The following is a 112,360-nucleotide window of genomic DNA, read 5'->3' on the forward strand; positions in this document are numbered from 1 at the left end:
CCAGCGCGAGGCGCTGCGCGAAGTGATGCGCCAGCAAAAATCCAGGGTGATGCCGTGAGCTCGCCCCTCTACATGAAGGTGTCCCGATGAGTGCGACCGAATGGTTCCAGGCGCGTCTGCGTTCCGGTGAAAAGTCGAAGGTGCCCGTGGCACCTGAAGGGGCGGCCAAGAGCGCTCCGAAGAATGCCCCCAAGCCCAGCGCGCGCTCGACCGCCGAGCGCCTGCTGGTCACCCTGCGCAAGGCCGACGAAGCGCTGTCGCCGCGCGCCCTGCGCCGCGTGCTGGCCGACCTGCAGGCCGTGATCGATCCGCGCGTGAGCGAGGTCGAGGGCGGCCGCCGGGCCCACGCCATCGCCGAGGCCTACCGCGCCGCCACCACCGAGGAGCGGCGCGACTACTGGGCGCTGATGAGCGAGCACTTTGCCGCCGACGCGCAAAAGCTCAAGACCGCGCGCGACCAGCACCAGTCGGCCGTCGGCACGCCCGACGAAGGCCAGGCCGAGCTGCGCCTGCGCCGCGCGCTGGTGTCGCCGCGCATGCGACTGCTGCAGCGCTTCGCGGTCGAACCCGAGGGCATGCGCTTTCTGGTCGACCTGCGCGCCGACCTGCTGCCGCACCTGAAGGCCGACAAGCGCCTGCTCTCGCTCGACGCCGAGCTGGAGCAGCTCTTTTCCACCTGGTTCGACGTGGCGTTCCTCGAGCTGCGCCGCATCGACTGGGACTCGCCCGCGTCGCTCATCGAGAAGCTCATTCGCTACGAGGCGGTGCACGACATCAAGAGCTGGTCCGACGTGAAGAACCGGCTCGACGACAGCGACCGCCGCTGCTACGGCTTCTTCCACCCGCGCCTGCCCAACGAGCCGCTCATCTTCGTGGAGGTGGCGCTGGTCGACCGCATCAGCGACGGCATCACGCCGCTGCTCGACGAGGCGGCCGTGCCGGTGCTGCCGGCCAAGGCCACCACCGCCATCTTCTATTCGATCAGCAACACGCAGAACGGCCTGCGCGGCGTGAGCTTCGGCGACTCGCTCATCAAGCGCGTGGTCGAGACCCTGCAAGATGAACTGCCGCGGCTGAAGACCTTTGCCACGCTGTCGCCGATTCCGGGCTTTCGCACCTGGCTCGCCAAGAACGCCGCCGAGCTGCTGCCGCGCCTGGACGAGAAGCGCGAGGCCGAAATCGGCCGCCTCGTCGGCTCGCTGCCGCCGACCGCCGAGCGCCTGCTCGCGGCGGTGGACGCAGCCACCAGCCTCGACGCCAGGTCGCCGCTGCGGCAATGGCTGCTGCAGGCCGCGGCCGAGTACCTGGGTCGCGCGCTGGTCGACGGCACGCCGGCCGACCCGGTCGCGCGCTTCCACCTGGGCAACGGCGCCCGCGTCGAGCGGCTGAACTGGGCCGGCGACCCGTCGCCCAAGGGGCACAAGCAGTCGTACGGGCTCATGGTCAATTACCTGTACGACCTCAAGCGCCTGGACAAACACCGCACCTGGCTGGCCGACGGCAAGGTCGCTGTATCGGGGGACATCGAAAGCCTGTACTTCAAGAAAGGCTGAGGGCGTTCGCCAGGCCGGCAGCCGTGCACTACAACAACCAGCACGCTGGCGGCCGCGTCAGAGAGAGCCGCACGGGGCGGCAAAATCCACAACGACAGGAGATGAGACAAATGAACCCAGGTTTTCAACGCCGCGACGTCCTGCGCGTGGCCGCCGCCGGTGCCGCTGTTCTGAGCGGCGCCGCGCGCGCCCAGCAAAGCTGGCCGACCAAGCCCGTGACCATGGTCGTGCCGTTCCCGGCCGGCGGCGGCACCGACGCGTTCGCGCGGCCGCTGTCGGGGCAGTTCTCGCGGCTGACCAACCAGTCGCTCATCATCGACAACCGAGGCGGCGCCGGCGGCACGCTGGGGGCCAGCGTGGCGGCCAAGGCGCCGGCCGACGGCTACTCGCTGTTCATGGGCGCGGTGCACCACGCCATCGCGCCGTCGGTGTACCCGCGGCTGGACTACGACATCGAGAAGGATTTCGTCCCGCTCATGCTGCTGGCGAACGTGCCGCAGGTGGTGGTGGTCAACCCGCGGCGCGTGCAGGCCACGAGCATCAAGGAGCTCATCGCACTAGCCAAGTCCAACCCCGGCAAGCTGAACTACGGCTCGGCCGGCGCGGGCACCTCGCACCACCTGGCGGGCGAACTCTTCAAGCTGCAGACCGGCACCTTCATCACCCACATTCCGTACCGCGGCGCGGGCCCGGCGCTGGCCGACCTGATTGCCGGCAACGTCGACCTGATGTTCGACGGCCTGGGCTCGTCGGCCCAGTACATCAAGAGCGGCCGCATCAAGGCGCTGATGGTCGCCGGCGCCAAGCGCAACCCCGCGTTCCCCGACGTGCCCTGCGCCGCCGAGGTCGGGCTGCCCGACTACACCGTGACCACCTGGTACGGCCTGTGGGCGCCCCGGCGCACGCCGGCCGAGGTGCAGCCGCAGATCATCGACGAGATGAAGAAGATCCTGGCCGCCGACGACATCAAGAACATCTGGGCGCAGAACGGCTCCGAGATCCCGACCCTGACCGGCCCCGCCTACGGCAGCTTCGTCAGCGCCGAGATCAAGCGCTGGGCCACGGTGGTGAAGGCCTCGGGCGCCAAGATCGAATGACGCTCGCGAGCCGCATCGACCTGCACCGCGAAGGCGCCATCGCGTTCGTCACGCTGGCCAACGCGGGGCGGCTGAACGCCATGACGCGTGCCATGTGGCGCGAGCTGCGCGCGGTGTTCGACGGTTTTCGCACCGACGACGCGGGCCTGCGTTGCGTTGTCGTGCGCGGGGAGGGCGGTGCCTTCTGCGCGGGCGGCGACATTTCCGAGTACCCGTCGTTCCGTTTCGAAGAGCCCAGCCTGCGCGAGTTCCACGAGAACGAGGTGTGGGCCGCGCTGCAGGCCATGCTCGACTGCCCGCTGCCGCTGGTCGCGCAGATCGAAGGCGCGTGCATGGGCGCGGGCGTCGAGATGGCGAGCTGCTGCGACATTCGCCTGGCCGGTGCCTCCGCCAGGTTCGGCGCGCCCATTGCCAGGCTGGGCTTTCCGATGGCACCGCGCGAGGCGGCGCTGGTGCATGGCGCCATCGGCGACGTGCTCGCGCGCGACATGCTGCTGGCCGCGGGCGTGCACGGCGCGCAGCGGCTTTACGACGCGGGCTTTCTGCTGAAGGTGCTGCCCGACGACGAGGTGCCCGCCGCCGCGCAGGCCCATGCCGAGCGCGTCGCGGTGCTGGCGCCGCAGACCGCGCGCCTGCACAAGAAGACCTTTGCCGCCCTTGCCGCTCTTTCTCCCCTTGCCGCGTTGAATGCCGGCAGCCCCGCGTCCCACGGCCTGCTGGCCACGGCCTACGACTACGCCGACTCCGCGGAGCACCGCGAGGGCATCGCCGCCTTCCTTGCCAAGCGCACCCCGAATTTCTGAAGTACCCGCTCAAAGAAGTGATGAAGAAGACCGCCAACGCCAACCTGTTCGCCGCCCTGCGCGCGGCTTTCCCCGCCGAGCTCGACAGCATTGCCGTCGAGACCGAGAGCGGCCTGTTCTATTCGTGGCGCGACATCGAGCGCGCCAGCGCCATGATCGCCAACCTGCTCGACGCGCTGAAGCTGGAGCCCGGCGCCCGCATCGCGGTGCAGGTCGAGAAATCGGTCGAGGCCATGCTGCTGTACCTGGCCACGCTGCGCGCGGGCTATGTGTTCCTGCCGCTGAACACGGCCTACCAGAGCGCCGAGATCGAGTACTTCATCGGCAACGCCGAGCCGGCCGTGGTCGTGTGCACCAGCCGCAATGCGTCGTGGGTCGCGCCGATTGCCACCGCGGCGGGCACGAAGCATGTCTTCACGCTGGACGACGACCGCACCGGCACGCTGCTCGAAGTGGCCGCGCTGTGCAGCGACCAGCACGTGCCCGCGCGGCGCAAGGCCAACGACATGGCCGCCATCCTGTACACCAGCGGCACCACCGGCCGCAGCAAGGGCGCGATGCTGTCGCACGGCAACCTGCTGTCGAACGCCGAGGTGCTGAAGGACTACTGGGGCTGGACCGAAGGCGACGTGCTGATCCACGCGCTGCCCATCTTCCATGTGCACGGCCTGTTCGTGGCGCTGCACGGCGCGCTGCTCAACGGCAGCAAGATGCTGTGGTTTTCCAAGTTCGACCCGAAGCGCATCGTGCAGAAGCTGCCCGAGGCCACCGTGTTCATGGGCGTGCCCACGCTGTACGTGCGGCTGCTGGCGGAACCCGGCCTCACGCGCAAGGCGGTGGCGAACATGCGCCTGTTCATCGCGGGCTCGGCGCCGCTGCTCATCGAGACCTTCGACGAGTGGCGCGAGCGCACGGGCCACACCATCCTGGAGCGCTACGGCATGAGCGAGACCGCCATGCTCACCTCCAACCCGTACAAGCCCGAGCAGGGAGAGCGTCGCGGCGGCACCGTCGGTTTCGCGCTGCCGGGCGTGCAACTGCGCGTGCGCGACGACAGCGGGCGCGACTGCACCACCGACGAGATCGGCAACATCGAGGTCAGCGGGCCCAACGTGTTCGCGGGCTACTGGCGCATGCCCGATAAGACGAAGGAGGAGTTCACCGCCGACGGCTTCTTCAAGACCGGCGACGTCGGCAAGATCGACGGCCTGGGCTACATCACCATCGTCGGGCGCAGCAAGGACCTGATCATCAGCGGCGGCTACAACGTGTACCCGGCCGAGATCGAGGGCTACATCAACGAGATGGCCGGCGTGGCCGAAAGCGCCGTGGTCGGCGTGCCGCACCCCGACTTCGGCGAGGTGGGCGTTGCCATCGTCATCGCGAAGGCGGGCGCGTCGCTGGACGCCGAGGCCATCGTGGCCGACCTGAAGTCGAAGCTCGCGAACTTCAAGATTCCCAAGCGCTGCTTCGTGGTGCCCGAGCTGCCGCGCAACACCATGGGCAAGGTGCAGAAGGCGCTGCTGCGGGCGGAGCACAAGGGGTTGTTCGGGGGCTGACGCCTGACGCCTGACGCCTGACGCTGCTGCGCTAGGCGGCGGGCGCCAGCCCGTTCATCAACCCGCTGCGCGCGTGGCAGTTGATGTACTCGTAGCTCTGCTCGTCCGCCTTCAGCACCGACACCTCGTGGTACACGCGCAGCTGCAGCTGGAAGTTCAGCGCCTGCACGTAGCGCATGAAGCTGCCGAAGATGGCGACGTGCGTGGGGTGCGACTCGGCCCAGCGCTCCATGTCGGCCAGCGAGCGCCAGTAGCTCAGGCCGAACGACTTCTGCAGCGGTGCGCCCTGCGCGTCCAGGTGGTGCATGTAGCGGTTGCTGTAGCAGCCGATGCCCAGCCCCTGGTCGCGCAGGAAGTCCATGCCCTCGCGCAGCACCGGCTCCATGTCGTCGAGGTACAGGGTGCGCTCCTGGCCGGTGGTTTCGGTCCATTCCTGGCCCGAGCGGATCATCGCGATGTTCTCGTGGCCGGCCACGCGCACGCGCTGGCCCGGTGCCGGCGTGCCCGCGATGACGGCGCGCGTGCCCGAGGGCGCCATCGCATCCGTCTGAGACAGCGCGATGCGGTCGCGCATCGACCCCCAGTAGCCGTGCTCCTGCAGCTCGCCGCTGAGCTCGCCCATCACAACGCCGACGCCCTCGAAGCGGTCGGGTGTGTTGAACATGGTCTCGAAGTGCTCGACGCGCGGCGACGCGATTTCGCGGAAGTAGCCGAGGCCCTCCGACAGCCGTTCTTCCGAGCGCCACCACGCGTCGACCTCGGGCGTGGCGCACCAGCGTGCGTACGCCGCGGCGTCGTGCCAGTAGGCGATGGCGACCATGTTGTCGAAGCCGTCGGCGTCGACGTAGTGCGCCAGGTCGTGGTGGCCCGGCCCGTCGGGCAGCGTGAAGTCGCGCGCGATCTTCATGAGCGCGGCGCAGGCGCGGCCCTGCAGCGCGGCGCCGCGCGACTGCACGCCGAAGTAGCCCATCACCACCTGCTTGACGGCGACGGGCGCGCGGGCCGACCACACGGGGTAGGGCGGGGTGTAGTCGTCTTCCACGCGGCGGTGGCGCGTGCGCGGGCACTTCAGGTGGTCGGCAATGGCGGATTCCATGGCGTGGCTCCTGGGGTCGGGCGTCAAGCCGCGACGGACGCTAACTCGGCCTCGGCCTGCGGCACGCTGGCCTTGGGCTCTGGCTGCGGCACGCTGGCCTCGGGCTCCGGCGTGAGCTGCACCACCACGGGCTCGCGGCGGGTCTTGTTGAGCAGCAGCTGCGTGACGTCGGGCCGCGCGTAGTGGCCGCTCGGGTCGGCGGCGGCCTTGGCGAGAGAGATCATGCCGAGGTCGATGTCGGCAACGACCAGGCCTTCGGCGTCGTCGGCCAGCGGCGTGCCCAGCGGCGAACCGTCGGGCGCGTAGATGCGCGCGTAGCCGCCGCCCGTGCCCAGCATCTGCTGCTTGCCCGCATCGGTGCACATCAGCTCGCTCATGGCCTTGGACACCGTGGCGCAGGGCGCGATCACGAAGCAACCGCCTTCCACGGCGTACACCTGGCTCGCCGCGTTGTTCACCTCGTGCCCCAGCGCGTAGGCCGCGCCGCGGTACAGCGAAAAGCTGGGCCACGCGCCGCAGTGGATCTGCTCATTCTGCGCGTACATGGCGTACTTGCTCAGCGGCTGCAGGTGCTCCCAGCAGCACAGCGAACCGATGTTGCCGATGGGCGTGGGCACCACGTGCAGGTCGGCGCCGTCGCCTTCGCCGAACACGGTGCGCTCCACGTGCGTGGGCTTGAGCTTGCGGCGCGTCTGCACGGTGTTGCCCTGGTCGTCGATGAGCGCCTGCGCGATGTAGAGGCTGCCCGCGGCCTTCTCGCTGTAGCCGAACGACAGCCAGATGCGGTGCTTGCGCGCCGCGGCCTTCAGCCGGTCGAACTCCGGCGAGCCGATGACCAGCGAGTTGTCGTGGTAGCGCTGCACGAACTGCATGCCCCAGGCCGGCGAGTCGAGCCAGATCCACCAGGGGTAGCCCGGCACCCACGTCTCGGGAAAGGCGATGAGCTGCACGCCTTGCGCGGCGGCCTGCGCCATCAGGTCGATGGTCTTGTCGATGGTGCCATCGAGGTCGAGGAACACGGGCGCGGCCTGCACGGCAGCGACGCGCAGCTTGGGGTGGACGGTGGTCGGCATGGTGGTTTCTCCAAACGCAAAAAGGGGCGATGAAAGTGCAATGAAAGCGAAAGCGACGTAACGGGTCACCCGCCGCACGCACCGGGTTTGCGCTGTGGCATGCGGGTTGCTTGAAGCGTAGATTCGCGCCGCCGGAACGCCTTGACCCGGCTTCGCGGCGTTCTTGCTCCAGCGTTGCATGCCTTGCTTCCGGGCTCTCACGGCCCGTCTCAGCCTTTCGAGGAATTCCGATGACCCAGTTGCTCAGCACCGACGCCGTCTCGCGCGACCAGCGGCTCGCCTACTGGACCGACATGATCTGCAACGTCTACGTGCAGCTCGAATGCGACGCGGTGCAGCAGGACGACACCGGCAACTTCGAGGGCAGCATCCGCCAGCACACGCTGCCCAGCCTCGACATGTCGGTGGTCACCTCAGGGCCGCAGCGGGTGATGCGCACGCCGGGGCACATCGCGCATTCGAGCGACGACTACTTCCTGGTCAGCATCCAGGCGCGCGGCCACGGCGTGGTGCGCCAGGACGGCCGCGACGCGGTGCTGTCGGCGGGCGACTTCGCGCTGTACGACAGCACGCGGCCGTACGAGCTGCTGTTCGAGGAGTCGTTCGAGCAGATCGTGCTCAAGCTGCCCGGCGAGCGCCTGCGCAGCGAGCTGCGCGACACCGAGGCGCTGACGGCCACCACCGTGTCGGGCCGCGAAGGCGCGGGGCACCTGCTGCTGGGCATGATCCGCACGCTGCGCGAGGACATCGACACGCTGCAGCCCGCCTCGGCGCTGGCCGTGGCGCACGGGGTGCAGAACATTTTGGTGGCGGGGCTGCAGACGCTGCCGGCGGCGCGCGCGCCGGCGCTGAGCAACCTCACGGCGTACCACCTGGCGCGCGTGAAGCGGCGCATCGACGAGCAGCTGGCCGACCCGATGCTGTCGGTGGGCACGCTGGCGGCGGAGCTGGGGGTGTCGGTGAGCCACATCCACCGTGTATTCAAGAGCGAGCCGCTCACGCCTTCGCAGTACATCTGGGAGCGCAGGCTCGAGGCATGCAGCCGCGACCTGCTGGAGCCGCGCCTCGCGGGGAGGCCGGTGGCCGAGATTGCCTATGGCCGCGGCTTCAACGACGCGGCGCATTTCAGCCGCGCGTTTCGCGAGCGCTTCGGCTGCTCGCCGCGCGATTGGCGGCAGCAGCGGGTGCAGTAGCTGATGCCGTGATTGGTGCCGAGACTGATGCAGCGCCCGGCGCGGCCTCAGCCGTGCAGCCCCTTCCAGAGCATGTAGGCCGCCAGCAGGTAAAGAATGCTGGCGAACACCCGCTTGAGCTTCTTCACCGGCAGGCTGTGCGCCGCCTTGGCGCCCAGCGGCGCGGTGAACACGCTGCACGCGGCAATCACCGCCAGCGCGGGCAGCCAGATGTAGCCGAACGAACCGGCCGGCAGCCCTTCGACCGAATGCCCCGCGATGACGTAGCCCAGCACGTTGGCCACCGCGATCGGAAAGCCCAGCGCCGCGCTGGTCGCGACCGCGTTGTGGATGGCCACGTTGCACCACGTCATGAACGGCACGCTGATGAAGCCGCCGCCCGCGCCCACCAGGCCCGAGATGAAGCCGATGGCGCCGCCCGCGCCCAGTTGGCCGGGCGTGCCCGGCATCTGCCGCGTAGGCTTGGGCTTCTTGTCGAGGAACATCTGCGTGGCCGAGAAGCCCACGAACAGCGCGAAGAAGATGGCCAGCGCCGTGCCCTTGAGCAGCGCGAACACGCCCAGGCTGCCCGCGAGGCTGCCGATGACGATGCCCGGCGCCAGCCGCTGCACGATGTCCCAGCGCACCGCGCCGCGCTTGTGGTGGGCGCGCACGCTGGACACCGAGGTGAAGATGATGGTGGCCATCGAGGTCGCGATGGCCATCTTCACCGCGAGGTCGGCCGGCACGCCGCGCTGGCCCATGATGATCGTGATGAACGGCACCATCAGCATGCCGCCGCCGATGCCCAGCAGGCCCGCGAGAAAACCGGTGCCCAGGCCGAGGGCGGCGAGTTCGGCGATGAGCAGGGGGTCGAGCAGGGCGGAGAGGTTCACGTCGGCGTCGCAAAAAACGGATGCTTGAAAAAGCAACGGCCCCGAGCAACTGGTGCTGGGGGCCGTGGCCGGAAAAGGTGTCTGCAGATGGTGTGCCGGACCCGCATCCTGAACCAGGGTTCAGGTGGGCGAGGGCAGCAAGACTTCGGGTTCATCTGACGCGAGATGATCACGCCCGTCTAGCGATGTACCAAGCCCGGCTCCGGAGAGCATTGGAACAAGGAAATATTAAGCCCGACACGTCTGCAGACAAGGCGGATTTTACGCCCCGTATGTGTCCGCCGCGCTCATTCAGAGCAAATGTCCATCGCCGGCCAGGGCCTGATCGAGTCTTTGAATGAGCTGGGCCGCCCTGGGGTCGGCTTCGGCGTTGGCTTGCGGGTCGGCGGCGGCCGTCACCGCGGGGGCCGGCGCTGCCGCGGCGGCCTGTGGGGAGGCCTGTTGCGTGGCCTGTTGCGCGGCCAGGTCGAAGGCCAGGTTCAACGAGGCCAGCACCGCGATGCGGTCGCGGGCCTTGACTTTTCCGGCGTCGCGGATCTTGCACATGGCCGCGTCCACGCGGTCGACGGCTTCGCGCAGCTGCGCCTCGCCGCCATCGGGACAGCCGAGCAAATAGCTCTGGCCCATGATCTGTACTTCAATCTGCTTCATGCGGGGGAATCTTCGGAAGGTGGTTCAGCCGGCAACCGTTCGAGCAGCGCATCGAGGCGCGTGCGGGCCGCGGCGAGCCGCGACTTCAGGGCGTCGCGTTCGCGTGTGAGCGCATCGACCTGTTCCTGCAACAGCGCATTGGTGCGCTGCACCTCTTCGTGACGCACAAGCAGGCGTTCGACGCGCTCGGCGATCTGGTCGATGGGGCTGGAGGCGGGCATGGTTGGCGATTGTAGTTTCCTGGGAAAGCGGTCCTGCCGAGGCTGGGCGCGGTGCCCGGCGTGCTCCGGATTCTGCGGCTTTGCGGCCCGCCGATCAAACCTTGCGCGGTGCTTTCGTGGTGTCTTCAGGCTTCGCTCAGCCGCACGTAGGTGGCCAGCAACGCGCTCTTGGCGACCACGCCCAGCAGCACCGGGTTGCCGGCGCTCTCGATGAGCGGCAGCCGCTCGCCCAGGTGGTCGAGAAAGCGCTGCAGCGCCTCGCCGAGCCCGGTGTCCGCGGTGATAGGCAGGATGGCTTGCGACAGCAGGGCGCCCGCGCTGGTCTCGGCGGGCGCGCTGCCCAGCGCCGCGAGCGGCACCACGCCGAGGTAGCGGTTGCCGGCATCGACCACGTACAGGTACTTCACCGGGTGCTGCAGGAAGAGCTTGCTCATCGCCTCGCGGTCGGCCTCGGGCCCGACCACCGTTTCGGCCGGTTGCGCCAGGTCGCGCATGTGCAGGCCGCGCAGGCGCAGTTGCGTGTCGCGCTGCTCGTTGCGCCGCAGCGTGATCTCGTACATCGACCCCGCGTCGGCCGAGCGCGCCACGAAGTACGCGATGACGCTGGCCGCCATCAGCGGCAGCATGACCTGGTAGCTCAGCGTCATCTCGAAGATCATCAATATCGCCATCAGAGGTGCCTGCGTGGCGCCCGCCAGGAACGCGCCCATGCCGACGATGGCGTAGGCGAACGGTGCCGACGTGGCGGCCGGCCACAGCGCCTGCACCCCCTGGCCGAAAAGCGCGCCCACCATGCAGCCGAAGAACAGCGCCGGCGTGAACACGCCGCCCACCGCGCCCGAACCGGCCGTGGCCAGCGTGGCGGCGAGCTTCGCGACCAGCACCAGCGCAATGAGCGTCCACGGCCACGGCGTGTGCAGCACGCCGTTGACGATGCTGTAGCCGTTGCCCCACACCTCGGGCATGGGCACGGAGATGGCGCCCATCAGCAGCCCGCCCAGCGCCAGCCGCCACGGCAGCGCCAGCGGCAGCCGCGAGAACAGCGCGCGGCTGCCCTGCAGCGCGCGCAGGAAGCCGATGGCCGCGAACCCGAGCAGCACCCCGAGCACGCAGAACAGCACGACCTCGGTGCCGTGCGTTTCAGGAAAGGCCGGCATTGCATACGGCGGCTGGTAGCCGGGCAGCGCGCGCATCGCGACGTTGGCGACCACCGAGGCGATGATGATCGGCCCCACGCTTTCCATCGCGATGGAGCCCAGCACGATTTCCGCGACGAAGAAGGCACCCGCGATGGGCGCGTTGTAGGCGGCGGTGAGCCCCGCCGCCGCGCCGCAGGCCACCAGCAGCCGCAGCCGCTCGGCAGGAAAGCGGAACACCCGCCCCAGCAGCGACGCGGCCAGCGCGGCGAGCTGCACCATCGAGCCTTCGCGCCCGATGGAGCCGCCCGTGCCGATGCTCACCAGCGACGAGGCGCTGCGCACCAGCGTCTGCGCCACCGGAATGCGCCCGTCGCCGAGCACGATGGCTTCCATGTAGTCGGAGGTGGCGCTGCGCACCGCCACGCGCCGTGCCGCCACCAGCAGCAGGCCCGCCACCAGCCCGCCGAGCGTGGGGCAGGCCACGCGCGCCCACCACGGCAGGTGCCTGGCCATGGCCACCAGCCCTTCGCCGGGGCCGAGCAGCAAGTGCTCGAAGTGGTAGAGCGCCGCGCGAAAGAGCTCGGTGGCCAGCGTGCCGAGCAGCCCCGCCACGATCGACCACAGCAGCATCGATTGCCAGCCGGAAACACCAAAGAGGCGCTGCAACGCCGAACGAAGATTCAGGAACACCGAGGCAGGCCGCATCATGGCGGCCGATGTTAGCGGCGGGGCGCAACTTTCGACTTAAAGACGAGTCCGCAGGGCCTAAAATGCCGCCCGTTGGTGCTCGCGGCGTGGTTCGCACGGCGCAGTTCAACGGGAAGCAGGAGTCAAAGCCCGCCCGACCTTCGCGTTCACGCAGGTCGGAACATGGCCGAAGCCACCTGCGCTGCCCCCGCAACGGTCAAGCAGACGGCGCCGCAAGGCGCCACCCCCTTCCATCCAAGCCACTGGGCGCCCTGAAACAGGTGCCTGGGAAGGCGGCGAGGGGTGCTCTGCCAGCCCGGATACCGGCCAACAAGGCGGCCGCCGCATGCGCAACACGCATGAGGCGACCATGGTGCCCATGGCGCTGGCGGGAGGCCGGCGAGGGGTATAGACGTTCGTTCGGTCCATTCAATGATTTCCCACGCTTGCTTTTCCAGCGGCCGCGCACCCGCGCGCCGTGTTCGCTTCGCCTGCCTGCCTTTGCCGATGGTGGTGGCGCTGGCTTCCGCCTTCGGCGGCCCGGCCCATGCCCAGGAGGCCGCGGCCCTGAGCGAAACGGTGGTCACGGCCAACCGCACGCCGCAGGCGCTGTCCGAACTGGTGGGCGACGTGTCGGTCATCGACCGCCAGACCATCGAGCGCAGCGGCGCCACCGGCGTTGCCGACGTGCTCGCGCGCGTGCCCGGCATCGAGATCACGCGCAACGGCGGCGTGGGCAACACCACCAGCCTGTTCATCCGTGGTGCGGAAACGCGCTTCACCGCCGTGTACCTCGACGGCGTGCGCATCGACTCGCAATCCACCGGCGGCGCCGGCTGGGAAGGCATTCCGCTGTCGCAGATCGACCGCATCGAAGTGCTGCGCGGCCCGGCCGCCGCCGTGTACGGCTCGGACGCCATCGGCGGCGTGATCCAGCTGTTCACCAAGCGCGGCGAAGAGGGCGTGCGCCCCTACGCGGGCATCGGCTTCGGCAGCAAGGGGCTGCGCAAGATCGAAGGCGGCGTGAGCGGCAAGTCGGGCCTGCTCGACTACTCGTTCGGCGTCGAGCACGAAGAGAGCAAGGGCTTCAACGTGCAGCCCGTGGACAAGCGCACCGTCAGCAAGGACGGCTTCACCAGCCCCGACCGCGACGGCTACCACAGCACCTCGGGCAACCTGAAGCTGGGCTTCCAGCTCACGCCCGACCAGCGCCTGGACGCCACGCTGCTCGCAAGCGACATCAGCGCGGGCTACGACGCCAGCGTGTCGTACCGGACCAGGCTCCCCATCCTGTTCGCCAACGACATCTCCAACAACACGCTGCGCACCGCCGGGCTGACCTGGTCGTCGAAGTGGAACGAGATCTACAGCACCCGCGTGCAGGTGACCGACTCGCAGTCGGTCTACAAGACGCAGCCGTCGTTCTACCGCACGCAGACCAACCTGCGCGGCTACCTGTTCCAGAACGAGTTCCGCTTCGGCCCGCACCTGGTGACGGCCACCTTCGAGCGCCGCGAAGACGCGCTCGAAAACGCGCCCACCACCTCGTCGAAGCTGCTCTCGCGCGACCGCGCGCAGGACGCTTTGTCGCTGGGCTACGGCTTCGTGCAGGGCCCGCATTCGCTGCAGCTGCATGCGCGCCACGACAAGGACAGCGAGTTCGGCGGCAAGACCACCGGCAGCGCCGCGTACGGCTACGCCATCACCCCGGCGCTGCGCTTCAGCGCCTCGGCCGGCACGGCGTTTCGCGTACCGACGCTGTACCAGCGCTTCAGCGAATACGGCGTGGGCACGCTGCGCCCCGAACGCAGCCAGAACGTGGAGCTGGGCCTGAACTACGCCCAGGCCGACACCACCGCCGGCATCGTGGTGTACCGCAACCGCGTGCGCGACCTGATCAACTTCGTGGGCACCGCCAAGGGCTGCGCCTCGGCGTTCGGCTGCTACACCAACGTGAGCCGCGCCACGCTGCAGGGCGCCACGCTGTCGGCCAGCCAGCGCCTGGGCGACGTCACGCTGCGCGCTTCGTTCGACATCCAGGACCCGAAGGACGTGTCCACCGGCAACCTGCTCGCGCGCCGCGCCAAGCGCCACGGCACCGTGGGCGCCGACTGGCGCGTGGCGGGCTGGACGCTGGGCGCCGAGGTGCAGGCGTCGAGCCAGCGCTACGACGACACGGCCAACACCGTGAAGCTGGGCGGCTACACGCTGCTGAACCTGTCGGCCAGCACCAAGATCACCCGCGACCTGAACCTGGTGGCGCGCGTCGACAATGTGGGCAACAAGGACTACCAGTACGCGCGGCTGTACGCCAATGCAGGCCGCACCGCGTACGTCGGCCTCAAGTGGACGCCTCAGTAAACCAAGCTTCGCAAACCCACGGCATCTCCGGTGCCGCGGCGCTCACCTGCGCCGCGGTGCTGGTGGCCGCCCCTGCCTCGGGGCAGGGCAAGACCACCGTTGCCGCCGCGCTCGCGCGGCTGCACGCCCGCCAGGGCCGCCGCGTGCGGGCCTTCAAGTGCGGGCCCGATTTCCTGGACCCGCACTGGCTGGCGCTGGCCACCGGCGCGCCGGTGCATTCGCTGGACCTCTGGATGACCGGCGAGGCCGACTGCCGCGCGCGCCTGCGCGCCGCCGCGGCCGAGTGCGACCTGCTGATCGTCGAGGGCGTGATGGGCCTGTTCGACGGCACGCCCAGCGCGGCCGACCTGGCCGAGCGCTTCGGCCTGCCGGTGCTGGCCGTGATCGACGCGCACGCCATGGCCGGCACCTTCGGCGCGCTGGCCTACGGCCTGCAGAACTTTCGCCCCGGCCTGCCGTGGGCCGGCGTGCTGGCCAACCGTGTCGCCAGCGAGCGGCATGCGGGCATGCTGAAAGACGCGCTGCGCGAGCCCGCGCAATGGATGGGTGCGTTGCCGCGCGACGCGGGCTTCACGCTGCCAGAGCGCCACCTGGGGCTGGTGCTGGCGACCGAGCTCGGCGATGCGATGGCGCGGCTCGATGCCGTGGCCGACGTGCTGGCCGACACGCCGCTCGGCCGGCTGCAGACATCGCAGCTTCCGCAGGCGAGCTTCGGGGCGCCCGAGCCCGAAACTGCGCACGAGACTGAAGAGGCGCACGCCGTGCCGCCCTTGCTCGCCGGCCGCACCATCGCCATTGCGCGCGATGCGGCCTTCTCCTTCATCTACCCCGCCAACCTCGACGTGCTGGCGTCGCTGGGGGCGCGGCTGTCGTTTTTTTCTCCGCTCGCGGGCGACGGCTTGCCCGCCTGCGATGCCGTGTGGCTGCCCGGCGGCTATCCCGAGCTGCACGCCGAGGCGCTGTCGGCCTGCGCACCGCTGCGCGAGGCGCTCGCCGCGCATGCCGCGGCTGGCAAGCCGGTGTGGGCCGAGTGCGGCGGCATGATGGCGCTGTTCGACGAGCTTGCCACGCAAGATGGCACCCCGAATGGCACCCCTGATGGCACCCCGAATGGCGCGCGTGCGCACCGCATGTGGGGCCTGCTGCCCGGCAAGGTCACCATGCAGAAGCGGCTCGCCGGCCTCGGCCCGCAGCAGCTCACGCTGGGCGCGCACACATTGCGCGGCCACACCTTCCACTATTCGCTGTGCGACACGCCGCTGGCGCCCGTCGCCCACACCGCGCGGCCCGGCCTGACCCAGGCCGTGGGCGCACGCGGCGGCGAGGCGCTGTACGTGCACGGGCCCGTGCGCGCCAGCTACTTTCATGCGTGGTTCGCGTCCAGCCCGGAAGCGACTGCGCGCCTGTTCAGCGCCATGCCCATCGAGTTGGAGCGCCATGCCTCTGTCGAATAAGCCGAAGACCGCCACGCACGAGTTCATCCTGGGCGGCCAGAAGAGCGGCAAGTCGCGCCGCGGTGAGCAGCGCGCGCTCGACTGGCTCGCCGCCGCGCCGCGCCACCGCGCCGTGATGATCGCCACAGCCCAGGCCTACGACGACGAGATGCTCGAGCGCATCGTGCGCCACCAGGCCGACCGCGCCGAGCGCCTGCCGGGCATGCGCACCATCGAGGAGCCCATCGAGCTTGCGCGCGCCATCATCACCCAGAGCACGGCCGAGACGCTGGTGGTGGTCGACTGCCTCACGCTGTGGCTCACCAACCTGATGATGCCCATGCCCAGCCAGGCTGCGCGGCCCGCCACGCGCACGCCCGCGGCGCACATCGCGATGCTGCTGGTGGCGTTGCGCGAGGCGCGCGGCCCGGTGGTGCTGGTGGGCAACGAAATCGGGCTGGGCGTGATCCCGCTGGGCCGCGAAACGCGCGCCTTCGTCGACGCGCTCGGCCGCCTCAACCAGGAAGTGGCCGCCGTGTGCGACCGCGTGACGCTGATGGCCGCAGGCCTGCCCCTGACCTTGAAAGCGCCCGCCGCACCGACATGAGCATGAAGAAGACACGCACGACGCTGGCCGCCCTGGGCCTGGCACTGTTCGCCCTGGCCGCGCATGCGCTCGACGTGGTCGACGAGCGCGGCGTGACCGTCAGCCTGCCGCAGCCGCCGCAACGCATCGTCACGCTGCTGCCGTCGCTCACCGAATCGGTGTGCGCGCTGGGCGCCTGCAACCGGCTGGTGGGCATCGACCGCTATTCGAATTCTCCCGAGCAGGTGAAGGCGCTGCCGCAGGTCGGCGGCGGGCTCGACCCCAACGTGGAGGCCATCGTCGCGCTGAAGCCCGACGCGGTGCTGCTGGCCAAGTCGTCGCGCGTCACGCAGCGGCTGGAGGCGCTGGGCGTGAAGGTGCTGGTGCTCGAGCCGAAGAACCATGCCGACGTGCGGCGCGTGCTCGACAAGCTCGACCAGGTGCTGGGCACGCACGACGCGCCCCGGGTGTGGCGCGTGATCGACGCCAGCGTGTCGGCGGCCGCGCAGTCGCTGCCCGCGAGCGCCAGGGGCCTGCGCGTGTATTTCGAGGTGAACAACGCACCTTACGCGGCGGGCGAGTCGTCGTTCATCGGCGAGACGCTGGCGCGCCTGGGCGTGAAGAACATCGTGCCGGCCGCGCTCGGCCCGTTCCCCAAGCTCAACCCCGAGTACGTGGTGCGCGCCAACCCCGACCTCATCATGGTCAGCGTGCGCAGCGCGCAGGGGCTGGAGCAGCGCCCCGGCTGGGCCGGCATTCGCGCGGTGCGCGAAGGGCGCATCTGCCGCTTCAGCGCCGAGCAGTCCGACGTGCTCGTGCGCCCCGGCCCGCGCATGGACGAGGCCGCGCGGCTGATGGCGCAGTGCATCGCCGAGCAGGGCGCGAAGGGCCCGCGGTGAACGCGGCCGCCAGGCACACGGCCCACCTGCAACGCGTGCTGCTGCTGGGCGCCGGCCTGCTGGTGCTGGGCGCCGCGCTGGTGCTGCTGGGCCTGGGCATCGGCAGCACGGGTTTCGAAAGCCTGCTGTCGGCGCGGCACGACCCGGTGGCGCTGCAGATCGTGTGGGACATCCGCCTGCCGCGCACGCTGGGCGCGTGGCTCGCCGGCGCGCTGCTGGGCCTGGCGGGCGCGGTGGCGCAGGGCCTGTTCCGCAACCCGCTGGCCGACCCGTACCTGCTGGGCAGCGCGTCGGGCGCGTCGCTGGGCGTGGCGGTGGCGCTGCTGATGTTCGGCGGCTCGGCCGCCAGTGCGCAGTGGGTGATGCGGCTCGGGCTCACGGGCGCGGCCTTTGTGGGCGCGGTGCTGGCGGTGATGCTCACGCTGATGCTCGCGCGCGGCGTGCAGCAGACGCTGCGCCTGCTGCTGGCCGGCGTGATCGTCGGCGTGGTGCTGGGCGCCGCCAAGGACCTGATCACCATCGCCTCGGCGGACATCCTGCAGGCGCTGCAGGGCTTCGTGCTCGGCAGCACCGGCCTGGTCGGCTGGAGCGCCTGCGCGGTGATGGCCATGGTCGGCGCCGTGTGCCTGCTGCTGGCCTGGGCGCTGGCGCCGGTGCTCGACGGCCTGGCGCTGGGCGAGGCCACCGCGCGCAGCCTGGGCCTGCCGCTGGGCGCGATGCGCGCGGCGCTGGTGGTGGTGCTGGCGCTGGCCACGGGCGCCGCGGTGGCGCAGACCGGCCTGATCGCCTTCGTCGGCCTGGCCGCGCCGCACCTGATGCGCTCGGTCGTGAAAACCACGCATGCGCGGCTGATTCTTTTGTCGGCGTTGATGGGCGGGCTGCTGCTGATGGCCGCCGACCTGCTGGCGCGCTGGCTCATCGCGCCGCAGGAGCTGCCGGTGGGCGTGCTCACCGCGGTGCTCGGCGGGAGCTACCTGCTGTGGCTGATGCACCGGCGCGGCGCGCGGAGCGGCGTGGCATGAACCCGAACAGCCTGAACGGCACAAGCACCACCCCCGCGCTCGAAGCCCGCGGCGTGAGCGCCACGCTGGGCGCGACCGAGGTGCTGCATCACATCGACCTGCGGCTGTCCGCAGGTCGATGGACCAGCATCGTCGGGCCCAACGGCGCGGGCAAGTCGACCTTGCTGAAAGCGATGGCGGGCCTGCTGGCGCACCGTGGCGAGGTGCTGCTCTTCGGCGAGGTGCAGGGCAAGGTGCCGGCGCGCGTGCGTGCCCGGCGCCTGTCCTGGCTGGGCCAGAGCGGCACGGGCGAGGGCAGCGCGGACGACCTGATGGTCTACGACGTCGCCATGCTCGGCCGGCTGCCGCACCAGCGCTGGCTGGCCGCCCCCAGCGTGGCCGACCGCGAGGCGGTGGAACGCGCCCTGCGCAGCACCCAGGCCTGGGACTGGCGCGACCGCCCGCTGGGCCAGCTGTCGGGTGGCGAGCGTCAACGCGTGTTGCTGGCGCGCGCCCTCGCGGTCGAGGCCGAGCTGCTGCTGATGGACGAGCCGCTCGCCAACCTCGACCCGCCGCACCAGGCCGACTGGATGCAGACCGCCCGCGCGCTCGTCGCCCAGGGCAAGACGGTGGTCAGCGTGCTGCACGAGTTGCCGATGGCGCTGGCCGCCGACGAACTGGTCGTGATGAACCATGGCCGTGTCGTGCACCACGGCGGTTGCAGCGACCCGACGACCCACACGGCGCTGGAGCAGGTGTTCGACCACCGCATCCGGGTGCATCGGGTGGCGGACCAGTGGATTGCGTTGCCGCGATGACTGTCTTTGCGTTTGACGTTGGCTGTTCAGGGCGCGATCGTTGTGCGCAGCGGTGGTTGATCGCGGTTCACCAAGAGTGCACCCGTCCCGAACAGCAGCAGCGTCCCCAACAAACCGCCGAACACAGAACACTGAAATTGGAAGCAGCATGCAAATAGAAACTCCTCCCAGCGAAAAGCCGTACGAAAAGCCCGAAGGCGAACGCCGGGGCATCGTCATCGTCAACACCGGCGACGGCAAGGGCAAGAGCACCGCCGCCTTCGGCCTCGCGCTGCGGGCCCACGGGCGCGGCAAGGCCGTGAAGATCTATCAGTTCATGAAAGTGCCGAGCGCGCGGTTTGGCGAACATCGCATGTTCGAGCAGATCGGCATTCCGATCGAAGGGCTGGGCGACGGCTTCAGCTGGAAGAGCCAGGACCTCGAACGCTCCGGGCAACTGGCGCGCGACGGCTGGGAAAAGGCCAAGGCCACGATCATGTCCGGCGACTTTTTCCTGGTGGTGCTCGACGAGATCACCTACCCGCTCATCTACGGCTGGCTGCCGCTCGATGGCGTGCTCGAGACATTGCGCGCCCGCCCCAAGCACGTGCACGTGGTGCTCACCGGGCGCCGCTGCCCGCCCGAGCTCATCGAGCTGGCCGACACCGTCACCGAAATGACGCTGGTCAAGCACGCGTTCAAGGCCGGCATTCCCGCGCAGCGCGGCATCGAAGACTGAACGGCATGGCGCACGCGTTCGAGGCGAGCGACGCCAGCGCGGTCTACCGCGCCATCCACGAGCGGCGCGACATGCGCCACTTCGCGGGCGGGCAGGTCGCGCCCGAGGTGCTGCGCCGGCTGCTCGGTGCGGCGCACCATGCGCCCAGCGTCGGCTTCATGCAGCCCTGGCGCTTCATTCGCATTCGCGGCCAGGCGCTGCGCGAGCAACTGCACCGCGTGGTCGAGCACGAGCGCGTGCTCACGGCCCGCGCCCTGGGTGAGCGCGAAGACGAGTTCATGCGCCTGAAGGTGCAGGGCCTGCTCGACGCGGCCGAGCTGCTGGCGGTGTCGCTGGCCGACGGACGCGAAAAACACGTGTTCGGCCGCCGCACGCTGCCGCAGATGGACCTGGCCTCCGCCTCCTGCGCCATCCAGAACCTGTGGCTCGCGGCGCGCGCCGAGGGGCTGGGCATGGGGTGGGTGTCGCTGTTCGACCCGGCCGAGGTGTCGGTGCTGCTCGGCCTGCCCGAAGGCGCCGAGCCCATCGCCTTGCTGTGCCTGGGGCCGGTGGACGCGTTCTACGAAGAGCCCATGCTGCAGCGCGAACGCTGGGCGCGGCGCGCGCCGCTGTCGTCGCTGGTGTTCGACGAAGGCTGGGGCCGGCCTTCGGACCTGTTCGACGCTTGCGAAGCTGCGCCTTCTTCTTTGTCCTCTTTCCCTTCTTACCCTCCCGTGGAGCCGACCTGATGCTCGCCTTCGACACCGTTCTCTTCGAGCTCGCGCGGCTGTTCCTCTGGCCCGTGACGCTGGGCGTGCTGCTGTCCTTCGTGTACGCCGTGTACTGCCTGGGCGCCTTCGGCATCGAGTACCTGCAGCGCCGCCGCGACCCGCTGCGCGCGCTGGTGCTGCAGCGCCACGCGGGCGCCAGCCAGGAGCAGATGGAGCTGGTGGTGCTCAAGCAGCTCGAAGGCGTGCGCCTGTGCAGTCGCGTGGCGCCGATGCTGGGGCTGATCGCCACCATGATCCCGATGGGCCCCGCGCTGGTGGCCGTGGCCTCGGGCGAATCGCAAGGCGTGGCGCAGAGCCTGGCACCGGCGTTCGCCAGCGTGATCGTGGCGCTGGCGTCGGCCTCGATCACCTTCGTGGTCTACACCGTGCGGCGCCGCTGGCTCATGCGTGAACTGGTGACGGTGCTGGACGCGCGGGATCGCCTCTCATGAGCGCTGCGCCGGGCCGCCCCAAGCAAGCTCGCTCCCGCTTGGCGGGAAGGCGCGCAGCGCCAAGGGTGCACCAATGAGCCGCAGGCAGTTCTCGATATTGAGCAGCCTGGACAGCGACGACGACGACCCGGTGCTCTCCACCATCAACCTGATCGACGTGTTCATGGTCGTCATCGGCATGCTGATGATCGCGGTCATCAACAACCCGATGAACCCGTTCGCGCAGGACAAGGTGACGGTCATCCGCAACGAGGGCCAGCCGAACATGGAGATCATCACGCGCGAGGGCCGGAAGATCACGCGCTTCAAGGCCAGCGGCGCGACAGGGCAGGGCGACGGCGAGAAGGCCGGCACCGCGTGGCGGCTGAAGGACGGCACGATGGTGTATGTGCCGGCGGATGCCGTGCCTGCGGGTGCGGCGCCTGCGGGTGCGGCGCCTGCGGGAACCCCGCCCGCGCAGGGCGGAAAGTGACGCGGCCTTTCTTCCGGCTGTTCTGGCTGCTGTGGGCGTCGTGCGCGGCGCTGGGGTTGCTCGCACCGGCGCACGCGCAGCAGGCGCCGTCTCGCGTCGTGGTGCTGAGCACCTCGCTGGTGTCGCCGGCACGCGTGGTGCGGCTGCAGGCTGCTGCGCGAGAAGCTGGCGTGCCGCTCCAGGTGGTGTCGGCCGCCACGGATTCGACGGATGCGCTGGCCGCCGCGCTCGACGGCGCGCGGCTGCTGGTCATCGACGCGCCGCACATCAGCGTGGCGCAGGCCGCCGCGGCGCGCTTTGGCGACACGGTGTCGCGCAGCGCCACGCCGTATGTGCTGGTCGGCGAATTCGCGCTGGTGGCGAAGGGCCAGGCGTCTGCCGCGCCACCGCTGGCGGCGGAGCGCGGCGTCGATGCCGCGTGGGCGCAACGGCTGCGCGAGTACTGGCGCTTTTCCGGCGCGGCCAACCTGGGTGCGGCCATGAAGGCGCTGTCGCAACCCGGCCAGCTCGCAGGCTTGCCGGCGGCGGTTCCGCTGCCCCTGGCGGGCCTGTATCACCCGGGCTGGCCGCGCATAGAGACCGACATCGGCGCCATCGACAGGCCGGGGGATGCAAATGGCAAAGGCACGGTCGCCATCGCCATCAACATCGCCACCGTCACCGGCGACGACACCGGCTGGCTCGACACGCTCATCGCCTCGCTCGAGCAGCGCGGCCTGCGCGCCTACGCTTTCTACGGCCCGCGCCAGCAGAAGGACCTGTTCTTTCGCATGACGCATGCCGGCGAGCGGCGCGTGGCCGATGCCATCGTCAATGCCGCGCTGGTCTTCAGCCCGAACGAACGCAAGGCCGAGCTGGAACGCATCGGCGTGCCCGTGCTGCAGACGCTGCCTTCGCTGGCCATGGACGCCACGCAGTGGGCACAGAGCAAGGACGGCCTCTCTCAGACCGACATCGCCGCGTACTACAGCCCGAGCGAGCTGGCCGGCATGACCGACCCGATGCTGGTCAGCGCGCGCGACGCCGCCGCCGGCACGCTGGCGCCGCTGCCCGCGCAGATCGACGCCGTGGCCGACAAGGCCGCCGCCTTGCTGCGCCTGCAGCGCACGCCGCCGGCCGAGCGTCGCGTGGCGATGCTGGTCTACAACTACCCGCCGGGAGAGGCGAACTTCGGCGCGTCTTTTCTGAACGTGCCGCGCAGCGTGAACAACATGCTGGCGGCGATGCAGTCGGCCGGCTACCGCACCGAGTTGCCGGGCACCGACGCGCTCATCGCGCAGGTGCAGGCGACGATGAAGGCCTACTACCCGACCGGGAAGGGCGATGCCTTGCAGCCCTTGCTCGACGGCAACCTGGCCGACGCGCTGCCGCTCGCGCGCTACCTCGCGTGGTTCCGCGCGCTGCCGGCTGAAACGCAACGCCGCATCGAAAGCTACTGGGGCCCGCCCGAGCAATCGACGCTGCTGCGCGACGTCGCGGGGCAGCGGGCCTTCGTGATTCCGCGGGTGCAATACGGCAACGTGGTGGTGCTGCGCCAGCCGCCGCGCTTCGAGCCCGGCACGCAGGTGGCCGACAAGGCCGCGCAGGTGTACCACCGCTCGGCCGTTCCGCTGAGCCACAGCTACCTGGCGACCTACCTGTGGCTGCACACGCAGTTCGGCGCTGGCGCGGTGGTGCACGTGGGCACGCACGGCACCGTGGAGTGGTCCGCCGGCAAGGAGCGCGGGTTGTCGGTGCAGGACGACCCCTTGCTCGCGCTGGGCGACCTGCCCAACGTGTACCCGTACATCATGGACAACCTGGGCGAGGCCACCACCGCCAAGCGACGCGGCCGCGCGACCATGGTGAGCCACTCGACACCGATGTTCGCGCCCGCCGGCTTTCGCCCCGGCGTGCAGCAGATGCACGAGCGCATGCACGACTGGGAAACGCTGTCGCCCGGGCCGGTGAAGGCCGCGATGGAGCGGCAGCTGGCGGCCGACTTTGCCGCGCAGCATTTCGACCGCGACCTGAAGTGGACGCCCGCGCGCATCCGCGCCGACTTCGCGGGCTTCATCGCCGTGCTGCATCCGTACCTGGACGAACTCGCGCAGACCGCGCAACCGCTGGGCCTGGCGACCTTCGGGCAGGCGCCGAGCGCCGAGCGCAGGCGCATGACGGTCCTGCAGATCCTGGGCAAGCCGCTGGCCGAAGCGCTGGGCGAAGACATCGACGAAGTTTTTTTGGTCGATGCGAACAACGTAGCCCGCTCGCGGCCCGCGCGCTGGATCGAACTGGCGCTCACCGATGCGCAGGCCGCCAGCGACATGGGCAAGACCGCTGACGACAGGCAGAGCCTGAAGGCGCTGGCCGAGCGCGCCCGCAAGCTGGACGAGGTGCTCGCGCACAACGAGGAAATCGAGGGCCTGCTGACCGCGCTCGACGGGCGCTACCTGAAGTCCAGCTACGGCGGCGACCCGGTGCGCAACCCCGACAGCCTGCCGACCGGGCGCAACCTCTATGGCTTCGACCCCAGCCGCGTGCCGACGCGCGCGGCATGGGGCACCGGCGTGGCCGCGATGGACGCCTGGCTCGCCGACCACGCCAGAAGCCATGCCGGCAAGGCGCCCGAGAAGATCGCCTTCACGCTCTGGGCCGGCGAGGCCTCGCGCCACCAGGGCGTGCTCGAGAGCCAGGCCTTCTACGCGCTGGGCGTGAAGCCGCGCTGGGACGAAGGCGGGCGCATGGCGGGCATCGAGGTGATTCCGGCGGCGGTGTTGAAGCGGCCGCGCATCGACGTGCTGGTCAGCGTCACCGGCTCGTACCGCGACCAGTTCCCGAACGTGATGCGCTGGCTCGACGAGGCGGTGCAGCAGGTGGCAGCACTTCACGAATCCACTGGATCCGGTGATCCGGTCAATGCGGTCAATGCGGTCAATGCGGTCGCGCAGCACAGCGAGGCCCTGGCCGCCAGGCTGCGCGCGCAAGGCGCCTCCGCGCAGGAGGCGCAGCGCTGGTCGACGGCGCGCGTGTTCTCCAACGAGCAGGGCAGCTACGGCGCCGGGCTCGAAGAGGCCGCGCTGGCCACCGACGTGTGGAAGGGCCAGCAGCGCGGCGGCGGCGACGCGCAGATGGCGCAGCTCTACATGGACCGCATGGGCCACGCCTACGGCAAGGGCCTCGACGGCGCGGCGCGGCCCGGCGCCTATGCGGGCAACCTGGCGCAGGTCGATGCGGCGCTGATGGCGCGCAGCTCCAACCTGTACGGCGTGCTGACCAACGACGACCCGTTCCAGTACCTGGGCGGCATCGCGCAGGCGGTGCGCCAGCTCACCGGCAAGGACCCGGCGCTGTACGTGCAGAACCTGCGCGACGGCGGCGCCGTGCGCACCGACACCGCCGCCGGCGCCATCGCGCGCGAGATGCAGACGCGCTACCTGCACCCGCAATGGATCGCCGCGCAGAAGGCCGAGGGCTACAGCGGCACGCTGCAGGTGCTGAAGACCGCGCAGTTCCTCTGGGGCTGGCAGGTGACGGCGCCGGCCGCGGTGCGGCAAGACCAGTGGCAGTCGCTGCACGACGTGTACGTGCGAGATCGCTACAAGCTGGGCACGCGCGAATGGCTCGAAGGCGACAACCGCGCCGCCTTCGCGCAGACGCTGGAGCGCATGCTCGACGCGGTGCGGCTGAACTACTGGAAGCCCGATGCCGCCACGCGGCGCGAGCTGGCGCAGGCTTATGCACAGGCCGCGGGTGCGAGCGGGCTGCGTGAGCGCAACGCGGGTGTGCAGCGGTTTGTGCAGGCTGAACTGGCACCGGCTACAGCGACAGCGCCTGTGCAGGCGCAGCCGCGTCGCGCGGTCGAGCCGGTGGTTGCCGCGGCGCCTTCGGTCGTACCTGCTCCTGAATCTTCTGCCGCACCCGCACCGGCTGAAACGCCCGCGCCTGAGCCCGCGCCGGCAAACACCCAGCCGGTCCGCGGCCTCAAGCTCGAACCCACGCCCGCCGCCGCACCGGCCCCGCAGGCCGAGACCGTCGTGCTGCGGCTGTGGGTCGCATTCGGTGCCGCATTGCTCGTCGCGTTCGGCGCATTGATGCAGTGGCGCCGGGGCAGGGCGGCCGCCTGATTCGCGAGAATGGCGGCTCCCATGCTCCACCCGAATCTCGAATACGCCCTTGCCGTGGCCGCCGCGCTGTGGATCGCGCTGGCCGTCGACCGCTGGCTGGGCGAGCCGCCCGCGGCGCTGCACCCGGTCGTGTGGATGGGCAACTACCTCGGCGCGATCGGTTCGCGCGTGGCGCCGCGCATGCACGCGGCACGGCCCGTCGACCTGCCGATGTTCTTCATCGGCGCGCTGACCTGGTGCGTGGGCGCGGCCTGCGCCTGGGGCGTGGCGATGGCCTTGCAGACGCTGGTCGTGCAATGGCTCGCGCCGTGGGCCGCTGCGCTGTTGCTGGGCCTGCTGCTCAAGCCGCTGTTCGCCTGGCGCATGCTGCGCGACGAGGTGCTGGCGGTCGAGGCCGCGCTGGCCGTGTCGCTCGATGCCGGGCGCAAGCAGCTCGCGCGGCTGGTGAGCCGCGACGTGTCATCGCTCAGCGAGCGCGAGGTGCGCGAAAGCGCCATCGAATCGCTCGCGGAAAACCTCAACGACTCGCTGGTGGCGCCGGTGTTCTGGTTCGTGCTGTTCGGGCTGCCGGGCGCGGCGCTCTATCGCTTCGCCAACACCGCCGACGCCATGTGGGGCTACCGCGGCGAGCGCAACGGCCGCGACTGGACCTGGCTCGGCAAATGGGCCGCGCGCGCGGACGACGTGCTCTCGTGGGCGCCGGCGCGCATCACCGTCGTGCTGCTGGCGCTGGCGGCATGGCGCTGGCCCACCGGGGCGGCGGGGCTGTCTGGCGAGGCGCGCCGCACGCCGTCGCCCAACAGCGGCTGGCCGATGGCGGCGATGGCGCTGCTGCTCGGCGTGCGGCTGGCCAAGCCGGGCGTGTACGCGCTGAACGCCGAGGGGCGCGCGCCTTCCGCCGCCGACATGCAGCGCACCGCGCAGCTGGGCGAGCGGGCAGCGTTGGCGCTGGGCGTGGGCGCGTCGCTGCTCATCGTGGCGACCACGGGATGGCGCTGGGCATGAGCACGGCGATGCACGGCGGGCCCGACGCATCTGGCGCCGCACCACACGATTTCTCGACCAACGGCAACGCGGTCGGGCCTTGTCCGGTCGCGGTGGCGGCGCTGCGGCAGGCCGACGCCGCGCATTACCCCGACCCGCACTACACGGCCTTGCGCGCAAGGCTCGCGGACTTCCATGGCGTGGCCGTCGAGCGCATCGTCATCGCGGCGAGCGCCAGCGAGTTCATCCACCGCATCAGCGCCGCCGTGATGCAGCAGGGCGGCCGCACCGCCTGGCTGCCGGCGCACAGCTACGGCGACTACGAACGCGCGGCGCGGGCCTGGGGCCTGCAGGTGCTGCGCGCGCCGCAGGCACCGGAGGGAGCCGCGCTGCGCTGGTGCTGCGAGCCGTCGAGCCCGCTGGGCCAGCCGCAGGCCGACCTGCCGCAACAGGCCGCGAGCGAGAGCGGGGTCTGCGTGCTCGATCTCGCTTACGAGCCGCTGCGCCTGGAAGGAAGCCCGTCGCTCGACGCCGCCCAACGCGACCGCGTCTGGCAGATGTGGACCCCCAACAAGGCCATGGGCCTGACCGGCATCCGCGCCGCCTACGCCATCGCACCCGTGCAGGCGCAGGCGGAGGGCGACCTGCTGCAGCGCATCGAACGCCTCGCGCCTTCATGGCCGCTGGGCACGCACGGCGTGGCCTTGCTCCACACGTGGGCCAGCGACGAAGCCCGCCGCTGGCTCGCGCGGAGCCTGCAGACCTTGGGCGAATGGAAGTCGCAGCAACGCGCCCTCTGCGAATCGCTCGGCTGGCACTGCCTGCCCAGTGACGCCAACTTTTTCTGCGCGCGCACCGAGCGCCCGTACCCCGAACTGGCCGCCGCCTTGCGCGCCGACGGCATCAAGCTGCGCGACTGCGCCTCCTTCGGCCTGCCGGGCCATGTGCGCCTGGGCGTGCTGCCGCCCGCGAGCCAGCGCGGCTTGAAAGAGGGATGGACACGCGCGGCCGCTCGCGCCGACCATTGACCGCACACCGTTCCGTACATCATTCCGCACACGGAGACAGACCATGCTCTATGCCATCACCGCGCTCTTTCTCTGCCAGCTTGCCGGCGAACTGCTGGTGCAGTGGCTGGGGCTGCCCATTCCCGGGCCGCTGATCGGCATGGTGCTGCTGTTCGCCGGGCTGCTGGTGCGCCGCAGCGTGCCGCAGGCGCTCGCCGACACTTCGGGTCACCTGCTGCGCAACCTGATGCTGCTGTTCATCCCGGCGGTGGCCGGCGTCATGCTGCATTTCGAGCGGGTGGGGCGCGAGTGGCTGCCGTTCCTGGCGGCGGGCATCGTCGGCGCGGCCTTCACCATGACCGTGACCGCGCTCACCTTCCGCTGGATGATCCGCGTCACCGGAACGAACGCCGAATGACCGCGCCCGCCAGGCTTGCCGACATCTGGGTGTTTCTTGCGCAGTCGCCGCTGCTGTGGCTGTCGCTCACGCTGCTGGCCTACCTGGGCGCGCTGTGGCTGCACACGCGCAGCGGGCGCAACCCGGTGGTCAACCCGGTGCTGATCTCGGTGGTGGTCATCGTGGGCGTGCTGCTGCTCACGCGCACGCCGTACGACACCTACTTCGAGGGCGCGAAGTTCGTGCACTTCCTCATCGGGCCGGCCACGGTGGCGCTGGCGGTGCCGCTGTACGGGCAGGTCGGGCGCCTGCGGCGGCTGTGGCTGCCCATTGGCGTGGCGCTGCTGGTGGGCTCGGTGGCGGCCATCGTGTCGGCCATCGGCATCGCGTGGGTGCTGGGCGGTTCGCACGAGCTGATGATGTCGCTCGCGCCCAAGTCGGCCACCATGCCCATCGCCATGGGCGTGGCCGAGAAGATCGGCGGGCTGCCTTCTCTCGCGGCCGTGGCGGCGGCGGTGGCCGGTATTTCGGGCGCGATCATGGCCACCGGGCTGCTGAACCTGCTGCGTATCAGGGAGCCCGCGGTGCGCGGCTTCGCGGTCGGCATGGCGGCGCACGGCATCGGCACGGCGCGCGCCATCCAGGTGAACGAGACGGCGGGCGCGTTCTCGGCGCTGGCCATGGGGCTGAACGGCATCGCGACCGCGCTGCTGGTGCCGCTCGTCGTGAAGCTCATGGGCGCCTGAAGGAGCGACACCGCATGCCGCTGTACCGTTCCCGCCCCATCACCGACCCGCGACCGATGGAGCTCGTGTGGCCGGCCAGGCCTTATCTGCCCAGCTACGTGTCGGCATTGAACCGGGGCTGGGCGCGCGACGAATCGCGGCCCGAATCGGGCCCCGAGGATCGCGCCGCCATCGAGGCCGATGCCGCGCTGTTCCTGGCGAGCCTGGTCGACCGCGAGGCCCGGGGCGCGCCCGTCACCATGCCCGACGGCACCCAGGTGCCGCGGCTGCCGGGCTACAGGTGCTGGATGTGGGACGGCGAGTTCTGCGGCAGCATCGACCTGCGCTGGCAGCCCGGCACGATCGCGCTGCCGGCGTACTGCCTGGGCCACATCGGCTACAGCGTCGTGCCCTGGAAGCAGCGCAAGGGCTACGCCACGCGCGCGCTCAATGCCATGCTGACGCTGGCGGCCGGCGAAGGCCTGAGCCGCGTCGAGGTCACGACCAGCCCCGGCAACATCGCCTCGCGCAAGGTGATCGAGGCCAACGGCGGCGTGCTGGCGGAAAGCTTTCTCACGCTGCCCAGCCAGGGCAGCCTGACCAAGTACCGCTACTTCATCTACCTTTGACACCCTTTTGACCTTCTGGCGAGGCACGCACATGGCTCACTACACCGCGGAAATCCTCTGGGAACGGGGCGACCAGGACTTTCTGGCCAACACCTACAGCCGCCGGCATTCGCTGCGCTTCGACGGCGGCGCCGAGGTGCCGGGCTCGTCGTCGCCGCACGTGGTGCCGCTGCCCATGTCCGACGCCTCGGCCGTCGACCCGGAAGAGATGTTCGTCGCCTCGCTGTCGAACTGCCACATGCTGTGGTTCCTCACGATGGCGGTGAAGCGCAAGTTCGTGGTCGACCGCTATTTCGACGCGGCCAGCGGCGTGATGGAAAAGAACGCCGAGGGAAAGATGGCGATGACGGTGGTCACGCTGCGGCCCGAGGTGAGGTTTTCGGGCGAGAACCTGCCGACGCGCGAGCAGGTAGCGCACATGCACCACCGGGCGCATGAAGAATGCTTCATCGCGAATTCGGTGAAGACCGAGGTGCGTTGCGAGCCGGTGTTCTGACCGGGCGCCGCGAGCAGCTTTCGCGGCGCGGCAGCGTGTCAATGCACGAGCGCGTCAGCGCTTCAACGCACCAGCGCGTTGCGCTTCATTTCAAGCTGCGTGATCAGCTTCTGCAGCCGACCTTCCACGCTGCCCGGCAGCGCCATGAAGCGAAAGCCGAGCTGGTAGCGCAGCTTGCCGTTCGGCAGCGTGGTGTGGCGCCGCGACACCAGTTCCAGGTCGATCGAGAGCTTGCCCATCGTGCCCAGCGACAGCTCGCAGTTGCGCAGGAAGGTGCCGATCGACAGGTGTAGCACGCGCTCGTCCATGGTGCGCATGCCGACGCCGCCCAGCGACAGGTCGTTCACTTCGAAGCGAAAGGCGTCGCCCTTGGGCCAGCGGCCGGTGCAGGTGAAGGAGTCGAGCGGCGTGTCGACGCGGAAATACTCCCGGCGCTGCAGGTAGAACAGCACCTCGGGAAAGTCGACCTCGAAGGCGGGCAGCCCTTCGAAGCGGGTCTCGCGCGGGGTGGCGGTGGCGAACTCGACGCGCACGCCCTCGGGCTGGGCGCTGAACTGGCAGCGCGTGGCCGCCAGCAGCCCCTGGTTCTGCTCGGGCGACGAACCCCAGTCGAAGGTGAAGGTGCGCGCGCGCACGTCCACGTCGAGCAGCTGCGTGACGAGCTGGCCGCCGGCGTATTGCACGGTGAGGAAGTCGCTGCCGTTGACCAGGCCGCGCAGCCGCGCGCCGATTTCCAGCGGGTTGCGGCGGCCGAATTCGTGGGCGCCTTCGTCGATGCGCTCCTTGGCGCCTTCGTTGGCGCTCTCATTGGCACTTTCGTTGGCGCTCTCTGTGACGGTCTCGTCCGGCGGGGTGTGCGTCTGGGCGGGCGCTTCGGCCTGGCCGTTCGACTGGTTTTCCATGGGTTTGCGGGAAGGTAGTTTCTTGCGTGCGCGGTCTTCAGCGAAGCCGCGGCACGCGCGTTCGTGCCGGAGATTGCGGGGCGGTGCGCTCTCGGGTCTGGCTCTCTATCAATAGCGGCACCGGCGGGCGAAAGTTTAGGGGGCGGCGATGAAATATTTGCTTCATCGCCCGCTTTCGACACCCCGGACGTCCTGAGCGCCCCGGGATACCGTGGCGCCCCGTGTTCAGCGCCGCTGCAGCCGCGGGTTCTTGGCGAACAGCTCGGCCGCCCAGTCCACGAAGGCCCGCACCTTGGCGCTCAGGTGGCGGTTGGGCGGGTACACCACGTGGATGGGCAGCGGGTCGCGCTCCCAGTCGGGCAGCACCTCGACCAGCTCGCCGCTTTCCAGCAGCGGCTCGGCCATGAAGGTGATGCACTGCGAAATGCCGAAGCCGCCCAGCACCGCCGTGATGTGCGCGTTGCTCTCGTTGACCGACACGCGGTAGTGCCCGTTCAGCTCGATGTGCTCGTCGCCCTTCTTGAACTCGTGCGGGTACACGCGCCGCGTGGTGCCCGAGAAGTAGCTCACCACCACGTGGCGCTTCTCGATGTCGTTCGGGTGCTGCGGCATGCCGTAGCGCTTGATGTACGCGGGCGAGGCCACGGTCACGAAGTGCAGGGTGCCGATGCGCCGCGCCACCAGCGACTGGTCGTTGAGCTCGCCGGCGCGGATCACGCAGTCGACGTTGTCGCTGATGAGGTCGACCGTGCGGTCGCTCACGCCCAGGTCGACCTGGATGTCGGGGTAGCGGTCGCAGAAGCTGGCCAGGTGGGGCAGGATGATGAGCCTGGCCACCGAGGTGCCGATGTCGATGCGCAGCCGCCCCGTGGGGTTGGCCTGCGCATTGGTCATGCTGGCTTCCATGTCGTCGAAGTCGTTCAGCAGGCGCGCCGCGCGCTCGTAGTAGGCCGCGCCGTCGGGCGTGACCGTGACGCGCCGCGTGGTGCGGTTGAGCAGCTTCACGCGCAGGCGCGACTCCAGCGCCTGGATCTGCTTGGTGACCGTGCCCTTCGGCAGGGCGAGAGAGTCTGCCGCCCGGGTGAAAGTGCCGGCCTCCACGACGCGGACAAAGATCCGCATGGCCTGGATTTGATCCATCGAATGCCTGTTCTGGGGTACCCGGCCCACACCGGGGGAGGCGGATTCTTACACAGCAAGGGCATTTCCCTAGTGACCATCCGATTGTTAGCGGATTGGAAACAGAGTAGGGGCATGAACCCTGTTTAACGTCACAGCCCGCGCCTTATATTTCATCCATCGCGCAATAGTCCGATCACCCTATTCCCCAGAGGTCGCCCATGTCACCCGCTCCATCGTCCCTTTCTGCCGAAGCTGCCGTCCGCGCCGCCACGCAAGGCGTGGAAGCCGATCTTTCGATCGAGCTGCCCGGCCGCGAGCCGGTCGCCGCCCGTGTGTACGGGCAGCGGGCCAAGGGCGAAGTGGTGCCGCTGGTGCTGCACTTCCACGGCGGCACCTTCACGTGCGGCGGCCTGGACAACGGGCGCAACGTGGCGCGGCTGCTCTCAGGCGCGGGCGCGGTGGTGGTTTCGCTGGCGTATCCGCTGGTGCCGTTCCCCGAACCCATCGAGGTGGGCTACGCCGCCCTCGAATGGCTCTACAAGCAACGCACCAAGCTCGGCGGCAAGGGCACCCAGGTGTACCTGGCCGGCGAGGAAGCCGGCGGCAACCTGGCCGCGGCGGTGGCGCTGATTGCGCGCGACCGGGCCCATCCGCCCATCGCCGGGCAGATCCTGCTGTCGCCCATGCTCGACCCGTGCGCCGGCACCGCCTCGCTGCGCAAGGCCACCAACGACGCGCCCGAGTGCCGCTGGGCCAGCGGCTGGGAAAAGTACCTGAGCTGCCCCTCGAACGCCACGCACCCCTACGCGGTGCCCAGCGGTTCGCTGCGGCTGGCGGCGCTGGCACCGGCCCTGGTGCTGGTGGGCGCGGACGACGCCATGCACGACGAGGCCATGGCCTTCGCCAACCGCCTGCGCGGCGCCGGCATCGACGTGACGAGCAGCGTGCTGCCCAGCGCCTCGAACTGGCCCAAGGCGCTGTACGACACCGAGAACACGGCTTGCGTGGCCTGTGAGGCCACGGTGCAGCGGCACTTCCGTGAGTTCTTCAGCGCCACCTCGCCACAGGCGGCGTCGACCACCACGGCATCGGCCGCTGCCAAGCCATCGGCCGCTGCTTCGCGCACGGCCCCCAACCACCCCAGTTAACACCCGGCCCGCCCCGGCTGCCTGATCGACACGCTGCCAGCGCGGCAGCGTGCGAGGGCCCTTTTTTTCCTGAATTTCGCCTCCTGGTGCCGAAAAGCGCCGGGCTGGCCTGTTGCATCCCAAAAGTCATCGAGAAGGACGAAACATCATGTCGAACAACGAAAAAAAGCTGTCTTCCACCGCCCCCAAGGCGCTGTGGCCCGCCGTGACCGGCCTGACCGCGGTGCTGGCCGTGGCCGCCGCCGTGCTGGGCATGCACAGTTTCAAGGCCGAAGCCACCGGCGCACCGGCGGCGCCGCAGGCCACGCCCGTGTCGGTGGCCACCGTGGCCTCGAGCGAAATCAACGCCTGGGACGAGTTCTCGGGCCGGCTCGAAGCCGTGGAGCGCGTCGATGTGCGCTCCCGCGTGGCGGGCGCCGTGCAGTCGGTGCACTTCCGTGAAGGCGCGCTGGTGAAGCAGGGCGACCTGCTGGTCACCATCGACCCCGCGCCCTACGCGGCCGAGGTCGAGCGCGCCGAAGCCCAGGTGGCCTCCGCCCAGGCCCGCCAGTCGTTCAGCCGCAGCGAGCAGGAGCGCGCCAAGCGCCTGTGGGACGACAAGGCCATTGCCCAGCGCGAGTACGACGAGCGCGTGAACGCCGGCAGCGAGGCCAACGCCAACCTGCGCGCGGCGCAGGCCCAGCTGCAAACGGCGCGCCTGAGCCTGGGCTACACCCAGGTTCGCGCCCCGGTGTCGGGCCGCATCGGCAAGATCGAGGTCACGGTGGGCAACCTGGTGGCGGCCGGTCCGGGCGCCCCGGTGCTGACCACGCTGGTGTCGGTGAGCCCGATCTACGCGAGCTTCGACGCCGACGAGCAGGTCATCACCCGTGCCCTGAAAGACCTGCCGAGCGGCTCCAGCGCCCGCGGCCTGATCGACACCATTCCCGTGCAGATGGGCACCGCCGGCCTCGAGGGCACGCCCTTCACCGGCAAGCTGCAGCTCATCGACAACCAGGTCGACGCCCGCAGCGGCACGGTGCGCGTGCGTGCCTCGTTCGACAACAAGGACGGCGCGCTCATTCCGGGCCAGTTCGCCCGCATCCGCATGGGCCAGGCGCGCAACGACACGGCGCTGCTCGTGAGCGAACGCGCCATCGGCACCGACCAGAACAAGAAATTCGTGATGGTCGTGGGTGAAGACAACAAGGCCGTCTACCGCGAAGTGGCGCTGGGCGCCTCCATCAACGGCCTGCGTGTCGTGAGCAAGGGCCTGAAGGCGGGCGACCGCGTGGTGGTCAACGGCCTGCAGCACATCCGCCCGGGTGCGCTGGTGGCGCCGCAGCAAGTGACCATGGACGCCAAGGCCGACCCCAAGCAACAACAACCGGAACGCGTGGCCGAGGCCGCGAAGTCCTGATTTCGGAGGAGGGCGCTTGCGCGCCCGCCGGAGAACCAACATGAATCTCTCAAAATTCTTCATCGACCGGCCGATCTTTGCCGGCGTGCTGTCGCTATTGATGCTGATAGCCGGCCTGATCGCGCTGCGCGGGCTGCCGATCTCGGAGTACCCCGAAGTCGCGCCGCCCTCGGTGGTGGTTCGCGCCACGTACCCCGGGGCCAACCCCAAGGTGATCGCCGAGACCGTTGCCACGCCCATCGAGGAGCAGATCAACGGCGTCGAGGGCATGCTCTACATGGGCAGCCAGGCCACCACCGACGGCGTGCTCACGCTGACCGTCACCTTCCGCCTGGGCACCGACCCCGACAAGGCGCAGCAGCTGGTGCAGAACCGCGTCTCGCAAGCCGAGCCGCGCCTGCCCGAGGAAGTGCGCCGGCTCGGCATCACGACCGTGAAGAGCGCGCCCGACCTGACGATGGTGGTCCACCTCGTCTCGCCGAACAACCGCTACGACATCAACTACCTGCGCAACTACGCGGTGCTGAACGTGAAGGACCCGCTCGCGCGCATCGAAGGCGTGGGCCAGGTGCAGATCTTCGGCGGCGGCGACTACTCGATGCGCGTGTGGCTCGACCCGCAGAAGGTCGCGCAGCGCGGCCTCTCGGCCAGCGACGTGGTGGCCGCCATCCGTGGCCAGAACGTGCAGGCCGCGGCCGGCGTGGTGGGCGCTTCTCCGGGCCTGTCGGGCGTGGACATGCAGCTCTCCATCAATGCGCAAGGGCGCCTGCAGAGCGAAGAAGAATTCGGCGACATCATCGTCAAGAGCGGCACCGACGGCGCCGTGACCCGGCTGCGCGACATCGGCCGCCTCGAAATGGGCGCCGCCGACTACTCGCTGCGTTCGCTGCTGAACAACGACCCGGCCGTGGGCATGGGCGTGTTCCAGGCACCGGGCTCGAACGCACTCGACATCTCGTCGAACGTGCGCAAGACGATGGAAGAGCTCAACAAGAACATGCCCGAGGGCCTGGAATACCGCATCGCCTACGACCCCACGCAGTTCGTGCGGGCGTCGATCGAGTCGGTGATCCACACCCTGCTCGAAGCCATCATGCTGGTGGTGCTGGTGGTGATCCTGTTCCTGCAGACGTGGCGCGCTTCCATCATTCCGCTGCTGGCCGTGCCGGTGTCGGTGATCGGTACCTTCGCGGTGCTGCATGTGCTGGGCTTCTCGATCAACGCGCTGAGCCTGTTCGGGCTGGTGCTGGCCATCGGCATCGTGGTGGACGACGCCATCGTGGTGGTGGAGAACGTGGAGCGCAACATCGAGGCGGGGCTTTCGCCGCGTGAGGCAACCTACCGCGCCATGCGCGAGGTGTCGGGCCCCATCATCGCCATTGCGCTGGTGCTGGTGGCCGTGTTCGTGCCGCTGGCCTTCATCAGCGGCCTCACGGGCCAGTTCTACCGCCAGTTCGCGGTGACCATCGCGATCTCGACGGTGATCTCCGCCATCAACTCGCTCACGCTGTCGCCCGCGCTCGCCGCCTTGCTGCTGCGCGGCCACGACCAGCCCAAGGACGCGCTGACGCGCGGCATGGACAAGGCCTTCGGCTGGCTGTTCCGCGGCTTCAACCGCATGTTCCATCGCGGTTCGGAGGCCTACAGCGGCGGCGTGAAGAGCGTCATCTCGCGCAAGTCGCTGATGCTGGTGATCTACGTGGCGCTCATCGCCGTGACCTTCGGTCTGTTCAAGGCGGTGCCCGGCGGCTTCGTGCCGGCGCAGGACAAGCAATACCTCATCGGCTTTGCGCAACTGCCCGACGGTGCCACGCTGGACCGCACCGAAGACGTGATCACCCGCATGGGCGACATCATGAAGAAGAACCCGAACATCCAGGACGCCATCGCGTTCCCGGGCCTGTCGATCAACGGCTTCACCAACAGCTCCAACTCGGGGATCGTGTTCGCCACGCTCAAGCCCTTCGACGAGCGCAAGCGCCCCGACCAGAGCGGCGGCGCGGTGGCCGGCCAGCTGAACGGTGCCTTCGCCGGCATCCAGGACGCGTTCATCGTCATGTTCCCGCCGCCGCCGGTGGCGGGCCTGGGCACCACGGGCGGCTTCAAGCTGCAACTGGAAGACCGCGCCTCGGTCGGCTACGACCAGATGGACCAGGCGGTGAAGGCCTTCATGGCCAAGGCGCAGGCCGCGCCCGAGCTGGCCGGCATGTTCACGAGCTGGCAGGTCAACGTGCCGCAGCTGTACGCAGACATCGACCGCACCAAGGCGCGACAGCTCGGAGTGCCGGTGACGGACATCTTCGACACCATGCAGATCTACCTGGGCAGCCTGTACGCGAACGACTTCAACAAGTTCGGCCGCACGTACAGCGTGCGGGTGCAGGCCGACGCGCCTTACCGCGCCCGTGCCGAAGACGTGGGCCTGCTGAAGGTGCGCTCGACCTCGGGCGAGATGGTGCCGCTGGCCGCGCTGATGAAGGTCAACTCGACCTTCGGGCCGGAACGCGCCATGCGCTACAACGGCTACCTGGCCGCCGACATCAACGGTGGCCCGGCACCGGGCTATTCGTCGGGCCAGGCGCAGGACGCGATCACCAAGATTGCCGCCGAAACGCTGCCCAAGGGTGTGAGCTTCGAGTGGACCGAGCTGACGTACCAGGAAATCCTGGCCGGCAACTCCGCCTTCCTGGTGTTCCCGCTGGCCATCCTGCTGGTGTTCCTGGTGCTGGCCGCGCAGTACGAGAGCCTGACGCTGCCGATCGCCATCATCCTGATCGTGCCGATGGGCATCATGGCCGCGATGGCGGGCGTATGGATATCGGGGGGTGACAACAACGTCTTCACGCAGATCGGGCTGATCGTGCTGGTGGGGCTGAGTGCGAAGAACGCGATTCTGATCGTGGAGTTCGCACGGGAGCTGGAGTTTGCCGGGCGAACGCCGGTGCAAGCCGCCATCGAGGCCAGCCGCCTGCGCCTGCGCCCGATCCTGATGACCTCGCTGGCCTTCGTGATGGGTGTGCTGCCCCTGGTGCTGTCGACCGGCGCCGGCTCTGAAATGCGCAAGGCCATGGGCGTGGCGGTGTTCGCCGGAATGATCGGCGTGACGGCCTTCGGCCTGTTCCTGACGCCGGTGTTCTATGTGCTGCTGCGCCGCCTGGCGGGCAACAAGCCGCTGAAGCTGCATGGCGAAGTGCCGCATGGCGACGAGTTCGTGTCGGCGGAGCATCCGGCGGCGCCTGCATCGCAAGGCCCGCAAGGACCACAGGGCCCGCATGGTGGTTCGGGTGGTGGCGGGCTGCACCCGGTGCCCGCGTCGCCGCGCCCCTCGCATGACGCCTGATCGACAAGAAAGAGAAAGCTGATCATGAAATTCTCAGTACAACCTCTGGTAAGACCGCTCCGCACGGCCTTGCTGCCGCTGATGGCCGCCCTGGTGCTGGCCGGCTGTGCCACCGTGCCTTCGGGCGTGCCCGAAATCACGACCACGGCGCAGTTCAAGGAGCAGGGCGCCACGCCGCCGGCCGGCTTCACGCGGGCCCTGCCCGCCGAGGCCAAGGCCCGCGGCGCCTGGTGGCTGGCCTTCAACGACCCGGCGCTGAATGCGCTGGTCGAGAAGGCCGACGTGAACAACAACAACATCCAGGCCGCGGCCGCGCGGCTGGCCGAGGCCCGCGCGCTGGCGCGCAGCGCCAACGCCGACCGCCTGCCGCAGATCGGCCTGGGGGCCGGCGCCAACCGCGGCGCGGGCCTGGACAAGGCCACGGCCAGCACCCGGCCGGCGACGATCACCAACATCGGCGCCACCTTCTCGTACGAGGTCGACCTGTTCGGCCGGCTGTCGGGCGCCAGCAACGCGGCCCAGCTCGACGCGGCCGGCCGCGAGGCGCTGCTGCAGAGCACGCGCCTGGCGGTGCAGGCCGAGGTGGCGCAAACCTACCTGCAGCTGCGCGCGCTGGACGCCGAGCGCGCCCTGGTGCGCGAGCAGGTCGAGGCCTACCGCGACACCCTGCGCCTGTCGCAGCGCCGCGAGCAGGCCGGCGACATCGCCGAGCTCGACGTGGCGCGCGTGCAGACCGAGGTGTCGTCGACCGAGTCGGACGCGCTGGCGCTCGATCGCCAGCGCGCCCAGGTCGAACATGCGCTCGCCGTGCTGGTGGGCGATTCGGCCTCCAGCTTCGCGCTGCGCAGCGACGAATGGTCGACGGCCCTGCCGTCGATTCCGCCCGGCGTGCCCGGCACCGTGCTCACGCGCCGGCCCGACGTGTCGGCCGCGCAGAGCGCGGTGATGGCCGCGCAGGCCCGCGTGGGCGTGGCGCAGACCGCGTGGTTTCCGGACATTTCGCTGACCGGCGCGGCCGGCTACGCCTCGCCCGAAATCGGCGACCTCTTCAAGTGGTCGGCCCGCTCGTGGGGCGTGGGCGCGCTGCTGTCGCTGCCGATCTTCGACGGCGGGCGCCGCGAGGCCGGCGTGCAGGGCGCCAATGCGCAGCTCGACGGCGCGCTGGCCAGCTACCGCACGCAGGTGCTCACCGCGTTCCAGGAGGTGGAAGACCAGCTGTCGTCCATCCGCATCCTGCAGGAGCAGTCGGTGGTGCAGGCGCAGGCGGTCACCTCGGCGCAGCGCGCCACCAGCCTGTCGGACACGCGCTACCGCAACGGCTACATCAGCCAGCTCGACCTGCTGGACGCGCGCCGCAGCGAGCTGCGCAACCGCCGCCAGGCGCTGCAGGTGAAGTCGGCGCAGTACCAGGCGGCGGTGGGGCTGATCCGCGCCATCGGCGGGGGCTGGGACGCGCCCGCGCAGACCGTGGCCGCGCGTTGAGCGGTCCGTGGTCCGTGGCCGGCTAGGGAAGAAGCGAAGGAATCAAGGAAAAGTTTGAAAGCCTGAACGCCAGAGAAGGCGGTCTTTGCGCCGCCGTGGGTTCAGCCGTGAGAGGCTGGGCCTGCGGCGGCGCTTATTTTTTGCAGTTCCGACACGCCCATGGCCAGCGCGTTCGAGTAGCTGGCCTGGGGCTTGGTGGCGGTGCGGTACACGCGGTAGTCGAGCGTTTCCGACGAGTCGCCGCCGTGGTGGGCTTCGAGCAGCGTCCAGAAAAACTGGCCGGGTTCACGTTCTTCGACGGCAAGAGCCAAATCGTTCAAAGCTGGCATGGGTCCCTGGGTGCAATGCGTTGTGTGTGATGCCCTGTCTACGCAACAACAGGTACTTTTGGATTCATCGACTGCATTTGCAATGCGTCAGGTGTGAAAAATGTCGCATTTCGTCGGTATCCATCGTCAGGAATCGGCCTCAACGACAATCCGCCGATGAGTTCAAAGGCGAAAAACGGGCCGGCGCTGTGCGTCATGGTGCTGGGCACCACCAGCGGGGCCGGCAAGAGCTGGCTGGCCACCGCGCTGTGCCGCTGGTATGCGCGGCGCGGCCTGAAAGTGGCGCCTTTCAAGGCGCAGAACATGAGCAACAACGCCCGCGTGGTGGGCGGCGGCGAAATCGGCAGCGCCCAGTACTTCCAGGCCCTGGCCGCCCACGCCGTGCCCGACGTGCGCATGAACCCGCTGCTGCTCAAGCCCGAGCGCGACACCCACAGCCAGGTGGTGCTGATGGGGCAGGTCAGCGAAGAACTCTCGGCCTTGCCCTGGCGCGGGCGCAGCGAGCGCGTGTGGCCGCAGATTGCGCAGGCGCTGGACGAGCTGCGCGCCGAGAACGACGTGGTCGTCATCGAAGGGGCCGGTTCGCCGGCCGAAATCAACCTGATGGCCAGCGACATCGTCAACATGCGCATCGCCCGGCACGCGCAGGCACGCTGCCTGCTGGCGACCGACATCGACCGCGGCGGCGCCTTCGCCCACCTGTACGGCACCTGGGCGCTGCTGCCGGAGGCCGACCGCGCGCTGCTGCGCGGCTTCGTGCTCAACAAGTTCCGCGGCGACGCCTCGCTGCTGGCCCCGGCGCCGCAGCAACTGCAGGCGCTGACCGGCGTGCCCACCGTGGCCACGCTGCCCATGTGGTGGCAGCACGGCCTGCCCGAAGAAGACGGCGTGTTCGACGACCGCAGCCGCAGCAGCGGTGCCGTGTCTTGCACCGTTGCCGTGGTGGCGTACCCGCGCATCAGCAACCTCGACGAGTTCCAGGCGCTGAAGAACGTGCCGGGCGTGCGCCTGGTCTGGGCGCGCACGCCGGCCGACGTGGCCGCGGCCGACTGGATCGTGCTGCCCGGCTCCAAGCACACCAGCGGCGACCTGGCCTGGCTGCGCGCGCAGGGGCTGGACCGCGCCGTGGCCGCGCACGCCGAACGCGGCGGCGCGGTGCTGGGCATCTGCGGCGGGCTGCAGATGCTGGGCGAGGCGCTGGTCGACCCGCACGGCATCGACGGCAACGCGCCGGGGCTCGGCCTGCTGCCGCTGGTGACGGTGTTCGCGCGCGAGAAAACGGTGCGGCACCGCACGGCGCGCTTCGACAAACTGCGCGGGGAGCTGAACGGCGAACAGAGCGGCGCCTGGGGCGCGCTCTCCGGCGTCACCGTCGCCGGCTACGAGATCCATCACGGCCAGACCGCCGAGCACCCGCAGATGGCGCGAGACGGCCAGGCCGTGATGCCCGACGGGCTGGCCTGGCAGAACGCGCGCGGCAACGTGCTGGGCATCTACCTGCACGGCCTGTTCGAAGACCCGGGCGCGCTGCACGCGCTCTTCGGCGCCGCCACGCCCACGCTGGACGCCACCTTCGACGGCCTGGCCGACTTCATCGACACCCACTTCGACGCCGGCGTGCTCGCCGGACTGATTGCATGACCGATTCCTCCTTTTCCACTCCTGCCATTCCCGCCATTCCCGCCATTCCAACTGTTTCCGACCTGTACGACGCGCCGCTCGTCGCCCGGCTCCAGCACGTGCTCGACAACAAGACCAAGCCGCTGGGCGCGCTCGGCCGGCTCGAGGCGCTGGCGCTGCGCATCGGCGCCATCCTGGGCAGCGAGCAACCGGTGCTCGAGGCGCCGCAGATGCTGGTGTGCGCGGGCGACCACGGTCTGGCGGCGCGCGGCGTGTCGGCGTATCCGAGCGACGTGACCTGGCAGATGGTGGAGAACTTCCTGGCCGGCGGTGCCGCCGTGAGCGTGCTCGCGCGCCAGCATGGCCTGGCGCTCACGGTGGTCGACTGCGGCGTGCGGCGCGACTTTCAGCCGCGCCCCGGGCTGGTGTCGCGCCGCATCGCCGCGGGCACGGCCGACGCGTCCGCCGGCCCGGCCATGACGGCGGCGCAATGCGCCCAGGCCATTGCCAACGGCCGCGAGGTGGTGCGCGCGCTGCCGGGCAACGCGCTGCTGCTGGGCGAGATGGGCATCGGCAACAGCTCGTCGGCGGCGCTGCTGCTGGCGCGTCTGGGCGCGCTGCATCTGGACGACTGCATCGGCATCGGCACCGGGCTGGACGCCGCGGGCCTGGCGCGCAAGCGCGAGGTGCTCGGCGAGGTGCTGGCGCTGCACGCGGCGGCCGCGGCGCCGCTGGAAGCGCTGGCCGCCTTCGGCGGGTTCGAGATCGCCACGCTGGTGGGCGCCGTGCTGCAGGCGGCCGAGGAGCGCCGCGTGATCGTGGTCGACGGCTTCATCGCCAGCTCGGCCGTGCTGGTGGCGCAGGCGCTGCAGCCGATGGTGGTGCAGCGCTGCGTGGCCGCGCACTGCTCGGCCGAGCCGGGGCATGTGCTGCTGCTGGCGCGCCTGGGGCTGGACCCGCTGCTGAACCTGGAGCTGCGCCTGGGCGAGGGCTCGGGCGGCGCGCTGGCGTGGCCGCTGCTGGAGTCGGCCTGCCGCATCCTGCGCGAGATGGCGAGCTTCGAGGCGGCCGGCGTGTCGCGCAAGGATGCCTGAGGCCAGGTCCCCGGAAATCCAGGGGCGCCACGAATGAACGGCGTTCGACACTTTCTCCTGGCGCTGCAGTTCTTCACGCGCGTGCCCGTCACCGGGCCGCTCGCGGCGTGGGTCGGCTTCAGCCCGCAGATGCTGCGCGCCAGCGCGGCGCACCTGCCGGGCATCGGCTGGCTGGTGGGGGCGGTGGCGGCGCTGGTGTTCACCGGCGTCGGCATGGGCCTGCCGGGCGTGGCGGGCGCGCTGGTTGCCGCGGTGCTGAGCACCATCGCCACGGTGATGCTGACCGGCGCCTTCCATGAAGACGGGCTGGCCGACGTGGCCGACGGGCTGGGCGGCTCGGCACAGCGCGAGCGGGCGCTGGAGATCATGAAGGACTCGCGCATCGGCGCCTTCGGCGCGGTGGCGCTGGTGCTGGCGCTGGGCCTGAAGTTTGCGCTGCTCGCCGCGCTGGCCGCGCGCGGGCTGCAGGCGGCGGCGCTGGCCATCGTCGGCGCGCATGTGCTGTCGCGGCTGATGCCGCTGTTCCTGATTCGCTGGCTGCCGTATGTGGGCGACAGCGGCGCCAGCAAGGCGAAGCCGCTGGCCGACGCCATCAGCCGCGGCGCCCTGGCCATCGCCTTCGTGTGGGCGGTGCCGGCCGTGGTGCTGCTGCTGCAGGCGCACGACGCGGCGCACGTGCTCGCGGCGCTGGCGGCGGCGGCGCTCGCGGCGCTGTGGATGGCGCGGCTCTTCCTGCGGCGCCTGCAGGGCTTTACCGGCGACGGGCTGGGCGCGACCCAGCAGGTGTGCGAGCTGGCGATCTACCTCGCGCTGGCCTGGCAGGCCCACGCATGACCGCGCCTGGTATGAACACCGCCCGCAGGACGCTCTGGCTCCAGCGCCACGCACCGGTGGTCGCCGAACCCGGCCTGTGCTACGGCGCCACCAACCTGCAGGCGCACGCGCAGGGCACGCGCGACGCGGCGCAGCGCATCGCGCCGCTGCTGCCGGCCGGTCTTGTCCTGCTCAGCTCGCCGCTGCGGCGGTGCGCGGAACTGGCAGACGCGATCGTCGCGCTGCGGCCCGATCTGCAGCTGCGGCACGACGCCCGCCTGGCCGAGATGGATTTCGGCGCCTGGGAAGGCCGGCCCTGGGCCGACATTCCGCGCGAGGACTTCGAGGCGTGGACGGCCGATTTCGCCGATGCGCCCGCCGGCGCGCACGGCGAGAGCGTGCGCGACTTCATGGGGCGCGTGGCCGCGGTGCACGACGAATGGCAAGCCGGCGAGGGCGATGCGCTGTGGGTCACGCATGCCGGGGTGCTGCGCGCGGTCACGCTCCTGCAGCGCGGCATGCGCTGCGTGCAGACCGCGGCCGACTGGCCCGTGGGCGAGCTGGCCTTCGGGGGCTGGCTGACTTTCGAGCGTTCGCCCGGCTGAACAAGCCTAAGCAGGGCGGGCCGCGGCGCACGGGTCGCCGGCCACCGCTCGCTACTTGCCTTCGCGCTCCATCCGCAGGCGCTTGGCCACGGCGTCGCGGCCGTGCGCGTCCAGCTTCAGGTAGATGTTCTTCAGGTGCCACTTGACCGTGTCCAGCGACAGGCCGAGCGTGAGCGCGATCTTCTTGTTGGGCATGGCCTGCACCAGCAGCTCGACCACCTCGGCCTCGCGCAGCGTGAGCAGGCGCACCAGGCCGCGGTCGTCGCGCGAAATCGTCGAGGCGCCTTGGCCGGCGTGCTCGTCGCGCGGCTGCGGTGGCTTGGCCAGCGCCTCGATGCGCTCGGCGAAGAACACCAGCACCGGGTCGAGGTTGGGCACCGCGCGCGCGGCCCGGATCAATGCCAGGGCGTTGTCGTGCGCGCCCAGCAGCGTCTGCATCAGCCCCAGCCGGTGGCCCAGGCGAAGCGCGGCGCGCACCCGCGCGCCCGAGGCCTCGGTGCGCCCGAGCCGGCGCTCGATTTCGGCCGCCTGCAACTGCAGCGCGACACCCAGCCCGACCTGCCCGCGCTGCCGGTAGCGCAGCGCCAGGGCCTCGATGTGCGACAGCAGCAGCGGTAACTGGGCGGGCTGGTTGTCGTGCATGGCCAGGCGGATGCGCGCCTGCGCCACCGAATCGGCCACCTGCCGCAGCGCGCCCGATTCCACGTCGGGGTGCAGCGCATGCAGCGCCTCCAGGTCCTGCAGGGTGGCGCGTGCGGCGTCGGAGTCGTTGCGTGTCAGCTGCACCTGCAACTGCTCCAGCAGCACGCAGGCCAGCCCCCGGTCGATGCCCTGGCGCTGCAGGAAGGCGGCCGCCTGCGCCAGGTGCTCCAGCGCCTCGCGCCACCGGCCGGCGGCCTGCAGGGCGCGGTTCGCGACCAGGATCATGCGCAGCGTGGTGTCGGGAATCAGGCCGCTCTGCGTGCCCGGCTGCTCCTCAATGGAGCGCGCGGCCACCAGCGGGCCGTGCCGTTCGTACAGCACCTCGGCCAGCAGCTGCGCCGTGAGCCGGCGCACCTCGGTGCAGCGGGTGCCGCGCTCGTGCATCTCGCGCAGCACGTTGCGGTAGATGCGCTCCGCGCCGTGCACCTGGCCCTCGGCCGCGTACGACAGCCCGACCAGGCACTGGCCCACCAGCGAGCCGAACAGGGTCTCGACCACGGGTTCGGCGCCGATCATGGCCAGCGGCTCGTCGCGCTGGATCTGGCGGGCGCGCTCGAACTCGCCGTTGCGCAGGTGCAGCCAGGTGAGCACGTTGCGCCGGCCGGCGCGCGCGAAATCGTCCGCCGCCGCCGGTGGCGCCAGAAGCTGCGATAGCAGTTGCTGCAGCGCGTCGCTGTCGTCGCGCCGAATGGCGAGCAGGCATTCCAGCAGGGTCAGCCGGTAGCGCATGGCGGGCTCGATGCCGCCCGGCTCGGCGCGCAGGGCGGCAATGCTGCGGGCGCAGTCGTCGAGCCGGTAGTCGGCCAGCTCGACCCAGGCGGCCCACAGACGCAGGTTGGGGTTGTCGCCCAGCGTGGCCGGGTCGAGCTGGCGCACCAGGGCGATGGCCTCGATGAGCTTGCCCTGCACGAACAGAGCCACCGCGCCGCGCTCGGCCAGCCGGGCGGCGGCCGCGTGGTCGTGGGCGGCGAGCGCATGGCGCACGGCCTGGTGGTGCATGCCGCGCAATGCCAGCGACGGCCAGGCCTTGGCGTGCAGCTTCTGCCGCTCGGCCTCGGGCCACGACGCCAGGCGCGCCAGCAGCACGCGGCGCAGCAGCGGGTGCAGCTGCCACCAGCGTTCGTCGGCCGGGGCCTGCGGTGCACTGACGAGGCTACCCGGTTCGGCTGGGTCGCCCGTTGCGCCCATAGCACCTGGGGCGCCCGTGGCACCTGGGGTCACACCACGCAGCAGGCCCTCGCGCGCCGCGGGCACGAGCAGCTCCGCGCACTGGGCCGCGCTGTAGCCCGTGCCGGCCAGCTCGGCGCACAGCGCGGCGCTGAAGCGGGTGGGCGCCGCGCACAGGGTGAGCAAACGCAATTGCGTGACGGAGAGCCGCGGGAACACGTGGGCGCCGAAGTACGCGGCGAAGGGCGCCAGGTCGGGCACGCCTTCGGGCGGCAACGGCCGTGCGCTGCGCCGCCGGCGCAGGTCGGCGCTGGCCAGCCGCAGCAGCGCCGGCCACCCGTCGGCCAGACGGTGCAGGGCGGCGGCGCTGCGCTCGTCCAGGTCGGGCAGGCGCATGCGCAGGTAGTCGACCGACTCCTGCAGGCTGAAGCGCAGGTCGTCGCTTTCCAGCGTCAGCACGGTGTCCGCGCCCGGGGCGGGCGCCAGCGTCATGGGCAGGCTGTTGCGGCTGGCGAACACGCACAGCAGGTTGGGCGGCGCGTACGCGACCAGCAGCTGCAGGGCGATGTGCACGTTTTCGCTTTGCGCGCTGTGCACGTCGTCCACCACCAGCACGATCTGCCGGCCATGGGCGGCAATGCCGCGCACCAGCGCGATGACCAGCCGCTCGATGGCGTCGGCGTCGGGCTGGGCGTGCGCCACGGCGTGGCGCGCGATGGCGGCGTCCACGGCGGCCAGCGCGCCCATCAGCGCGGTCATGAAGTGCAGGTCGCCTTCGCCGTTGACCGTCAGCTCGGCAAGCTCGGCCAGCCGCACCCAGGCGATGTCGATGCCCTCGGCCACCAGCTCGCGCTGCCAGGTGAGCAGCAGCGAGCTCTTGCCGAACCCGGCCGGCGCGCGCAGCACGATGCAGCGGCGCCCGGGCACCGGAGAAAGCCGCTGGAGCAGCGCCTGGCGAACCAGCAGCCGGCGGCTCCGGGTGCGCAGCGCGGGCGTGCCGGCCGAAACGGCCGGTGAGCCAGGGAGCGAGCCGGCGTGCGCACCTGTGTGTGAACTTGCGGCTGAACCTGCAAATGGGGCTGGTTGCATTTGCCGGGCATTCTCAGTCATCCAGCCGGCAAGATGTATCCCATATTTGAGGGTTTGCCCACCCCACCCTTCAAGGGCGGGGTGGTGCGCACAAAGGGCGCCGATGAGGTGATGAACCACCATGGAGCCCTGCATATGTTCGATCTCTCGAATCTCAAAATCGGTGCCCGCCTCGGACTGGGTTTTGCGCTGTTGCTGTTGTTGCAACTGGTCATCGCGGGCATCGGCCTGCACGAGATGGCCAACCTGTCGGACCGCATCGCGTTCGCGACCGAGGTCGGGGCGCGCAAGCTCGACCAGCTGAACAACGTGCAGTCCGCCATCGGCAAGCGGGCCATCGCGGCGCGCAACCTGGCGCTGGTGACGGACGCCGCGGCGCAGAAGGGCGACGTCGAGCTGGTGTCGCGCTCGCAGCGCGAGATCGACGCCGGCCTGCAGGCGCTGGGCACCGTCATGGCCGACCCGGCCTCGGCCAGCGCCGAGGAGCGCCAGATGCTGGAGAAGCTGCGCGCGCTGGAGGCGCTGTACCTGCCCATTGCCACCAAGGTGCTGACGCTGGCCACCTCCAACCAGACCGAGGCGGCGGTGAAGGTGCTCACGCAGGAATGCATGCCGCTGCTCAATCAGGTGCTGGCGCATGTGTCGGCGTTTCAGCAGGTGCTGAAGAAAAGCGCCGACGAGAGCGCGGCCTCGGCCCAGGCGGCCTACCAGCGGGCCAAGTGGATCATCCTGTCGATCAGCGGCGCGTCGCTGGTGGGCGGGCTGCTGCTGGCGTTTCGCATGACGCGCTCGATCACCCTGCCGCTGGGGCAGGCGGTGACGGTGGCGCAGCAGGTGGCCTCGGGCGACCTCACGGCGCGCATCGAGGTGGCCGACCGCTCGGAGTCGGGCATGCTGATGAACGCGCTGCGCTCCATGAACGACGAGCTGGCCAAGGTGGTGGGGCAGGTGCGCGCGGGCACCGACTCGATCGCCACCGCCTCCGGCCAGATCGCCACGGGCAACCGCGACCTGTCTTCGCGCACCGAGGAGCAGGCCAGCTCGCTGGAGCAGACGGCGGCCTCCATGCAGGAGCTGACCTCCACCGTGAAGCAGAACGCCGACAACGCCCGCCTGGCCAACCAGCTGGCCGACTCGGCCTCGCAGGTGGCCTCGCGCGGCGGCGCGGTGGTGGAGCAGGTGGTGGAGAAGATGGCGTCGATCAACGCGTCGTCGCGCAAGGTGGTGGAAATCATCGGCGTGATCGACGGCATTTCCTTCCAGACCAACATCCTCGCGCTGAATGCGGCGGTGGAAGCGGCCCGCGCCGGCGAGCAGGGGCGCGGCTTTGCCGTGGTGGCTTCGGAAGTGCGCAACCTGGCGCAGCGCTCGGCGGCGGCGGCCAAGGAAATCAAGACGCTCATCGGCGACTCGGTGAGCGAGGTGCACGCGGGCAGCGCGCTGGTCAACGAGGCCGGCAAGACCATGGAGGAAATCATGGGCAGCGTGCGGCGGGTGACGGACATCATGGCGGAGATCACCTCCGCCAGCCAGGAGCAGTCCACCGGCATCGAGCAGGTGAACGACGCCATCAAGCAGATGGACCGCACCACGCAGCAGAACGCGGCGCTGGTGGAGCAGGCCTCGGCCGCGGCGCAGTCGATGAACGATCAGGCGGCGGGGCTGGTGGATGCGGTGAGCATGTTCAAGCTGCGCTGAGCGCGCGGCCGGTCTCGCGCACGGCGGCGCTCGGCCTTTCTTTTGAGCTCTGCCTTCAGCTCTTCTTGCGCCACTGCTCGCGCCAGAGCTTGTCGAGCTGGGGCGCCAGCGCGGCCGGCGGCGCGCCGACCAGTCGGTTGCGCCCGTCGCGCTGCACCAGCCCGTAGATGCGGCCCGAGCCCTGGTCGTACAGGGCGATGGCGTTGTTGTCGTAGCAGTCGTGCGGCTTGCAGAAGGCGTGCAGCAGGTAGCGCGTGCCATCGACCGTCACCCACTGCGGCTCGGGCGCGGGACCTTCGCGGCGCACCAGCCAGCGGTCGTTCTCGCGCGGGCCCAGCGCGGTGCGCCAGGCTTTCTGCATGGCGGGGCCCTGGGCCAGCGCGGCGGGGCTGCCGGTGGGCGGTGGCGGCACCTTGGCGGCCGGTGCCTCGGCAGGTGGTGGCGCGGCGCGGGCGGCGCCGTCGCAGCGCCAGTAGCGCAGCTTCATCATCTCGGGGCCGAGCTGGCCGGCGATGGGCTTGTCGGCGTCCAGCGTGATCGACTGGCCGCGCGCGTCGCGGTAGACCAGGAAGGTCATCGCACCGGCCTTGCCGGCATCGCCTATCAGTGCCACGTCGAAGCCCGCGGGCGGCGGGCTGTTGCCGAAGAAGCTGTAGGCCGTTTGCGGCGCGCGGCCGACCACGCGGCGCTTGCCGCTTTCGGCGATCAGCATGTCCTGGCGCACCTGCAGGGTGGGCGCGCCGGCGTCCGCGCAGGCGGTGGACCAGCGCCCGCCGTAGAGGTTCATGGCGTCGGGCTTGAGGCCGTCGGGGCCGGCCGCTTGCTGCGACCAGGCCGCGGCGGGGCAGAGCAGGGCGGCGAGCAAGGGGCCGAGCACGGCGCCGGCGAGCGGGGTGGCGGTGGGCTTTGTCTGTGTCTTCATTCTGGGTTCGATGTCGTGCCGGTCAGGCTGTCTTGGGCGCCGGCGTCTTGGGCTTGTAGGCGCAGAAGGTGTGCACCGCGCATTCCCAGCAGCGCGGCTTGCGCGCCACGCACACATAGCGCCCGTGCAGGATGAGCCAGTGGTGCGCGTGCAGGCGGTACTCCAGTGGAACGCGCTTCTCCAGCTTGAGTTCCACGTCCAGCGGCGTCTTGCCCGGCGCCAGGCCGGTGCGGTTGCCCATGCGGAAGATGTGCGTGTCCACCGCGATGGTCGCCTCGCCGAAGGCCACGTTCAGCACCACGTTGGCGGTCTTGCGCCCGACGCCGGGCAGGGCTTCCAGCTCGGCGCGGGTGCGCGGCACCTCGCCGCCGTGCAGCTCCACCAGCATGCGGCAGGTCTCTATCAGGTGCTTGGCCTTGCTGCGGTACAGGCCGATGGTCTTGATGTACTCCTCCAGCCCTTCCACGCCCAGGTCGTGGATGGCCTGCGGCGTGTTCGCCACCGGAAACAGCTTGCGCGTGGCCTTGTTCACGCCCACGTCGGTGGCCTGCGCGGACAGCAGCACGGCGGCCAGCAGCTCGAAGGGGGTGGTGTATTCGAGCTCGGTGCGGGGCTCGGGGTTGGCCGCCTGCAGGGTGGCGAAGAAGAGGGGAATGTTGTCTTTTTTCATGGGGCGGGGGTCGGCTGTAGCGCAATATATCGTTGAAATCCGATAGCCCTACGCAGCTTTATTGCCAGCCGCTTTCGCGACAATGGCGCCCAGAAAGTGAGACTGACCATGCAATTCGCCTCCCGCCTCGACAACGTCGAAACCTCCGCCATCCGCGAACTCTTCAAGCTGCTGGGCACGCCCGGCATCATCAGTTTCGCGGGCGGTTTCCCGGACAGCGCCATGTTCGACGTCGAGGGCCTGAAGGAGGCGAGCCAGAAGGCACTTTCCGAGGAGCCCGGCGGCGCGCTGCAATACGGCGCCACCGAAGGCTACGAGCCGCTGCGCACGCAGCTCAGCGCCTTCATGAAGACCAAGGGCGTCGAGGTCGACCCGAGCGGCCTCATCGTCACCACCGGCAGCCAGCAGGCGCTCGACCTGCTGGGCAAGACCATGATTTCGCCCGGCGACAAGGTCATCGTCGAAGGCCCGACCTTCCTGGCCACCATCCAGTGCTTTCGCCTGTACGGCGCGCAGCTCATCAGCGCGCCCATCGACGAGAACGGCGTGAAGACCGACGAGCTCGAGAAGCTCATCGCCGAGCACAAGCCCAAGTTCGTCTACCTGATTCCCACCTTCGGCAACCCCAGCGGCGCCATGCTGAGCCTGGAGCGCCGCAAGAAGGTGCTGGAGCTGGCCGTGAAGTACCAGACGCTGGTGGTCGAGGACGACCCCTACGGCGACCTGTACTTCGGCGAGGCACCGCCGCCGTCGATCATGGCGCTCAGCAAGGACGTGCCCGGCAGCCGCGAGCTCATCGCCCATTGCGGCAGCCTGAGCAAGGTACTGAGCCCCGGCCTGCGCATCGGCTGGATGATCGCCCCGGCCGAGTTGCTGGCCAAGGCCACCATGTGCAAGCAGTTCAGCGACGCGCACACCAGCACCTTCTCGCAGGCCACGGCCGCGCAGTACCTGAAGAGCGGCCGCATGCCGGGCACGCTGGCGCATGTGCGCGAGGTGTACGGCCAGCGCGCACAGGCCATGGGCAGTGCGCTGAAGCGCGAACTGGGCGACGCGGTGAGCTTCGTGCAGCCCAACGGCGGGCTGTTCTTCTGGGCGCGCCTCACGGGCGCCAACGGCAAGCTGGCCGATGCCAACGTGCTGGCCAAGCGCGCCATCGAGAAGCTGGTGGCCTTTGTGCCCGGCGCGCCGTTCTTCGCCGAGAACCCCGATGTGGCCACCCTGCGCCTGAGCTTTGCCACGGCCGACGTGGCCAAGATCGAGGAAGGCGTGAAGCGCCTCGGCCAGGCGCTCTGAGCGCTGAAACCCCGGAGACGGGGTTTCAGCTATCAGGCATCAGATATCAAGGGGACCGGTGCAGCCTGGGCGCTGCGAGCAGGTCCAGGTTGTCCGCAATGGCCGCATCCACGTTCGGATAGCGGCCTTTCATCTTGGACAGCGTCATGATGGTCTGCAGCGCCTTCAGGTCCTTGACCGTGGGCGCCACCTTGATCTGCGCGATGGCCGCCGTGGGGTTGCCACCGTTGATCAATGCCATCACCTTGCTTGCCCAGTCGTTTGCGCGCGCCATGTCTTTCACCTGCTTTCCATAGAGCCGCCGACTGTACACAGGACGGCGGGGCGAGCTACAGAGTTACGATCACCCATGAGAAAAACCTTTCAGCTTCAAGTCGAGGGCAAGCACCCCGACCGTCACCTCGAAGCCATCAAGCACGAGATCCGCAAGTACATCAAGCGCGAACGCCGTCGCGTTCTGCCCGAAGGCTCCGACTTCTGGGACTTCGATTGCAAGTTCGGCGCGGCCGAGGAATCGGCCGAAGTCGTCCACCTGTCGGCCATCACCGGGCTGATCGACGGCGTGGTCAAGGAAGCCGGCAAGCAGTTCTACATCGAGGTGGTCGCCAGGCCGGCCAAGCGCGCGCCGCGCCCGGCAGGCGAAAAAACCGAAGCCCCGTCCGAAGAGGACTGAGCCTCCGGACCGAGCCTCCCGACTGAGCCTTCAGCTCAAGAGCGCACGGGCCAGCGCCAGCCCGTGCCGCTGCTCCGCATCCTGCAGCGAGCGCGCGATCGACGGGTGCAGCCGCACCCCGTTCGCAGATTGCGCATCCCGACGTTTCAACCCGCCTTCACCCGGCAGCCGCACCGGCCTTGCCGGGTCGATGGGCGCATTGCCGCGGCATTGCGCGGCCACGTGGTCCATCTGGCGCAGGAAGGCGGCCTTGCCGCCGAAGGCGTTCAGGTCGTGCAGCGTGATGTGCACCGTCGCGCCCCAGCCCTCGGGCGGGTCCGCGCGGCCATGGCCCGCGAGGCCGGCCGTGAGCGTTTCCACGAGCAGCGCCATGCCGTAGCCCTTGTGGCCGTGGCTCAGGCCGCCCACGGGCAGCAGCGTGCCGGGCGGCTGGTCGAACAGCACCTGCGGGTTGTTGCTGGGCTTGCCGGTGGCGTCGATAAGCCATTCTTCGGCGAAGGTTTCGCCGGCCGCGCGCTTGCGGTTGCTCATGCCGTTGGTGGTGATGGAGGCCGAGATGTCGACCATCACGCCGCCCTGCGACAGCGGGAAACCCATGGCCAGCGGGTTGGGCGTGAACACCGCCTGCGTGCCGCCGAAGGGCGCGACGCTGGCCGCGTTGGGGTCGGAGCAGGCCAGCAGCATCAGCATGTCTTCCTGCAGCGCGCGCAGCATGTAGACCGCGAGGCAGGCGATGTGGTGGCTGCGCCGGATGACCAGCGACGCCGTGCCCAGTTCGCGGGCGCGCGGCACCAGCAGGTCCATGCCCTGGTCCATGAGCCACGGGCCGGGCAGGCGCTTGCCGTCCCACAGCACGGCGGCGGGGCGGTCCGACAGCACCTCGGGCGCGCCGTCGCGCGCCATGCCGCCCGACTCGATTTCCTTCACGTAGCCCGCCAGCAGCGCGAGGCCGTGCGTGTCGTGGCCCAGCAGGTCGCCCTCGACCAGGGTGCGCGCGACGCTGTCGGCCATCGACGCGGCGAGGCCGGCCTTTTGCAGCAGGGCGCTGGCGTAGTCGCGCAGCGCGTCGGCGCGGTAGAGGGGCGTGTCTGCCGGGGTATCGGTCATTTCAAAATCTCCAGCACGCGGTCGAGCCCGCCTTCGTTGATGGCCACCATGGCCTGCTCGCGCACCTTCGGCTTGGCGTGGTACGCCACCGACAGGCCGGCCTCGCCCATCATCGGCAGGTCGTTCGCGCCGTCGCCCACGGCGATGGTTTCCTGCGCGGAGATGCCCATGAGCGAGGCCACTTCGAGCAGCGTGCGGCGCTTTTCGGCGCCGTCGCAGATGTCGCCCCAGCTCTGCGTGACGACCTGGCCGGTGAGCTTGCCGTCGGCTTCGTCCAGCAGGTTGGAGCGCGCGAAGTCGATGCCCAGGCGGTCCTTCACGCGATTCGCGAAGAAGGTGAAGCCGCCCGAGACCAGCAGCACTTTCAGCCCGGCCTTCTTGCAGGCCGCGACCAGTTCGGCCGCGCCGGGGTTGAGCTTCAGGCGCTCGTCATACACCTGCTGCAGCGCGGCCACGGGCACGCCCTGCAGCAGCGCCACGCGGCGGCGCAGGCTTTCCTTGAAGTCCTTGATCTCGCCGCGCATCGTGGCCTCGGTGATGGCGGCCACCTCGGCCTTCTTGCCGACGGCGTCGGCGATTTCGTCGATGCACTCGATGTTGATGAGCGTCGAGTCCATGTCGAACGCGATCAGCTTGAAGTCGGCGAGCTTCAGCGGCGGGGTGACGCGCTGGAGGACGAGGCCGGAGCCGAGCTCCGCGGAGGGTGAAAGAGTGGTCATCAGTCGTACCAGTTTTCGACACGCAGGCCGGGCACTCGTGTGAATTCCCGGGTGTTGCGAGTAACGACGATCAGGTTGAGGGCCAGCGCCGTGCCGGCGATCAGCAGATCGTAGGGGCCTATGGGCGTCCCGGTTTCAGAAAGTGCCTGGCCCAGTTGCCCGGCGCGAATGGCGCTCGTGGGGTCCAGCGGCAGCCAGACATGGCGCCGGCGCGCATCATCGATGAAGAGGCGCATCGGCGCAGGATTGCTGGAGCGCGCCAGGCCGAACTCGATTTCGAACAGGCTGATGTTGCTGACGTGCAGCCGTGCCGGATCGGTGGCATCGATGCGCTCCCGATAGCGTCCTTGACCCTTGAACGCGTAGATCAACGCATTGGTGTCAAGCAAGAACATCAGAGCGTTTCGCGCGGCGCGTCGACGCCCAGGTCGCTGTGGCGGTCGGGACCCAGCAAGAAGTCCAGCCCATCGTCGCCGCCCTCGGCCCGCAGCCGGTCGATTTCGGCCCAGAACGCGGAACGATCGCTGCCAAGCTGCCGTTTTTCAGCCTCGGCGAACTGCGCGAACCAGCGGCTCAGCGACAGCCCGGCGCGGGCGGCGGCGCCCTTGGCCGCGTCCAGCGTGTCGTCCTCGAGATAGATGGTGACTTGCGACATTGGGGTTCTCCTTGGCGAAAATTACACCCGAAATTATATAAGTGCCGCGCACTTATATGGCGGCGGCAGTGCTTTCCTTGACCAGCGGCTGCCCCAGGCTGCGCAGCACATCGCGCACCATCTGCGCGCGCTCCTTCGGCTCCTTCAGCTCGCGCTCGATGCGCAGCTTCTCGTTGCCGGCGAGCTTGATGTGCTTGTTCTTCTGGATCAGCTGGATGATGGCCATCGAGTCGACCGGCGGGTCCTTCTTGAAGGTGATGTTGATGATGCCGGGCGCGGCATCGACCTTCACCACGCCGTACGGCCGTGCGAGCACGCGCAGGCGGTGCGTGTCGATGAGCGTCTGCGCCTGCGGCGGCAGCTTGCCGAAGCGGTCGACGATTTCCTCGAGCAGCGTGTCGATCTGGTCGGGCGTCTTCGCGGTGGCCAGCTTCTTGTAGAACGACAGGCGCAGGTGCACGTCGCCGCAGTAGTCGTCGGGCAGCAAGGCGGGGGCGTGCAGGTTGATTTCGGTGGTGACCGACAGCGGCGACAGCAGGTCGGGCTCCTGCCCGGCCTTGAGCGCGCGCACGGCCTCGCTGAGCATCTCGTTGTAGAGCTGGAAGCCGATTTCCATCATGTTGCCGCTCTGGTTCTCGCCCAGCACCTCGCCGGTGCCGCGGATCTCCAGGTCGTGCATGGCCAGGTAGAAGCCGGAGCCCAGTTCTTCCATCTGCTGGATGGCGTCCAGCCGTTGCGCCGCGTGCTTGGTCAGGCCCTCGGTGTCCGGCACCATCAGGTACGCATACGCCTGGTGGTGCGAGCGCCCGACGCGCCCGCGCAGCTGGTGCAGCTGCGCCAGGCCGAACTTGTCGGCGCGGCTCATGACGATGGTGTTGGCCGTGGGCACGTCGATGCCGGTCTCGATGATGGTCGAACACAGCAGCAGGTTGTAGCGCTGCGCCACGAAGTCGCGCATCACGCGCTCCAGCTCGCGCTCGGGCATCTGGCCGTGGGCCACGGCGATGCGGGCCTCGGGCAGGATCTCTTCGAGCTTCTGGCGGCGGTTCTCGATGGTCTCGACCTCGTTGTGCAGGAAGTACACCTGCCCGCCGCGCTTCAGTTCGCGCAGCACGGCCTCGCGGATCACGCCGGTGCCCTCGTTGCGCACGAAGGTCTTGATGGCCAGGCGCCGCTGCGGCGCGGTGGCGATCACGCTCAGGTCGCGCAGGCCTTCGAGCGCCATGCCCAGCGTGCGCGGAATGGGCGTGGCGGTGAGCGTGAGCACGTCGACCTCGGCCCGCATGGCCTTCATCGCCTCCTTGTGGCGCACGCCGAAGCGGTGCTCCTCGTCGATGATGAGCAGGCCCAGGTTCTTGAACTTGACCGACTGCGACAGCAGCTTGTGCGTGCCCACCACGATGTCGACCTGGCCCTCGGCCAGGCCCTTGGCGGCGGCGGTGATTTCCTTGGCCGAGCGAAAGCGGCTCATCTCGGCCACCTTCACCGGCCACTTGGCGAAGCGGTCGACCAGGGTCTGGTAGTGCTGTTCGGCCAGCAGCGTGGTCGGCGCGAGGAACGCGACCTGCTTGCCGCCGGTGACGGCGATGAACGCGGCGCGCAGTGCCACTTCGGTCTTGCCGAAGCCCACGTCGCCGCACACGAGGCGGTCCATGGGCTGGGGCGAGATCATGTCCTGCACCACGGCATGGATCGCGGCCTTCTGGTCGGCCGTTTCCTGGAAGCCGAAGTCGTTGCTGAACACCTCGTAGTCGGCCGGCGAATAGCGAAAGGCATGGCCTTCGCGCGCGGCACGGCGGGCGTAGATGTTGAGCAGCTCGGCGGCCGAGTCGCGCACCTGTTCGGCGGCCTTGCGCTTGGCCTTTTCCCATTGGCCGGAGCCCAGCTTGTGCAGCGGGGCCTCGTCGGCGCTCACGCCGGTGTAGCGGCTGATCTGGTGCAGCTGGCTCACGGGCACGTAGAGCGTGGCCTTGTCGGCGTACTCCAGGTGCAGCATTTCCTGCAGCAGCGGCTTGCCTTCGGCGTCCACGCCCTGGCCCAGGTCCATGTGGATCAGGCCGCGGTAGCGGCCGATGCCGTGCGCGCTGTGCACCACCGGGTCTCCCACGTTGAGCTCCGACAGGTCCTTGATGAGCGCTTCGACGTCGCTGACCTGCTCCTGCTTCTTGTTGCGCCGGCGCGTGGTGGGCGCGGTGGCGAACAGCTCGGTTTCGGTGACCAGGTCGATGCCCTGTTCGCGCCATGCGAAGCCCGAGGCCAGCGCGGCGGTGGCGATGCCGATCTTCTCGTCGGCGGAGGCTTCGAATTCGGCCAGCGAGTCGAAGGCCGGCGGGCTCACGCCGCTGGCGCGCAGGAAGTCGAGCAGGCTCTCGCGGCGGCCGTCGCTTTCGGCAATCAGCAGCACGCGGTGCGGCGTGGACTTGATGTGGGCCTTCAGGCCGACCAGCGGGTCTTCGGCGCCGCGCACCACGGCGAAGGGAGGCAGCTTGTCGAACTCGGCGTAGGGCGCCTCGGTGGGCGCGTCGCCGCGAATGGCGAGCTGCGCATGGGGCTTGGCGCGCTGGTAGAACTGCTCGGCGCTCAGGAACAGCGCCTCGGGCGGCAGGGCGGGACGCTCGGGGTCGCCCTGCACCAGCCGGTAGCGCTCGTTGGTGTCCTGCCAGAAGTGCTGGAACGCGGGTTCGAGGTCGCCGTGCAGCACCACGGTGGCGTCGACGCCCAGGTAGTCGAACACCGTGGCCGTCTCGTCGAAGAACAGCGGCAGGTAGTACTCGATGCCGGCGGTGGCCACGCCGTTGCCCATGTCCTTGTAGATGCGGCTCTTGGTCGGGTCGCCCTCGAGCAGCTCGCGCCAGCGGCTGCGAAAACGCCCGCGCGCGTCGTCGTCCATCGGGAACTCGCGCCCGGGCAGCAGGCGCACCTCGGGCACGGGATACAGGCTGCGCTGGGTGTCGGGGTCGAAGGTGCGAATGGAGTCGATCTCGTCGTCGAACAGGTCGACGCGAAACGGCACCAGCGAGCCCATGGGGAACAGGTCGATCAGGCCGCCACGCACCGCGTATTCGCCCGGGCTCACCACCTGCGTCACGTGGCTGTAGCCGGCCAGCGTGAGCTGGGCCTTGAGCTTGGACTCTTCCAGCTTCTGCTTGGCCTTGAAGTGGAAGGTGTAGCCGGCCAGGAAGGCGGGCGGCGCGAGCCGGTAGAGCGCGGTGGTGGCGGGCACCAGCACCACGTCGGCCTCTTTCTGGCTGATGCGCCAGAGGGTGGCCAAGCGCTCGCTGATCAGGTCCTGGTGCGGCGAGAAGCTGTCGTAGGGCAGCGTTTCCCAGTCGGGGAACAGGGCGCAGCGCAGGTCGGGCGCGAAGAACGCGATTTCGTCGATGAGGCGCTGGGCATCGTTGGCGTCGGCCGTGAACATCGCCGTGGCGCGCCCCGCGGCTTTTTCGCGCATGGCCAGCTGCGCCAGCAGCAGTGCATCGGCCGACAGGGGGGGACGCGGCAGCGTGAAACGCTTGCCCGCCGTGAGGTGGGGGAGGTCCATGGAACGCTTAAAAAATGCACAACACCCCGCGCCGGCTGGCGAGGGGTGTGCGAAGCGGGCAATTCTAGAATGGCGGCCCTTTATTCGCTTGTCGGCCATTGCCGACGCCGGGCCCCCATGTCCTCTTCCCGACTTTTCGTGCTGATCCCGTGCGCCGGCTCCGGCCACCGCGCGGGCCATGCGCAGTCCACCGCGCCCAAGCAGTACAGGCGCATTGCCGGCGCGCCGATGGTGGCCCACACGCTGGACGCCTTTCGCGCGCTGGCCGGGCGCTTCGCCGGGCTGGCGCTGGTGGTGTCGCCGGACGACCGCGAGGTGGACGCCGCGCTGCCACGCTTTCCGGCCGAGAACGAGTACCTGCTGCGCGTGGGCGGCGTGAGCCGCGCGGCGACGGTACGCAACGGCCTGGTGGCGCTGCGCCAGAAGGGCGCCGGGGCGCACGACTGGGTGCTGGTGCACGACGCGGCGCGTTGCCTGGTCACGTCGAGCCAGGTCGAGGCGCTGATCGCCGCCTGCGAGCACGACGCCGTCGGCGGCCTGCTGGCGCAGCGCCTGGCCGACACGCTGAAGGTGTCGACCGCCGAGAGCCGGGTGTCGCAGACGCTGTCGCGCGCCGACAAATGGCTGGCGCAGACGCCGCAGATGTTCCGCATCGGCATGCTGCTCGACGCGCTGGAGCGCACCGGCGACGCCGTGACCGACGAGGCCAGCGCCATCGAGGCCATCGGCCTCTTGCCACTGCTGGTGCCGGGCAGCGCGCAGAACTTCAAGGTCACTTTCCCCGAAGACTTCGCTTTGGCGGAAGCCGTGCTGCTCGCCCGCAAGAAGGACATGGCATGACGGCCGCTTTCAACATCCGCGTGGGCGAGGGCTGGGACGTTCACCAGCTGGTGGCCGGGCGCAAGCTGATCCTGGGCGGCGTCGAGGTGCCGCACACCACCGGCCTGCTGGGGCATTCGGACGCCGACGTGCTGCTGCACGCCATCACCGACGCGCTGCTGGGCGGGGCCGGGCTGGGCGACATCGGGCGCCACTTTCCGGACACCGACCCGCAGTTTCGCGGTGCCGATTCGTCGGTGCTGCTGGCCGAGGCGGCGCGCCGGGTGCGTGCGGCGGGCTGGGAAATCGGCAACGTCGACAGCACCGTGATCGCGCAGGCGCCCAAACTGGCGCCGCACATTCCGCTGATGTGCCAGCGCATCGCCGACACGCTGGGCGTGGCGCTGGAACAGGTGAACGTGAAGGCCAAGACGGCCGAGAAGCTCGGGCCGGTGGGCGAGGGCCGCGCGATGGAAGCGCGCGCGGCCGTGCTGCTGCACCGCTGAAAACTAGCTTGAATCAGCCCAGCGGCGGCTTTCTGCCCGCTTGAGGCTCGCCCGGCTTGCCCGCCGCCATGGCGCGCGGCATCCGTATATGCGCCGCCAGCCCGCGCCCCGGCGTGCTGGTGAGCGCGAAGGTGCCGCCCATGCGCTCGATGTTCTTCGCCACGATCGACAGCCCGAGGCCCGCGCCCGCGGCCGAAGTGCGCGCCGCGTCGCCGCGGAAGAAGGGCTTGGTCAGCTGCGAGAGCAGGGCGGGCTCCACGCCCGCGCCATGGTCGCGCACCTTGATGAGCACCGCGTCGTTGTTGGCCTGCGCCTGGATCGTGACGTCGGCCACGCCGGTGGCGGGCGTCTTGCCGTAGCGCCGCGCGTTCTCCACCAGGTTGCTGATGACGCGCGTGAGCTCGACCTCGTCGCCCATCACGCGCAGGTCGGGTGGCACCTCGACCTTGATGTTCATCTCTTCGTAGTCCTGCACGGCGTAGGTGCAGGCATCGACCACGTCGCGCAGCAGCACCGGGCGCGGGTCCACGTGGTCGGGCCGCGCGTAGTCCAGGAACTTGTCGATGATCGCGTCGAGCTGCGCAATGTCGGCCGCCATGTGGTCGCGCGCGTCTTCGTCGGCCACGCTCATCTCGGTTTCCAGCCGCAGGCGCGCCAGCGGCGTGCGCAGGTCGTGCGAGATGCCGGCCAGCATGATGGCGCGGTCCTGCTCGATCTTGGCGAGCTGGTCGGCCATGCGGTTGAAGCCGATGTTTACCGCGCGAATCTCGTTGGTGCGGGCGCGCTCGTCGAGCCGGTGCGCTTCGTATTCACCCTCGCGCACCTGCATGGTCGCGCGCGACAGCTGCTTGAGCGGCAGGTTGATGAGCCGCGTGATCAGTGCCGCGCCGGCCAGCGACAGCGCCATGGCCATGCTCAGCCACACCAGCCAGGTGCGCCCGCCCAGCCGGCTGAACCGAGTGGGGTCCAGCAGCAGCCAGTAGGTGTCGCTCTCGATGGTGAAGCCGATCCACAGGCCGGCTTCGTCGTTCACGCGGCTGGCCACGGTGGTGCCTTCGCCGAGCTGCTCGATGAGCTCGTCGGTCACGCGCAGGTCGAGCGCGCCGCTGGTGTAGGGCTCGAAGCGGTCGTTCGGTTCGCGCGGCAGGATGCGCACGCCTTCCTGGTCGGCCAGCGTCTTGATCAGCGACACCCGCGTGATGGCGTCCGAATACACCAGCGCCGCGCGCGTGAGGTTCACGAGCGAGGCGATCTGGTGGGCGGTCTGGATGGCGCGCGGCTCGTACTCGAGCGAGCGGAAGGTCTGCAGCCAGGCGACCGTGCAGCCGATGAGCAGCAGCGCCAGCAGGAAGAAGGTGCGCCAGAAAAGGCTGAAGCCGAGCTTCAGGCCGGGGCGGCGGTCACGTTGCGCGCTCGCCTCGAGCGGGCTGGGCATCGTGACCTGCGCACCGTCCTCCTGCGCGGAGCCGGGTCTGGCGGATTGGCCGATGGCCACCTTTCAGCGGGTCGTCAGGCCGTGCCGTCCGGCACGAACACGTAGCCCACGCCCCAGACGGTCTGGATATAGCGCGGCGCCGCGGCGTCGGACTCGACCAGCTTGCGCAGGCGCGAGATCTGCACGTCCAGGCTGCGGTCGAAGGGCTCGAACTCGCGCCCGCGCGCCAGCTGGGCCAGCTTTTCGCGCGACAGCGGTTGACGCGGATGGCGCACCAGCGCCTTCAGCATCGCGAACTCGCCGGTGGTCAGCGAGAGTTCTTCGCCATCCTTCTTCAGGGTGCGCGAGCCGAGATCGAAGGCGAACGGACCGAAGGTGACGGTCTCGTTCTCCGTGGAGGGGGCGCCGGGCGCCTCGAGCGGCGGACGGCGGCGCAGCACGGCGTGCACGCGGGCCAGCAGTTCGCGGGGGTTGAAAGGCTTGCCCAGGTAGTCGTCGGCACCGACCTCGAGGCCGACGATGCGGTCGACGTCCTCGCCCTTGGCGGTGAGCATGATGATCGGGGTGCGGTCGTTGGCGGCGCGCAGGCGGCGGCAGACCGAGAGGCCGTCTTCGCCGGGCATCATCAGGTCGAGCACGATCAGGTCGACCGTGTCGCGCAACAGGATGCGGTTGAGCGCCTTGCCGTCCTCGGCCACGATCACTTCGAATCCTTCCTGCGTCAGATAGCGGCGCAGCAGGTCGCGGATGCGGGCGTCGTCGTCGACGATCACGATCTTGTCGGTGCGAGCGGGAACTTGAGTCATTTCTACAACGATGAATTTGTAACAGCGCCGATTCTGAAGGCGTTGTGCCTTCGCAGAGCCGGATTTACTTATGGTTTGACACTAAGTTACAAAACTTGCGGACGCTCGCGGTCTGGTCATCCGACGTTAGCGCAGAGGTGGCAAAGTTCCCCTTGCCTTACGACTTCTGCTCAATGAGACCCACTTTTTCCGCACTGCCATTTCTTCTCGTTTTCGCCTGCGGCCCGTCGCAGGCGGTGTCCGGCGATTTCCTCAGGGTGGGCGAAGTGCGCCGCAACGAAGTCCGGGATGCGGTGGCGGCCCACCGCGCCGCGCAACGCGAAGAAGTGCAGCGCGAAGAGGCCGCCGCGGGGCGCCGGCTCACCGCGGCCGAGCTGTTCGAATTGCGCCAGCAGGTGCGCGGCCAATGGACCCCGCCTTCCGCGGGAAGCCTGGCCCCGACCCCGACTTCGGCGGGGGCTCTCGGCCATTCTGCAGAATCGCAACCCGCCGAGCGCCTCATGCCGACGCCCGTGCCTTCGAGCGTGGCCAACCCGCTCACCGCGCCGCGCAGCCAGCGCCGCTGAAGTCGCGCGCATTCGGTGTGAAAACACTGCGAATGCGCCGGTCGGCCTGCTGCCGCGGGCCTGTCTTTTCATACCAATCCAGGGAGTATTCGCTTGAAGAAAATCCAATTGCTCGCGGCCTGCGCCGCCTTGGCCGTCGCCGGTACCGCAATGGCCCAGAACGCCGTCGTGCCCGTACCGCAGAACGTGCTGCAGCTCACCGCTGCCGGCACGGTCGAGGTCCAGCAGGACCTGCTGAGCATGACGCTGTCGACCACGCGCGACGCGACCGATGCCGCCACCGTGCAGACGCAGCTGAAGGCCGCGCTCGATGCCGCGCTGGCCGAAGCGAAGAAGAGCGCGCAGCCGGGCCAGCTCGATGTGCACACGGGCAACTTCAGCCTGTCGCCGCGCTACAGCAAGGACGGCAAGATCAACGGCTGGCAGGGCTCGAGCGAGCTGGTGCTCGAAGGGCGCGACTTTCCACGCATCACCCAGGTGGCCGGGCGCATCAACACGCTCACCGTGGCCAAAGTGGGTTTCGGCCTGAGCCGCGAACAACGCGCCAAGACCGAGACCGAGGCGCAGAACATCGCCATCGAAAACTTCAAGCAGAAGGCCAACGAACTCGCCAAGGGCTTCGGCTTCGGCGGCTACACGCTGCGCGAGGTGTCGGTGAATGCGAGCGACAACGGCCCGATCCGTCCGCGCATGATGGCCATGCAGGCCAAGTCGTTCTCGGCCGATGCGGCGGTGCCGGTGGAAGCCGGCAAGACCAGCGTGGTGGTGAGCGTGTCGGGCTCGGTGCAGCTCAAGTAGAGAGAAGTTGAAGGCAGCAGCGGCGCACGCTGCTGCCTACCGCTGGGCTAACCCTTACTGGGCAGTCCAGCCGCCGTCCATGGCCCACGCCACGCCGCGGACCTGGTCGGCCGCCGGCGAGCACAGGAACACGGCCAGGCCGCCCAGTTGCTCGACGGTGGTGAACTGCAGCGAAGGCTGCTTTTCGCCCAGCAGTTCGTTCTGCGCCTGCGCGGCCGAGATGCCGTCGCGCGCGGCGCGGTCGTCGATCTGCTTTTGCACCAGCGGGGTCAGCACCCACCCGGGGCAGATGGCGTTGGCGGTGACGCCGGTGGTCGCGGTTTCGAGTGCCACCGACTTGGTCAGCCCGACGATGCCGTGCTTGGCCGCCACGTAGGCCGACTTCTGCGCCGACGCCACGAGCCCGTGCGCCGACGCGATGTTGATCACCCGGCCCCAGTTGGCCTCGCGCATCGCGGGAATCGCCAGGCGCGTCGTATGAAACGCGCTGGTGAGGTTGATTGCGATGATGGCGTCCCAACGTTCGGTGGGAAAGTCTTCGACCTTGGCGACATGCTGGATGCCGGCGTTGTTCACAAGGATGTCGACGCGGCCAAACTTGGCCGCCGCGAACTTCATCATGTCCTCGATCTGGTCGGGCTTGCTCATGTCGGCGCCGTGGTATTCGGCGCGCACGCCGAGCGCTTCGACCTGGGACCTGGGTGTTTCGGCGTCGCCGAAGCCGTTGAGCACGATGTGCGCGCCCTGCTGGGCGAGCGACTTGGCGATGGCGAGGCCAATGCCGCTGGTGGACCCCGTGACAAGCGCGGTTTTGCCTTTGAGCATGTAGATCAATCTCCGGATGAATTAGGATGCGACGAACCCATTATCCGCACCAGAACGCCCCGTTTTTCATGACCGAACCGACGCTTCATTACGTGGCGTGCGACGACGCCCAGGGTGGCCATCGCATGGCCTATTGGCAATGGGGCGACGCCGGCAGCGCCCGGGTCGTGGTCTGCGTGCACGGCCTGACCCGGCAGGGTCGCGACTTCGACGCGCTGGCCCAGGCCATCGTCGCGCGCGCGGGCGGCGACGTGCGCGTGGTCTGCCCCGACGTGGTGGGCCGCGGGCGCAGCGACTGGCTGCGCGACCCGGCCTTCTACCAGGTGCCGGTGTACGCGGCCGACATGGTGGCGTTGATAGCGCAAGTGCACCGCGAGCAGCCGATCGACACGCTCGACTACGTCGGCACCAGCATGGGCGGGCTCATCGGCTTCGTGCTGGCGGGCCACAAGGAATTGCCGCTGGCGCGGCCCATTCGCCGCTTTGTCGCCAACGACGTGGGCCCGACCATCGAGCCGGCCGCGGTGCAGCGCATCGGCGCCTACGTGGGCAAGAGCGGCCAGTACGCGAGCGTGCAGGCGGCGGCCGATGCGATGTGGTCGCTGTCGACCACCTTCGGCCCGCACACGCCGGCGCAATGGCTGGCGCTGTCGCAGCACATGGTGGTGCCGGCGTCGCAGCGCAGCGCCGATGGGGCGGCCAAGGTCGAAGGCACTGGCAATCAAGCGGATGTCGCTGACGGTGCTTGGCTGCTGCACTACGACCCCGCCATCGGCGTGGCGCTGCGCGCCATCACGCCCGAGGCGGCGGCGCAGGGCGGCGCGATCATGTGGAGCCTGTACGACGCCATCGAGGCGCGCACGCTCGTCACGCGCGGCGCGGTGTCCGATCTGCTGTCGCGCGACACGGCCCTGGCCATGACGCAGCGCGGTCCGCATGCCGCGCTCGTCGAGTTCGATGGCGTGGGCCATGCCCCCACCTTCGTCGATCCTGCGCAGATTGCCGCAGTGACCGACTTCCTGTTCGATTGAGTGAAGAGTGAAGCGCGATTCATCGAGCCTCCAGACGGCACCCCTGTCCGACGCGAGCATGGTCGACTACCCGTTGTCCGCGGCCACGGCCGATCGCACGCCGGTGATGGAAAACATGCTGGCGCGCGCCCGTGCGTTCGCCGAGCCGCTGATTGCCGATGAAACGCTGGACACCGGCGAGAACACGCTGGCGCACGCCGACGCGGTGGCCGCCATCGTCGCCAAGATGGGCGGCTCCGAAGCCATGCAGGCCGCGAGCTACCTGGTGTATGCCTGCCAGCACCTGAACCGTCCGCAGGAGGTGATCGCCAAGGTGTTCGGCGACAACTTCGCGGCGCTCGCGGTCGAGACGACCAAGCTGGTGCGCGTGCAGGAGCAGGCGCGCTCGGCCGCGCAGGGCCATCAGATAGAAGGTGCGGGCGCGCAGACCGAGAACGTGCGCAAGATGCTGCTGGCGTTTTCGCGCGACCTGCGTGTGGTGATGCTGCGCCTGGCCTCGCGCCTGCAGACGCTGCGGCACGCGGCCGCGAGCAAGCAGCCGGCGCCCGAGAGCGTGGCGCGCGAGTCGCTGCAGGTGTTCGCGCCGCTGGCCAACCGCCTTGGTATCTGGCAGGTGAAATGGGAGATCGAGGATCTTTCGTTCCGCTTTCTCGAACCCGAGACCTACAAGCTGATTGCTCGGCTGCTCGACGAGAAGCGCATCGAGCGCGAAGGGCACATCGAGCAGCTGCGTTCGCAGCTGGAGCGCGAACTGCAGCAGGAGGGCGTCAAGGCCACCGTGCAGGGGCGCCCCAAGAACATCTACAGCATCGTGAAGAAGATGCGCGGCAAGTCGCTCGACTTCGCGCAGGTCTTCGACATTCTTGCGCTGCGCGTGGTGGTGAGCGACGTCAAGGACTGCTATGCGGCGCTGGCGTGGGTGCATTCGCATTTCCAGCCGATCGACGAAGAGTTCGACGACTACATCGCGAGGCCGAAGCCCAACGGCTACCAGTCGCTGCACACCGTGGTGCGCGAGCTGGTCGACGGCAAGGCGGGCAAGCCGATAGAGATCCAGATCCGCACCGACGAAATGCACGACCACGCCGAGCATGGCGTGGCGGCGCACTGGGCCTACAAGGAAGCGGGCCACAAGGGTTACGCCGGTGTGTGGGCCAGCGGTGAGTACGACGCGAAGATCGCGGTGCTGCGCCAGCTGCTGGCGTGGGAGCGCGATCTGTCGGGCGGCCTGCAAGGGCAGGGCCTGTTCGATGACCGCATCTATGTGCTGACGCCGGACGCGGCGATCGTCGAGCTGCCGCAAGGCGCGACGCCGGTCGACTTTGCGTACACCGTGCACACCACGCTGGGCCATCGTTGCCGCGGCGCGCGTGTCGATGGCGCGATGGTGCCGCTGAACACGCCGCTGTCGAACGGGCAGACGGTCGAGATCATTGCCGCGAAGGAAGGTGGCCCGTCGCGCGATTGGCTCAATGCAGAGCTCGGTTATCTGGCCAGCCACCGTGCGCGCGCGAAGGTGCGCGCATGGTTCAACGCGCAGATCACGCACGAGACGGTGGCGCGCGGACGTGAGGCCGTCGAGAAGCTGTTGCAGCGCGAGGGGAAGACGTCTGTGCGATTGGAAGACCTCGCTTCGCAGCTGGGCTTCAAGTCGGCGGACAACTTGTTCGAAGTGGTGGGCAAGGACGAGTTCTCGCTGCGCAACATCGAGACGCTGCTGCGTCCGCCGGAGCCCGCGCCCGGTCCTGACGATGGCGTGCTTATCAAGAAGGCGCGCGGCAGCGAGAAGTCGGGCAAGGGCGGTGTGCTGGTGGTGGGCGTGTCTTCATTGATGACGCAACTCGCCAAGTGCTGCAAGCCCGCGCCGCCGGACGCGATTCGCGGCTTTGTCACGCGCGGGCATGGCGTCAGCGTTCACCGCGGCGACTGCAGCAACTTTCGCACGATGGCGTCGAAGAACAGCGAACGCGTGATCGAGGTGGAATGGGGCGTGCCGAAGAAGGGCGCGGACGCACCGGTGTATGCGGTGGACGTGTCCGTGGAAGCGGCCGATCGCCAGGGTCTTCTGCGCGATATCTCCGATGTGTTCGCACGCGAGAAGATGAACGTGATCGGCGTGCAGACGCAGTCGATCAAGGGCACGGCATGGATGACGTTCACTGTTGAAATCGCGGACGCCGCGCGGCTCACGCAGGTGCTTGGAATAGTGATTTCAGTAATTGGTGTGCGATCTGCACGTCGCCGCTAAAAAGTGCGATTTCTACTGCTACAATAAGTGCTTCTCGGACACATCCTTAGGCGCGTAGCTCAGCTGGTTAGAGCACCACCTTGACATGGTGGGGGTCGTTGGTTCGAGTCCAATCGCGCCTACCAATTTCTGTTCAGTCCCGGCCAACCACCGGATCAGTTGAACAGAGCAGACACCGGGTTCCCCGGTGTCCATATCGTCCTCAGTGGTGATGCAGCAAAAGACCATGGTACATCTTATTGTGCTACCTTGATCTCACTGCAAACCATTTCCAATTTTCTTGACAAGCGATCTGATGAATACGCGATCAACGTTGGTTGATCGGGCTCATGCCGACAAGCGCCTTGCCGCATTGTTGAAGCAGGCTCCCCTCGAGTTTGCGCGTGCCGTCTACGGCATCAACGACCATGCCGGCGGTCGCACCGAAACCATGGCGGCGCGCGAAGTGGCGCGTGCCCAGCGGCAGGGCGTACCGTTGACCGAAGAGCGTGCCGAACAGCGCGCCCGCGCCTACCTTCCCACCATCGGGCAAGAGCATTGCCCGCGTTGCTGGGTGGTCTACGGGCAAAAGACGCCCCTTCATTTTCGCGATGCGGTCGATGAGCGGCCCGAAACGGGCTCCTGCCATTCGTGCGGCGCGGAGTACGCGACATCTCCGGACTGAACGCAAAACTCGCGGTCAGGGTAAACCTTGTCGCGGCGCAGCAAAACCGCTCCCTAGAATCATCCGATGACATGGGCGTCCATGTGAAGGAGTCCGCAGTGCAGAGCAAGAAGTCCGGGGTCAAGCCGGTACAGCGTGTGATCAAGAAGTACCCCAACCGAAGGCTCTACGACACCGAGACATCCACGTACATCACCTTGGCCGAGGTGAAGCAACTTGTCATCCAGAACGCGCAGTTCGTGGTGCGCGACGCCAAGACCGGCGACGACCTCACGCGCAGCATCCTGCTTCAGATCATTCTCGAAGAAGAGGCGGGCGGCGCGCCGATGTTCACCGAGCAGGTGCTTTCGCACATCATTCGTTTCTACGGCCAGGCGATGCAGGGCTACATGGGCCCTTACCTCGAGAAGAACATCCAGGCCATGACCGAGGTGCAGGCGCAGCTGGCCGACAAGGCCGAGGGCCTGACGCCCGAGATGTGGTCGCGCTTCATGAGCATGCAGTCACCGATGCTGCAGGGGCTGATGGGCAACTACGTCGAGCAATCGAAGAACGTTTTTCTCCAGATGCAGGAACAGATGCAGAAAAACACCGAACAGGTACTGGGGGCCTTTGGCATCAAGCGTCCCTGAGCGCCGCTCGGCGCTTCGAAAGCGAGTGCACGGCAACCCGGAGGGGAGGTTGTCCAATGGTTTCCCGGCTGTCGCAGATAGCTGGGACAATAGAGGCATATGAGCGAAGTTGCCTCCCCCGAACGTACAGCCACGCCGACCGCCCCCAAGGTCGGATTCGTGAGCCTGGGCTGCCCCAAGGCCCTGACCGATTCCGAATTGATCCTGACCCAGCTGAGTGCCGAGGGTTATCAAACTGCCAAGACTTTCGAAGGTGCCGATCTGGTGATCGTCAACACCTGCGGCTTCATCGACGATGCGGTCAGGGAGAGCCTGGACACCATCGGCGAAGCGCTCGCCGAAAACGGCCGCGTGATCGTCACGGGCTGCCTGGGTGCCAAGACCGGCGACCAGGGTGGTAACCTGGTGCGCCAGATGCATCCGAGCGTGCTGGCCGTGACCGGCCCTCACGCCACGCAAGAGGTGATGGATGCGGTGCACGCTAACCTGCCCAAGCCGCACGACCCTTTCATCGACCTGGTGCCGAACACTTTCGGCGTTGCCGGCTTGAAACTCACGCCGCGCCACTACGCGTACCTGAAGATCAGCGAGGGCTGCAATCACCGCTGCACCTTCTGCATCATTCCTTCGATGCGCGGCGACCTCGTGTCGCGGCCGGTCGGCGATGTGCTGAGCGAGGCCAAGGCCTTGTTCGAAGGCGGCGTCAGGGAGTTGCTTGTGATCAGCCAGGACACCTCGGCCTATGGTGTCGACGTGAAGTACCGCACCGGCTTCTGGGACGGCAAGCCTGTCAAGACCCGCATGCTCGAACTCGTGCGTACGCTGGGCGAAATCGCCGAGCCGTATGGCGCCTGGGTTCGCCTGCACTACGTGTACCCGTACCCGAGCGTCGACGAAATCATTCCGTTGATGGCGAGCGGCCTCGTGTTGCCTTACCTCGACGTGCCGCTGCAGCACAGCCATCCCGATGTGCTCAAGCGCATGAAGCGCCCGGCCAGCGGTGAAAAAAACCTGGAGCGGCTGGCGCGCTGGCGCGAGGTGTGCCCGGAGCTCGTGATTCGAAGCACCTTCATCGCCGGCTTCCCCGGCGAGACGGAGCAGGAATTCGAGCATCTGCTCGACTTCATTCGCGAAGCCGAGATCGATCGCGCCGGTTGCTTTGCCTACAGCCCGGTCCAGGGCGCCACCGCCAACGACATTCCGGGCATGCTGCCCGAGGCCGAACGCGAAGCGCGCCGTGCACGCTTCATGGAAGTGGCCGAGGCCGTGTCGATCGCCAAGCTGCAAAAGCGCGTGGGTGCCACGATGCAGGTGCTGGTCGATTCGGCGCCGGGCATGGGTCGCAAGGGCGGAGTGGGGCGCACCTACGCAGACGCTCCGGAAATCGACGGCACGGTTCGCCTGCTGCCGCCCGAGAAGATCAGCAAGACGTTGAAGGTTGGTGAATTCACTCGTGCGCGCATCGTGGGCGCCGAGGGCCACGACCTGATCGCACTGCCCGTTTGATGCGCATTCGAACGGACAAGAAAAAAGCCACCGGAGACCGGTGGCTTTCTTTGGATGACCTGGCGGGGGTCAGCTTGAATTTGGTGCCCAGAAGAGGACTCGAACCTCCACGATGTTACTCGCTAGTACCTGAAACTAGTGCGTCTACCAATTCCGCCATCTGGGCTTCATGTCAGCCGAAGCTTTCATGTTTTTTTGCTTCTCAGCAAAGACTGCAATCATATCAAACTTTTTGCGGCAAATTCGCTGTTGAGTTCGCCCGCGTGCACTTGTTTGTGTGTGGCGTGTTGCAACTTGGCTGCATTGTCCATTCGATGATGAATCGAGCGGGCATGAAAAAAGCCACCGGAGACCGGTGGCTTCAATCGAATGACCTGGTAAAGGTCTGTTTAAACTTGGTGCCCAGAAGAGGACTCGAACCTCCACGATGTTACTCGCTAGTACCTGAAACTAGTGCGTCTACCAATTCCGCCATCTGGGCCCACAGAACTGCCGAAGCAGTTATGTTTTGAATTTCAGGAAAGAAGGAGATCATATCAAAAATAATGTCACTTCCAGCGGCTTGCTGGATGAATTCGAAGGAACCGTTCAAGGTCATCGCGATGGCCACGGTTTCGTACAGCGCGACGACGGCGAAGCAGACATCTATCTGCCCCCGAACGAGATGCGGGCCGTGCTGCACAAGGACCGCGTCAAGGCGCGCGTCGTGCGGCAAGACCGCCGCGGCCGCCCCGAGGGGCGCGTCGTGGAAATCGTCGAGCGCCCCGAGCAACCGATCATCGGCCGCCTGCTGCACGAAGGCGGCATCTGGCTTGTCGCGCCCGAAGACAAGCGCTACGGTCAAGACGTCCTGATTCCCAAGGGTGCGACCGGTCCCGCGAAGGTGGGACAGGTCGTCGTCGTGCAGCTCACGGAGCCGCCGGCGTTGTTCGGCCAACCCGTGGGTCGCGTGAAGGAAGTGCTGGGCGAAATTGACGACCCCGGCATGGAAATCGAAATCGCCGTGCGCAAGTACGGCGTGCCGCATGAGTTTTCCGCGGAGTGCCTGGCCGAAGCCAAGGCGCTGCCCGAGAAGGTTCGCCCCGCCGACAAGAAAGGCCGTGTCGACCTCACCGACATTCCCCTCGTCACCATCGACGGTGAAGACGCGCGCGACTTCGACGACGCCGTGTACTGCGAGCCCGCGAAAGTGGGCCGCGGCAAGGGCTGGCGCCTGTTGGTGGCCATCGCCGACGTGAGCGCCTATGTGAAGACCGGTTCGCCGATCGACATCGACGCCTACGACCGTGCCACCAGCGTCTACTTTCCGCGTCGCGTCATTCCGATGCTGCCGGAGAAGCTGTCGAACGGCCTGTGCTCGCTGAACCCGGAGGTCGAACGCCTGTGCATGGTGTGCGACATGCTGGTCGCGGCCGACGGCGAGATCTACGCCTACCAGTTCTACCCGGCCGTGATGTTCAGCCACGCGCGCTTCACGTACACCGAAGTGGCGGCCATCCTCGGCAACACGCGCGGCCCCGAAGCGGCCAAGCGCAAGGACCGCGTGAAGGACCTGCTGAACCTCGCCGACGTCTACAAGGCGCTGCTCAAGCAGCGCGGCAAGCGTGGCGCGGTCGACTTCGAGACCACCGAGACGCAGATCATCTGCGACGACGCCGGGCGCATCGAGAAGATCGTGCCGCGCACGCGCAACGAGGCGCACCGCCTCATCGAAGAAGCCATGCTGGCGGCCAACGTCTGCAGCGCCGACTTCATCGCCGAAGGCAAGCACCCGGGCCTGTTCCGCGTGCACGAAGGCCCGACGGCGGAGAAGAAGGAAATCCTGCGCGGCTACCTCAAGGCCATGGGCGTCGGCCTGAGCATCACCGACGACCCCAAGCCGGGCGAGTTCCAGGCGATTGCAACGGCCACCAAGGACCGCCCCGACGCGCAGCAGATCCACACCATGCTGCTGCGCTCCATGCAGCAGGCGATCTACACGCCGTTCAACAGCGGCCACTTCGGGCTGGCGTACGAGGCCTACACGCACTTCACGAGCCCGATCCGGCGTTATCCCGACTTGCTGGTGCACCGCGTGATCAAGGCGATTCTCACGAAGACGCGCTACCAGCTGCCGATGCTGCCCACCCCCGGCGAGGCGCATGCCAAGCTGGCCAAGCGGCTCGCGTCGCGCGTGAAGGCGCCGACCAACAAGCCGCAGAAAGCCACCATCGCGCCCAGCAAGGAAGTGCTGGCATGGGAGGCCGCCGGCCTGCACTGCAGCGCCAACGAGCGCCGCGCCGACGAAGCCAGCCGCGACGTCGAAGCCTGGCTCAAGTGCAAGTACATGCGCGAGCACCTCGGCGAGGAGTACGGCGGCGTGGTCACCGCGGCCACCACCTTCGGCATCTTCGTCACGCTCGACGCGATGTATGTCGAAGGGCTGGTGCACATCACCGAGCTCGGCGGCGAGTACTTCAAGTACGACGAGATGCGCCAGGAACTGCGCGGCGAGCGCACCGGCATCCGCTACGCCATCGGCACGCGCGTGCGGGTGCAGGTGAGCCGCGTCGACCTGGACGGCCGCAAGATTGACTTCCGCCTCGTGCGCGAAGGCGAGGACCTGACCTCGCGCGCCATGAAGGACAAGGGCGCCACGTCATCCGGCGTGCCGGTGAAGGCGTCGGCCAAGCGCGGCTCGCGCCACAAGGGCGAGGCCGGCGGCGCGGAGCCGCGCGGCGACCGCAGTGACCGCGGCGATCGCGTGGAGCGCTCGGACCATGGCGGCTCGGCCGCAGTGGGCCCGCAGTCGGCCATGCAGGCCTTCAAGTCGGCGGTCAAGAAGGCCGCCAACAAGATGAAGGGGCGCAAGCCGCGCCGCTGAAGCCTTGCCGCATGACACATCGACAACCTGAAAAAAGAGAAAGAGACACAGAGCATGAGCGTTGAAGACAACAAGGGCCGCATCGCCATCGTCACCGGAGCGGGCTCCGGCATCGGCCGCGCCGCGGCGCTGGCGTTGCTGGGCGACGGCTGGAGCGTGGTGCTGGCCGGGCGTCGCCTGGAGCCGCTGGAGCAGGTGGCCGAGGAATCGGGCGCGGGCGCGCGTGCCTTCGCTGTGCCCACCGACGTGGCCAAGGCCGAGTCGGTGCAGGCCCTGTTCGCCGCCACTGTCGAGCGCTTCGGGCGCGTCGACCTGCTGTTCAACAACGCCGGCGTGGGCAACCCGCCGGGCCCGTTCGAGGACTGGACGCCCGAGCAATGGCAGGGCGTGGTCGACATCAACCTGACGGGCATGTTCTTCTGCATCCAGCAGGCGTTCCGCGCGATGAAGGCGCAGACCCCGATGGGTGGGCGCATCATCAACAACGGCTCCATCTCGGCCACCGCGCCGCGGCCCAACTCGGCCGCCTACACGTCCACCAAGCACGCGGTCGAAGGCCTGACCAAGACCGCGTCGCTCGACGGGCGCAAGTACGACATCGCCGTGGGTCAGGTGGACGTGGGCAACGCCATGACCGAGCTGGCGTCGCGCATGGCCAAGGGCGTGCCGCAGGCCAACGGCGAACTCGCCATCGAGCCGCTGATCGACGTGAAGATCGTGGGCCAGTCGGTGCTCTACATGGCGAACCTGCCGTTGGAAGCCAACGTGCTGTTCCACACGATCATGGCGACGAAGATGCCCTTCGTCGGCCGCGGCTAGGCGGTTTTCAGACGGGCGCGCGGCGGGCCAGTGTGCCGGCCGTGAGGGGGGCCGCATCGCTTGGCCATGTGTCGGCGATATGGCCGTGCTGCCAGACCGCTTCGCGCGCCGCGTCGAATGCGGGCCGGCGCGCCTCCAGTGCGGCCAGTGCGGCCAGCGCCGCGCCGATCATGCCGGCCAGCACGTCGCCGGTGCCAGCCGTTGCCAGCCTGGCATTGCCGGTGAGGTTGATGACGGGCAGTGCGTTGCCTGCATCGGCAATCACCGTGCCCGACCCCTTGAGCACCGCCACCACGCCGAAGCGTGCCGCCAGCTCACTTGCCGCCGCCAGCCGGTCGGCTTGAATCTCGGATGCGGTGCACCCCAGCAATCGCGCCGCTTCCAGCGGATGCGGCGTGATCACGGTCGGCGCCGCGCGCTTGCCGCGTGACACCAGCTGCGCCTGCAGCGCGCCATCGGCTGCGATGGCATTGAGCGCATCCGCATCGAGCACCAGTGCCGCTGCCGTCGACAGCACGCGCGGCAGCAGTTCGCGCACAGCCTCTCCACCGCCGCAGCCGCAAACGGCGGTCATGGCCGACAGGTCCAGCGCGTGGGCGTCGCGCAGCATCAGCTCGGGCTGGGAGACATCGACCGGTGCCGCGCTCGCATCGAGAAGCCCGACGAACACCCGGCCCGCACCCGCGTGCAGGGCCGCGGAGCCGGCCAGCAGCGCCGCACCCGCCATGCCCGACGCGCCGCCGACCACCGCCACATCGCCATAACTGCCCTTGTGCGACGCATGGGTGCGCGGCTTTGCATCGGGCGCGCCGGCCAGGCGTGCGGTGGGTTGATCGTTGAAGGTGCCGCAGCCCAGGTCGTCGAACCAGACGGTGCCTGCGGCGTCGCGGCCCTGGGCGGTGAACAGGCCGGGCTTGAGCGTGAGGAAAGTGATGCAGGAGCGGATGGAGCCTTGCGCATGGTCGGCGCCATGGGCCAGCGTGCCGGTGTCCGCATTCAGTCCGGAGGGCACGTCGACGCTGAGCACCGGGTGTGCGCCGGCATGCATCGTCGCGAGCCATTCGGCCATCGCGCCTTCGGGCGGTCGGGTCGAACCGATGCCGAGCAACGCGTCGATCGCCAGGTCGCAATGCGAAGGCGGCTGCGCTGCGAAGGTGACGCCCGCGTCGCGGGCCCGTTGCAGCGACGCCTTGGCGTCTGGTGGCAAGCGGCCTTCGTCGCCGACGAAGGTAACGACCGGAAAGAAGCCCCGATGCCGCAACTGCGCCGCCGCCTCGAAACCGTCGCCGCCGTTGTTGCCCGGGCCGCACGCCACCCAGATCGTCCGCGCATGCGGCGCGATGGCCATCGCGAGCCGCGCGACCGCGAGGCCTGCGCGTTGCATCAGCGCGTGGGCGGGCAGGGCGGCGGCCGCGGCCTGCTCGATGCGGCGCGTGGCGGCGATGTCGAACAGATCGGCGGCTGTGGCGGACGTGATGCGGTGCATCGATCCATTGTGCCGTCGTGCCTCCTATCATCGAACGATGATGCTCAAGACCCTTGGCTGGCTGCTGGTCCTTCTGCTGGCGTGGTTTGCCGGCTTCGCCGGCATGGGCATGGCGCTGATCGGCGGCGCGGTGTGGGCGCTCGGTTTGCTCGCGGTGGTATGGGGGCTGTTCCTGCTGGCCGTGACCTTGCGCCGCGTGCCGCTGCGCGACATTGCCTGGGCCGCGAACCTCGGCTACGGCTTCGGCGTGATGCGCTGGCTCGACGTGCCGGCCGAAGCGGGCTCAGGCGCCGTGCGCTGGCTGGCGATGGGCGCCAGCCTGCTGTGCCTTGTTTTTTTCGGCCTGGTGGCGCCGGCGCTGCTGGCATGGATCGCCGGCAAGTGGCTGCCGGTGCCCGAACCCGAACTGCCGGTCGAGCAGCCGGCCAGCCCGGAGCGCCTGCGCCGATGGGGTCCTAGAGACTGAGGCGTTCGACGCCCAGGCCTTCGAGGTCGACGCCCGGGTCTTGCCCGCCGATCAGGTCGCCCAGCACGCGTGCGCTGCCGCACGACAGCGCCCAGCCGCTCGAGCCGTGCCCGAGGTTCAGCCACACGCCCGGAATGCCGCTAGCGCCGAGCACGGGCGGGCCGTCCGGCAGCATCGGACGCGCGCCTTTCCATTGCTGGACGCCCGATTGCAGCGTGGCCGCGCCCGGAAACCAGTCGTGCAGCACCTTGTAGAGCGTCTGGATGGCGGCGGGACTCATGGTGTCCAGCGAACCGCCGATTTCGGCGCTGCCAGCCACGCGCACGCGCTGGCCCAGGCGAGAGATGGCGACCTTGTAGCGCTCGTCCATCACCGCGCTGCGCGGCGCGTTGAGCGGCTCGCGAATGGGCGCGCTGACCGAATGCCCGTACACCGGCGCCATCGGAATGCGCAGGCCCAGCGGGCGCAGCAGCGAGGCCGAGGCCAGGCCGGCGCACACCACGACCGCGTCGTAGCGCACGGGCTCGGAGCCGCTCGCCAGCGACAGCGAGGTGGGGGCTGCGCGGCTCAGCGGTGCGATGTCGCAGTTGAAATGAAATTGCGCGCCGAAGGCCTCCGCCTCCCACTTGAGCAGCAGCGCGAACTGGCGGCAGTTGGCCACTTCGTCTTCCGGCAGGTGGATGGCGCCGGCCAGCGGAGTGTCCGGGTTGAGCGCGGGCTCGAGCAGGCGGGCCTCGTCGGCATCGACTTCGCGAAACACGCTGCCGGCCTGGCGCAGCACGTCGAGCCCGGGCTGCACCAGTTTCTTCTCGCGCTTGGAGCGCAGCAGCACGAGATAGCCGTCGCTGCGCTCGTAGCTGAGCTCGCGCGCCTCGGTCACCTCGTGCAGTCGGGTGCGGCTGTAGAAGGCCAGCCGCTGCATGCGGGCGCGGTTGGCCAAGTAGGTTTCGAGCTTGCAGGCCTTCTGCCAGCGCGACATCCAGCCGATGTCGCGCGAATTCAGCGGCCAGCGCAGCTTGATGGCGCCGTGCGAGGAGAGCAGCGAGCGCAGCACCTTGCCGCGCATGCCGGGGGCGGCCCACGGCGTGACATACCCGGGTGCGACCACGCCCGCGTTGGCGAAGCTGGCTTCTTCTGCGGCGGCGCCTCGGCGCTCGAACACGGTCACTTCATGACCGTCGGAAACCAGTTCCCAGGCGGTGGTGACGCCGATGATGCCGGCGCCCACGATCGCGATTTTCATTGAGTGTTCTAGATAAAGGAGATGGCCGACGCCCCGAAGCCCGTTGGGTGCGGCGGCGGCAGCTGTTATTTTTGCAGCGCTTGCTCGGTTTGGAGCGACACGGCCAGCACGGCGTCGTCGTGCAGCGCGGCGTGCCACAGCATGAGGCCGACCGGCAATTCACCGGCAGCGTGGCAGGGCAGCGAGAGGGCGCAGCCGTCGAGCATGTTGACGATCGACGGGTTGCGCAGCAGCAGGGCGTTGACGCGGAAGAACTCGTCGTCGCGCTCGGCGCCCGGTGCCACGCTGGCGATGGATGGCGCGGTGATGGGTACGGTCGGCGACAGCACGACATCGAAGGGCGCCAGCCTGGCCTCGACGCGGGCGATCCAGTCGCGGCGAGCGTTGACGAGGTCGATGTATTCGTGCGCCTTCATGCTGGCGCCACGCAGGATGCGTTGCGCCACGCGCGGGTCGTAGCCGGCGCCGCTGCGCTCCAGCAGCAGCCGGTGCCAGGCATGGGCCTCGGCCGCGGAGAAGCCGCCGGTGGCGTTGATGGTGGACAGCTCGGCGAACTCGGGCAGCTCGATTTCCTGGATGTGGGCGCCGGCGGCGCGCATCGTTTTCAAAGAACGCTCGAAGGCGGCGGCCACGGCCGGCTCGATGGCGTCGAAAAAGATGTTCTTCACCACGGCCAACCGGTAGGCGGCGAGCGGGGCGTTGCCGGCGGTGACGCGCCGGGCGGCCAGGATTTCGTGCGCTGTGATGGCGTCGCGCACCGAACGGGTCATGGCGCAGACCGTGTCGAGCGTGGTCGACAGCGGCAGCGCGCCGTCGGCGGGGGTGAGCCTGGCCGTGTTCTTGAAGCCGACGATGCCGTTCAGCGCCGCCGGAATGCGGATCGAGCCGCCCGTGTCCGAGCCCAGCCCGATGAAAGCGGCGCCGCTGGCGACCGAAATCGCGGCGCCGGAGGACGATCCGCCGGGAATGCGCGGCGTGGCGGCGTCGCTCACGTTGGCGGGCGTTCCGTGGTGCGGGTTGACGCCGACGCCCGAGAAGGCGAATTCGGTCATGTTGGTGCGACCGGTCAGCACCCCGCCGGCTGCGCGCAGCCGCGCCACGGCTAGGGCGTCGGAACGGGCGGCGGGGGCGTGGCTCAGGACCACCGAGCCGGCCGGGGTCGGCTGGCCCTCGATGTCGAACAGGTCCTTGGCGGTGAATGGCAGGCCGGACAGCCGGCTGTCCGGATTCGATTCGGCGGCGGCCTGGCGGGCCTCGTCGAACATCGGGCGGGTGAAGACGTGGTCGCAGGCCGGCGACCGGACGATGTCGATGGCGCGCTCCATTTCGGTGCGTGCATCGTTGCCACCTGCCAGAAGGGTGAGACGGGTGGCGTGGAGGTCGTTCATGGGTGGCTGCAGATGCCGCGCGGGCGGCTCGGGTTCAGGAAAGAGAGGGCGGGAGGCGTGCTATACTCTTTGGGTTTCGCTGGTCGAGCAACGGCTCCCGTTGCATCCAGCCAGACACATCCGCAAACCGGCCCAATCAAGGTGTTGTGACTCAGTTCAAAAGAGCACAAAACGGGCTGGATTTTAGACCCAACCTTTGGAGTAATTTCTAATGTCTACCACCATGCGCGAAATGCTGGAAGCCGGTGTCCACTTCGGTCACCAAACCCGCTTCTGGAACCCCAAGATGGCTCCGTTCATCTTCGGTCACCGCAACAAGATCCACATCATCAACCTGGAAAAGTCGCTCCCGATGTTCCAGGACGCGATGAAGTACGCCAAACAACTCACCGCCAACCGCGGCACGATCCTGATGGTCGGCACGAAGCGCCAGGCCCGTGAAATCGTTGCGGCTGAAGCCCGTCGCGCCGGCGTGCCTTTCGTCGACACCCGCTGGCTCGGCGGCATGCTGACCAACTTCAAGACCGTCAAGACCTCCATCAAGCGTCTGAAGGACATGAAGGCCCAGCAAGAAGCCGGCCTCGATTCGCTGAGCAAGAAGGAGCAACTCACCTTCTCGCGCGAAATCGCGAAGCTCGAAAAGGACATCGGCGGCATCCAGGACATGGCTGCGCTGCCGGACGCGATCTTCGTGATCGACGTGGGCTTCCACAAGATCGCCGTCGCCGAAGCCAAGAAGCTCGGCATTCCGCTGATCGGCGTGGTCGACTCCAACCACTCGCCCGAAGGCATCGACTACGTGATTCCCGGTAACGACGACTCGTCGAAGGCCGTCACGCTGTACGCACGTGGCATCGCCGACGCGATCATCGAAGGCCGCAACAGCGCCGGTGGCGATGTGGTCAAGGCCGTTGCCGAAGGCAGCAGCGACGAATTCGTCGAAGTCGAAGAAAGCGCTTCGGCCTGAGCGGGTGCCTTCACGCGCCTGAAGAAGGGGCTTGGTGCCCCTTTTTTTTAACCTGATTTTTGGAATTTCGGAGATACACAAATGGCTGCAATCACCGCAAGCATGGTTGGCGAACTGCGCGCTAAGACCGACGCGCCCATGATGGAATGCAAGAAGGCTCTCACCGAGGCCGAAGGCAACATGGAAAAGGCCGAAGAGCTGCTGCGCATCAAGCTGGGCAACAAGGCTGGCAAGGCATCGGGTCGCATCACGGCCGAAGGCGTGGTCACGGCTTTTGTCGACGGCGCTGCCGGCGGCATGATCGAAATCAACTGCGAGACCGACTTCGTCACCAAGAACGACAGCTTCCTGGCCATGGCCAACGCGGCCGCCATGCTGGTCGCGAAGAACAGCCCCGCTGACATCGCCGCCCTGGGCGCGCTGGCCTATGAGCAAGACGGCTTCGGTCCCACGCTCGAAGACGTGCGCAAAGGCCTGATCGGCAAGATCGGCGAGAACATGAGCTTCCGCCGCTTCAAGCACTTCGCCGGCAACGGCAAGCTCGCTTCGTACCTGCACGGCACGCGCATCGGCGTGATGGTCGAGTTCGAAGGCGACGACACCTCCGCCAAGGACGTGGCCATGCACATCGCCGCCATGAAGCCCGTCGCCATCCAGGCATCGGACGTGCCCGCCGAGCTGATCGAAAAAGAACGCGCCGTGGCTGCCGGCAAGGCTGCTGAAGACCGCAAGGTTGCCGAGGCCGAAGGCAAGAAGCCGCAGCCCGACGACATCGTCGCCAAGCGCATCGAAGGCGGCGTGCAGAAGTACCTGAAGGAAGTCTCGCTGCACAACCAGCCGTTCGTGAAGAACGACAAGCAGACCGTCGAGCAGATGCTCAAGGCCGCCGACACCTCGATCAAGGGTTTCACCCTGTACGTGGTCGGCGAAGGCATCGAGAAGAAGGTCGACGACTTCGCTGCCGAAGTGGCCGCACAAGTCGCCGCTGCCAAGGCTGCTGCCTGATCTCGCAGCCACTACAGCGGCGGTGCGCAAGTGCGTGCCGCCGCTTTTTCACCGCCACGTTTTACACTCGCCCCCGCCAACCAAAGGAAATTGCCCATGTCTGATCCCCGCCCAGCCCACAAGCGAATCTTGTTGAAGCTGTCGGGAGAGGCACTGATGGGCGACGACGCCTTCGGCATCAACCGCGCCACCATCGTGCGGATGGTCCAGGAGGTGGCCGAGGTCGTGAACATGGGCGTCCAGGTGGCGGTCGTGATCGGCGGCGGCAACATCTTCCGCGGCGTCGCGGGAGGCTCCGTCGGCATGGATCGCGCCACGGCCGACTACATGGGCATGCTGGCCACGGTGATGAACTCGCTGGCCCTGGCCGACGCGATGGACAAGCAGGGCCTGGTGGCCCGCGTGATGTCCGCCATTGCCATCGAGCAGGTGGTCGAGCCCTATGTGCGCCCCAAGGCCCTGCAGTACCTCGAAGAGGGCAAGGTCGTGGTGTTCGCGGCTGGCACGGGCAACCCGTTCTTCACGACCGACACGGCCGCGGCGCTGCGCGGTGCCGAAATTGGCGCCGAGCTGGTGCTCAAGGCGACCAAGGTCGACGGTGTGTACACCGCCGATCCCAAGACCAACCCCAATGCAACGCGCTATTCCTCGCTCACGTTCGACGAGGCGATTGCGCAGAATCTCGGCATCATGGACGCCACGGCCTTCGCGCTGTGCCGCGACCAGAAGCTGCCGATCAAGGTGTTCTCGATCCTCAAGAACGGCGCGTTCAAGCGCGTCGTCATGGGCGAGGACGAGGGCACGCTGGTGCATGCCTAGGAGCCAATAAGATGACCATTGCAGACATTCGGAGCACGACCGACGCGAAGATGAACCAATCGCTCGCGGCGTTCCAGAACAATCTCACCAAGATCCGTACCGGCCGCGCCAACTCGGCGCTGCTCGACTCGATTCACGTCGAGTACTACGGCTCGCAGGTGCCGCTGAGCCAGGTGGCCAACGTGTCGGTGCTCGACTCGCGCACCATCAGCGTCCAGCCCTGGGAAAAAGGCATGGGCGCCAAGATCGAGAAGGCCATTCGCGAAAGCGACCTGGGCCTGAACCCGGCCTCGATGGGCGACCTGATCCGCGTGCCGCTGCCCGCCATGAGCGAAGAGCGCCGCAAGGAAATGACCAAGCTGGTCCGCAACGAAGGCGAGAGCGCCAAGATCGCCACGCGCAACCTGCGCCGCGATGCGAACGAGTCGGTCAAGAAGCTGGTGAAGGACAAGCTGGCCTCGGAAGACGACCAGAAGCGCGCCGAAGCCGAGATCCAGAAGGTCACCGACCGCCACATCGCGGAAATCGACCGCCTGATCGCGGCCAAGGAAGCGGAGATCATGGCCGTTTGAGGCCTGCCATGGCCTCCACATCGCCGCGCATTCCGCACCACGTTGCCATCGTCATGGACGGCAACGGCCGTTGGGCGACGCGGCGTTTTCTTCCCCGCGTGGCGGGGCACAAGCAGGGCGTGGAGTCGCTGCGCCGCTGTGTCAAGGCCTGCGCCGACCGCGGCGTGGGCGTGCTCACTGTGTTCGCGTTTTCCTCGGAGAACTGGAACCGCCCCGTCGAAGAAGTCTCCGGGCTGATGGAGCTGATGGTCGGCGCGCTCGCGCGTGAAGTTCCCCGGCTCAGCAAGGACGGCGTGCGGCTGCACTTCGTCGGCGAACGCGCGGGTCTCTCGCCCAAGATGGTGAAGGGCCTGGTCGACGCCGAGGAAGCCACCGCGAACAACACGCGCATGCAGCTCAACGTGTGCTTCAACTACGGTGGTCGCTGGGACATCGCAAAGGCCGCGGCCAAGCTGGCGGCGCAGGGCGAGCCCATCACGGAGGCCAGCCTGGACCGCGCCATGGCGCTGGCCCATGTGCCCGACCCGGACCTGTTCATTCGCACCGGGGGCGAGCAGCGCCTGTCGAACTTCCTGCTCTGGCAGAGTGCCTACGCCGAGCTTTTCTTCAGCGCCAAGTTGTGGCCCGAGTTCGACGAAGCTGCGCTGGACGAGGCCATTGCCGCGTTCCAGGGCCGCGAGCGCCGCTTCGGCCAGACGTCGGCACAGGTCTCGGCCCCACAAGGCCTCACGGCCTGACACACTCCCCCGCATGCTCAAACAACGCATCCTCACGGCGATCGTGCTGCTCGCGATCCTGCTGCCGGCGCTGTTCTACCGAAACCACATTCCCTTCGCCTGCGTGATGCTCGTGCTGATCGGCGCGGCGGCATGGGAGTGGGGGCGGCTGAACGGCTATGGCCAGCGGCTCTCGGTGTTCCTGGGCATCGAGACGGTGGTGCTGTGCGGGCTGTCCTGGTGGCTGGGCCTGCTGGAGCAGCCGCTCGCGCTCATGTGGACCTTGGCCAGCGCGGCCTGGGTGCTGGGCGGCGCGGCGTTGCTGAGGGTGGCGGTGCCGGGCTGGCCGCGCATTCCGCGTGGATTGCGACTGGTCGGGGGGCTGCTGGCGCTGTGGGTCGCGTGGCTCGCGGCGGTGCAGGCCCGCATGATCGGCATCAATTTCTTGCTGTCGATCCTGGTGCTGGTGTGGGTGGCCGACGTGTTCGCGTATTTCGCCGGCCGCGCCTTCGGCCTGAAGTTCACTCGCAACAAGCTCGCTCCCGCCATCAGTCCCGGAAAGAGCTGGGAAGGCGTGTGGGGCGGGATGATCGGCGTGGTGGTGCTGGCCTTTGCCTGGGTGTGGGCCGACAAGGCCGCTGGCGCGACGGTCGCCAGCCTGTACACCCGTCTCAACGAGCGCGGCTGGTGGCTCCTGCTGCTGGGCGCGCTGTTTCTTTCTGCGATGAGCGTCGTGGGCGACCTTGTCGAATCTCTGATCAAGCGCAGCGCCGGCGCCAAGGACAGCAGCCGGCTGTTGCCGGGCCATGGCGGGGTCCTCGACCGCGTGGATGCCCTCTTGCCCGCGCTGCCCATTGCCATGATGCTGGCCTTCCTGTGAACACTCCCAGACAACGCGTCACGGTGCTCGGATCGACCGGTTCGGTCGGCGTGAGCACGCTCGACGTCATCGCGCGGCACCCCGAGCGCTTCGAGGTTTTCGCGCTTTCCGCAGCCACCAGGGTCGACGAGCTGCTGGCGCAATGCGCGCAGTTCTCGCCCCGGTTCGCGGTCATGGCAAGCCCGCCGCACGCGGCCTTGCTGGCTGAAAAGCTAAGGCAAAGCGGCCTGAAGACCGTCGTGCTGACCGGCGACGATGCTCTTGAAACGATAGCGTCGCACGACGAGGTCGACGCCGTCATGGCGGCCATCGTCGGCGCCGCGGGCCTCGGCCCCTGCCTGGCGGCTGCGCGTGCCGGCAAGCGCCTGCTGCTGGCCAACAAGGAAGCGCTCGTCGTCGGCGGCGAACTGTTCATGCGCACGGTGCGCGAGGGCGGCGCCACGCTGCTGCCCATCGACAGCGAGCACTCGGCCATTTTCCAGTCGCTGCCCGAAGACCCGTCCACTTGGGCGCGACGCATCGACAAGATCATCTTGACGGCCTCAGGCGGCCCGTTTCGCACCCGCGCGCCCGAAACGCTGGGCACGGTCACGCCGGAGCAGGCGTGTGCCCATCCGACCTGGGTCATGGGCCGCAAGATTTCGGTCGATTCGGCCACCATGATGAACAAGGCGCTCGAGGTGATCGAGGCGCGCCACCTGTTCGGCGTGTCGCCGGAGCAGATCGAGGTGGTCATCCATCCGCAGAGCGTGGTGCATTCGATGGTGCAGTTCACCGACGCCTCGGTCATGGCCCAGCTGGGCACGCCCGACATGCGGGTGCCGATCGCCGTTGGCCTGGCATGGCCGGAGCGCATCGAAAGCGGCGCGGCGCGGCTCGATTTCCGCGAGATGTCGGCGCTGACCTTCAACACGCCCGACCCGGCGCTGTTCCCGGGGCTGGGCCTGGCCTGGCACGCACTGCGCGCTGCGCCCGGCACTACCGCGGTGCTGAATGCGGCCAACGAGGTGGCGGTCGAAGCCTTTCTGGACCGCCGTTTGCGTTTCGATCGCATTCATGCGGTCAACATGGAAACTTTGGAGGCGGTCTCTCCCTCCAAGCCCGCATCGCTCGCCGACCTCCTGGCGCTCGATGCCAACGCGCGCGCGGCGGCCAATGCCGCGGCGCTGCGTTTCGCGGCCTGACGCTCCCCCTGGAAACCAAGGATTCCGATGCTGCTCACTGTCATAGCCTTCGTGGTCGCGCTCGGTGTCCTGATTGCGGTGCATGAGTACGGCCACTACCGCGTCGCCGTGGCTTGCGGCGTCAAGGTCGAGCGTTTCTCGGTCGGCTTCGGCAAGGCGCTGATCCGCTGGCAGCCCAAGCGCCAGCATCCGGGGCAATCGACTGAGTTCGTCATCGGCGCATTTCCGCTCGGTGGCTACGTCAAGATGCTCGACGAGCGCGAAGGGCCGGTCGCGCCTGAAGAGCGCCATCGCGCCTTCAACACCCAGCCTTTGCGTTCGCGCGCGGCCATCGTGGCTGCAGGGCCTATCGCCAACCTGCTGCTGGCCGTGGTGCTCTACACGGCAGTCAACTGGATCGGCGTGCAGGAGCCGGTGGCCAAGCTGGCGCGGCCAGTGGCGGCGTCGCTGGCCGAGGCCGCGGGCCTGCGTGGCGGCGAACACATCACCCAGGCCGGCTTCGACGGCGACCTGTCGCCCGTTCAATCCTTCGAAGACCTGCGCTGGCGCATGACGCGCGGCGCGCTCGACGGCCACGACCTGACGCTCGAAATCGCGGGAGAGGGCGGCAAGCCCGCGCGCCAGGTCGTGCTGCCACTGAGCCGCATGGAGACCCGGGACGCCGACCCGCAGATGTTCCGCAAGATCGGCGTGCTCGCACCCTTGACCCGCCCCGAAATCGGCGAAGTCATGGCTGGCGGCGCGGCCGAGCGTTCAGGGCTGCGCAGCGGCGACGTGGTGCGCAGCATCGGCGGCACGGCCATCGTCGACGGACAGCAGTTGCGCGAAGTGATCCGGGCCTCGGTCGATGGCGACCAGCCGCGCATCCAGCCCTGGCAGCTCGAGCGAGGCGGCCAGCCGCTCACCCTCGACGTGAAGCCTGAGGTGCGGGAAGAGGGCGGCGCGAAGGTTGGGCGCATCGGTGCCTACGTGGGCACCGCCCCCGAGATGTTGACGGTGCGCCAGGGGCCGGTCGACGGCGTCTGGCGTGGCGTGGTGCGCACCTGGGAGGTGTCGGCACTGACCGTGCGCATGATGGCCAAGATGGTCATCGGCGAGGCATCGCTCAAGAATCTGAGCGGGCCGCTCACCATCGCGGACTACGCGGGCAAGTCGGCGAGCCTCGGTTTCACGCAGTATCTGGTGTTCCTGGCGCTCATCAGCGTGAGCCTGGGCGTGCTCAATCTCATGCCGCTGCCGGTCCTCGATGGGGGGCACCTGATGTATTATCTTTGGGAGGGCCTGACCGGCAAGAGCGTCTCTGACGCCTGGATGGAACGGCTTCAGCGCGGGGGTGTCGCCCTGCTGCTGGTCATGATGTCGGTCGCACTCTTCAACGACGTCACGCGGCTCTTTGGTTAACTTTCTGCCGGCCCTTTCCGTGCCGGCTCAATTCACAGATGAACAAAAACTTCAGTCGCTTTCGCCTGCGTAGCGTTGCCGCGGTGGTTGTCAGTGCGCTCGCAGCCACTGCAGCCTGGGCCGTCGAGCCTTTCACGGTGCGCGACATTCGCGTCGAAGGCCTGCAACGCGTCGAAGCCGGTACGATCTTCGCATCGCTGCCGCTGCGCGTGGGCGATACCTACAGCGACGAGCGCGGTTCGGCCGCGATCCGTGCGCTGTTCGACCTGGGGTTGTTCAAGGACGTGCGCATCGACGTGAACGGCAATGTGCTGGTGGTCATCGTCGAAGAGCGCCCGACCATCGCCGACGTCGATTTCGTCGGCACCAAGGAATTCGACAAGGCCGCGTTGCAGAAGGCGCTGCGTGAAGTCGGCCTGACCGATGGCCGTCCTTACGACAAGGCGCTGGCCGACCGCGCCGAACAAGAGCTCAAGCGCCAGTACGTGAGCCGCAGCCTGTACAACGCGCAGGTCGTGACCACGGTCACGCCGATCGAGCGCAACCGCGTCAACCTGACGTTCACGGTCACCGAAGGCGAGTCGGCCCGCATCCGCGAAGTGCACGTGGTCGGCAACAAGGCCTTCAGCGAATCGACCCTGCTGAGCCTGTTCGACCAGGACAGCGGCGGCTTCATGAGCTGGTACACCAAGTCGAACCAGTATTCGCGCGCCAAGCTCAACGCCGACCTCGAAACGCTGCGCTCGTACTACATCACCCGCGGCTACCTCGAATTCCGCATCGATTCGACCCAGGTCGCCATCTCGCCGGACCGCAAGGACCTGACGGTGACGGTGAACATCACCGAAGGCGAGAAGTTCGTGGTGTCGAGCGTCAAGCTCGACGGCAACTACCTCGGCCGCGACGACGAGTTCAAGTCGCTCATCACCATCAAGCCCGGCGAGGCCTACAACGGCGACCAGGTCACCGAGACCACCAAGGCCTTCAACGACTACTTCGGCACATTCGGCTACGCCTTCGCTCGCGTGCAGGCGCGTCCGGAGATCGACCGTGTCAACAACCGCGTGGCACTCACGCTGCAAGCCGAACCTGCACGCCGCGTGTACGTGCGCAAGGTTTCGGTCGGCGGCAACAACAAGACCCGCGACGAAGTCATTCGCCGCGAGTTCCGCCAGTTCGAAGCCTCCTGGTACGACGGCGACAAGATCAAGCTGTCGCGCGACCGCGTGGACCGCTTGGGCTTCTTCACCGAAGTGAACGTCGATACGCAGGAAGTCCCCGGCTCGCCCGACCAGGTCGACCTGACTGTCAACGTGACCGAAAAGCCAACGGGCAGCCTGCAGCTGGGCGCCGGCTACTCGAGCGCTGAAAAGGTCGCGCTGACCTTCGGTATCTCGCAGGAAAACGTGTTCGGCTCGGGCAACTTCCTGGGCGTGCAGGTCAACACCAGCAAGTACAACCGCACGCTGTCGCTGACCACCACCGACCCGTATTTCACGCAGGACGGCATCTCGCGCACGATCAGCCTGTACCACACCACCACGCGCCCTTATTCCTCGTCGATCGACGGCGACTACAAGCTGGTGAACCAGGGCGGCTCGATCCGCTTTGGTGTGCCGTTCAGCGAAATCGACACGGTGTTCTTCGGCATCGGCCTCGAGCGCTATGCGTTCGATGCGAACAGCGCGACCGCGTTCTCCGGCCTGACCACGCCACCTTCGTACCTGCGGTACTTCCAGTGCCAGAAGGACCCGACCGGCATCCTGGTGATCGGATGCGACCAGAAGAGCGTCTGGGGCGTTCCGTTGAGCATCGGCTGGGGCCGCGACAACCGCGACAGCGCGTTGATTCCGACCACTGGCCGCCTGCAACGCGCCAACCTCGAAGTGGGTGCGGCCGGCGACATGAAGTACGTCAAGACGAACTACCAGTACCAGCAGTTCTTCGCGATCAACAAGCAGTACACCTTCTCGATCAACGGCGAAGTCGGCTATGCCAAGGCGCTGGGTGGCAAGGTCTACCCGATCTTCAAGAACTTCTACGCGGGTGGCCTGGGCTCGATCCGTGGCTTCGAGCAGAACTCGCTGGGTCCGCGCGACGTGCCGCTGTTCGGCCAGACCGAAGGCGCGGCCATCGGCGGTACGAAGAAGGCGATTTTCAACGCCGAGCTGAGCACGCCGTTCCCGGGAGCCGGCAACGACCGCACGCTGCGGCTGTACGGCTTCTTCGACGTCGGCAACGTCTTTGGTTCGCGCTCGGCCGGTTCGACCGACGAGCAATGGAAGGCTGAGAAGAAGCTGCGCGCATCGGTCGGCCTGGGCGTCAGCTGGATCTCGCCGCTGGGCCCGCTGCGCCTGGCCTATGCCTTCCCCATCAAGTCCCAGAAGGAAGTGACAGACCCGAGCACCGGGTTCATCACCATCCCCAAGGATAGAATCCAGCGCCTCCAATTCCAGATCGGAACGTCTTTCTAAATGAAGCATTTGATTCGCGCCGCGGCCGGCGCGTTGTTGATTCCCGCAGCGCTGTTCGTTGCTGCGCCCGCCCAGGCGCAAGCACAGGAAACCTTTCGCATCGGTTTCGTGAATCCGGACCGCGTGCTGCGCGAGGCACAACCGGCCAAGGCCGCCCAGGCCAAGCTCGAAGCCGAGTTCCTGAAGCGCGAAAAAGACCTGACCGGCCAGGGCGATGCACTGAAGGCCGCGTCCGAGAAGTTCGAGCGCGAAGCGCCGACCTTGTCGGAAAGCCAGCGCGTCACTCGCCAGCGTGCGCTGGTCGACCAAGACCGCGACTTCCAACGCAAGCGCCGTGAGTTCCAGGAAGACCTGAACGCGCGCAAGAACGAAGAGCTGCAGCAGGTCTACGAGCGAGCCAACCGCGTGGTCAAGCAGGTGGCCGAAGCTGAAAAGTACGATGCCATCCTCCAGGAAGCCATCTACATCAACCCGAAGCACGACATCACCGACAAGGTGATCAAGGCGCTGAACGCGTCGGTCAGCTCTTCTGCGCCTGCGGCTGGCAAGTAACGCCGGGAGCCGGCGTGTCATTGCAGCTTGGAGCCATCGTTGACGCCCTGGGGGGCGAGCTTCATGGCGATAGGGCGCTGTCCATCGCGCGGCTTGCGCCGCTGCAGAACGCACAGCCCGATGCGCTCAGTTTCCTGAGCCATCCCAAATACCAGCAGGAGCTCGCGGCCTCGAAGGCCGCCTGTGTCATCGTGTCGCCCGCCATGCGCGAAGCGGCCGAGGCCCGCGGGGCGTTCATCGTCACGCCCGATCCTTATTTCTACTTTGCCCGCCTGACACAGCTCTGGAAGGCGCACCACGCGCGTCCGGATGCAGACCTGGTGCACCCGAGCGCGGTGATCCATCCCGAGGCACACGTCGACCCGACGGCGCGCATCGGCGCGCTGTGCGTGGTGGAGCGGGGCGCACGCATCGGCGCGGGCACCGTGCTGAAGTCGCGTGTAACGGTCAGCGAAGACTGCACCCTTGGCGAGCGCTGCCTGCTGCACCCCGGCGTGGTCATCGGCGCGGACGGCTTCGGCTTGGCGCTGCACGAAGGGCAGTGGGTCAAGATCGAGCAACTGGGCGCGGTGCGCATCGGCAACGACGTCGAAATCGGTGCCAACACCTGCATCGACCGCGGCGCGCTCGACGACACCGTCATCGAAGACGGCGTGAAGCTCGACAACCTGATCCAGATCGGCCACAACGTGCGTGTCGGCAAGAACACCGCCATGGCGGGGTGCGTCGGCGTGGCCGGCAGCGCCACCATCGGCGCCAACTGCACTTTCGGTGGCGGTGCCATCGTGCTGGGCCATCTGACGGTGGCCGACGGCGTGCACGTGTCCGCCGCCACGACGGTTACCCGTTCGATCCACAAGGCCGGGCAGTACACCGGCATGTTTCCCATCGATGACAATGTGAACTGGGAAAAAAATGCGGCAACGCTCAAGCAGTTGCACAGCCTGCGCGAACGACTGAAGGCGCTGGAGAAGGCTCCCTCGAAAAAATGACGACGATGCAGGAACAGAACATCATGACAAAGCCAGCGATAGCGCTCGATATCCACCAAATCCTCAAGCTGCTGCCCCACCGCTACCCGTTCCTGCTGGTGGACCGCGTGCTCGACATGGAAAAGGGCAAGCGCATCACGGCGCTGAAGAACGTGACCATGAACGAGCCGTTCTTCAACGGCCACTTCCCGCACCGTCCGGTGATGCCGGGCGTGCTGATGCTCGAGGCAATGGCCCAGGCCGCTGCCTTGCTGTCGTTCCATTCGCTGGACATCGTGCCCGACGACAACACGGTCTACTACTTCGCCGCCATCGATGGCGCGCGTTTCAAGCGGCCTGTGGAACCCGGCGACCAGCTGACGCTCGAAGTTGAGATCGAACGCATGAAAGCGGGCATCTCGAAATTCAAGGGCCGGGCCCTGGTTGGCAGCGAACTCGCTTGCGAAGCGACGCTGATGTGCGCGATGCGCCAGATCAACTGATCCGGCCGCACTCACCACAAGGCATGACCCAGGTTCATTCGACAGCACTCGTCGACCCCCAGGCCGAACTCGACGCCTCGGTGTCGGTCGGCCCCTACACCGTGATCGGCCCGCATGTGCGGGTGGGCGCGGGCACCACCATCGGCGCGCACTGCGTGATCGAAGGGCGCACGACCATCGGGCGCGACAACCGAATCTTCCAGTTCTCGTCGCTGGGTGCCATTCCCCAGGACAAGAAGTACGCCGGCGAGCCGACCGAACTGGTCATCGGCGACCGCAACGTGATCCGCGAGTTCTGCACCTTCAACCTCGGCGTGCCGGGGGCGGGTGGTGTGACGCGCGTGGGTAACGACAACTGGATCATGGCGTACACGCACATCGCGCACGACTGCCATGTCGACAACCACACCACGCTGGCCAACAACACCACGCTGGCCGGCCATGTGCACCTGGCCGACTGGGTGACGGTGGGCGGGCTCACCGGCATCCACCAGTTCGTCTCGGTCGGCGCGCATGCCATGGTCGGTTTCGCCAGCGCGGTGTCGCAGGACGTGCCCCCCTTCATGCTCGTCGACGGCAACCCGCTCGCGGTGCGCGGCTTCAACGTGGTCGGCCTGCGCCGTCGCGATTTCTCGGCGCAGCGGCTCGCGGCTGTGAAGCAGATGCACCGCCTGCTGTACCGCCAGGGCAAGACGCTGGACGAAGCGCGCGCCGGCATTGCCGCGCTCGCAACCGACATGCCCGAAGCCGCTGGCGACATTGCGCTGATGGACGCTTTCCTCGCCAGTTCGACGCGCGGCATCGCGCGTTGACGTGACGGCGATGCAGCAAGACGGACAGCGGCGGTTCGCGCTGGTCGCGGGCGAAGCGTCCGGCGACCTGCTCGCCGGGCTGCTGCTCGATGGGCTTCAGGCCCGCTGGCCCGGACTCGAAACCGTGGGCATCGGCGGCCCGCGCATGCTGGCCCATGGTCTGCAGAGCTGGTGGCCGCAAGAAAAACTTGCCGTGCGCGGCTACGTCGAGGTGCTGCGGCACTACGCCGAGATCGCCGGCATCCGCCGCCAGCTCAAGGCGCGGCTGCTGCGCGAATGGCCGGAGTTGTTCATCGGCGTCGACGCGCCCGATTTCAATCTCGATCTCGAAGCCGGCCTGCGCAGCCGTGGCATGAAGACGGTGCATTTCATTTGCCCGTCGGTCTGGGCATGGCGGCCGGAGCGCATCGAAAAAGTCCGTGCCGCGGCCGACCATGTGCTGTGCATCTTTCCGTTCGAACCGGCGTTGCTGGCCGAGCACGGCGTGGCGGGCAGCTATGTGGGCCATCCGCTGGCCAACGTGATTCCGATGACGCCCGACCGCGCCGGCGCACGCGCCGCAATCGGCCTGGCGCCCGATGCCCAGGTCGTCGCCTTGCTGCCCGGCAGCCGCCGCTCCGAAGTGCGCTACCTGGCCGCGCGCTTCTTCGCGGCTGCCGCGCTCATGCACAAGCAGCGCCCCGGCATCCAGTTCGTCGCACCCCTCATTCCGAGCCTGCGCGTCGAAGTCGAAGCGCTGCTGCAAGCCAGCGGCATGGCTGGCCAGGTGAAATTGCTCGATGGCCAGTCGCACACCGCCTTGGCCGCCTGCGACGCCACGCTGATCGCCAGCGGCACGGCCACGCTCGAGGCCGCGCTGTTCAAGCGGCCGATGGTCATCGCCTACAACATGAACGCGCTGTCGTGGCGCCTCATGCAGCGCAAGCAACTGCAGCCCTGGGTGGGGCTGCCGAACATTTTGTGCCGCGACTTCGTGGTGCCCGAGCTGTTGCAGGAAGCCGCATCGCCCGAGGCGCTGGCCCAGGCCACGCTGGCCTGGCTCGATGCCCCCGAGAAGACGCTGGCCCTGCAACAAAGATTTTCAGAGCTGCATGTGCAATTGCAGCGCGATACGCCGACACTTTGCGCCGATGCGATCCAGAAAGTTCTTGAAGGCTGAGCAGGCCCCGCTGGTGTGGGACGCGCCCGGCTTGATGGCGGGCGTCGACGAGGCCGGCCGCGGGCCGCTGGCCGGCCCCGTGGTCGCCGCTGCCGTCATTCTTGATGATCTGCGGCCGATTCGCGGGCTGGCCGACTCCAAGACCCTGACCGCCCTGCAGCGCGAGCGCCTGCACGACCAGATCCTGGCCAAGGCGCTGTGCTGCTCCATCGCGCAGGCGACGGTCGAAGAAATCGACACCCACAACATCTTGCAGGCCACCATGCTCGCGATGCGGCGCGCGGTCGAAGGCTTGCGGCTGAAGCCCGTGAAGGTGCTGGTCGACGGCAACCGCCTGCCCACGCTCGACGTGCTGGCCGAGGCCATCGTCAAGGGCGATGCGCGGGTCAAGGCGATTTCCGCCGCGTCGATCCTGGCCAAGGTGCACCGCGACCGGCTCTGCGAGCAGCTGCACACCGAATTTCCGCACTACGGCTTTGCCGGCCACAAGGGCTACGGCACGCCGGAACACCTGGAGGCGCTGCAGCGCCATGGCGCCTGCGTGCATCACCGCCGGTCTTTCAGCCCGGTGGCGGCGGCGCTGGCGCGCACCGGTGGCGTGCTGAATGTGATGCTGCCCGTGCAGGTCGTGGACGGCATGAATGGCGTGAGCGGCGTGAACGGCGTGACTGCGGACATGGTGGTCGGCGTCGCCGAGCCCGTACGGCTCGACCTGCGCGCGGCGCCCTGAACATTCTCTTTCGATGACCTCCGACACCGGCGCGAGCCACATCAGCTCGCGCGACAACCCCTTGCTCAAGGATCTGCGCAAGCTCGCGCAGGACCCGGGCGCCTACCGCAAGCTGGGCCGGATCTGGCTCGAGGGCGACCACCTCTGCCGCGCCGCGCTGGCGCGGGGCGTCAAGCCTGCGGTGGCCGTGTTTTCGGAGTCTTTCTGGCCGGGCGCGCCGGCCGAGTGGTCGAAGAGTGCCGCCAAGACCGTGGTGGTGAGCGACGACCTGCTGCGCGGCGTCAGCGGACTCGAGTCGCCTGCGCCCATGGGTTTCGTGCTCGACCTGCCATCGCGCCCCGAGCTGATTCCCGACGCCCCGAGCGTCGTGCTCGACCGCCTGCAGGACGCCGGCAATGCCGGCTCCATCCTGCGCAGCGCCGCGGCTTTCGGCTTCACCCAGGTGATCGCGCTCAAGGGCACGGCCGCGCTGTGGGCGCCCAAGGTGCTGCGCGCGGGCATGGGCGCCCATTTCGGGCTGCGGCTGATCGAAGGCGTGGACGCGGAGGCGCTCGATGCGCTGCAGGTGCCGCTGGTCGCGACCAGTTCGCACCGTGGCGAGTGGCTGCACAAGGCCGAGTTGCCGTACCCCTGCGCCTGGCTGATGGGCCACGAAGGGCAGGGGGTTTCGGCCGCGCTGGAGGCCCGGGCGACGCGCCACATCCGCATTGCGCAGCCGGGCGGCGAAGAGTCGCTCAACGTGGCCGCCGCCGCGGCCATCTGCTTGCATTCAAGCGGGGCGGCTCGCCAGGCATAGGCCCACGCGGCAGGCCCGCCAACGGCCAGATTGCCGCGGCGCGCTCCGTGCCGATGCCTTTCACGCATGAACACGTAACGTTCAGCCCCCTTGCGGCAGGAGGGTGACGCGGCCGAGCTACAATCGGGGGCTTACTCGCAATAGCGTCGCCCGGCCGCCTTCAACGCCAAAATCCCCTTAAGCAGCAGTCCGCAGGCAACGCGCCTGGGGCTCCGGGCGACCGTAACCATTCGGAGAACCCAGTGCTTTTGTCTCTCAAGGGAAGTTTCCCGCCCGCCATCCTGGCGCTCGCAGACGGCACGGTCTTTCAAGGCAATTCGATCGGAGCCGCCGGCTCCACGACCGGCGAGGTGGTGTTCAACACCGCCATGTCCGGTTACCAGGAAATCCTCACCGACCCGAGCTACTGCCAGCAGATCGTCACCCTGACGTATCCGCACATCGGCAACTACGGCGTCAACGGGGAAGACATCGAAGCCGACAAGATCCATGCCGCGGGCCTGATCATCAAGGACCTGCCCCTCGTCGCCTCCAATTTCCGCAAGACCGCCACGCTGAGCGAGTACCTCGTGTCGGGCAACACGGTGGCCATCGCCAACATCGACACCCGCAAGCTCACGCGACACCTGCGCACCCACGGCGCGCAGAACGGTTGCATCCTGGGCCTGGCGCAGGGCGAGACCGTGACGCAGGCGTTGATCGACAAGGCCATCGCCGCCGCCAAGGCCGCGCCGAGCATGTCCGGCCTCGACCTGGCCAAGGTGGTGTCGGTCAAGCAGACCTACGAATGGACCGAAACCGAGTGGAAGCTCGGCGCGGGCTACGGCGTGCAGATCACGCCTCGGTTCCACGTGGTGGCCTTCGACTACGGCGTCAAGAAGAACATCCTGCGCATGATCGCCCAGCGCGGCGCGCGCATCACGGTGGTGCCGGCGCAGACGCCCGCGGCCGACGTGCTCAAGCTGAAGCCCGACGGCATCTTCCTGGCCAACGGCCCCGGCGACCCGGAGCCCTGCGACTACGCCATCAGCGCGGTCAAGGAACTGATCGAGACCGGCATTCCCACCTTCGGCATCTGCCTGGGCCACCAGATCATGGCGCTGGCCTCGGGCGCGAAGACCTTCAAGATGAAGTTCGGCCACCACGGCGCGAACCATCCGGTGAAAGACCTCGACAACGGCCGCGTGAGCATCACCAGCCAGAACCACGGCTTCGCTGTCGACGAGAAGTCGCTGCCGGCCAACCTGCGTCCCACCCACATTAGCCTGTTCGACAACACGCTGCAGGGCCTGGCGCGCACCGACAAGCCCGCGTTCTGCTTCCAGGGCCACCCGGAAGCCTCACCGGGGCCGCACGACATCGGCTACCTGTTCGATCGCTTCACGGCACTCATGGAAAAGAACAAGACGGAAAAGACGGAGAACAAGAATGCCTAAGCGCACAGACCTCAAATCGATCCTCATCATCGGCGCCGGCCCGATCATCATCGGCCAGGCCTGCGAGTTCGACTACTCCGGTGTGCAAGCCTGCAAGGCGCTGCGCGAAGAGGGCTACAAGGTCATCCTGATCAACAGCAACCCCGCGACGATCATGACCGACCCGGCCACGGCCGACGTCACCTACATCGAGCCCATCACCTGGCAGACGGTCGAGAAGATCATCGCCAAGGAACGCCCCGACGCCATCCTCCCAACCATGGGTGGCCAGACCGCGCTGAACTGCGCGCTCGACCTGTGGCGCAACGGCGTGCTCGACAAGTACACGGGCGCGTCCACCAACAAGCCGGTCGAGCTCATCGGCGCCACGCCCGAAGCCATCGACAAGGCCGAGGACCGCCTGAAGTTCAAGGACGCGATGACCAAGATCGGTCTCGGTTCGGCCCGCTCGGGCATCGCGCACACCATGGACGAAGCCTGGGCCGTGCAGAAGACGCTCGGTTTCCCGACCGTGATCCGCCCCAGCTTCACGCTCGGCGGCACCGGCGGCGGCATCGCCTACAACCCCGACGAGTTCGAGACCATCTGCAAGCGCGGCATCGAAGCCTCTCCCACCAACGAGCTGCTGATCGAAGAATCGCTGCTCGGCTGGAAAGAGTACGAGATGGAAGTGGTGCGCGACAAGGCCGACAACTGCATCATCGTCTGCTCCATCGAAAACCTCGACCCGATGGGCGTGCACACCGGCGACTCGATCACCGTGGCTCCCGCGCAGACGCTGAGCGACAAGGAATACCAGATCTTGCGCAACGCCTCGCTGGCCGTCCTGCGTGAAATCGGCGTGGACACCGGTGGCTCGAACGTGCAGTTCTCCATCAACCCGAAGGACGGCCGCATGGTCGTCATCGAGATGAACCCGCGCGTGTCGCGTTCGTCGGCACTGGCCTCCAAGGCCACCGGCTTCCCGATCGCCAAGGTCGCGGCCAAGCTGGCCGTGGGCTACACGCTCGACGAGCTGCGCAACGAAATCACGGGCGGCGCCACGCCCGCGTCGTTCGAGCCGTCGATCGACTACGTGGTCACCAAGATCCCGCGTTTCGCCTTCGAGAAGTTCCCGCAGGCCGACTCGCGTCTCACCACGCAGATGAAGTCGGTGGGCGAGGTGATGGCCATGGGCCGCACCTTCCAGGAATCGTTCCAGAAGGCCCTGCGCGGCCTCGAAGTGGGCGTGGACGGCCTGAACGAAAAGACGCAGGACCGCGAAGTGCTCGAAAAGGAACTGGGCGAGCCCGGCCCCGAGCGCATCTGGTACGTGGGCGATGCCTTCGCCATGGGCCTGAGCGTCGACGAAGTGTTCGCGCTGACCAAGATCGACCCGTGGTTCCTCGTGCAGATCGAAGAAATCGTGAAGATCGAGCTCGAGCTGGAAACCAAGTCGCTGGACGACATCGACAAGGACACGCTGCTCGCGCTGAAGAAGAAGGGCTTCTCCGACCGCCGCCTCGCGCGCCAGCTGAAGACCACCGACACGGCCATCCGCGAGAAGCGCCGCGCCCTGGGCGTGCGCCCGGTCTACAAGCGCGTGGACACCTGCGCGGCCGAGTTCGCGACCAACACGGCCTACATGTACTCGACCTATGAAGACGAGTGCGAAGCCGACCCGACGGACAAGAAGAAGATCATGGTGCTCGGCGGCGGTCCCAACCGCATCGGCCAGGGCATCGAGTTCGACTACTGCTGCGTGCACGCAGCGCTCGCCATGCGCGAGGACGGCTACGAGACCATCATGGTCAACTGCAACCCCGAGACCGTGTCGACCGACTACGACACCTCGGACCGCCTGTACTTCGAGCCGCTCACGCTCGAAGACGTGCTCGAAATCGTCGACAAGGAAAAGCCGCTCGGCGTGATCGTGCAGTACGGCGGCCAGACGCCGCTGAAGCTCGCACTCGACCTCGAAGCGAACGGCGTGCCGATCATCGGCACCTCGCCCGACATGATCGACGCGGCCGAAGACCGTGAGCGCTTCCAGAAGCTGCTGCACGAGCTGGGCCTGCGCCAGCCGCCGAACGCCACCGCGCGCACCGAACCCGAAGCGCTCGAAAAGGCCGCGGCACTGGGCTACCCGCTGGTGGTGCGCCCGAGCTACGTGCTCGGCGGCCGCGCGATGGAAATCGTGCATGAGCAGCGCGACCTCGAGCGCTACATGCGCGAGGCCGTCAAGGTGAGCAACGACTCGCCGGTGCTGCTCGACCGCTTCCTGAACGACGCGGTCGAGTGCGACGTCGACTGCATCCGCGATGCCGAAGGCGGCACGCTGATTGGCGGCGTGATGGAACACATCGAACAGGCCGGCGTGCACTCGGGCGACTCCGCCTGCTCGCTGCCGCCCTACAGCCTGAATGCCGACACCATCGCCGAGCTGAAGCGCCAGAGCGCCGCCATGGCCAAGGCGCTGAACGTGGTCGGCCTGATGAACGTGCAGTTCGCCATCCAGCAGAAGGACGGCAAGGACGTCATCTACGTGCTCGAAGTGAACCCGCGTGCATCGCGCACCGTGCCCTATGTGAGCAAGGCCACCGGCATCCAGCTAGCCAAGGTGGCGGCACGCTGCATGGCCGGCCAGTCGCTGGCGTCGCAGGGCGTGACGAAGGAAGTCACGCCGCCGTACTTCAGCGTGAAGGAAGCCGTGTTCCCGTTCGTCAAGTTCCCGGGCGTGGACACCATCCTCGGCCCCGAGATGAAGTCGACCGGCGAAGTGATGGGCGTGGGCAAGACCTTCGGCGAAGCCTTCGTGAAGTCGCAACTGGGTGCGGGCACGCTGCTGCCGAAGTCGGGCAAGGTCTTCATCTCGGTGAAGAACAACGACAAGGCGCGTGCGGTGGAAGTGGCTCGCGGCCTGGTGAAGCTCGGCTTCGTGCTGACCGCCACCAAGGGCACGGCGGCCGCGATCAGCGCCGCCGGCATCGAGTGCGCGACCGTGAACAAGGTGACCGAAGGCCGCCCGCACATCGTGGACATGATCAAGAACAACGAGATTGCCTTGGTCATCAACACGGTGGAAGAGCGCCGCAACGCCATCAACGATTCGCGGCAGATCCGCACGTCGGCGCTGCTGGCGCGCGTGACCACGTTCACCACCATCTTCGGCGCCGAAGCGGCGGTCGAAGGCATGGGCTTCATGGACGAGCTCGGCGTGATCTCGGTGCAGGAAATGCACGCGCAGCTGGAAGCGGCCGCGGCCTGAGCGCCCTCATGGAAACGCAGCTCGTCGAACTCGGCCTGACGGATTGGGCCGCGGCCACGCCGAACGAGGCGTGGATCGCGGAGCTCGAAGCGGGCAAGGTGCTGTACTTTCCACGCCTGGGCTTCGAGCTGCTGCCTGAAGAGCGCAGCCTGCTCACGCCCAGCCTTCTGTCGCCCGACGTGCGCAACATCAGCCTCGATGCCAACGGCAAGCTCAAGGGCGCCGTGGGCGACGAGGCGGTGCAGCGCGCGACGGCGGCGATGGTGGGGCGCTTTCGGGCGCAGGCGCAGCAGCTCATCCACGGGCTGCTGCCGCACTACACGCCGGCCTTGCGGCTGGCCCCTACCAGCTACCGGCCGGCGCAGGTCGAGACGCGCGTGCAGTCGTGGCGCGCGGACGACCGGCGCTTGCACGTCGATGCATTCCCATCGCGGCCCAACTACGGCGAACGCATCCTGCGTGTGTTCACGAATGTGAACCCGGAAGGCGCGCCACGCGTGTGGCGCGTGGGTGAGCCTTTCGAGGACATCGCCAAGCGCTTTCTGCCGCGCGCCAAGCCTTACGTGCGCTGGCAAGCCAAGCTGCTGCGCGCACTGCGCGTGACCAAATCGTTCCGCAGCGAGTACGACCACCTGATGCTGCAGCTGCACGACGGCATGAAGTCGGACATGGCGTACCAGGAAAACTCTCCACAGGAAACCGCGAAATTCCCTCCGGGTTCGGTGTGGGTGTGCTTCTCGGACCAGACCTCGCACGCCGTCATGGCGGGGCAGTACATGCTCGAGCAGACGCTTCATCTGGCTGCATCGAAGCAATACAATCCCGACTCGAGCCCGCTCGCGATCCTGAGCCGGCTGACCGGACGCACGCTCGTCTGATCCTGTCCCTCACTCGACCGCCGAACGGCAGCGTTCGGCGGTTTCGCTTTATGGAGAAACAACAACATGGCAACCGTACCTGTCACCAAGCGCGGCGCTGAAAAACTGCGCGCCGAACTGCACCAGCTCAAGACGGTGGAGCGCCCCTGGGTCATCAATGCAATTTCCGAAGCACGCGCGCAGGGCGACCTGAGCGAGAACGCCGAGTACGAGGTTGCCAAGGACCGCCAGGGATTCATCGAAGGCCGCATCCAGGAAGTCGAAGGCAAGCTGTCGGCCGCGCAGATCATCGACCCGAGCGAGCTCGATGCCGGCGGCAAGGTGGTGTTCGGCTCGACCGTCGAACTCGAGGAAGAAGAGTCGGGCGAGGCGGTGAAGTACCAGATCGTCGGCGAAGACGAAGCCGACCTGAAGCTCGGCCTGATCAACATTTCCAGCCCCATCGCGCGTGCGCTCATTGGCAAGGAAGAGGGCGACACCGCCGAAGTGCAGGCGCCCGGCGGCCTGAAGCGCTACGAAATCGTGGCCGTCCGCTACATCTGATCCGCTCGATGAAGGACCGTATCGCGCTGATGCTGGCTGCCTTCTGGTGGGGCAGCCTCACCACGATCGGCTTTCTGGTGGTGCCGATGCTGTTCGCCAGGCTCGGCAACCCATCGGTGGCCGGCAACTTTGCCGGCCAGCTGTTCGAGGCGCAGAGCTGGATCGCGATTGCCTGCGGGCTGATCCTGCTGATCCACTACCGGACCAAGGCGGACGAACGCATGGACGGGCCGGTCATGACGTCGATGTTCCTGATCCTGGCCGCGCTGCTGCTGGCGCTGCTTCAGCAATACGCCGTGGCGCCGCGCATCCTGGCGCGCGACAACCTCAAGCTGTGGCATGCCGTGGGAAGCGGCATGTACCTGGTGCAGTGGATTTGCGCCGGCGTGCTGCTGTGGCGCATGGGCTCGCGCAAGCCCGCCTGAACGACAGAGGCGGCAGCTGCCGCCTCTACCCTCACTCTTTCCAGTATTTGGCGACCCACGTCGCCGGCCGGATGAACCGGAAGGCGCGGTTGCGGCGACCCGCCAGCGCGTCCGGCGGGTTGCACTCGCCATGGAACACCATGATGCGTGCGCCCTCGGGCACGAAGGGCTCTTCCCAGTAGTTGGTCGGCCAGGTGGGAATGCCGTGGTACTTGAAACTGGGGCACCAGCCGTCGGGCCAGTAAGCGAGCTTGCCTTGCTGGTGGAGCACGTCCGACAGGTAGGCCTGCTCGTTGCGATACTCCGCCTGCACCTTGTCCATGTTGGCGCGAAAGTACGCCAGCACGTCGGCATGCGCGCCCAGCTCGAAGCGGTAGACCGACGAATTGCCGGTGATCCGGCCACGGCGCCAGGGGCGCGCGTAGTCGTGAATGATCAGGAACTCGCCGGGCTGCTCGAAGAAGGCGTCCAGGCTGCCCACGACCACCACATCGAGGTCGAGGAAGAGGGCGGTGCCCCGCAGGCCGTGCAGGTCCTGCTCGAAGGTGGTGAGCTTCTTCCAGGCGCCGTCGCGCTGGCCGGGGGCCAGTTGCAGGTTCAGCGGTGGAATGGGAAGGCAGGTCACCTCGGGGTGGATGCCGTTGCCGTCGTCCGTCAGGCACACGAACTTGAAGTCGCCGCGGAGGTTGCGGCGCACCATCGCGTAGAGCCGGTTGACGTATTCGGGGCCGTATTTCGTGCCCCACTTCATGCAGAGGATATGGCGCTGGGCGCCTTGCACTGCCGCCAAGCTCAGTCTGCCTGGTTGCGCTTCTTGGCCGACAGCGGCCGCTTGGCCTTGGCGCGCTTGATGGTGCCGCCGGGGGTCAGGCGCTGGTTGCCGAGCACACGCAAGGTCTTGATTTCGGGGCGCTGGCCGCCGCGCTTGCTGTACTTGACGATCTTGACGTCGCGCGGGCCGGGCATGCGGTCTTCATCGACCACGCGTTCCTTCTCGGGCTTCGGGCGCCACAGCACCAGCAGCTTGCCGATGTGCTGGATGGGGGCGGCGTCGAGTTCGTCAGCCAGTTCGCGCAGCATGGCGTCGCGGGCGAGGCGGTCGTCGGAGAAAACGCGGACCTTGATCAGGCCATGGGCCTTCAGCGCCGCGTCGGCTTCTTTTTTTACGGCAGGGGTGAGCCCGTCTCCACCGACCATGACGATCGGATCCAGGTGGTGAGCTTCGGCGCGGTGCACCTTGCGCTCGGCAGGGGTAAGTTGAATGGCGGGCATCCCCGTATTATCGACGCGTACACGAAGACCCTCATGAGCACCAAAGCCAAAAGCAAAAAAGTCAATAAAGCGTGGCTTCACGACCATATCAACGACCCCTACGTGAAACTCGCCACGCGAGAGGGATACCGGGCGCGCGCCGCCTACAAATTGAAGGAAATCGACGAGTCGCTCGGTCTCGTCAAACCGGGGCAGCTCGTGGTGGACCTCGGCTCCACCCCCGGCGCCTGGAGCCAGTACCTGCGCCGGCGCATGTCGCCCGACGGCGCGGCCGCCGGGGCGCTGAACGGCACCATCGTCGCGCTGGACATGCTGGCCATGGAGCCCATCGAGGGCGTGACCTTCCTGCAGGGCGATTTCCGGGAAGATGCGCTTCTGCAACAGTTGCTCGGCGTGCTGGCGGGGCGCAAGGCCGATTTGGTGGTTTCGGACATGGCGCCCAATCTGTCGGGCATTCATTCGGCCGATGCGGCGCGGGTGGCCCACCTGATCGAACTGGCCATCGACTTCGCGCAGCACCACCTGAAGCCTGAAGGGGCGCTGGTGGCCAAGCTGTTCCACGGCAGCGGGTACGACGACCTGGTGAAGCTCTTCAAGGCGAATTTCCGCACCGTGAAGCCCTTCAAGCCCAAGGCGTCGCGGGACAAATCGTCCGAGACCTTCCTCGTCGGAATGGGCTTGAAGGCCCAGGATACGCATTGATACCTTGCCGAATCAGGCGTCCAAAGGGTGCGCCCGGGGCGCAAACCCCTGTCATCCTATGGCTGCATTAGGGAAATGCCCGCTTTTCGCAGCTTGAAAAGCCTAAAATGGGGCGCAATTGCGTACCCATAGCGCGTTTTTTCATATCCTCGTCACGCGCTTTCGACTGGAGCTTCGTTTGAACAATCAGTGGTTTTCCAAAGTTGCCGTATGGCTCGTCATTGCCATGGTGTTGTTCACTGTGTTCAAGCAGTTCGACACCCGCGGTGGCGTCGGCTCTGGCGCAGTCAGCTACTCCGAGTTTCTGGACCAGGTCCGCAACAACCAGGTCAAGAGCGCCGTCATTCCTGAAGGCGCCGGTGGCGGCGAGATCGTTGCCGTTACCAACGACGACCGCAAGATCCGCACGACCGCCACGGTGCTCGACCGCGGCCTCGTGGGCGACCTGATCGACCACAACGTCAAGTTCGACGTCAAGCCGCGCGAAGAGGGCTCGCTCCTCATGACGCTGCTGGTCAGCTGGGGCCCGATGCTGCTGTTGATCGGCGTCTGGATCTACTTCATGCGCCAGATGCAGGGCGGCGGCAAGGGCGGGGCGTTCAGCTTCGGCAAGAGCAAGGCCCGCATGATGGACGAGAACAACAACACGGTCACCTTCGCCGACGTCGCAGGCTGCGACGAGGCCAAGGAAGAAGTCCGTGAAGTGGTCGACTTCCTGAAGGACCCGCAGCGCTTCCAGAAGCTCGGTGGCCGCATTCCTCGTGGTCTGCTGCTGGTCGGCCCTCCCGGCACCGGCAAGACCTTGCTGGCCAAGTCGATCGCCGGCGAAGCCAAGGTTCCCTTCTTCTCGATCTCGGGTTCCGACTTCGTTGAAATGTTCGTCGGCGTGGGCGCTGCCCGCGTTCGCGACATGTTCGAGAACGCCAAGAAAAACGCACCCTGCATCATCTTCATCGACGAAATCGATGCAGTGGGTCGCCAGCGCGGCGCCGGCCTCGGCGGCGGCAACGACGAGCGCGAACAAACGCTCAACCAGATGCTGGTCGAGATGGACGGCTTCGAAACCAACCTCGGCGTGATCGTGGTGGCTGCCACCAACCGCCCGGACATCCTGGACGCCGCACTGCTGCGCCCGGGTCGTTTCGACCGCCAGGTCTACGTCACGCTGCCCGACATTCGTGGCCGCGAACAGATTCTCGGCGTGCACATGCGCAAGGTCCCGCTGGGCCAGGACGTGAATCCGAGCGTCATCGCTCGCGGCACGCCCGGCATGTCCGGCGCCGACCTGGCCAACCTGTGCAACGAAGCCGCCCTGATGGCTGCGCGCCGCAATGCGCGCGTCGTTGAAATGCAGGACTTCGAAAAGGCCAAGGACAAGATCTTCATGGGCCCCGAGCGCAAGAGCATGGTCATGCCCGAGGAAGAGCGCCGCAACACGGCCTACCACGAGTCCGGCCACGCCCTCATCGGCAAGCTGCTCCCCAAGTGCGATCCGGTGCACAAGGTAACGATCATTCCGCGTGGCCGCGCCCTGGGCGTGACCATGAGCCTGCCGTCGCAAGACCGCTACAGCTACGACCGCGAGTACATGCTCAATCAGATCAGCATGCTGTTCGGTGGCCGCATCGCTGAAGAAGTGTTCATGCACCAGATGACCACCGGCGCCAGCAACGACTTCGAGCGCGCGACCTCCATCGCGCGCGACATGGTCACCCGCTACGGCATGACCGATGCGCTGGGCCCGATGGTCTACGCCGAGAACGAAGGCGAAGTGTTCCTGGGCCGCTCGGTCACCAAGACGACCAACATGAGCGAGCAGACCATGGAAAAGGTCGACTCCGAAGTGCGCCGCATCATCGACGAGCAGTACGCCCTGGCGCGCGGCCTGATCGAAGAGAACAGCGACAAGATGCACGCCATGGCCAAGGCGCTGCTCGAATGGGAAACCATCGACAGCGAACAGCTCGACGACATCATGGCCGGCCGCGCACCGCGCCCGCCCAAGGACTGGACGCCGCGCATTCCGCCCTCGGGCAGCGGTGGCAGCGGCGGCACGCCGGCGGTCAATCCCGACCCGGCGCCGACCGCAGCCTGAGGTGGGTTTGCAAGCAAGCGACAACGGGGCCTCTGGCCCCGTTTTTCATGGCGAGCCGCCCGCCGCCGCGCCGGTGTGGCAAACCTCGCGCTTTCGCATCGACCTGTCCTTGCCACGGGTGATGGGCATCGTCAACGTCACGCCCGATTCCTTTTCCGACGGCGGCGCCCACGCCTCCACCGGCACCGCGCTGCGGCACTGCGAGCAGTTGCTGAAGGAGGGCGCCGACATCCTCGACATCGGCGGTGAATCGACGCGCCCCGGCAGCCCGGCGGTGTCGCTCGACGACGAACTCGCGCGCGTGCTGCCCGTGGTTCGCGAGGCGGTGAAGCTGAACGTGCCGGTCTCCGTCGACACCTACAAGCCCGAGGTTATGCGCGCGGTGCTCGACCTGGGCGCGGACATCGTCAACGACATCTGGGCGCTGCGCCAACCGGGCGCGCGCGAGGCCGTGGCGGCGCACCCTTCGTGCGGCATCTGCATGATGCACATGCACCGCGATCCGCAGACCATGCAGGCCGTGCCGATGGCCGGCGATGTGATTCCCGAGGTGCTGTCCTTCCTGCACGCGCAATCGCAACTGCTGCGTGCTCTGGGCGTGGACGCGTCGCGCATCACGCTCGACCCGGGCGTGGGCTTCGGCAAGACCGTGGCGCAGAATTTCGCCTTGCTCGCGCGCCAGCGCGAACTGCTCGCGGGCGGTTTGCCGCTGCTGTTGGGCTGGTCGCGCAAGTCGTCCATCGGCGCGGTCACGGGCATCGAGTTGGCCGGTGAGCGCATCGTGCCCAGCATGGCCGCGGCGCTGCTGGCCGTGGACCGCGGCGCGGCTGTGGTGCGCGTGCACGACGTGCGCGACACGGTTGCCGCCATCGCCGTATGGCGCGCCATGAAGGCGCAAGAACCACAACAAACAAAAAACGAGATCGGACAACCATGACCCGCAAATATTTCGGCACCGACGGCATCCGTGGCACGGTCGGCCAGGCCCCCATCACCCCCGACTTCGTGCTGCGCCTGGCGCATGCCGTGGGCCGCGTGCTGAAGAAAACCCAGGCCCGCCCGACGGTGCTGATCGGCAAGGACACCCGCATTTCCGGCTACATGCTGGAGTCGGCGCTCGAATCGGGCTTCAACTCGGCCGGCGTCGACGTGGTGCTGCTCGGGCCGCTGCCCACGCCCGGCGTGGCGTACCTCACGCGGGCCCAACGCGCCAGCCTCGGCGTGGTGATCAGCGCGAGCCACAACGCCTACCCCGACAACGGCATCAAGTTCTTCAGCGCGCAGGGCACCAAGCTCGACGACGCCTGGGAACTGGCGGTGGAAGCCGCGCTGGAAGAAGCCCCGGTGTGGGCCGACTCCGCCGCCCTGGGCAAGGCCCGCCGCCTCAACGACGCGGCCGGCCGCTATATCGAGTTCTGCAAGAGCACCTTCGCCAACGACCTCACGCTGCGCGGCATGAAGCTGGTGGTCGATGCGGCGCACGGCGCGGCTTACCAGGTGGCGCCCAACGTGTTCCACGAGCTGGGCGCGGAAGTGACCAGCATCGGCGTGTCGCCGGACGGCCTGAACATCAACAAGGGCGTGGGCGCCACGCACCCGCAGGCGCTGGTGAGCGCGGTGACGGCGCAGCAGGCCGACTACGGCATCGCCCTCGACGGCGACGCCGACCGCCTGCAGCTGGTCGACGCCAGCGGCCGCCTGTTCAACGGCGACGAGCTGCTGTACCTCATGGTGGCCGAGCGCATCGCGCGCGGCGAGAAGCCGGTCGGCGTGGTCGGCACGCTGATGACCAACAAGGCCGTCGAGGTCGCGCTGCGCAAGCAGGGCATCGAGTTCGTGCGCGCCAAGGTGGGCGACCGCTACGTGCTCGAAGAGCTCGACAAGCGCGGCTGGATCCTGGGGGGCGAGGGCTCCGGCCACCTGCTGGCCCTCGACCGCCACACCACGGGCGACGGCATCGTCAGCGCGCTGCAGGTGCTGCAGGCCTGCGTGCGCAGCGGCAAGACCGTGGCGCAGCTGCTCGACGGCGTCACGCTGTTCCCGCAGACGCTCATCAACGTGCGCCTCGCGCCCGAGCAGAACTGGAAGGACAACCAGGCCCTTGCCAGCGAAACCGAGCGCATCGAGGCCGAGCTGGGCGACGCGGGCCGCGTGCTCATCCGCGCGAGCGGCACCGAGCCGCTGGTGCGCGTGATGGTCGAGGCGCGCGATGCGGCCCAGGCCGAATCGAGCGCGAAGCGGCTGGCGGCCACGCTCGAACCGGCGAAGTGATGTGGTGATGCCGATCAACGTCCGTCTCGTCGACTACCGCGACGCGGCGCAAGCCACCGCCCTGGTCGGCCTGCTCGATGCCTATGCCAGCGACCCTGCCGGCGGCGGCACGCCGCTCGATGCGGTGGTTCGCCAGGGGCTCCCCGCCGCGCTGGCGGCGCGCCCGCAGGCTTTCAGCGTGCTGGCCTATGACGGCGAACACGCGGTGGGCCTGGTCAACTGCATCGAGGGGTTCTCGACCTTCGCCTGCAAGCCGCTGGTGAACGTCCACGACGTGGTGGTGCTGGCCAGCCACCGCGGCCAGCGCGTGGCGCAGCAGATGTTCGCGCTGGTGGAGCAGGAGGCGCGCCGCCGGGGCGCCTGCAAGCTCACGCTCGAGGTGCTGTCGGGCAACGCGCCCGCGTTGCGCGCGTACGAGCGCGAGGGGTTCGCGGGCTACCAGCTCGACCCGGCCTTCGGCCACGCTGTCTTCCTGCAAAAGAAGCTCTGACAAAGAAAAAGGGCCGCGGCGTTTTGAACGCCGTCGGCCCTCGCCCCAACCCTCTACCCGCAAGGGAGAGGGAGCAACACAACAATCAGAAGCGCGTCACCGGCATGTCGGCGTCGGCCTTGTTCGGCGCGTAGCGGCCCAGCTCCCACTTGGCGATCGCGTTGCGGTGCACTTCGTCCGGACCGTCCGCGAAGCGCAGCGTGCGTGCATGCGCGTAGGCGTTGGCCAGCGGAAAGTCGTCGCACATGCCGCCGCCACCATGCACCTGCATGGCCCAGTCGATCACCTGGCAGGCCATCGTCGGCGCGACGACCTTGATCATGGCGATCTCGTTCTTGGCGACCTTGTTGCCGGCCACGTCCATCAGCCAGGCGGCCTTCAGCGTGAGCAGGCGCGCCATGTCGATCTTGCAGCGCGCTTCGGCGATGCGCTCTTGCGTCACGGTCTGCGAGGCCACGGTCTTGCCGAAGGCCACGCGCGACGAGGCGCGCTTGCACATCAGCTCGAGCGCGCGCTCGGCCAGGCCGATCAGGCGCATGCAGTGGTGGATGCGTCCCGGGCCAAGGCGGCCTTGCGCAATTTCGAAACCGCGGCCTTCGCCCAGCAGGATGTTGCCCACCGGCACGCGCACGTTCTCGAAGTACATCTCGACGTGGCCGTGCGGCGCGTCGTCGTAGCCCATCACGTTGAGCGGGCGCACGATGCGGATGCCCTTGGCGTCCGCCGGCACGATGACCATGCTCTGCTGCGAATGGCGCGGCGCGTCGGGGTCGGTCTTGCCCATGGTGATGTAGACCGCGCAGCGCGGATCGGCCGCGCCGGAAATCCACCACTTGTGGCCGTTGATGACGTACTCGTCGCCCTGGCGTTCGATGCGCGTCGCGATGTTGGTGGCGTCGCTGGAGGCCACGTCGGGCTCGGTCATCGCGAAGGCCGAGCGAATTTCGCCTTCGAGCAGCGGCTTGAGCCAGCGTGCCTTGATTTCTTCGGAGCCGTAGCGCGCGATGGTTTCCATGTTGCCGGTGTCGGGCGCCGAGCAGTTGAAGGCTTCGCTCGCCCATGGCACCGCGCCCATGATCTCGGCGAGCGGTGCGTATTCCTGGTTGGTCAGGCCGGCACCGGCGTAGCCGGACGCCGAGGCGCTGTCGACCGGCAGGAACAGGTTCCACAGGCCCTGGGCCTTGGCCTTTTCCTTGACCTTCTCGACGGTCTTCAGCGCGCTCCAGCGCTTGCCGGCGACCGTGTTGGCGGCCAGCTCGGCGCTGTACTCGGCTTCGGCCGGGTAGATGTTCTCGTCCATGAACGCCTTGACGCGTTTCTGGAGGTCTTTGGTTTTGGCCGAGTATTCGAAGTCCATCTTGTGTCTCCTGGTGGGTCCTGTGTGAGTGGGGTGGCGCTGAAGGACGGCGGTTACGCCTTTTGGGCGAACTGCCAGGCCATTTCGGCCATGGGGCGTGCACCGCGGCCCGAGGCCACGGCTTGCTCGCTCGATGCGGTGCCGGCCTCGACCCGCTTGGCAATGCCTTGCAGGATCGCGGCCATGCGGAACAGGTTGTAGGCCTGGTAGAAGTTCCAGTCGGGCGCGAGCGCCTCGGGCGTGGTGAGGCCGGTGCGCTCGCAGTACTTGCGGATGTATTCGCTCTCGGTCGGAATGCCCAGGCTCTTGTGGTCCAGGCCGCCGATGCCGCGGAATGTGGCGCCCGAAATGTGCCACGACATGCAGTGGTAGCTGAAGTCGGCCAGCGGATGGCCCAGCGTCGACAGCTCCCAGTCGAGCACGGCGATGGCGCGCGGCTCGGTGGCGTGGAACATGATGTTGTCCAGGCGGAAGTCGCCGTGCACGATCGACACCATGCTCTCGTCACGCGCGCTGGCCGGCATGTGCGCGGGCAGCCATTCCATCAGCTTGTCCATCTCGGGAATGGGCTGGGTGATGGACGCCACGTACTGCTTGCTCCAGCGGCCGATCTGGCGTTCGAAATAATTGCCCGGCTTGCCGTAGCTGGCCAGGCCGCGCTCGGCGAATTTCACCGAGTGCAGCGCGGCGATCACGCGGTTCATCTCGTCGTAGATGGCCGCGCGCTCGTCGTTGTTCATGCCCGGCAGCGACTGGTCCCACAGCACGCGGCCCTGCATGAATTCCATGACATAGAAGGCCCGCCCGATGACGCCTTCGTCCTCGCACAGGCAGTACATGCGCGGCACCGGCACGTCGGTGCCTGCCAGGCCGCTCATCACCTTGAACTCGCGCTCCACCGCATGGGCCGAGGGCAGCAGCTTGGCGACCGGGCCCGGCTTGGCGCGCATCACGTAGCTTTGCGACGGCGTGACCAGCTTGTAGGTCGGGTTCGACTGGCCGCCCTTGAACATCTCGACCGTCAGCGGCCCCTTGAACCCCTCGAGGTTCTTCTCGAGCCAGGCGGCAAGCGCGTCGACGTCGAAGGCGTGCTGTTGCGAGACGGCACGGGTGCCGATGAAGTTGGAGAAGTCCTGGCTCATGTCGGTGCTTGTCTTTTGTCTGTTCTTGTCGGTGGTCTTCTTGCAGGTGCGCGTTCTAGTCTTCAGCTTCCGACACGCGCATGAGCGCCGCGCGGTCCAGGATGACGAGCCCGCTCGTCTCGATGCGGATGGTGCCCTCGCGCTCCATGGTCTTCAGCTCCTGGTTGACCCGCTGGCGCGACGCGCCCAGCAGCTGCGCCAGTTCTTCCTGCGCCAGCTGCAGCCCGATGCGCATCTGGCTGCCGTCGTCCAGGTTCGGCACGCCGTAGCTGCGCACAAGGTGAATGAGCTGCTTGGCCAGCCGTGCCCGCAGGGGCAGGGTGTTGAGGTCTTCCACCAGCCCGAACAGCGTGCGGATGCGCCGCGCCTGCAGTCGCATCAGCGCCTCGTACAGCTCCACGTGCGACGCCAGGATCTTCTGGAAGTCGGCGCGAGCCACGCACAGGATGGTGCTGTCCCCGTGCGCATACGCATCGTGCGTGCGCCGGTCCCCGTCGAACATCGCCACGTCGCCGAACCAGATGCCCGGCTCCACGTAGGTCAGCGTCACCTGCTTGCCCGAGACGGCCGTCGAACTCACGCGCACCGCGCCCTTGGCGCAGGCGATCCAGTGTTCGGGCGGGTCGCCGCGGGCAGCGATCAGGTCGCCGTCCTTGTAGCGTTTGACGAAAGCGCATCGGAGGATGTCGTGCCGTAGCGATGGGGATAGGGAAGAAAACCAGCGACCACTGTTGATCGCTTCACGTTCTTCGATAGTAAGAATGGGGTCGTCCATTGGTCTGTCCTCTCGGCGACTGAAAAGGCGGGGGGTGTCACGGGAGCGACGCGGGGGGCGTCACTCGTATTGCGGTGGCTTCTTGTCGAGAAACGCGGCAATGCCGATGCCTGCGTTCGCGTGGTGCAGGTTGCGCACGAAGTGGTCGCGCTCCTGCGTGAGCTGCGAGGTGAGCGTGGCGCCGCGCGCATCGCTCAGCAGCTCCTTGATGCTCGCCAGCGAGTTGGGCGCGCGCGCGTTGAGCTTGGCGGCTAAGGCCAGCGCGCCCTGCAGCGCCTGCCCGGTCTCGGTGAGTTCGTTGACCAGGCCCAGCGCATGCAGGCGCTGCGCGCCGATGCGTTCGCCGTTCATGAGCCATTCGCTGGCCAGCTGGCGCGGCAGCTGCTGCCCCAGGTGCCAGCTGAGGCCGCCGTCGGGCGACAGCGCCACGTTGCTGTACGAGGCCGCGAACACCGCGTCGCGCGCCGCGACCACGAAGTCGCAGGCGAGCGCGAGCGAGAAGCCCGCGCCGGCGGCAGCGCCTTCGACCGCCGCGATGATCGGCTTGGGGAAGGTACGGATCGAATCGATCCAGTTGTGCAGGCCCTCGATGCTCTCGGCCTGCACCGAGCGGTCGAGCTGCCGGTTGGCCAGCAGCCGCTGCAGCGAGCCGCCGGCGCAGAACCATGCGCCTTCGCCCACGATGACGACGCTGCGGATCTCGGCGCTGCCCTCGGCGCCGTTGAGCGCCTCGATGCCGGCGGCGTAGATCTCGGGGCCCAGGGCGTTGCGCTGGGTCGGGTTGGCGATGGTCAGCACCATGGTGCTGCCTTCGCTCGTGCTCTTCAGTTCGGCGGTCATTGCGTGGTGGTCCTCGGCTTTTATTCTTCTTCGTGCAGCAGGCTCAGGCCCAGCGCGCCGCGGCGGCGCAGCCACGGGCTCGGGCGATAGCGCGGGTCGCCGTACACCGTCTGCAGGTTGAACAGCACCTCGAGCATGTTGGTCGGGCCGTACAGGTTGCCCATGGCGAGCGGGCCGCGCGGGTAGCCCAGGCCCAGCTGCACGGCGGTTTCCAGGTCGGCCGGCGTGCACACGCGCTGCTGGCACATGTCGGCGGCGATGTTCACGATGGCGCCGATCACGCGCTGCGTGACGAAGCCGCCGCTGTCGCGGATCACGCTCACGGCCTTGCCGTCGCGCGCGAACAGGGCGTGCGCGGTGTCGCGCATGTCGCGGCGCGTGGCCGGGTTGGTGGCGAGCACGCGGCGCTTGGTGGCGGCGTCGTCGATCAGCATGTCGATGCCCATGGTGCGCGTGGCGTCCAGGCGCTCCACCGCGGCCACTGTGGTCACGTCGAAGCCCAGCGGGGCCACCAGGATCAGCGAATGCGCGGCGGGCGTGGCGCCGCTGTCGATCTGCGCGCCCAGTGTGTTCACCAGGCGCAGCAGCTCGGCGCGGCGCGCCGCACGCGGCGACACCCAGACCGAGGGCGTGCCCTCGACCACGGGTGCAGCCGCTTCGGGCGTCTGCTGCATCACGCCGTCGGTGTAGCGGTAGAAGCCTTCGCCCGTCTTGCGGCCCAGCGCGCCCGCGGCCAGTCGCTGCGCGGTGATCACGCTGGGGCGAAAGCGCGGCTCTTCGAAGTACTGGTGGTAGATCGACTCCATCACCGGGTGCGACACGTCGAGCGCGGTCAGGTCCAGCAGTTCGAACGGGCCGAGGCGAAAGCCGGCCTGGTCTTTCAGGATGCGGTCGATGGTCGCGAAATCGGCCACGCCTTCGCCCACGATGCGCAGCGCCTCGGTGCCGTAGCCGCGGCCGGCGTGGTTCACGATGAAGCCAGGCGTGTCCTGCGCCTGCACGGCGCTGTGGCCCATCTGCCTGGCGTAGCCCGCGAGCTGCGCGCAGACATCGGGCGCAGTCTTGAAGCCCGCCACCACCTCGACCACCTTCATCAGCGGCACGGGGTTGAAGAAGTGAAAGCCCGCGAAGCGCTCGGGGTGCTTCAGGCCGGCGGCAATGGCCGTGACCGAGAGCGACGAGGTGTTGGTGACCAGCGTGGCCGTGTCGCCCACGATGCCTTCGAGCTCGCGGAACAGCGTGCGCTTGACCTCGAGGTCTTCGATGACGGCCTCGACCACCAGGTCGCAACCGGCCAGCGCCTGGGCCGAGTCGACGGCCTTCACGCGGGCGATGTACGCGTCGCGCGTGGCGGCGTCGATCTTGTTCTTCT

103 protein-coding genes, 3 tRNA genes and 1 riboswitch (2 of these 107 only partly in view) are annotated in these 112,360 nt (G+C 68.1%); of the genes, 73 read left to right on the plus strand and 33 right to left on the minus strand.

What is annotated here, in order from left to right:
* The 5 genes from AB6807_RS03830 to AB6807_RS03850 all read left to right on the plus strand — a co-directional run.
* Positions 1-58: the end of a GntR family transcriptional regulator gene (locus AB6807_RS03830; RefSeq protein WP_108135279.1), read on the plus strand. 611 nt of this gene lie to the left of the window's left edge; the window shows 58 of its 669 coding nt (coding positions 612-669); its start codon lies off the left edge, out of view; the stop codon is at positions 56-58.
* Between the two features lie 28 nt (positions 59-86).
* Positions 87-1,553 carry a malonyl-CoA decarboxylase gene (locus AB6807_RS03835; protein WP_371083559.1) on the plus strand — a complete coding sequence of 489 codons (1,467 nt, stop codon included), beginning with the start codon at positions 87-89 and terminating at the stop codon, positions 1,551-1,553.
* A gap of 110 nt (positions 1,554-1,663) precedes the next feature.
* Positions 1,664-2,650 carry a tripartite tricarboxylate transporter substrate binding protein gene (locus AB6807_RS03840; protein ID WP_116908851.1) on the plus strand — a complete coding sequence of 329 codons (987 nt, stop codon included), beginning with the start codon at positions 1,664-1,666 and terminating at the stop codon, positions 2,648-2,650.
* A complete protein-coding gene (locus AB6807_RS03845; RefSeq protein ID WP_371083560.1) occupies positions 2,647-3,453 on the plus strand; it encodes an enoyl-CoA hydratase/isomerase family protein in 807 nt (268 codons plus the stop codon). Before AB6807_RS03840 ends, AB6807_RS03845 begins: the two co-directional genes overlap by 4 nt.
* Before the next feature lie 20 nt (positions 3,454-3,473).
* Positions 3,474-5,012 carry a malonyl-CoA synthase gene (locus AB6807_RS03850; RefSeq protein ID WP_371083561.1) on the plus strand — a complete coding sequence of 513 codons (1,539 nt, stop codon included), beginning with the start codon at positions 3,474-3,476 and terminating at the stop codon, positions 5,010-5,012.
* A gap of 31 nt (positions 5,013-5,043) precedes the next feature.
* Here AB6807_RS03850 and AB6807_RS03855 read toward each other — a convergent pair whose 3' ends face one another.
* The gene (locus tag AB6807_RS03855; protein ID WP_371083562.1) at positions 5,044-6,108 is read right to left on the minus strand and encodes a phenylacetaldoxime dehydratase family protein; all 1,065 of its coding nucleotides are present in this window, start codon (positions 6,106-6,108) and stop codon (positions 5,044-5,046) included.
* A 23-nt stretch (positions 6,109-6,131) separates the two neighbouring features.
* The gene (locus AB6807_RS03860; protein ID WP_371083563.1) at positions 6,132-7,181 is read right to left on the minus strand and encodes a carbon-nitrogen hydrolase family protein; all 1,050 of its coding nucleotides are present in this window, start codon (positions 7,179-7,181) and stop codon (positions 6,132-6,134) included.
* A gap of 230 nt (positions 7,182-7,411) precedes the next feature.
* Here AB6807_RS03860 and AB6807_RS03865 point away from each other — a divergent pair, with 230 nt between their 5' ends.
* Positions 7,412-8,374, plus strand: a complete 963-nt coding sequence (locus AB6807_RS03865; protein ID WP_371083564.1) for a helix-turn-helix domain-containing protein — start codon at positions 7,412-7,414, stop codon at positions 8,372-8,374.
* 47 nt (positions 8,375-8,421) lie between these two features.
* Here AB6807_RS03865 and AB6807_RS03870 read toward each other — a convergent pair whose 3' ends face one another.
* The 4 genes from AB6807_RS03870 to AB6807_RS03885 form a co-directional block, all read right to left on the minus strand.
* On the minus strand, positions 8,422-9,249 hold the full coding sequence (locus AB6807_RS03870) for a sulfite exporter TauE/SafE family protein (protein WP_371083565.1): 828 nt from the start codon (positions 9,247-9,249) through the stop codon (positions 8,422-8,424).
* Positions 9,250-9,540: 291 nt separating this feature from the next.
* Complete coding sequence (locus AB6807_RS03875; RefSeq protein ID WP_371083566.1) at positions 9,541-9,900, minus strand: cell division protein ZapA; 360 nt, start codon at positions 9,898-9,900, stop codon at positions 9,541-9,543.
* Positions 9,897-10,121, minus strand: a complete 225-nt coding sequence (locus AB6807_RS03880; RefSeq protein ID WP_116908859.1) for a DUF904 domain-containing protein — start codon at positions 10,119-10,121, stop codon at positions 9,897-9,899. Before AB6807_RS03880 ends, AB6807_RS03875 begins: the two co-directional genes overlap by 4 nt.
* 125 nt (positions 10,122-10,246) lie before the next feature.
* The gene (locus AB6807_RS03885) at positions 10,247-11,968 is read right to left on the minus strand and encodes a ClcB-like voltage-gated chloride channel protein (protein ID WP_371083567.1); all 1,722 of its coding nucleotides are present in this window, start codon (positions 11,966-11,968) and stop codon (positions 10,247-10,249) included.
* A gap of 56 nt (positions 11,969-12,024) precedes the next feature.
* Positions 12,025-12,294, plus strand: a riboswitch (cobalamin riboswitch).
* An 85-nt stretch (positions 12,295-12,379) separates the two neighbouring features.
* On the opposite strand from AB6807_RS03885, the gene AB6807_RS03890 reads away from it, so the two are divergent.
* The 17 genes from AB6807_RS03890 (at position 12,380) to AB6807_RS03970 (ending at position 29,780) form a co-directional block, all read left to right on the plus strand.
* Positions 12,380-14,308 carry a TonB-dependent receptor domain-containing protein gene (locus AB6807_RS03890; protein WP_371083568.1) on the plus strand — a complete coding sequence of 643 codons (1,929 nt, stop codon included), beginning with the start codon at positions 12,380-12,382 and terminating at the stop codon, positions 14,306-14,308.
* The gene (locus AB6807_RS03895; protein WP_371083569.1) at positions 14,293-15,762 is read left to right on the plus strand and encodes a cobyrinate a,c-diamide synthase; all 1,470 of its coding nucleotides are present in this window, start codon (positions 14,293-14,295) and stop codon (positions 15,760-15,762) included. The genes AB6807_RS03890 and AB6807_RS03895 overlap by 16 nt, the downstream gene beginning before the upstream one ends.
* Positions 15,746-16,348: a bifunctional adenosylcobinamide kinase/adenosylcobinamide-phosphate guanylyltransferase gene (locus AB6807_RS03900; protein ID WP_371083570.1), complete on the plus strand. Its 603-nt coding sequence runs from the start codon at positions 15,746-15,748 to the stop codon at positions 16,346-16,348. The genes AB6807_RS03895 and AB6807_RS03900 overlap by 17 nt, the downstream gene beginning before the upstream one ends.
* Complete coding sequence (locus AB6807_RS03905; RefSeq protein WP_371083571.1) at positions 16,345-17,226, plus strand: ABC transporter substrate-binding protein; 882 nt, start codon at positions 16,345-16,347, stop codon at positions 17,224-17,226. Before AB6807_RS03900 ends, AB6807_RS03905 begins: the two co-directional genes overlap by 4 nt.
* Entirely contained in the window at positions 17,223-18,248 is a 1,026-nt protein-coding gene (locus AB6807_RS03910; protein WP_371083572.1) for a FecCD family ABC transporter permease, read from the plus strand. Before AB6807_RS03905 ends, AB6807_RS03910 begins: the two co-directional genes overlap by 4 nt.
* A complete protein-coding gene (locus tag AB6807_RS03915; protein WP_371083573.1) occupies positions 18,245-19,045 on the plus strand; it encodes an ABC transporter ATP-binding protein in 801 nt (266 codons plus the stop codon). Before AB6807_RS03910 ends, AB6807_RS03915 begins: the two co-directional genes overlap by 4 nt.
* Before the next feature lie 148 nt (positions 19,046-19,193).
* On the plus strand, positions 19,194-19,763 hold the full coding sequence (gene cobO, locus AB6807_RS03920; protein ID WP_371083574.1) for a cob(I)yrinic acid a,c-diamide adenosyltransferase: 570 nt from the start codon (positions 19,194-19,196) through the stop codon (positions 19,761-19,763).
* A gap of 5 nt (positions 19,764-19,768) precedes the next feature.
* Positions 19,769-20,491 (plus strand): 5,6-dimethylbenzimidazole synthase, encoded by a 723-nt coding sequence (gene bluB / locus AB6807_RS03925; RefSeq protein WP_371083575.1) that lies wholly within the window; start codon positions 19,769-19,771, stop codon positions 20,489-20,491.
* Positions 20,491-20,964, plus strand: a complete 474-nt coding sequence (locus AB6807_RS03930; RefSeq protein ID WP_116908869.1) for a MotA/TolQ/ExbB proton channel family protein — start codon at positions 20,491-20,493, stop codon at positions 20,962-20,964. Before bluB ends, AB6807_RS03930 begins: the two co-directional genes overlap by 1 nt.
* 73 nt (positions 20,965-21,037) lie before the next feature.
* Positions 21,038-21,436 (plus strand): DUF2149 domain-containing protein, encoded by a 399-nt coding sequence (locus tag AB6807_RS03935; RefSeq protein WP_371083576.1) that lies wholly within the window; start codon positions 21,038-21,040, stop codon positions 21,434-21,436.
* Positions 21,433-25,542: a cobaltochelatase subunit CobN gene (cobN, locus tag AB6807_RS03940; protein WP_371083577.1), complete on the plus strand. Its 4,110-nt coding sequence runs from the start codon at positions 21,433-21,435 to the stop codon at positions 25,540-25,542. The genes AB6807_RS03935 and cobN overlap by 4 nt, the downstream gene beginning before the upstream one ends.
* A 9-nt stretch (positions 25,543-25,551) precedes the next feature.
* Positions 25,552-26,547 (plus strand): adenosylcobinamide-phosphate synthase CbiB, encoded by a 996-nt coding sequence (gene cbiB / locus AB6807_RS03945; protein ID WP_371083578.1) that lies wholly within the window; start codon positions 25,552-25,554, stop codon positions 26,545-26,547.
* On the plus strand, positions 26,544-27,554 hold the full coding sequence (locus tag AB6807_RS03950; RefSeq protein ID WP_371083579.1) for an aminotransferase class I/II-fold pyridoxal phosphate-dependent enzyme: 1,011 nt from the start codon (positions 26,544-26,546) through the stop codon (positions 27,552-27,554). The genes cbiB and AB6807_RS03950 overlap by 4 nt, the downstream gene beginning before the upstream one ends.
* A 43-nt stretch (positions 27,555-27,597) precedes the next feature.
* Positions 27,598-27,951 (plus strand): CidA/LrgA family protein, encoded by a 354-nt coding sequence (locus AB6807_RS03955; protein ID WP_371083580.1) that lies wholly within the window; start codon positions 27,598-27,600, stop codon positions 27,949-27,951.
* Positions 27,948-28,676, plus strand: a complete 729-nt coding sequence (locus AB6807_RS03960) for an LrgB family protein (RefSeq protein WP_371083581.1) — start codon at positions 27,948-27,950, stop codon at positions 28,674-28,676. The genes AB6807_RS03955 and AB6807_RS03960 overlap by 4 nt, the downstream gene beginning before the upstream one ends.
* A 14-nt stretch (positions 28,677-28,690) precedes the next feature.
* Positions 28,691-29,284 carry a GNAT family N-acetyltransferase gene (locus AB6807_RS03965; RefSeq protein ID WP_371083582.1) on the plus strand — a complete coding sequence of 198 codons (594 nt, stop codon included), beginning with the start codon at positions 28,691-28,693 and terminating at the stop codon, positions 29,282-29,284.
* A 31-nt stretch (positions 29,285-29,315) separates the two neighbouring features.
* Positions 29,316-29,780, plus strand: a complete 465-nt coding sequence (locus AB6807_RS03970) for an OsmC family protein (protein WP_371083583.1) — start codon at positions 29,316-29,318, stop codon at positions 29,778-29,780.
* Positions 29,781-29,842: 62 nt separating this feature from the next.
* Here AB6807_RS03970 and AB6807_RS03975 read toward each other — a convergent pair whose 3' ends face one another.
* Positions 29,843-30,682, minus strand: coding sequence for a flagellar brake protein (locus tag AB6807_RS03975; RefSeq protein ID WP_371083584.1), 840 nt, complete (start codon positions 30,680-30,682; stop codon positions 29,843-29,845).
* Between the two features lie 225 nt (positions 30,683-30,907).
* The gene (locus AB6807_RS03980; protein WP_116908877.1) at positions 30,908-31,822 is read right to left on the minus strand and encodes a LysR family transcriptional regulator; all 915 of its coding nucleotides are present in this window, start codon (positions 31,820-31,822) and stop codon (positions 30,908-30,910) included.
* Between the two features lie 200 nt (positions 31,823-32,022).
* Here AB6807_RS03980 and AB6807_RS03985 point away from each other — a divergent pair, with 200 nt between their 5' ends.
* From AB6807_RS03985 to AB6807_RS04000, 4 genes are all read left to right on the plus strand, one after another.
* Positions 32,023-32,952, plus strand: a complete 930-nt coding sequence (locus AB6807_RS03985) for an alpha/beta hydrolase fold domain-containing protein (RefSeq protein WP_371083585.1) — start codon at positions 32,023-32,025, stop codon at positions 32,950-32,952.
* A 148-nt stretch (positions 32,953-33,100) separates the two neighbouring features.
* Positions 33,101-34,351, plus strand: a complete 1,251-nt coding sequence (locus tag AB6807_RS03990; RefSeq protein ID WP_116908878.1) for an efflux RND transporter periplasmic adaptor subunit — start codon at positions 33,101-33,103, stop codon at positions 34,349-34,351.
* A gap of 40 nt (positions 34,352-34,391) precedes the next feature.
* Entirely contained in the window at positions 34,392-37,691 is a 3,300-nt protein-coding gene (locus AB6807_RS03995; RefSeq protein WP_371083586.1) for an efflux RND transporter permease subunit, read from the plus strand.
* A gap of 24 nt (positions 37,692-37,715) precedes the next feature.
* A complete protein-coding gene (locus AB6807_RS04000) occupies positions 37,716-39,173 on the plus strand; it encodes an efflux transporter outer membrane subunit (protein ID WP_116908880.1) in 1,458 nt (485 codons plus the stop codon).
* 101 nt (positions 39,174-39,274) lie between these two features.
* Here the strand turns inward: AB6807_RS04000 and AB6807_RS04005 are convergent, their stop codons facing one another.
* Positions 39,275-39,484 (minus strand): hypothetical protein, encoded by a 210-nt coding sequence (locus AB6807_RS04005; RefSeq protein WP_371083587.1) that lies wholly within the window; start codon positions 39,482-39,484, stop codon positions 39,275-39,277.
* 174 nt (positions 39,485-39,658) lie between these two features.
* Here AB6807_RS04005 and AB6807_RS04010 point away from each other — a divergent pair, with 174 nt between their 5' ends.
* Genes AB6807_RS04010 through AB6807_RS04025 form a run of 4 tightly spaced genes read left to right on the plus strand, consistent with a single transcriptional unit; the run spans position 39,659 to position 43,634 of the window.
* A complete protein-coding gene (locus tag AB6807_RS04010; RefSeq protein ID WP_371083588.1) occupies positions 39,659-41,143 on the plus strand; it encodes a cobyric acid synthase in 1,485 nt (494 codons plus the stop codon).
* On the plus strand, positions 41,140-42,216 hold the full coding sequence (gene cobT, locus AB6807_RS04015; protein ID WP_371083589.1) for a nicotinate-nucleotide--dimethylbenzimidazole phosphoribosyltransferase: 1,077 nt from the start codon (positions 41,140-41,142) through the stop codon (positions 42,214-42,216). The genes AB6807_RS04010 and cobT overlap by 4 nt, the downstream gene beginning before the upstream one ends.
* Before the next feature lie 33 nt (positions 42,217-42,249).
* Positions 42,250-43,050 carry an adenosylcobinamide-GDP ribazoletransferase gene (gene cobS / locus AB6807_RS04020; protein ID WP_116908884.1) on the plus strand — a complete coding sequence of 267 codons (801 nt, stop codon included), beginning with the start codon at positions 42,250-42,252 and terminating at the stop codon, positions 43,048-43,050.
* Positions 43,047-43,634: a histidine phosphatase family protein gene (locus tag AB6807_RS04025; protein WP_371083590.1), complete on the plus strand. Its 588-nt coding sequence runs from the start codon at positions 43,047-43,049 to the stop codon at positions 43,632-43,634. The genes cobS and AB6807_RS04025 overlap by 4 nt, the downstream gene beginning before the upstream one ends.
* A 51-nt stretch (positions 43,635-43,685) precedes the next feature.
* On the opposite strand, the gene AB6807_RS04030 is transcribed toward AB6807_RS04025, so the two are convergent.
* Positions 43,686-46,592, minus strand: a complete 2,907-nt coding sequence (locus AB6807_RS04030) for a LuxR C-terminal-related transcriptional regulator (protein WP_371083591.1) — start codon at positions 46,590-46,592, stop codon at positions 43,686-43,688.
* Positions 46,593-46,727: 135 nt separating this feature from the next.
* Here AB6807_RS04030 and AB6807_RS04035 point away from each other — a divergent pair, with 135 nt between their 5' ends.
* Positions 46,728-48,290, plus strand: coding sequence for a methyl-accepting chemotaxis protein (locus AB6807_RS04035; RefSeq protein ID WP_116908887.1), 1,563 nt, complete (start codon positions 46,728-46,730; stop codon positions 48,288-48,290).
* A gap of 55 nt (positions 48,291-48,345) precedes the next feature.
* Here the strand turns inward: AB6807_RS04035 and AB6807_RS04040 are convergent, their stop codons facing one another.
* Complete coding sequence (locus tag AB6807_RS04040) at positions 48,346-49,212, minus strand: Ivy family c-type lysozyme inhibitor (protein WP_371083592.1); 867 nt, start codon at positions 49,210-49,212, stop codon at positions 48,346-48,348.
* A 22-nt stretch (positions 49,213-49,234) separates the two neighbouring features.
* Positions 49,235-49,882, minus strand: a complete 648-nt coding sequence (gene nth / locus AB6807_RS04045) for an endonuclease III (protein WP_371083593.1) — start codon at positions 49,880-49,882, stop codon at positions 49,235-49,237.
* 108 nt (positions 49,883-49,990) lie between these two features.
* Here nth and AB6807_RS04050 point away from each other — a divergent pair, with 108 nt between their 5' ends.
* Positions 49,991-51,178 (plus strand): PLP-dependent aminotransferase family protein, encoded by a 1,188-nt coding sequence (locus AB6807_RS04050; RefSeq protein ID WP_371083594.1) that lies wholly within the window; start codon positions 49,991-49,993, stop codon positions 51,176-51,178.
* A 46-nt stretch (positions 51,179-51,224) separates the two neighbouring features.
* On the opposite strand, the gene AB6807_RS04055 is transcribed toward AB6807_RS04050, so the two are convergent.
* Positions 51,225-51,452, minus strand: coding sequence for a hypothetical protein (locus AB6807_RS04055; RefSeq protein WP_116908891.1), 228 nt, complete (start codon positions 51,450-51,452; stop codon positions 51,225-51,227).
* Positions 51,453-51,527: 75 nt separating this feature from the next.
* Here AB6807_RS04055 and AB6807_RS04060 point away from each other — a divergent pair, with 75 nt between their 5' ends.
* Positions 51,528-51,851, plus strand: a complete 324-nt coding sequence (locus AB6807_RS04060) for a DUF6172 family protein (RefSeq protein ID WP_371083595.1) — start codon at positions 51,528-51,530, stop codon at positions 51,849-51,851.
* Positions 51,852-51,881: 30 nt separating this feature from the next.
* On the opposite strand, the gene AB6807_RS04065 is transcribed toward AB6807_RS04060, so the two are convergent.
* Genes AB6807_RS04065 through mfd form a run of 5 tightly spaced genes read right to left on the minus strand, consistent with a single transcriptional unit; the run spans position 51,882 to position 57,873 of the window.
* Positions 51,882-52,958 (minus strand): Ldh family oxidoreductase, encoded by a 1,077-nt coding sequence (locus AB6807_RS04065; protein ID WP_371083596.1) that lies wholly within the window; start codon positions 52,956-52,958, stop codon positions 51,882-51,884.
* Positions 52,955-53,677, minus strand: a complete 723-nt coding sequence (gene serB / locus AB6807_RS04070; RefSeq protein ID WP_371083597.1) for a phosphoserine phosphatase SerB — start codon at positions 53,675-53,677, stop codon at positions 52,955-52,957. Before serB ends, AB6807_RS04065 begins: the two co-directional genes overlap by 4 nt.
* A complete protein-coding gene (locus tag AB6807_RS04075) occupies positions 53,677-54,072 on the minus strand; it encodes a type II toxin-antitoxin system VapC family toxin (RefSeq protein ID WP_371083598.1) in 396 nt (131 codons plus the stop codon). Before AB6807_RS04075 ends, serB begins: the two co-directional genes overlap by 1 nt.
* A complete protein-coding gene (locus AB6807_RS04080; protein ID WP_116908896.1) occupies positions 54,072-54,332 on the minus strand; it encodes a hypothetical protein in 261 nt (86 codons plus the stop codon). Before AB6807_RS04080 ends, AB6807_RS04075 begins: the two co-directional genes overlap by 1 nt.
* Positions 54,333-54,384: 52 nt before the next feature.
* A complete protein-coding gene (mfd, locus tag AB6807_RS04085) occupies positions 54,385-57,873 on the minus strand; it encodes a transcription-repair coupling factor (protein ID WP_371083599.1) in 3,489 nt (1,162 codons plus the stop codon).
* 117 nt (positions 57,874-57,990) lie between these two features.
* Here mfd and ispD point away from each other — a divergent pair, with 117 nt between their 5' ends.
* Positions 57,991-58,713, plus strand: a complete 723-nt coding sequence (gene ispD / locus AB6807_RS04090; protein ID WP_371083600.1) for a 2-C-methyl-D-erythritol 4-phosphate cytidylyltransferase — start codon at positions 57,991-57,993, stop codon at positions 58,711-58,713.
* Positions 58,710-59,198: a 2-C-methyl-D-erythritol 2,4-cyclodiphosphate synthase gene (ispF, locus tag AB6807_RS04095; protein ID WP_371083601.1), complete on the plus strand. Its 489-nt coding sequence runs from the start codon at positions 58,710-58,712 to the stop codon at positions 59,196-59,198. The genes ispD and ispF overlap by 4 nt, the downstream gene beginning before the upstream one ends.
* A gap of 13 nt (positions 59,199-59,211) precedes the next feature.
* Here ispF and AB6807_RS04100 read toward each other — a convergent pair whose 3' ends face one another.
* Both AB6807_RS04100 and ompR read right to left on the minus strand, forming a co-directional pair.
* Positions 59,212-60,633, minus strand: coding sequence for a sensor histidine kinase (locus tag AB6807_RS04100; protein ID WP_116909101.1), 1,422 nt, complete (start codon positions 60,631-60,633; stop codon positions 59,212-59,214).
* Between the two features lie 74 nt (positions 60,634-60,707).
* Complete coding sequence (ompR, locus tag AB6807_RS04105; protein ID WP_007837017.1) at positions 60,708-61,439, minus strand: two-component system response regulator OmpR; 732 nt, start codon at positions 61,437-61,439, stop codon at positions 60,708-60,710.
* A 152-nt stretch (positions 61,440-61,591) separates the two neighbouring features.
* On the opposite strand from ompR, the gene AB6807_RS04110 reads away from it, so the two are divergent.
* Both AB6807_RS04110 and AB6807_RS04115 read left to right on the plus strand, forming a co-directional pair.
* Positions 61,592-62,005 (plus strand): hypothetical protein, encoded by a 414-nt coding sequence (locus AB6807_RS04110; protein ID WP_286512249.1) that lies wholly within the window; start codon positions 61,592-61,594, stop codon positions 62,003-62,005.
* A gap of 93 nt (positions 62,006-62,098) precedes the next feature.
* Positions 62,099-62,803, plus strand: coding sequence for an SIMPL domain-containing protein (locus AB6807_RS04115; RefSeq protein ID WP_371083602.1), 705 nt, complete (start codon positions 62,099-62,101; stop codon positions 62,801-62,803).
* Positions 62,804-62,857: 54 nt separating this feature from the next.
* Here the strand turns inward: AB6807_RS04115 and AB6807_RS04120 are convergent, their stop codons facing one another.
* On the minus strand, positions 62,858-63,628 hold the full coding sequence (locus AB6807_RS04120; protein ID WP_371083603.1) for a 3-hydroxybutyrate dehydrogenase: 771 nt from the start codon (positions 63,626-63,628) through the stop codon (positions 62,858-62,860).
* Between the two features lie 26 nt (positions 63,629-63,654).
* Between AB6807_RS04120 and AB6807_RS04125 the strand changes: the two genes are divergently transcribed.
* The 6 genes from AB6807_RS04125 to rimO all read left to right on the plus strand — a co-directional run bounded on the left by AB6807_RS04125 (position 63,655) and on the right by rimO (position 69,709).
* Positions 63,655-64,659, plus strand: coding sequence for an alpha/beta fold hydrolase (locus tag AB6807_RS04125; RefSeq protein WP_371083604.1), 1,005 nt, complete (start codon positions 63,655-63,657; stop codon positions 64,657-64,659).
* A 58-nt stretch (positions 64,660-64,717) separates the two neighbouring features.
* Positions 64,718-66,907, plus strand: coding sequence for a bifunctional (p)ppGpp synthetase/guanosine-3',5'-bis(diphosphate) 3'-pyrophosphohydrolase (locus tag AB6807_RS04130; protein ID WP_371084146.1), 2,190 nt, complete (start codon positions 64,718-64,720; stop codon positions 66,905-66,907).
* A 48-nt stretch (positions 66,908-66,955) separates the two neighbouring features.
* Positions 66,956-67,032, plus strand: a tRNA-Val gene (locus AB6807_RS04135).
* A gap of 155 nt (positions 67,033-67,187) precedes the next feature.
* Positions 67,188-67,571: a hypothetical protein gene (locus AB6807_RS04140; RefSeq protein WP_371083605.1), complete on the plus strand. Its 384-nt coding sequence runs from the start codon at positions 67,188-67,190 to the stop codon at positions 67,569-67,571.
* A 71-nt stretch (positions 67,572-67,642) separates the two neighbouring features.
* On the plus strand, positions 67,643-68,203 hold the full coding sequence (gene phaR / locus AB6807_RS04145; RefSeq protein WP_116908905.1) for a polyhydroxyalkanoate synthesis repressor PhaR: 561 nt from the start codon (positions 67,643-67,645) through the stop codon (positions 68,201-68,203).
* Positions 68,204-68,302: 99 nt separating this feature from the next.
* Positions 68,303-69,709 (plus strand): 30S ribosomal protein S12 methylthiotransferase RimO, encoded by a 1,407-nt coding sequence (gene rimO, locus AB6807_RS04150; protein ID WP_371083606.1) that lies wholly within the window; start codon positions 68,303-68,305, stop codon positions 69,707-69,709.
* Between the two features lie 81 nt (positions 69,710-69,790).
* On the opposite strand, the gene AB6807_RS04155 is transcribed toward rimO, so the two are convergent.
* Together AB6807_RS04155 and AB6807_RS04160 are read right to left on the minus strand one after the other, a co-directional pair.
* A tRNA-Leu gene (locus tag AB6807_RS04155) sits at positions 69,791-69,875 on the minus strand.
* A gap of 230 nt (positions 69,876-70,105) precedes the next feature.
* A tRNA-Leu gene (locus AB6807_RS04160) sits at positions 70,106-70,190 on the minus strand.
* An 81-nt stretch (positions 70,191-70,271) separates the two neighbouring features.
* On the opposite strand from AB6807_RS04160, the gene rnr reads away from it, so the two are divergent.
* Positions 70,272-72,572, plus strand: coding sequence for a ribonuclease R (gene rnr / locus AB6807_RS04165; RefSeq protein WP_371083607.1), 2,301 nt, complete (start codon positions 70,272-70,274; stop codon positions 72,570-72,572).
* A gap of 54 nt (positions 72,573-72,626) precedes the next feature.
* The gene (locus tag AB6807_RS04170; protein ID WP_371083608.1) at positions 72,627-73,391 is read left to right on the plus strand and encodes an SDR family oxidoreductase; all 765 of its coding nucleotides are present in this window, start codon (positions 72,627-72,629) and stop codon (positions 73,389-73,391) included.
* A gap of 7 nt (positions 73,392-73,398) precedes the next feature.
* On the opposite strand, the gene AB6807_RS04175 is transcribed toward AB6807_RS04170, so the two are convergent.
* Entirely contained in the window at positions 73,399-74,877 is a 1,479-nt protein-coding gene (locus tag AB6807_RS04175; RefSeq protein WP_371083609.1) for an NAD(P)H-hydrate dehydratase, read from the minus strand.
* A gap of 40 nt (positions 74,878-74,917) precedes the next feature.
* Here AB6807_RS04175 and AB6807_RS04180 point away from each other — a divergent pair, with 40 nt between their 5' ends.
* Positions 74,918-75,343: a hypothetical protein gene (locus AB6807_RS04180; RefSeq protein WP_371083610.1), complete on the plus strand. Its 426-nt coding sequence runs from the start codon at positions 74,918-74,920 to the stop codon at positions 75,341-75,343.
* Here the strand turns inward: AB6807_RS04180 and AB6807_RS04185 are convergent.
* Both AB6807_RS04185 and AB6807_RS04190 read right to left on the minus strand, forming a co-directional pair.
* Entirely contained in the window at positions 75,333-76,586 is a 1,254-nt protein-coding gene (locus AB6807_RS04185) for a D-amino acid dehydrogenase (RefSeq protein WP_116908910.1), read from the minus strand. The genes AB6807_RS04180 and AB6807_RS04185 overlap by 11 nt on opposite strands.
* Before the next feature lie 65 nt (positions 76,587-76,651).
* The gene (locus tag AB6807_RS04190) at positions 76,652-77,974 is read right to left on the minus strand and encodes an amidase (protein WP_371083611.1); all 1,323 of its coding nucleotides are present in this window, start codon (positions 77,972-77,974) and stop codon (positions 76,652-76,654) included.
* A 211-nt stretch (positions 77,975-78,185) separates the two neighbouring features.
* On the opposite strand from AB6807_RS04190, the gene rpsB reads away from it, so the two are divergent.
* The 21 genes from rpsB (at position 78,186) to AB6807_RS04295 (ending at position 100,044) form a co-directional block, all read left to right on the plus strand.
* Positions 78,186-78,941 carry a 30S ribosomal protein S2 gene (gene rpsB, locus AB6807_RS04195; protein WP_116908912.1) on the plus strand — a complete coding sequence of 252 codons (756 nt, stop codon included), beginning with the start codon at positions 78,186-78,188 and terminating at the stop codon, positions 78,939-78,941.
* 81 nt (positions 78,942-79,022) lie between these two features.
* Entirely contained in the window at positions 79,023-79,946 is a 924-nt protein-coding gene (tsf, locus tag AB6807_RS04200) for a translation elongation factor Ts (protein ID WP_116908913.1), read from the plus strand.
* A 96-nt stretch (positions 79,947-80,042) separates the two neighbouring features.
* On the plus strand, positions 80,043-80,765 hold the full coding sequence (pyrH, locus tag AB6807_RS04205; protein WP_116908914.1) for a UMP kinase: 723 nt from the start codon (positions 80,043-80,045) through the stop codon (positions 80,763-80,765).
* 11 nt (positions 80,766-80,776) lie between these two features.
* Positions 80,777-81,337, plus strand: a complete 561-nt coding sequence (frr, locus tag AB6807_RS04210) for a ribosome recycling factor (RefSeq protein ID WP_116908915.1) — start codon at positions 80,777-80,779, stop codon at positions 81,335-81,337.
* 8 nt (positions 81,338-81,345) lie between these two features.
* Entirely contained in the window at positions 81,346-82,074 is a 729-nt protein-coding gene (gene uppS, locus AB6807_RS04215) for a polyprenyl diphosphate synthase (protein WP_371083612.1), read from the plus strand.
* A 13-nt stretch (positions 82,075-82,087) separates the two neighbouring features.
* Entirely contained in the window at positions 82,088-82,933 is an 846-nt protein-coding gene (locus tag AB6807_RS04220; protein WP_116908917.1) for a phosphatidate cytidylyltransferase, read from the plus strand.
* Positions 82,930-84,117: a 1-deoxy-D-xylulose-5-phosphate reductoisomerase gene (ispC, locus tag AB6807_RS04225; RefSeq protein WP_371083613.1), complete on the plus strand. Its 1,188-nt coding sequence runs from the start codon at positions 82,930-82,932 to the stop codon at positions 84,115-84,117. Before AB6807_RS04220 ends, ispC begins: the two co-directional genes overlap by 4 nt.
* Before the next feature lie 27 nt (positions 84,118-84,144).
* A complete protein-coding gene (rseP, locus tag AB6807_RS04230) occupies positions 84,145-85,518 on the plus strand; it encodes an RIP metalloprotease RseP (protein ID WP_116908919.1) in 1,374 nt (457 codons plus the stop codon).
* 38 nt (positions 85,519-85,556) lie between these two features.
* Positions 85,557-87,992, plus strand: a complete 2,436-nt coding sequence (gene bamA / locus AB6807_RS04235) for an outer membrane protein assembly factor BamA (protein ID WP_116908920.1) — start codon at positions 85,557-85,559, stop codon at positions 87,990-87,992.
* A complete protein-coding gene (locus tag AB6807_RS04240) occupies positions 87,993-88,544 on the plus strand; it encodes an OmpH family outer membrane protein (protein WP_116908921.1) in 552 nt (183 codons plus the stop codon).
* A 14-nt stretch (positions 88,545-88,558) separates the two neighbouring features.
* Positions 88,559-89,536 (plus strand): UDP-3-O-(3-hydroxymyristoyl)glucosamine N-acyltransferase, encoded by a 978-nt coding sequence (gene lpxD / locus AB6807_RS04245; protein WP_371083614.1) that lies wholly within the window; start codon positions 88,559-88,561, stop codon positions 89,534-89,536.
* On the plus strand, positions 89,533-90,018 hold the full coding sequence (gene fabZ / locus AB6807_RS04250; protein WP_177206549.1) for a 3-hydroxyacyl-ACP dehydratase FabZ: 486 nt from the start codon (positions 89,533-89,535) through the stop codon (positions 90,016-90,018). The genes lpxD and fabZ overlap by 4 nt, the downstream gene beginning before the upstream one ends.
* Before the next feature lie 23 nt (positions 90,019-90,041).
* Positions 90,042-90,830 (plus strand): acyl-ACP--UDP-N-acetylglucosamine O-acyltransferase, encoded by a 789-nt coding sequence (gene lpxA / locus AB6807_RS04255; RefSeq protein WP_371083615.1) that lies wholly within the window; start codon positions 90,042-90,044, stop codon positions 90,828-90,830.
* A 10-nt stretch (positions 90,831-90,840) separates the two neighbouring features.
* Complete coding sequence (gene lpxB, locus AB6807_RS04260) at positions 90,841-91,989, plus strand: lipid-A-disaccharide synthase (RefSeq protein ID WP_371083616.1); 1,149 nt, start codon at positions 90,841-90,843, stop codon at positions 91,987-91,989.
* On the plus strand, positions 91,961-92,719 hold the full coding sequence (gene rnhB / locus AB6807_RS04265; RefSeq protein WP_371083617.1) for a ribonuclease HII: 759 nt from the start codon (positions 91,961-91,963) through the stop codon (positions 92,717-92,719). Before lpxB ends, rnhB begins: the two co-directional genes overlap by 29 nt.
* A 13-nt stretch (positions 92,720-92,732) precedes the next feature.
* Positions 92,733-93,515, plus strand: a complete 783-nt coding sequence (locus tag AB6807_RS04270) for a TrmH family RNA methyltransferase (protein WP_371083618.1) — start codon at positions 92,733-92,735, stop codon at positions 93,513-93,515.
* A gap of 242 nt (positions 93,516-93,757) precedes the next feature.
* Entirely contained in the window at positions 93,758-94,951 is a 1,194-nt protein-coding gene (carA, locus tag AB6807_RS04275; RefSeq protein WP_371083619.1) for a glutamine-hydrolyzing carbamoyl-phosphate synthase small subunit, read from the plus strand.
* On the plus strand, positions 94,944-98,198 hold the full coding sequence (carB, locus tag AB6807_RS04280) for a carbamoyl-phosphate synthase large subunit (RefSeq protein ID WP_116908926.1): 3,255 nt from the start codon (positions 94,944-94,946) through the stop codon (positions 98,196-98,198). The genes carA and carB overlap by 8 nt, the downstream gene beginning before the upstream one ends.
* 8 nt (positions 98,199-98,206) lie before the next feature.
* Positions 98,207-99,076: a Kdo hydroxylase family protein gene (locus AB6807_RS04285; RefSeq protein WP_371083620.1), complete on the plus strand. Its 870-nt coding sequence runs from the start codon at positions 98,207-98,209 to the stop codon at positions 99,074-99,076.
* 66 nt (positions 99,077-99,142) lie between these two features.
* Positions 99,143-99,619 (plus strand): transcription elongation factor GreA, encoded by a 477-nt coding sequence (greA, locus tag AB6807_RS04290; RefSeq protein ID WP_116908928.1) that lies wholly within the window; start codon positions 99,143-99,145, stop codon positions 99,617-99,619.
* An 8-nt stretch (positions 99,620-99,627) separates the two neighbouring features.
* Positions 99,628-100,044, plus strand: coding sequence for a DUF4149 domain-containing protein (locus tag AB6807_RS04295; RefSeq protein ID WP_371083621.1), 417 nt, complete (start codon positions 99,628-99,630; stop codon positions 100,042-100,044).
* 31 nt (positions 100,045-100,075) lie between these two features.
* Here AB6807_RS04295 and AB6807_RS04300 read toward each other — a convergent pair whose 3' ends face one another.
* Together AB6807_RS04300 and AB6807_RS04305 are read right to left on the minus strand one after the other, a co-directional pair.
* Positions 100,076-100,834: a glycosyltransferase gene (locus tag AB6807_RS04300; protein WP_116908930.1), complete on the minus strand. Its 759-nt coding sequence runs from the start codon at positions 100,832-100,834 to the stop codon at positions 100,076-100,078.
* Positions 100,835-100,836: 2 nt separating this feature from the next.
* On the minus strand, positions 100,837-101,316 hold the full coding sequence (locus tag AB6807_RS04305) for a YhbY family RNA-binding protein (protein ID WP_116908931.1): 480 nt from the start codon (positions 101,314-101,316) through the stop codon (positions 100,837-100,839).
* Between the two features lie 33 nt (positions 101,317-101,349).
* Between AB6807_RS04305 and AB6807_RS04310 the strand changes: the two genes are divergently transcribed.
* The 5 genes from AB6807_RS04310 (at position 101,350) to AB6807_RS04330 (ending at position 106,874) form a co-directional block, all read left to right on the plus strand.
* Complete coding sequence (locus AB6807_RS04310; RefSeq protein ID WP_371083622.1) at positions 101,350-102,018, plus strand: RlmE family RNA methyltransferase; 669 nt, start codon at positions 101,350-101,352, stop codon at positions 102,016-102,018.
* Positions 102,019-102,196: 178 nt separating this feature from the next.
* Entirely contained in the window at positions 102,197-104,113 is a 1,917-nt protein-coding gene (gene ftsH / locus AB6807_RS04315) for an ATP-dependent zinc metalloprotease FtsH (protein ID WP_116908933.1), read from the plus strand.
* 121 nt (positions 104,114-104,234) lie between these two features.
* Positions 104,235-105,050 carry a dihydropteroate synthase gene (gene folP, locus AB6807_RS04320; protein ID WP_371084147.1) on the plus strand — a complete coding sequence of 272 codons (816 nt, stop codon included), beginning with the start codon at positions 104,235-104,237 and terminating at the stop codon, positions 105,048-105,050.
* Entirely contained in the window at positions 105,047-106,384 is a 1,338-nt protein-coding gene (glmM, locus tag AB6807_RS04325; RefSeq protein WP_371083623.1) for a phosphoglucosamine mutase, read from the plus strand. The genes folP and glmM overlap by 4 nt, the downstream gene beginning before the upstream one ends.
* Before the next feature lie 7 nt (positions 106,385-106,391).
* Positions 106,392-106,874 (plus strand): GNAT family N-acetyltransferase, encoded by a 483-nt coding sequence (locus tag AB6807_RS04330; RefSeq protein WP_371083624.1) that lies wholly within the window; start codon positions 106,392-106,394, stop codon positions 106,872-106,874.
* An 85-nt stretch (positions 106,875-106,959) separates the two neighbouring features.
* Here AB6807_RS04330 and AB6807_RS04335 read toward each other — a convergent pair whose 3' ends face one another.
* The 5 genes in view from AB6807_RS04335 to AB6807_RS04355 are tightly spaced (at most 60 nt apart) and all read right to left on the minus strand, a layout consistent with a single transcriptional unit that may run on beyond the window.
* The gene (locus tag AB6807_RS04335) at positions 106,960-108,231 is read right to left on the minus strand and encodes an acyl-CoA dehydrogenase family protein (protein WP_116908936.1); all 1,272 of its coding nucleotides are present in this window, start codon (positions 108,229-108,231) and stop codon (positions 106,960-106,962) included.
* A 53-nt stretch (positions 108,232-108,284) separates the two neighbouring features.
* Positions 108,285-109,373 carry a phosphotransferase gene (locus AB6807_RS04340; RefSeq protein WP_371083625.1) on the minus strand — a complete coding sequence of 363 codons (1,089 nt, stop codon included), beginning with the start codon at positions 109,371-109,373 and terminating at the stop codon, positions 108,285-108,287.
* Positions 109,374-109,428: 55 nt separating this feature from the next.
* Positions 109,429-110,148 (minus strand): Crp/Fnr family transcriptional regulator, encoded by a 720-nt coding sequence (locus AB6807_RS04345; protein WP_116908938.1) that lies wholly within the window; start codon positions 110,146-110,148, stop codon positions 109,429-109,431.
* A 60-nt stretch (positions 110,149-110,208) separates the two neighbouring features.
* Positions 110,209-110,988 carry an oxepin-CoA hydrolase, alternative type gene (locus AB6807_RS04350; protein ID WP_116908939.1) on the minus strand — a complete coding sequence of 260 codons (780 nt, stop codon included), beginning with the start codon at positions 110,986-110,988 and terminating at the stop codon, positions 110,209-110,211.
* Between the two features lie 20 nt (positions 110,989-111,008).
* Positions 111,009-112,360, minus strand: partial view of a 3-hydroxyacyl-CoA dehydrogenase gene (locus AB6807_RS04355; RefSeq protein ID WP_371083626.1) — the 3' portion only. 169 nt of this gene lie beyond the right edge of the window; only the last 1,352 of its 1,521 coding nucleotides appear in the window; its start codon lies beyond the right edge, outside the window; it ends in the stop codon at positions 111,009-111,011.

Source organism: Variovorax sp. RCC_210 (assembly GCF_041355175.1).
GTDB lineage: Bacteria > Pseudomonadota > Gammaproteobacteria > Burkholderiales > Burkholderiaceae_C > Variovorax.

What these genes read in the sequence shown, in the direction of transcription:
- AB6807_RS03835 (WP_371083559.1), top strand. Translation starts at nt 87, where the DNA reads ATGAGTGCGACCGAATGGTTCCAGGCGCGTCTGCGTTCCGGTGAAAAG.
- AB6807_RS03840 (WP_116908851.1), top strand. Translation starts at nt 1,664, where the DNA reads ATGAACCCAGGTTTTCAACGCCGCGACGTCCTGCGCGTGGCCGCCGCC.
- AB6807_RS03845 (WP_371083560.1), top strand. Translation starts at nt 2,647, where the DNA reads ATGACGCTCGCGAGCCGCATCGACCTGCACCGCGAAGGCGCCATCGCG.
- AB6807_RS03850 (WP_371083561.1), top strand. Translation starts at nt 3,474, where the DNA reads ATGAAGAAGACCGCCAACGCCAACCTGTTCGCCGCCCTGCGCGCGGCT.
- AB6807_RS03855 (WP_371083562.1), bottom strand. Translation starts at nt 6,108, where the DNA reads ATGGAATCCGCCATTGCCGACCACCTGAAGTGCCCGCGCACGCGCCAC.
- AB6807_RS03860 (WP_371083563.1), bottom strand. Translation starts at nt 7,181, where the DNA reads ATGCCGACCACCGTCCACCCCAAGCTGCGCGTCGCTGCCGTGCAGGCC.
- AB6807_RS03865 (WP_371083564.1), top strand. Translation starts at nt 7,412, where the DNA reads ATGACCCAGTTGCTCAGCACCGACGCCGTCTCGCGCGACCAGCGGCTC.
- AB6807_RS03875 (WP_371083566.1), bottom strand. Translation starts at nt 9,900, where the DNA reads ATGAAGCAGATTGAAGTACAGATCATGGGCCAGAGCTATTTGCTCGGC.
- AB6807_RS03880 (WP_116908859.1), bottom strand. Translation starts at nt 10,121, where the DNA reads ATGCCCGCCTCCAGCCCCATCGACCAGATCGCCGAGCGCGTCGAACGC.
- AB6807_RS03885 (WP_371083567.1), bottom strand. Translation starts at nt 11,968, where the DNA reads ATGATGCGGCCTGCCTCGGTGTTCCTGAATCTTCGTTCGGCGTTGCAG.
- AB6807_RS03890 (WP_371083568.1), top strand. Translation starts at nt 12,380, where the DNA reads ATGATTTCCCACGCTTGCTTTTCCAGCGGCCGCGCACCCGCGCGCCGT.
- AB6807_RS03900 (WP_371083570.1), top strand. Translation starts at nt 15,746, where the DNA reads ATGCCTCTGTCGAATAAGCCGAAGACCGCCACGCACGAGTTCATCCTG.
- AB6807_RS03905 (WP_371083571.1), top strand. Translation starts at nt 16,345, where the DNA reads ATGAGCATGAAGAAGACACGCACGACGCTGGCCGCCCTGGGCCTGGCA.
- AB6807_RS03915 (WP_371083573.1), top strand. Translation starts at nt 18,245, where the DNA reads ATGAACCCGAACAGCCTGAACGGCACAAGCACCACCCCCGCGCTCGAA.
- cobO (WP_371083574.1), top strand. Translation starts at nt 19,194, where the DNA reads ATGCAAATAGAAACTCCTCCCAGCGAAAAGCCGTACGAAAAGCCCGAA.
- bluB (WP_371083575.1), top strand. Translation starts at nt 19,769, where the DNA reads ATGGCGCACGCGTTCGAGGCGAGCGACGCCAGCGCGGTCTACCGCGCC.
- AB6807_RS03930 (WP_116908869.1), top strand. Translation starts at nt 20,491, where the DNA reads ATGCTCGCCTTCGACACCGTTCTCTTCGAGCTCGCGCGGCTGTTCCTC.
- AB6807_RS03935 (WP_371083576.1), top strand. Translation starts at nt 21,038, where the DNA reads ATGAGCCGCAGGCAGTTCTCGATATTGAGCAGCCTGGACAGCGACGAC.
- cbiB (WP_371083578.1), top strand. Translation starts at nt 25,552, where the DNA reads ATGGCGGCTCCCATGCTCCACCCGAATCTCGAATACGCCCTTGCCGTG.
- AB6807_RS03950 (WP_371083579.1), top strand. Translation starts at nt 26,544, where the DNA reads ATGAGCACGGCGATGCACGGCGGGCCCGACGCATCTGGCGCCGCACCA.
- AB6807_RS03955 (WP_371083580.1), top strand. Translation starts at nt 27,598, where the DNA reads ATGCTCTATGCCATCACCGCGCTCTTTCTCTGCCAGCTTGCCGGCGAA.
- AB6807_RS03960 (WP_371083581.1), top strand. Translation starts at nt 27,948, where the DNA reads ATGACCGCGCCCGCCAGGCTTGCCGACATCTGGGTGTTTCTTGCGCAG.
- AB6807_RS03965 (WP_371083582.1), top strand. Translation starts at nt 28,691, where the DNA reads ATGCCGCTGTACCGTTCCCGCCCCATCACCGACCCGCGACCGATGGAG.
- AB6807_RS03970 (WP_371083583.1), top strand. Translation starts at nt 29,316, where the DNA reads ATGGCTCACTACACCGCGGAAATCCTCTGGGAACGGGGCGACCAGGAC.
- AB6807_RS03975 (WP_371083584.1), bottom strand. Translation starts at nt 30,682, where the DNA reads ATGGAAAACCAGTCGAACGGCCAGGCCGAAGCGCCCGCCCAGACGCAC.
- AB6807_RS03980 (WP_116908877.1), bottom strand. Translation starts at nt 31,822, where the DNA reads ATGGATCAAATCCAGGCCATGCGGATCTTTGTCCGCGTCGTGGAGGCC.
- AB6807_RS03985 (WP_371083585.1), top strand. Translation starts at nt 32,023, where the DNA reads ATGTCACCCGCTCCATCGTCCCTTTCTGCCGAAGCTGCCGTCCGCGCC.
- AB6807_RS03990 (WP_116908878.1), top strand. Translation starts at nt 33,101, where the DNA reads ATGTCGAACAACGAAAAAAAGCTGTCTTCCACCGCCCCCAAGGCGCTG.
- AB6807_RS03995 (WP_371083586.1), top strand. Translation starts at nt 34,392, where the DNA reads ATGAATCTCTCAAAATTCTTCATCGACCGGCCGATCTTTGCCGGCGTG.
- AB6807_RS04000 (WP_116908880.1), top strand. Translation starts at nt 37,716, where the DNA reads ATGAAATTCTCAGTACAACCTCTGGTAAGACCGCTCCGCACGGCCTTG.
- AB6807_RS04010 (WP_371083588.1), top strand. Translation starts at nt 39,659, where the DNA reads ATGAGTTCAAAGGCGAAAAACGGGCCGGCGCTGTGCGTCATGGTGCTG.
- cobT (WP_371083589.1), top strand. Translation starts at nt 41,140, where the DNA reads ATGACCGATTCCTCCTTTTCCACTCCTGCCATTCCCGCCATTCCCGCC.
- cobS (WP_116908884.1), top strand. Translation starts at nt 42,250, where the DNA reads ATGAACGGCGTTCGACACTTTCTCCTGGCGCTGCAGTTCTTCACGCGC.
- AB6807_RS04025 (WP_371083590.1), top strand. Translation starts at nt 43,047, where the DNA reads ATGACCGCGCCTGGTATGAACACCGCCCGCAGGACGCTCTGGCTCCAG.
- AB6807_RS04030 (WP_371083591.1), bottom strand. Translation starts at nt 46,592, where the DNA reads ATGCAACCAGCCCCATTTGCAGGTTCAGCCGCAAGTTCACACACAGGT.
- AB6807_RS04035 (WP_116908887.1), top strand. Translation starts at nt 46,728, where the DNA reads ATGTTCGATCTCTCGAATCTCAAAATCGGTGCCCGCCTCGGACTGGGT.
- AB6807_RS04040 (WP_371083592.1), bottom strand. Translation starts at nt 49,212, where the DNA reads ATGAAGACACAGACAAAGCCCACCGCCACCCCGCTCGCCGGCGCCGTG.
- nth (WP_371083593.1), bottom strand. Translation starts at nt 49,882, where the DNA reads ATGAAAAAAGACAACATTCCCCTCTTCTTCGCCACCCTGCAGGCGGCC.
- AB6807_RS04050 (WP_371083594.1), top strand. Translation starts at nt 49,991, where the DNA reads ATGCAATTCGCCTCCCGCCTCGACAACGTCGAAACCTCCGCCATCCGC.
- AB6807_RS04055 (WP_116908891.1), bottom strand. Translation starts at nt 51,452, where the DNA reads ATGGCGCGCGCAAACGACTGGGCAAGCAAGGTGATGGCATTGATCAAC.
- AB6807_RS04060 (WP_371083595.1), top strand. Translation starts at nt 51,528, where the DNA reads ATGAGAAAAACCTTTCAGCTTCAAGTCGAGGGCAAGCACCCCGACCGT.
- AB6807_RS04065 (WP_371083596.1), bottom strand. Translation starts at nt 52,958, where the DNA reads ATGACCGATACCCCGGCAGACACGCCCCTCTACCGCGCCGACGCGCTG.
- serB (WP_371083597.1), bottom strand. Translation starts at nt 53,677, where the DNA reads ATGACCACTCTTTCACCCTCCGCGGAGCTCGGCTCCGGCCTCGTCCTC.
- AB6807_RS04075 (WP_371083598.1), bottom strand. Translation starts at nt 54,072, where the DNA reads ATGTTCTTGCTTGACACCAATGCGTTGATCTACGCGTTCAAGGGTCAA.
- AB6807_RS04080 (WP_116908896.1), bottom strand. Translation starts at nt 54,332, where the DNA reads ATGTCGCAAGTCACCATCTATCTCGAGGACGACACGCTGGACGCGGCC.
- mfd (WP_371083599.1), bottom strand. Translation starts at nt 57,873, where the DNA reads ATGGACCTCCCCCACCTCACGGCGGGCAAGCGTTTCACGCTGCCGCGT.
- ispD (WP_371083600.1), top strand. Translation starts at nt 57,991, where the DNA reads ATGTCCTCTTCCCGACTTTTCGTGCTGATCCCGTGCGCCGGCTCCGGC.
- ispF (WP_371083601.1), top strand. Translation starts at nt 58,710, where the DNA reads ATGACGGCCGCTTTCAACATCCGCGTGGGCGAGGGCTGGGACGTTCAC.
- AB6807_RS04100 (WP_116909101.1), bottom strand. Translation starts at nt 60,633, where the DNA reads ATGCCCAGCCCGCTCGAGGCGAGCGCGCAACGTGACCGCCGCCCCGGC.
- ompR (WP_007837017.1), bottom strand. Translation starts at nt 61,439, where the DNA reads ATGACTCAAGTTCCCGCTCGCACCGACAAGATCGTGATCGTCGACGAC.
- AB6807_RS04120 (WP_371083603.1), bottom strand. Translation starts at nt 63,628, where the DNA reads ATGCTCAAAGGCAAAACCGCGCTTGTCACGGGGTCCACCAGCGGCATT.
- AB6807_RS04125 (WP_371083604.1), top strand. Translation starts at nt 63,655, where the DNA reads ATGCGACGAACCCATTATCCGCACCAGAACGCCCCGTTTTTCATGACC.
- AB6807_RS04130 (WP_371084146.1), top strand. Translation starts at nt 64,718, where the DNA reads ATGGTCGACTACCCGTTGTCCGCGGCCACGGCCGATCGCACGCCGGTG.
- phaR (WP_116908905.1), top strand. Translation starts at nt 67,643, where the DNA reads ATGGGCGTCCATGTGAAGGAGTCCGCAGTGCAGAGCAAGAAGTCCGGG.
- rimO (WP_371083606.1), top strand. Translation starts at nt 68,303, where the DNA reads ATGAGCGAAGTTGCCTCCCCCGAACGTACAGCCACGCCGACCGCCCCC.
- AB6807_RS04170 (WP_371083608.1), top strand. Translation starts at nt 72,627, where the DNA reads ATGAGCGTTGAAGACAACAAGGGCCGCATCGCCATCGTCACCGGAGCG.
- AB6807_RS04175 (WP_371083609.1), bottom strand. Translation starts at nt 74,877, where the DNA reads ATGCACCGCATCACGTCCGCCACAGCCGCCGATCTGTTCGACATCGCC.
- AB6807_RS04180 (WP_371083610.1), top strand. Translation starts at nt 74,918, where the DNA reads ATGCTCAAGACCCTTGGCTGGCTGCTGGTCCTTCTGCTGGCGTGGTTT.
- AB6807_RS04185 (WP_116908910.1), bottom strand. Translation starts at nt 76,586, where the DNA reads ATGAAAATCGCGATCGTGGGCGCCGGCATCATCGGCGTCACCACCGCC.
- AB6807_RS04190 (WP_371083611.1), bottom strand. Translation starts at nt 77,974, where the DNA reads ATGAACGACCTCCACGCCACCCGTCTCACCCTTCTGGCAGGTGGCAAC.
- rpsB (WP_116908912.1), top strand. Translation starts at nt 78,186, where the DNA reads ATGTCTACCACCATGCGCGAAATGCTGGAAGCCGGTGTCCACTTCGGT.
- tsf (WP_116908913.1), top strand. Translation starts at nt 79,023, where the DNA reads ATGGCTGCAATCACCGCAAGCATGGTTGGCGAACTGCGCGCTAAGACC.
- pyrH (WP_116908914.1), top strand. Translation starts at nt 80,043, where the DNA reads ATGTCTGATCCCCGCCCAGCCCACAAGCGAATCTTGTTGAAGCTGTCG.
- frr (WP_116908915.1), top strand. Translation starts at nt 80,777, where the DNA reads ATGACCATTGCAGACATTCGGAGCACGACCGACGCGAAGATGAACCAA.
- uppS (WP_371083612.1), top strand. Translation starts at nt 81,346, where the DNA reads ATGGCCTCCACATCGCCGCGCATTCCGCACCACGTTGCCATCGTCATG.
- AB6807_RS04220 (WP_116908917.1), top strand. Translation starts at nt 82,088, where the DNA reads ATGCTCAAACAACGCATCCTCACGGCGATCGTGCTGCTCGCGATCCTG.
- rseP (WP_116908919.1), top strand. Translation starts at nt 84,145, where the DNA reads ATGCTGCTCACTGTCATAGCCTTCGTGGTCGCGCTCGGTGTCCTGATT.
- bamA (WP_116908920.1), top strand. Translation starts at nt 85,557, where the DNA reads ATGAACAAAAACTTCAGTCGCTTTCGCCTGCGTAGCGTTGCCGCGGTG.
- AB6807_RS04240 (WP_116908921.1), top strand. Translation starts at nt 87,993, where the DNA reads ATGAAGCATTTGATTCGCGCCGCGGCCGGCGCGTTGTTGATTCCCGCA.
- fabZ (WP_177206549.1), top strand. Translation starts at nt 89,533, where the DNA reads ATGACGACGATGCAGGAACAGAACATCATGACAAAGCCAGCGATAGCG.
- lpxA (WP_371083615.1), top strand. Translation starts at nt 90,042, where the DNA reads ATGACCCAGGTTCATTCGACAGCACTCGTCGACCCCCAGGCCGAACTC.
- lpxB (WP_371083616.1), top strand. Translation starts at nt 90,841, where the DNA reads ATGCAGCAAGACGGACAGCGGCGGTTCGCGCTGGTCGCGGGCGAAGCG.
- rnhB (WP_371083617.1), top strand. Translation starts at nt 91,961, where the DNA reads ATGCGATCCAGAAAGTTCTTGAAGGCTGAGCAGGCCCCGCTGGTGTGG.
- AB6807_RS04270 (WP_371083618.1), top strand. Translation starts at nt 92,733, where the DNA reads ATGACCTCCGACACCGGCGCGAGCCACATCAGCTCGCGCGACAACCCC.
- carB (WP_116908926.1), top strand. Translation starts at nt 94,944, where the DNA reads ATGCCTAAGCGCACAGACCTCAAATCGATCCTCATCATCGGCGCCGGC.
- AB6807_RS04285 (WP_371083620.1), top strand. Translation starts at nt 98,207, where the DNA reads ATGGAAACGCAGCTCGTCGAACTCGGCCTGACGGATTGGGCCGCGGCC.
- greA (WP_116908928.1), top strand. Translation starts at nt 99,143, where the DNA reads ATGGCAACCGTACCTGTCACCAAGCGCGGCGCTGAAAAACTGCGCGCC.
- AB6807_RS04295 (WP_371083621.1), top strand. Translation starts at nt 99,628, where the DNA reads ATGAAGGACCGTATCGCGCTGATGCTGGCTGCCTTCTGGTGGGGCAGC.
- AB6807_RS04305 (WP_116908931.1), bottom strand. Translation starts at nt 101,316, where the DNA reads ATGCCCGCCATTCAACTTACCCCTGCCGAGCGCAAGGTGCACCGCGCC.
- AB6807_RS04310 (WP_371083622.1), top strand. Translation starts at nt 101,350, where the DNA reads ATGAGCACCAAAGCCAAAAGCAAAAAAGTCAATAAAGCGTGGCTTCAC.
- folP (WP_371084147.1), top strand. Translation starts at nt 104,235, where the DNA reads ATGGGCATCGTCAACGTCACGCCCGATTCCTTTTCCGACGGCGGCGCC.
- glmM (WP_371083623.1), top strand. Translation starts at nt 105,047, where the DNA reads ATGACCCGCAAATATTTCGGCACCGACGGCATCCGTGGCACGGTCGGC.
- AB6807_RS04330 (WP_371083624.1), top strand. Translation starts at nt 106,392, where the DNA reads ATGCCGATCAACGTCCGTCTCGTCGACTACCGCGACGCGGCGCAAGCC.
- AB6807_RS04335 (WP_116908936.1), bottom strand. Translation starts at nt 108,231, where the DNA reads ATGGACTTCGAATACTCGGCCAAAACCAAAGACCTCCAGAAACGCGTC.
- AB6807_RS04340 (WP_371083625.1), bottom strand. Translation starts at nt 109,373, where the DNA reads ATGAGCCAGGACTTCTCCAACTTCATCGGCACCCGTGCCGTCTCGCAA.
- AB6807_RS04345 (WP_116908938.1), bottom strand. Translation starts at nt 110,148, where the DNA reads ATGGACGACCCCATTCTTACTATCGAAGAACGTGAAGCGATCAACAGT.
- AB6807_RS04350 (WP_116908939.1), bottom strand. Translation starts at nt 110,988, where the DNA reads ATGACCGCCGAACTGAAGAGCACGAGCGAAGGCAGCACCATGGTGCTG.